Raw genomic sequence first — 115,343 nt, forward strand, 5'->3', positions numbered from 1 at the left:
AGACGCGCGACCGGCGAGCTTAACGGCTATCCGGAGGACAACCGTCGGGCGCTCGAACGGGATTTCGACGAAGCGATAGACGTTATCCGCCGGCTCTGGGACAGCTGGGAAGATGGTGCCGTCATCCGCGACCCGGAAAGCCAACGCTTCATCGACGGCGCAAAATTGCGCTATGTCGATTTCCGGGGCGCGAATTTCAACATCCTCGGCCCATCGATCACACCGCGGCCTCCACAGGGCCAGCCCGTCATAGCCGCCGTCGTCGAACGAGAAAACAGCGCCTCTCTGGCTTCCGCCATCGACCTCGCCTTTTTGCGCGCAAGCGACAGCGAGCTTTCATCGCTGGTGAAAGACATCAAATCGAGACATCCGGAACTGCGGCTTTTCGCCGATGTCGGATTTGGAGCCGGCAGGGCTGGAAAAGACACGATCCCGCAATGGACCGCAGATGTGGAGGTCGCGATCACCGCGGCGCGTGCGTTGGCAAGCGCTGGTCTGGACGGCATCCGCTTCCTGCCCCACGAACCGGAACGGGACTTCGCCCCCCTGGTGGAACATGTCCTGCCGGCAATTCGGAATGCCGGCCTTGTGCAGGCATCGCAGGGATCGACCCTGCGCGAACGTCTTTCCCTGCCTGCAGCCACGAACCGCTACGTCGTTGCGGCCGCCTGAACGCCATCGGAAATAACATCATGTCGAAAAAACAAGTCATCATCGGAGCCCAGTTTCCGGGCGTCAATAATTTTACGGTCTGGAGCGATCCGGCGGCCGGCAGCCAGATCGCGTTTTCGTCTTTCAGGCATTTTGCCGAGACGGTCGAAAGGGGCAAGCTGGACTTTATCTTTCTCGCAGAAGGGCTTCGGGTGCGCGAGCAAAAGGGCCGTTTCCACGAGCTGGATGTCGTGGGACGACCAAACACGCTGGCGATCCTGACGGCGCTCGCAGCCGTCACCCGTAATGTTGGCCTGATCGGAACACTCACCACCACCTTTAATGAACCCTATCCGCTCGCCCGTCAGCTTGCCACGCTCGATGTGCTTTCAAACGGCCGGGCTGGCTGGAATGTCGTCACCTCGCCGGGAGCCTTTACCGGCGCGAATTTCCGCAGGGGCGACCATCTGCCGTTTGCCGAACGTTATGAGCGCGCAAAGGAATTCATCGAGGCAGCGCGGACGATCTGGAAAGGTAACGACTTCGCTTTCAAGTCCAAGCACTTCGATATTGCCGGCCGCTCCGATCTGCCGCCTTCACCGCAGGGCGGACCCGTGATTGCGCAGGCTGGAGATTCCGAGACCGGGCGCGAATTGGCAGCCGGCCATGCCGATGTCATCTATTCCCGCCATGGCACGCTTGAGGACGGGCAGGCCTTCTACCGGGATGTCAAGGCGCGGCTTGCCAGATATGGTCGCGCCGCTGACGACCTCAAAATATTGCCGGGCGCGGCTTTCGTTCTCGGTGACAGCCAGGAAGACGCAGAGGAGCGACAACGCGCCATTCGTCTGCAGCAGGTAAGCCCGAAAAACGCGATCGTTTTTCTGGAGCAGGTGTGGAACCGAGATCTGTCCTCTTATGATCCGGACGGCCCCCTGCCGGAGATCGATCCCGAAGTCTCCTCCCCCGCCCTTGCCCAGGGACGCGCAAGCCGCATCGACGACCGGCTCGAAACGGCCCGCGCCTGGCGGGAAATCGCCGAGCGGGAGAAACTGAGCATCCGGCAACTCATCATCAAGGTAACGGCACGCCAGCACTTTATCGGCACAGCGGAAACGGTGGCAAGGCAGATCAACCAATACGTTCAGGAGAATGCCGCCGACGGTTTTGTGTTTGCGCCACATCTCACACCGACCGGGTTCGATGACTTCGTCGACAAAGTCATTCCCTATCTTCAGGAATGGGGCGTCTATCGAAAAGATTATCGAACGCAGACGCTGCGGGGAAATCTCGGTCTCGCGGTGCATTGATCTGCTTTTTTCGCTCGCGAAAGTATTTCAAGTGCAGGTGGTCGGCGCTCATGCCCAGACTTGAGCGCTGCCAGCATCACAAATCTCGGTCCGTGGAAGCGACGTTTTCAATCGGTGCATCAAAAAGCGAGAGATAACGCTCACCACTGTCCGGGAATACCACCACAATCGTCTTGGCCCTGTTTTCGACACGTCGTGCAAGCTCGATTGCGACCGCGACAGCCGCACCTGACGAAGTACCGACAAGGAAACCTTCCTCTCTTGCAACGGTCAGCGCTGCGCGCCGCGCCTGTTCGGTGGTCACGGCAACGATCTCGTCCACCACCCCGTTGTTATAGGTCTCCGGCAATGTGCCTTCCTCCACATCCGTGACCTTGTGGACACCTTCAATCGTGGGTGCATCAGGCTTTTCAGGGGAAGGAACGGACTCGGGCGTCGGCTCAGCAACAACGATCCTTATCTCCGGTTTTTGCGCCTTCAGGAAACGCCCCGCGCCGGAAAGAGTGCCGCCCGTACCCACCGTGCCGACCAGAATATCGATATCGCCGTCGGTATCGCGCCATATCTCCGGTCCGGTCGTGTCAAAATGCACCTGCGGATTGGCGTCATTGGATCGCTGCCCGGTATAAAAGGCGCCAGGATTTTCAGCCTTGATCCGGTCGATGATACGATGGATCGCATCGGGCTGGAACAACTCCTCGTTTCCGATCAATTCGATTTCCGATCCGAATTGCCGCAGAATATTGATCTTGTCCTCGCTGATCGTATTGCGAAGGTAAAATTTCGTACGGTATCCCCGCGCGGACGCGACCGCCGCAATTCCAATGCCCGTATTGCCGCTGGTGAGATCGAAAAGAAGATCGCCCGGCTTCAGTCTACCGGTCCTCTCCGCCTCTCGGATGATGCCCCATGCCGTCCGGTCCTTTACGCTGCCGGCGGGATTGAGATACTCGATCTTGGCGAGAATTCTCGATGGAAGATCATATTTCTGACGAATTCTGGCGAGCTCCACCAGCGGCGTATTGCCGACAAGCTCCGTAAAATCACGATAAATCCTGCCCAATTTCACTATCCTGTTTTGCGCTGAGTGGATGCGGAAATACCGGCCCTACTGCGCATCGCCTGCCGTGCCGCCCGGTTTGATCACGCGTCGGCCCGTTCCTTCTCCGACCGCGATATTATGCCCACACCTCCATGCGGCGTTGGTGAGATGCCGTTCACCGCGAAATCTCCGACGATACGATCGTGATAGATGCGGGGATTGTGCGAGGTGATGGTGCGGGCGTTTCGCCAATGGCGATCAAGACCATGGCTGCGTTTCGCCGCAGAGGCGCCAAGCGCGTCGAAGAGGACCGTGGATGCTTCGAGGATCAGATTGCTGACCACCGTAACCGACTGGCTGACTTCGAGGTCCGCATTGCGGTTTGCCAGCGCAATGCCTTCCTCATCGCCGGAAAGATTGGCTTCATAGGCAGCCTGTAACGCCTCTGCCGCCTTCAACACGATGACACCGGCACTATAGGCCGCCCCCCGCACCCGGCCCACGATTTGGAGAACCTGTGGATCTTCGGCAAAACGCGAAGCGTTGCTGCGCTGATAGACCCGCTTGCGCTCCGCCACATGGCGGGCGATTTCCGCGGCGGCCGCACGACCAATGCCGGCAAGCGAGGCCAGATGGACAAGCTGGAAAAAGCCGCCCGAATAGCTAAAGCGAAGGGCGCTGGGTTTGATGAGATCTTCGGAAATCGCCACATCCGTAAAACGCGCCGTGCCGCTGGCCGTCAACGCCTGACCAAAACCGTCCCAGTCATTGAGAATCTCGACGCCTTCGGCCTTCGTGGGAACAAGCGCGCCAATCGGCGCGCCGTCACCATCCACGGCGCCCAGCGTTATCCAGTCCGCATAGAGCGAGCCAGTCGTATAATATTTCTCGCCGTTCAGCCGCCAGCCGCTGCCATCGCGGGTAAGCTGGGTGGAATAAGTTCCGAGCCGGGCATCTCCCAGCTCGGAAAACCCGCTGCCGATGGTTTCGCCCTGCCCGATTCGCGTCAACCATGCATCCCGCCATGGCGAAGGTGTTGCGTTAAGCAGATCCTCCGTGAAGCCCAGATGGCTGCGGTAAGCATTGGTGAGATTGGGATCCGCTTCCGCCAGTTCGATGATCAGGCCGAAAAGTTCGGGCAATGTCAGGCCAAGACCACCAAATTTTTCCGGCAGGCGCAGCCTGGAAAAGCCGGCCTTTTTCAAAACATCATAGTCATTGAAACGAAGCTCGCGGCCAAGATCATGTCGTATGGCGTCTCTGCCGATATCGGAAAAAATCCCCCGAAATCTTTCAGCTATCGTGTCGAAGCGTTTGCTGGGCGCGGAACCCCAGGTCTGGCTGGCATTGGTCATTACAAATCCCTGTCTATAGAGCGGCCTGGCGAAATTCGAGCCGCGCTTATGCCGCGGCAGCTTCGACACCCTGTTCGAAATCATGCAGATGAACAGCGATTTCAAAACCCCGCCGTTTCAGCCAATGCGCCACGACGCGGGCGCGGGCGCCCAGCAGGTCATCCACGAGAATGATCCGGGCGCCGCGCACGGCAACGGTGCGATAGGCGACACCGAGAAGCTGCCCGCCCTCCGAAGAAACAGACCCTTCAAGATGCGAAGCCGCAAATTCTTCCGGCGTTCTCACATCAAGAAAATAGGTCGTTCGCGCCTTGTCCCGCAGCCATGTTTCGGCCGTCGGACGGTCGATGAACAGCAGATCGTCGTCACGGGAAAATGTTTCGAGCCGCACCTTCGCAATGTCTTTGGCATCGTCACTGGCGGGCGGATATGTCTGTGAACGCCCCGTTTCCAGTTCAAACCCGTCATCCGTCCAGCCGCGCGTCCCCTCGTGCAGATAGCTGACCGCGTTTTCGACACCGGCATCGATCAATGTCTGCGCACCCAGAATTGCGCGGGGCAAACCCGCGCAGGAAACGACGACCCTCGTTTTGGGTGATGGCACGACATCGGCGAAACGCAGCAGAAGTTCCGCACCCGGCACGCCGATGGCGCTCGGCACATGCGCCTTTTCATATTCCGCGATTGTGCGGGTATCGATGACGACGACATCCTCGCCGGCGTCCTTCCAGGCCTTCAGTTCCCGCGCGAAAACGACCGGCGTATCCTTTTCCTGCCGCACCTTCTGGACGAAAGGAACGCCGGGAACATCGAATGTCGGCAGGTTATCGACGCCGCCCTCGATCCATGCCGGAATTCCGCCAAGCAGAAAATGAATGTCGCTCCAGCCGTTTGCGGCAAGCCGTCCCGCGGCCTGTTCCGCGCTTCCTTTTCCATCGTCCACTAAAACGGTCCGTACGGCAGGGCGCGGGATGAAGCGGTCTATTTCCGCCTCCAGCCGTTCTGCCGGAAGATTGGTCGCAAATAGCGGCGATGCATATCCCACCTCTTCAGTCGGGCGGATATCGAGAACGGCAAGCTCCCTGCCATCTCCCAGCCATTCGATGAAACGATCCTTGGTTAGCGCCTGTACAGACATCGCATTTCCTCCTGAAAGATTGGTTTTACGTGAAGGTTCAGGCCGTGGGGTCGAGCCAGAGGTCGCCGAAACTCCAGTTGAGCCCCTGCGCGCCGGTAACGTAATTCTTGACCCGCTTGTGCGCCACGATCTGGCTGCCCGCCGCCACGAGATCGACCGAGGCGACTTCGTCATGGATGAGGCGCTGGAACCTGCTCCAGATCACCCAGCGTTTTTTCGGATCGGGCTCGATGGCCGCCGCCTCCAGAAGCGCATCCGCCTCCGGATTGGCGTAGTTGGCCGCGTTGGAGAAAGGCAGCCCGATCTTGAAATTCTTGCTCCAATAGGCGCGCTGGATGCCGAGCGACGGATCGAAGGTGTTGGAAAGGGATTCCACCACCAGATCGAAGGCGCGGTCCGTGTAAACCGTCTTCAGATAGGTCGGCAGATCGTATTTCCGGATTTCGACCGCGATGCCGATCTTTTCAAGCTGGCTGCGAAGAACATCGGCATAGCCGGGCGTCAGATAGGAATTATAGGTCAACCGCACTGGAAAACGCTTGCCGCCATCCTTGCGTGGATATCCAGCCGCATCGAGCAGCCTTTCCGCCTCCTTCGGGTCATAGGCATGGGCCTTGACCGACGCGTCGTACCAGTTCGGCAGGGCCGTGCTGACGGGACTTGGCGATATCTGCGCATAACCGAAGAGCGCCACATTGACGATTTCATCGAGATTGATCGCCTTTGCAACGGCGAGGCGGACATCTTTCTTGCGGAAGATCTCGTTATCGTAATTGAAGAACAACTGCTGCTGCGGCCCCGCATAGGCATAGGTGTTCGTATCCAGAACGAGATCGGGGTTCTGCTTCAGCCGCTCGAGATCCGCCAGCGGAACCGGATTGTCGCCGATATCCACCTCCCCCGTTTCCAGAGCCACCGCCCGCGCGGCGGGATCGGTGATGATGCGCAGGATGATGCGGTCGAGATAGGGTTTGCCCGCATCCCAGTAATCTGGATTTCTTTCGAAGATCAGGTGGCTGCCCGGCGTCCATTCCGTCAGTTTGAAGGGACCGGTGCCGATCGCGGTCTGCAGCGTCTGGCCATCGGCGGGCTTCAGTTTTTCGAAAATGTGCTTCGGCACAATCGGCGATTCCGAACTCGATTGCGCGGCGATCAAGAACGGCGCCGGTTTGGACAGAACGATGATGGCGGTGAGGGAATCCGGCGTTTCCACCGCCTCGACGTTCTGATAGGTGATGCGGCCGCGTGGATGGGCCTCCTTCAGGCGGAAAATCGAAAAAGCGACATCTTCCGACGTGAAATCCCGACCGTCGTGCCATTTCACATTCGGCCGGAGCTTGAACGTATAGCGAAGATGGTCGTCGGAAACGGACCATTCCGTGGCCAGCAGAGGCTGCGGATTGAGGTCGAAATCGAATGTCAGAAGACCTTCCACGATCTTCGGGCCAATCGCCTGCCCCGTGCCTGAGGATGTGTTGATGGCGAAAAGCGCGTTGCCGGGATCGACACGATAGAGCAGCTTGAGTGTGCCGCCGGAGACGGGCCGGCTCGCGTCGCCACTCGCTGCGAATACCGAACCCGGCAGGGCCGTTCCTGCCGTTGCCAGAAGAAGCATCTTGTTGAACTGGCGGCGTCCTATCGTCATGAAAATCCCCGTTGGAAAACGTCGTTTCGATGATGAAAGCATCGGGGCAAAGCGGCGCGTTCTTAAGAAGAAAATTCTTCTCGCCTATCAAAGAAAACATTTCTTGCAGAATTTTATTCCAATACGTATGCGGCTATCCGCCAAAATTTGTGCTGAATCGTCTATTTTCTCCAAATCCCCGTTGCGTCCCCGCGACCGATCGTGAATGAGAGGAAATCTCACTGGCGTTCTGTTTTTGGACTCCACTGGAAATGTTGTTTCACTGAAAAATCGAGATTGAGTAGGACATTGCTCGGCAGATGGGCTGGGGAAGCATATCAAATGATACGCCTTGCACGGCCTTCCAATCCCCGCCGCAGGTCTCGCGGTTCATCGCCAATATTACGGAGCTTCACACAATGAGCCTGTCTAGTCCGATCACCAAACTGGAAATCCCGCAGCAGCGTGTTGAAGCCCGCTACGGAGCACAGGCCGATTTTTCTCCGCCTTTCTGGAATGACACCATAGACGCATTGCTGAACCATCGCACCGCCCGCGCCTATCTGCCGAAAGCTTTGCCGGAGGGTAGCTTGGAACTTCTGGTCGCAGCCGCACAATCTGCGCCCACATCCTCCAATCTTCAGGCGTGGAGCGTGGTGGCGGTGCAGGACAAGGACCGCAAGGCACGTCTGGCAGGCTTCACGGGCGGCAACGCCCATATAAAGGACGCACCTGTTTTCCTCATTTGGCTTATCGACCTGAAGCGGCTGCGCACGGTCGCTTCAAACCAAGGGAACAAGGGAGAAGGACTGAATTATCCGGAAAGCTTCCTGATCGGCGCCATCGACGCGGCGCTGGCAGCGCAGAATGCTGTTGCCGCAATTGATTCACTCGGCCTTGGCTCCTGCTACGTGGGCGGTATTCGCAACAGACCGGAGGACGTGTCCCGCGAACTGAATCTTCCCCCCGAGACGGTGGCCGTCTTTGGCCTCACGGTCGGCTATCCCGACCCGGCGGTGAAAACCGACGTCAAACCGCGCCTGCCGCAATCATCCATTCTGTTTCATGAAACCTATTCGGAACCGGCCCACGATGATCTCAATTCTTACGATGAGGTCTTGAAGGCGTTTCAGCAAAAGCAGGGCCTGCCGCAAAATGGCTGGACAGCCCCCATTGCCCAGCGTGTGGAGGACGCCGCCGCGCTGAAGGGGCGCGCGGAACTGAGCCAGACATTGCGCCGCCTCGGTTTCGGTATCAAGTAAGGTTTGTTGTGGCTGCGAATTTTATCAGCGAAGAGGCATATTAACTAGTAGAGTGAGCATTTGTTTTGCCGTAGGAAAAGCGAGGTTAGGCTGGCGCGGGGCAGTATGCTGAGACTTTGGAAGAAACTGCATAATACTCTTTTTTTCTTTAAAAATGCGCTTGATAATCTGGCTTGGGGCCTGAGCCTGGGTGCGCCCGTTGAATCGCGCCGGGTTTGCCGGAGGCCATTTCGTTTAAATTATGCGGCCACGGCTGTTGCGTCCAGCATGGCGTAATACTGCTCGTCGGCTTCGGCTGGCGGTATGTTGCATATTGGCTCAAGAAGACGTCGGTTGTGTATCCCGAAGGTGCACGGAAATCACGCGAAACGAAATGGTTATGGCGGAGAGGGTGGCCGACAACTTGAAGGCCAAAGATGTGCAGAGCCATCAAATAAGGTATTTATTACCAATAACATAAATATGCGGTTGCTCCAACGCAGTTCATTGCAGAGCAATGAAATGCGGCTTATTATGTGGGTTATTTTGTGGGGCAAGGTCAAAACAATGAGCAAACCGCGAGGGAAACATCCCGAAAAAGCACTTTCAGCTCTTCAGGTGAAACAACTGTCTGCGGCTGGCCGATATGCCGATGGAAATGGCCTATATTTGGTCGTTGATCCTTCCGGTGCCAAACGCTGGACTCTTCGATTGACGATCCAGGGAAAGCGATGCGACATGGGCTTAGGTAGTCTTTCGCTAGTGAGTTTAGCGGAGGCACGTGACAAGGCGTTAGAGTACCGCAAAGCTGCTCGGCGGGGTGAAAATCCATTGGCTGCAAAAAGACAGTCGAAAATTATCTGCCCGACGTTTGAGGAAGCCGCACAAGCAGTGTTCACTGATCACAAGCTTGCTTGGAAAAACGATAAACACATTCAGCAGTGGATTAATACGTTGAAAGAGTACGCGTTTCCTATCATTGGTGACATGCACGTTGATAAAGTCGAAACTCGAGATATCCTACGCGTATTATCGCCCATTTGGCTGACCAAACCCGAAACAGCGAGACGGGTCCGGCAACGCATCAATAGTATTTTCGATTGGGCAAAAGCTTCAGGTTATCGCGAAGGAGATAACCCGGTTGAAGGAGTTACGAAAGGGTTGCCGAGGCAGACCGGGCGAGTAAAGCACCACGCAGCACTTCCATTTGCAGACGTTCCCAATTTTCTTCTGCAGCTAAGAGCCACAAACAGCAATTTAATATCTAAGCTTGCGTTTGAATTACTCATCTTGACGGCTACTCGAACAAGCGAAGCTATACTTGCGAAACCCATGGAGTTCGACCTAATCCAAAAAATTTGGACTATCCCCGCAGAGAGAATGAAGACGAAACGCGAGCACAGAGTTCCCCTGTCTGCTAGGGCGGTGACAATCGTTGAGGAAGCGAAAAAAATTTCGTTGGCGGGAGAATATCTTTTCCCCGGTCGAAAAGAGGATACGCCTCTTTCTAACATGGTTTTCCTGAAAATTATCCAAGGACAAAACGTGCCTATCACTGCACATGGGTTTAGGTCCTCGTTTCGCGATTGGGCTGCCGAAACGACTAACCATCCACATGATGTTGTGGAAATGGCGCTCGCTCATACTGTCCAAAACAAAGTCGAAGCTGCTTATCGGCGCGGTGACCTATTTGAAAAAAGAAGGCTACTTATGGATGATTGGGCAAATTTTATAAATTGATGGGTGCTGAAATTGAAAGATTACTTCAAAGAAAGAAAAGAAGACGTAAAGAATCAATTCGAGAATATTTATGGAGTTTGCTATGACGCTACTGCACTCGCGTTGATAGATAAATTCTTCATTACACTAAATGAGATTAAAGAACTTGACGTTTTGCGTAAAAGAATAATGCGGTCGAGATCGAATAGAGAATATGTCGCTGTTGCTATGGACGATGCTCTATTCGCACTAGCCCTCTTTGTGACTCCAAGAGGAAAAAAAGAACGAAAAGATAAGCATGACAGCTGGAAACGAACCTTTGACGCTTTCGGCGAATTGAGCATTATAGCGCGTCGTATTTCAAAATCTCATTTAGAGCAGCTTAATCGAGAGCTCCTCAAACAAGGTCAAGCAGACTGGCCTCTCGACTTAGGACACCGCGCAATTGGCGCACAAAAGATAGTATCAAGTCTGGTCGTGCTCGAAACTAGAGGACGGTCGCAGAGCTCAATTTCATTCTTTGCACAAAAAATTTTTGAGTCCCTGGAAGATCTAATCGGTAGCGATTTGCGTCGCTCATACGGCTTGGGAAACGATGGAAAAGGTGAGCAGGAGAGTGTCACCTTCATCAATTCACATCCTCGATTGGTTCACAACCTGACTTGTGTGGTCTTCCCTGACGCCACCGCGAAACAGGTGAGAGCAGCACTCAAACAAATTCAACCAAAAAAATCCATAAAAAACGCTTGAGAAGAGAGCTCTTTTTCTGGACTATCCTGAAATGCCCACGCTCTTTCACACTGGTTTTCCTGGGCTGCAAAGTTGTAGTAAACCTCCCACTTGTGTGTAATTTAAGAGTCCTCAACGCAAACTTGCAGAGGACCACTTATGGACAAAACCCTTCTTCAACATCACACCTTGCTCCGCCCTAACCAAATTGCCGGACCTGATGGCATTCTTGGTTGCAGCAAATCGACATTTTGGATGATGGTCCGCGACGGTCGAATTTCCCGCGGAATCCGACTTGGCCCCAAAATGCGCGCCTGGAGAGCCTCCGAAATCATCGCACTTATTGATCGTCTCGAGCGGGAAGGCGGCACGTCGTGAGATTTCATTTTAGCAAACATAAATCAGGGAAAGGTGGGGGCCAAACGCCCCCACCTTCGGCACTGCAAAAAAAACAGCCTTTCGGTAGCCAGATCGTTCACCATAATCCTCGACTGGCACCGAAGCAGGAAACCCCGCCACCGCCAACATTCACTCAACGTCTTTCTGCCCTCGTTGAAGCGGAGAATATCTGCACCGAGCTCGACCCACTCCGTCAGAAACTACGATTTCCACTCTCTCCTGACGATCTAGCAAACATCGAAAACACGGCGTTCATCGTTGCGGTCGCGCAAATTATGCGAGCCGACCCGGATCAGTGGAACCAATTTTGCTTATCAGCCCTGTGGCGAGAACATCGTAATAGGCCAAGAACAAACTCGGAGGATCAGGCCAACGCGCTATCCTTCGTTATCCGGTACATTGTCACCGTCAAAGGAGGCCCTGCGCAAGCAAAGAGCCTTAACAACATCCTCGGGCCATTTTGGCAAGACGGCACCAAGGCTGAGCAGCTCCCCACAGAATTGGCCGAGCGACTTCGGGCTAAGCGGGGCCGGAAGCGCTCGAACTGGAAAATCGTTGCGACCCCTGTCTCAAAGGAACTCGCTGCCCTGTCGGCCGAAACGGCGGCAACCATCAAAGTTGTCGTCTCCCAAGCCGCTACCGGCCACGTAGTCCTTGAGATTCAGGAGGTGCTGAGCCGTGAGACGCTGCAGCCGCCCCTTTTGTAATACACCCTTTACACAGCAAACCCCACTACCCCCCATACCGGTAAATAAGCCTATGCCATGGGTAACCCTAAGTGCATATCGACATCATTAGGAGCCTAGTATGAAGCGTAAACCTATTACCTCCGTTGAGCAGTTCGTGACGGCCCATGAGGACCTCGACAAGGCAATTTGGCGTCATCACGTGTCAGATGCGGGTAAGAACAAGCTGCCTCCCGAAATCATGGCCAAATTGCTGAAGCAGAACGCGATTGATATGTTCGCCATGAACCCACACACTAGGATCGTGTTTGCCGAGAAAGCTGACCGTTACATTCGGCAACGCCTCATGCTGGGCGAAATCACAGACGCCTTCTTTGCCGATATCGCGTGCAAGAAGCATATTCGCAGCATCTCTGACGTTGAAAACTTCGACCTGGAGAAAATCCGCAAATGGATGTCAGCCCGTTTGGAAAATATGAATTTCTTCGGCGCGTTGGACGCCGCCTACTACTATGACGGCACCCCTCTGACCAACAAGAAGGAACCGGCAGTGTGCTGGCACGGCCACTTCATGGTCTGGGGCACAACGCAGAAGCAGCTGAAAAAACGGCAGAAGAAGACCAACGAACGCTTTGAGGCCGGGTGGCCCGGAGGCAAGTGCTTTTACTTCAAAAACTGGACCGAAAACATTGAGGGTCGCGCCATGTACATGATGAAGGCCCCTCAGAGCGAATACTCAGTAGCATTGTACAAGCAACACAAGGAGACGTTCGATCCTGAAACCGGTGAGGTTGAGGAAATCGAAATCGATAAGGCCAAACAGTACAAGCGGCCACTGAGACCCGGCTCGTTCAAAAACATCGTCGATCTCTATTCGCGCGTGGAGATGCGCGACGTCCTGGTGGCTGGTGGGCACGGAAAGAGCCTTCTATCCGATGTGTTGACCAGTGCGGTCAACCAGCTCGCGGAGGACAGAGAAGCCCAGCTTGCGGCTCGTGCAGAGGCAATCGGTCTGACACCAAACCCGGCCGCCTTGGCATGGCGTCAACTTCGACAAAGAGAAGAACAAGCAAACGAGCTTGCCGTCCTTTCTCGCGCTGGTGACGTCGAATCGCTCAGCACCGGCCGCCAGAGGGGTACGCCATTATCGCCGCTCGAGAAGCTGCGTTTCACGCGACCTCGGAGTATATCCGGTCGTTAGACCCGGCTCGTAAGTAACTTGATCCCGGCCAAGGTGAAGAACACCCCTAGTCCAGCGTCGATCCATCGGCGCGCAAGGTCATAGGTCATGACAACGCGCCTAGTCGAGAAAGCGACGGCGTAGGCAATGTGCCCGGCAATTGAGAGGATGGTCGTTCCAACGACAATAACAAGCGCGGTTGACGCTGGAGCGGAATGCGCAAGGCCGAGCGACATAATTGCGATCCACGTCAATGCCGCCTTCGGGTTAGTCATCTGGACCGTCAGACCGCGCAGAAAATACGTGCGAAGGCTTTCAGCCTCACATCCGGCAGGGTCCATGATGGGTTTTGTAGAGGCGGCTGAGCTAAAGGCTTTGAATGCTAACCAGAGAAGGTAAGCTCCGCCGGCGATCTTAATAAACGTCAAAACGGAAGCATATGCAGCAAGCAACGCCGTGAGCCCAAACGCGGTCATGGATGCCCAAAGAAACGATCCCGTAGAAATACCGAGCGCCAGCGCGATGCCCGCTCTGCGACTAACGGCCATCGACGTGCCAACAACAGAAAGAATGTTCGGACCCGGGCTGAACATCCCGAGCGCAAAGGCGCCAAACGCCCATCCTATTTCTGCCAAATTTACTCTGACATAACAAACAAGGATGCAGAAACTTACAATTTAGATAAAATTTACGCTAAATCCTATCGGTTTGAACCGATCCCGGCCTCCTACGTTTCACCCAAGTCGAAACGGGAGCCCGGCTGCGATGATCTGGAATTTTGATAAACTCGAACGAGAACGCCTCGAACTCATCGAGGTCCTTGACAATCTCAAGAGGTGGGAACGTTTTTCGATAGATGATCGGCATATCATCTGATTGCAGATCACTGCACATATGCTGCGACTCAGCGAACTGGACGAGGACTTGGCAAAGCTGCGTGTTCAGAAACATTCCAACGCGGACTGTCTGGCTGCCATCTGACTCACCATCAGACGATGGTGACGCTCAGATAACAAGCACGACAACACCGAATCTCTGGCCGTAGACGCTCAGACTTGAGGGAGATCGCTTCGAATTGGCACGAACTCCCGGTAGCTCACGAGAGCGTCTCGGTCACGGCGCATCGACCGTCGGCGAGTTCGCTAAAATGGAAGCTTGTATATCGGCTGGATCGATATTTTTACGCTTTGCCCAATCAATCACGTTGGGCGGGCGATAATTGATATCGTCTCGCCATTTTTTGAATACCGAGGCGTCGATGGTTTCATTAACCCTAGCGTGAGTCCCAGTCGCTCCTACAAACGGGTCAGGTGCAACAGCGCGATAACTTCTCTTGCTGACATAGGAGTAGGCCCCCTTCAGAAACTCCTTGTAAGAGTCTGAGATTTCGCCCAAATGCTCGTCACCCTCCAGTTCAAGCTCATTTCGAAAAGCCAGACCAAGGTTTGACGCCTTTTCCATCATCCACCTCAACGGGATCTGGGCAAGCGTATCGTTAAAACAACCACCGCCGACATTCGCATGAGCGCCGACGAACCAGCGCTGTTCAACACTCTCTATCGACCTCATTTGCGCCGTGATGCTTCCAGCCTTGCTTCTAATTGTCCACGGTGTGGGTGCAAACTTCGCTCGATGTTCGTCAATCGCTAGCGCATGAAAACCGTGCCTGACCGGTATGCGAAGGCCTGTATGATGAAACTTCAGTGTAGAACTGCTGACGCCGGCAAGGCTAAAAGCGGGAACGCCGAGCGCCCCCACGGTGTCCCAAACGCCGACCATTTCGATTGCCACCGGGCGGGAATATTTTAGCATCCAACGCTCCTCAAGCGTGATGCTCTCGGGTTCAAATGTAGGAAGTTTATAGATCGTGCGGTCATCATCATTGCGGTACCGCTCATACAGTTGATCTACCCCCAATGCCCCTCCGGGTTTCAGAAGGCCGCATATTGAAATGAAGCCCGCTAGGCTCCGGGCGGTGTGGGCTCCACGGCTGAAACCGAAGATGAAGATTTGGTCGCCATCTTCATAATTCTCGACAAGCCAATTGTAAGCCTCTTGGACATTCTCGGTGAGGCCTTTGCCCCAACCGCCTCCGATGAAGCCATTCACGCCAGAGTCATAGTAGCGAAGCTGTTGTAGGCCCTCGGCATCCTTGTCTGCACAAAGAGAGCGGAGGCGCCAAACATTCGTGTTCGTACCGACTGCATTCCACGTTCCGTCTAAAAAGATCGCGAGCTTCTTTTTCGGTGACAACGGCGGTGTGTTCAACAATTCCACGGTTCCTCTCCTACGACAGCTTTTTATACGTGACGCTCCTGAGTCGGACAAACCTACCGGATGAAAATCAACCGTGATGATGCGGCTGAGCGAACTGGACAAGGATTTGGCGTCTACGCAGTCAGAGAAGGTCCCTCCGTGGCATGTCCGGCAGGTATCCGGCTAAATGGGCTTCGAACGCTTGGCCGTGTGGAGCACCATAAGCCTCGTGAAACTTCTCTAACTCTTTGAGAAAAGAGTTTGCATAAAACCCTGAACGGACCGGAAACGTTCTACCGTCAAATAAAAAACTTAGGACAGGTGACCGTTCGCGCTTTCGCTTCGGCCGCCATGTAACGACTGGAAAGAAACCCCGAATATATATTGTGTGAACTGACTTCACATCCTGCCACGCGACAAAAGCAGGCTTGCTTAAAACGCGTCGAACCGTGAACCCTTCTGGCGTGAGGGTGACCTTGGAGCGCCTGAATATGCTAGAAAGGTAAATCGTCGAGAACCAAGCAAACATCAAAGACAGCAGACCGAAGAAGACACCAGAAATATCGTTCAACGACGAAATCGAGACTAGGGCCAATGTCATCGGGAGCAATACGACTGAACCTAAAACGGCAAACCATCTGCTCGAATAGTAAGTTTTCGCGTCCAATTTACTCGCTCAAAAACGTTGTGCTCTTGTTTCGGATATGGCCCGAACGTCAAACATTGATATTCCGAATTCTCTCTATTTCATTCGCGATCCTGAGACGTACGCGCTCCGGGACCTTTTCAGTCTGCGACATAACCAACGCCCGGTCGAAGTAATCCTCTGCTTCATTCGAAGCATACCGTTTATGCGCGTCTGCCAGCGTCAAATTGAGCGTAATACGAAGATAATCCGTTTCGAGACGGCCATCGGTGTTTTTTTGCAAAATCGCCTCTGTGGCCTTCAGTCGCGAAATCGCAATGGACAGAGCTTTTTTATTGGATGGCATCCGGGCGAAAATGCAACTCGCCAACCCGGCTTGAGCTTGGACGTTTCCCATAAGCTGTGCCGAACAATCCTCGTAGAATTCTGTTGCGGTATCGTGGTCCAATCCGATCAATGCCGTCAGTTTGAAAATACAAAAATCAGTTTCACCCGAGATGGATGGCAACTCACGTTCCATAATTTCGATGATTTCAAGCGCCTCGTTAAAGGCTCCGAATGCAAGTCTGTCAAACAAATCTCTGCCCAATTGGAGCTTGCGGACATCACTGATGGCTACCCGTGACGCCCATCCTTCACGCGCGGCATCGACATTCCAACTTCCGTCGAAGATGGATGGAAGATCCGCTTTTAGATCGTTCGGGTCTCCCATCCAGATAATTGAGTTCGATCTGTCGATCACAAAAGCTGCAGGCAAGCCGGCTTGTCCACTCGCCTCCAGCCACGTCCTCGTGACCAACCCTCGGAATAACGCCGAACTCTGCGAACCCGGTTGTTCCAAGGCAAGTATCGCTTTTGACGCCCCTTGCTCGATAGCCAATGCGCAAGCGTTCGTATCCCGTACCATTACCGCGACACCGTGACACGGCACGTTATGTTCAGCACCGATCTCAGCGAGTTCCTGGACGATAGGAAGGCATCCGCCACAGTCAAGATTCCACAAAACTACGAAGCTCAATCGAACGAATTTTGTTGGAGTGGCTGCGGGGCCACTTACTCTTAGCGGAGGAGCCTGATCCTTCGGCAGAAGACGGTTAGCTTGCACGGGTCGCTCCTGCAATTCAGCACTCAAAACAAGCAAACGTTTCCAAATGGGCCACCACTGGGAACACAAAAGCAATCGGCGGTCATCCCGCAATTAATAGACCAGTGGCAGGGTTGGCCTTGTGGGCACAATGCCATCGCTCTCGGCATGTCTTCGTCTTCCTGTTGAACATCAACATCGGAAGAATCACCTGAGCGCGCCGCTACATTGTGAACCAGTGATCCCGAAGTGACCAAAATACCGGGTCCCTTCAAAGGTGACGCAATCGTTTGCTCTCTAGGTGCTGCGATCTGACTCCCCGGCACGTGGGGCAATTGTTTCAGGTTGTTGACGCTATAGGAAATCACGTCGCCATCATTTTGCGTATCGACGAGCCAAATTTTCTTGTCCAACTCGGCCGACAAATTCAGGTCACGATAGTCATCAGTCAGGCCGTATTTTACCCTCAGCGCTGATATTTCGCCTGAGAAACCAATAGGGCCGCCGATCTGGGTATAAGTAAGGATGTTGTTGCTTACGCTTAGGGTAATCCCCTCATCGAGACGGATCTCTCGTTTTCCGTCAGTTTCAAAACGATACGTCCGGATGGTCCCGTAGAAGTCCAGTGTTCGTTGAACCGTGTACTCGCGGTGACCGGTCGAGTTCGGTTTGGAATATGAGAGCATGAGCCATGTCGTTCCGGGAAGTCCCTTTTCCCATTTTTTCCCTGTCGTTCCGCAGGAGGCATATTCTGAGCGCGTTCCATCTAGCACCGCTAGTCGCACCGTCGTCATATTATCCTGTGGGACTGATTTGATGAGAAATTGGTCATTTACGTCGAGGAAGGCGTATTCTTTTTGCTCGTCCAATGTCGAAAGTAACTCATTCTTCTGCCATTGGATGGGCTTATCAGCGGTCGAGGATTTTGGGGAACTAGTCGTCTCCGCTGCTGACGGGGTAGCCAGAGCCATCGATGTGGCTAAGGCAAAAGCAATGTGGGTGAGCGACATAAACTTTACGCGAGCCATGGTATTCCTCCGTGTTGAGAGATCACAAACTCAGGCAAGACACTTAGAAATGGTATTTTGCGCGCAAAAGGGAGAAAATCACAGATTATACAATTTGTGAATGCATATATTCGGGCCGCTCACCTGAGCGGTCCTAAATACATGAGTCAAAAGGGAAGTTTTTCGACTGGGCTTTTTTCGCGGCGTCCGTCAGACGTCGCTTGGATGAAGCCCACACCGCGTTGCTTGCGAGTGATCAAACAAAGCACAGGAAAGAACCTTCGCTATTCCTCCACCAAAAATACTATCTTAAGCTGTTATTCTCCCTAAATTTGACAATCTTTAGTTGTAATGCTATACCATAACACGCCGGTGCTGCTGCCGGTGCGAGGGGCCGTTCGGCCCCTCTTCTTGTTTTGGAGAGCTACCATCATGAACGTATCAACCGCGACCATCGCCTTACCCCCCGCCGTCAGCCTGCCCTGCCCTGTCATCATCCTAGGCCGTGACGACAATGGCAGGCCCCACGCCTCATTCTTCCCTGCCACCGATACCCGCGCGGCAGAGAAGGCTGCCGAACTCATGGGCATGGTGGCGCTCAAAGTGGAAGGTGACGAACTCAGGGCATTTCTCAGCCGGTTGCCGCAGGGCAAGCTGTTCGATAGCGGCAAGGCCTTCGTGCCGTTCGTGAAGCAGGAGCTCTATCAGGCCATCGCCGCCCACCTGTCCAATGAGGAGCGCGAACGGCTTGAGCAACCGCGTGTAGTGCCGGAGAAACCCGCACCCGAGGACGAATTCCCCGTTCGTCCTAAGAAAATGCCCGAAAGCTGGGACCAGCTGACCGTAGGTAGCCTCGTGTTGGCGACTGAAGGTCCGCTGGAGGGGTGGTATGAAGCCACCGTCATCAAGATCGATGGCGACACAGGGCTTCGCCTCAAGTGGCGTGATTATCTAGATATGCTGCCCTTTAGCCGCCGCGTCGATCAGGTGGCCCTTATTCACCCTGCCTATGTCGAGAAGTGATCGCCATGGGCTGCGCTTTGAAACACGGCATCAGCGAGGATGCGGCCGTTCGGGCCGCAGCCATCCGCAACAAAAACGACGCCTTTCGAAAAAGCTTCTCCGGTGGGCGGGTGCTGCTGACGCCGGGGGTAACGAACCTCAGCGCCGAGGATCAGCAAGCGGTCATATCAGCGGTGACGACTTTCGATGATTTCTCGCCAGCTAACGACCCTTATGGTGAGCACGATTTTGGTGCTGTCACGCTCGAAGACGCCGTGTTCTTTTGGAAGATCGACTATTACGACCTCGACCTGCAATTCGGATCATCGGATCCGGCAGATGACAACGTGACTTGCCGGGTAATCACCGTCATGCGGGCAGATGAGTATTGAGCTATGTGCGTAATCCTTACATCAGCAAACACCGTTTTCGGCTCGGATGCTGGCGATCAGCGTCCCGGCTTGCGACCCGCCTTCAACGGCTCGGGCGGCGTGGCCTCAGCAGGAATTTCAAAGAACAACGAAATATCGATAGTGAGAGCGTCGGCAAGCCGCGCGAGTAAATCGACCGAGGCATTGAAATCGCCCCTCTCGATACCGCTGATGGTGGTTCTGTCCACCCCAGCATCTACAGCAAGATTCTCTTGCGTTACGCGCTTAGCGGTCCTGACCTTCCTGAGATTCCATCCAATGCGTTCGCGATGTTCCATCCCGGCATGGCGACCATCTTGCCGAGCATTAATCCATCGAATATATACCACATATTTCCTATTAACGACTTACGGTTGCCTACGCGGCGACCACTTGGGGGTATTTATGAAAATCGCAGTTGGAATTATCGGGCTCTTCCTCGGCCTATTGGTGCTGCTGCAATCCTGCGCGGTCACGGCGGGAAGCGGCCTGTTGAACGATCAGGCCACAGGCAGCGCAGGCGCGGTCGGCATGCTGACAGGCGTCCTGCTGGTGATCGGTGGCGCGTTCTCCTTCGGTCTACCGCTGGTGGGTGCCATCATCTTCTTCGTGTCAGCGTTGATGGCCTTCATCGCGTCGTCCCAGGGCAGCTTCGGCGACATGTCGGTTTGGGGCGTCATCGCTCTCCTTCTTGCAGCCATGAGCTTCTTCACGTGGCGCTCGGCCAAGCGGAAGAAAAACCTGCCTGTGGCGTGAAGGCGCAACGTGCGCACTCGGACAACAATCAGGATACACGGGGATATTCATGAGCGCCTACCTTGACGCCATGCGTCGCTACGCCACCTTTTCGGGCCGATCCACACGAGAGGAATTTTGGTACTACCATCTCGTGTTGCTGGCTTTAGCCATCGGCGGATTGATCATCGACGTGGCTATTGCCGGGCCACGCGAGCCGCAGCCCCTCGTTTCTGCATTGATCGTCATGGGCCACTATGTTCCGTCGCTTGCCGTTATCGTCAGGCGTCTGCATGACTTTGGGAAAAGCGGCTGGCTCGTGCTGACCTGCCTTATACCGCTTGTCGGGATCGTTGCGTTCATCGTGATCGGCAGCACCCAGTCAAAGCATGGGGCAACGGACTTTCCCGAGAGCAGCGATCAGCGCCCTGCCCCGCACTTCCCCCCTTCCGGCTCGGACCAACAGATTGAGCGCATCGAAAAACTCGCGGCACTGCGCTCTTCAGGCGCGATCACCGCCGGGGAATTTGAAACGATGAAGGCGGGCATCATCGGCAGCGACCAGTTTTCTGGAAAACGCCGAGCCGCCGCCTATCCCACGGAAAAATCATCATGACCAAAAATGCTGGAATACTTCTTGCGGCGATTAGCCTGAGCGCTGCTGTGGCGGGTTCAATGTCAACCCCCGCCGTGGCCGGAGAACACTCCTACCACAAGGGTAATAGCTGGCAGGTCATACTGAAGACGCCAGACCCTTTTGGCGACAAAGCGTTTTGTGGTTTCCGCAGCACGGCGTGGTCGGGCAAGTCGGTGGTGATCGAGTACACGCTCATCGGCATAGACAAAATTGTTCCGAGGCTGCGCGTCACCAAGCAAAACTGGAACCTTCCAGCCGGCGAGACAACCCATGTCAGCATCGGAACCGAGTGGGCGGGCAACATTCAGTTCGTTTCGAAGGTAGTCAACGGCGATGAACTCTATGGCGAAATCCCCGAGGATTTTGCGGAAGATGGCGGTGGCTTCAAGGTTACCACTATTCTGGGCACAGCGATCTCGACAAACAAGCCAGCGCCATTGGCAATAACCTTCCAAGGAAATGAGCCGCCATGGCTCGTACCGGTGATGAGCTATAAAGAGGCAATAGCGCTGGGGACTGGCTTCGACACCTGCATATCCACCTTAACCGGGCTTGGCCCGTCACTGTTCAAGGCCCCTCAGGCTTCGTCTACGTCGCCATTTGCGCAACCGTCAGGTGATGGTGCCGGAACAGCCGCACAAGCGCCTGCAAACCGCAGCGTGATGCTTCAAAACCCACCACCGAAGTCAGCCGCAGCTAACGCCGCCTCGACGTCACCGTGGACCTTTGAACAACGCGAGGAGGATTGGGGCGATACGTGTTTTGTGGAATCGAAACAGGGCGACGTAACGGTCGGCTTTATGGGCGCGCCGGGCAAGGATTTCGTTGCATTTGTGGAGAATGGAAACTTTGACGGTGTCGTTCGCGCGTCTTGGCAGGTCGATGATAAGGCGGTTCAAATGTCCAACGGCCATCCAGAAGACTATTTCGGCTGGCACGGCTTCTACGAAATCTCACCGCAAATCCTCAATGAAGGCAAGAAAGGCAAAAACCTAGAAATCGCCGACCTTGACGGCAAAACGATTACCGTAAGCCTCGCCGATGCCGCAGCGCCTTTCTCTCAGTTTCAGGTATGCTTCAACGAAGCTGCTCCAAAGACGGAAAAGGCGAGCAACTATCCTGCGGCGAAGCAAACGCCTCCAAATCGGAAAGGCTGCGTTCTGGAAGTCGGTGGGACCAAAGCGATAGATGGGGCGTGCTATTGGGGTCCATACGGCAGCATGGACGGCAGCTTCGTCATGGAGGCCAATGGCTACTTTGCCATCATCGAGGTTGACAACGACGACGCAGATGGTTGGTGGAACGATACGCCCGGGGCGACCCATGCTCACACAGGTCTGGGCGAAATGAAGCGTGATGGGAAATGCTGGAAGAGCAAAAGCGTACGCGTTTGTGCCGGAGATAATGAGTAACCGGGTGCTTGCGCTTCCAAAGCCGTGAGCACTCAGCAGGAAATCTCGGATGCGCTTATTGCACCAGATAGTGCCATCCATTCGCACTGCATTAAGTATGACTTCGGTTTCAGGTGCACCCTCTACTCCCGTCGTAATCTTGCCAACGCGTGGAGACCTTTGGCGTCCCGTCAGCTGCGAAGTTCAATTTACAGTTGACGAAATCATACATGGTGATATCGATGAATTTGCGGCGATTTTTCGGGGGCGAAATGGATCAGCACGATATTCTTGGCGGCACGCGTGCCGCTGCGCGGCCAACACGTGTTCGTGGACCGATTGCTTGGGCATCGGGTAAGATTAGCGTGATATCGAATCCGTCACAATCAGACGAAGGCCGCCGCGCATGACCCTTCACGATCAAAGTCTGGCGGAAAACAGTAATCGCACGAATTCTGGAAAAAAAGGCCTCAAGGTTCGCCTCCTTGAAAAGGCCGACACGCCCGCCGTTCATGAAATCATGAAGCAGCACCACGCTTCGACGGTATTTCGCGACCAAGAGTTTTCTGACTGGAAGCTTAACGAACACTTCAACCTCATTTTATCCCGTCCACCGCGCATGATTTGCCCGGTTGCCACGCTCGACGGGAAACCTGTTGGCGTTACCTGGGCAATTGCTGATTCTTATATGTTGAGCGACGGACCGATGTTCGTGACGGTGCACGTGATTGCAGTGGATTTGTCGTTGCCGCCTGTCCGTCGTGCCAAGGTGTTTCTCGCTTTGGTCGCGGCCATCAAAAAGTGGGCGGCGTCTCTGAACGCCAGCCATTCATTCATACACGTAACGACGGGTTCGCGCATCGAGGCCACAGACCGTTTGATGAAGGCAGCGGGAGCTGCGTTCATCGGAGGCGCATACAAATTGTGAGATTGTGCAGAGATGAACCGTAATTACGTTTCCAAAAATTCACTCATCTCGAGAGTATAAATGGCACGAAATCCCGATTTCCGCGAAAAAACACCCAGCAATAAGAATAGAGTATCCTCTATATTGTCTAGAGGAGACCTAAAATATTTTGACGAAAGCGTATTCAAAAAGCTAAATATATTTAATATATTATCCATTACTATATTGTCTATTATCTACTTCACCGACATATCGAGTTCGATATACGAGAATATAGAGCCTAGGTTTATGACACTTGGCGGTTCATTGCTGATCGACAGATATCGAGAGTTTGAAACTGTTTCATCTGGTCGAGGGGCGTTCTTCCTAATGGCCAATGCCATACTACTCATTGCCACTGTCGGTTTGCTCCCTGTAATTCTTTTGAAATTCATCGCTCACAAAGAGCGATTACCCTTTAGATTAACAAAATATAATATGATAACATTTCCCGCATTTTTAATAATGATATCTTTATTTTTTTACTTTTTGTTTTTTTCAGACGTCACTTGCAGTACATGTGGCAGCATATCCTACATTTCACTCAGCTCCCCTCTTCTGATAGTGCTAATAGTTGGATTTTACTCGATAATAATTGAATTTTTTATTCAGATATTTTGCGCCGCTTCAATCGCATTGACGCCAAAGGACTACAAAAATGGACTTTAGAAAGCCTGACACCGAAAAAGATTCTGAACGTACTGGTGCTCTTCCAGAGTGGGCCAACTTTGCGTTTGGCACTACTGCCGAGACCACCAATTATCTTGTTGAAAAACATGGAGGGGCAGGTCTGGCGTTAGGGCGAGGTACCGCCTTCGGATTGGCGTTTACTGCATCGGAACTTGCGGTCGCTGCAAAAAACGGCAATTGGGAGCAATTCACTGTAAAAGCGATGGGGTTAGGCGGTAGTTTAGTTGGTGGTGCTGTAGGCGCAGCCTTCACCTCCCGCTTTGCCAAAGGTAGCGCTGTGGGCACGGTGGGGGGAGCCGTCGCTGGCGGATATTATGGACAACAGTTGGCAGAAGAGACAACGCGAGGAGGATTTGAGGCGGCTAGATATGCCGCTCGTGAAATTGCGCGGATATCTGAGGAAATTGCAAAAAGGATCAACCCAACAAACTCGGTAAGCTATATGGGTGCTACCGGTATAGCGGAATGTTTCGAGGCTTCAACGAGAATCGAACTTCCGAATGGCCGGGAGAAACCCATCGCCGAAATCAAGGTTGGAGACACAGTTCTTGCCTTTGACGGATCTGCAAACCTTGGACGAGGAGCACTTTGCCCCCGCCGTGTGAGAAGAGTTTTTCATAATACCACAACCGAATTCATTCGCCTTTCTTGGACGGAGGACGGTGAAAAGAAGGAATTGATTGCGACCGCAGGTCATCATTTTCTGGACGCTTCTGGCAATTTCCCAGAACTCGGCAACATGGCTCTCAACGGATACGCGACGCTTATCTCTCGCACTGGCGATCCAATAAAGGTTGCTGCGGAAATCATCAAATATTCTGCCGCAACCGCCAACTATTTTCAGCACGCAGAGGCCATTAGTGTCTCCACTGGAAGTTCAGCATTGCGACCGGTTTTAATTTCCGGCTGGCAGACTTATAACTTCGAGGTTGAGGATTTTCATACCTATATCGCGGAAGGTATTCGAGTTCACAATATTTCTGCCCCTTGGGCCCATGAGGCAGACTTGGGATTTGCCACCGCACTTCGGGCAGCAACTGTGGCCAATGTCCCCTTTGATTATGCGGTTAGTCTTGGTAGAGCGTCGATGGGCGTTGAAGATCCATCACGGGGTAAAAGCGACCTCATAGGGTACACATCAGCTGGGCGACCTATTTCAATCGATAAGACGGCATTCAATTCCTATTTGGCCAGCAGAGGAGGCAACGATGCAAGCGGAAAGGACATTGCAGCGGGAGCGGCAATAGGAGCCCTGGCCAACGGCTACAGTAGAACCGACGCCTTTGCGATGGCCTACAGGGAGGCTGAAAAAAACGGCGTTGTAACAGATGGCGTATTCGACTCCTACGTTCGCCGTCAGATAGAACAACCTACGGGCTCAAGCGGCAAAGGCGGCGGCGCGGAAGCTATTTCTACCCCTGCACGCTCGGGATCGATTTCTGGAACATCTGACGGTGCAGGGAAGACATCCAGCCGAGGCTCATCATCGAATTCCACGGGCTCATCCGGGAAATCTGGTGGGGGAGATTCCACGCCAGCGAACAGCGGAAAGAGCTCTTCCAGCAAATCCTCCGGTAACAATAACTCGTCCAGCAGCTCTTCGGGCAAACCTGTCCTGCTCGACCTGAACGGAGACAACCGCCTTGATCTGAGCGACCGTACCAACTCGGATATTTTCCTCGATATCGGCGGCGACGGTTACAAGCGCAGAACATCCTGGGTCAGTGCTGGCGATGGCGTTCTGATGATCGACGCCGACAATGACGGAACTATTTCGTCTCGCAAGGAGATTGTCTTTACAGAATGGAGCCCGTCGGCTGGGTCGGACATGCAGGCGCTTCGTCAGGTTTTCGATACGAACCAGAATGGCAAGCTCGATTCTGGTGACGCGCAGTGGTCACAGTTCAAGATCATGCTGACCAACGCCGATGGCACTGTTACGCAAAAAAGTCTGGCAGAACTGGGTATCGAATCCATCGATCTTTCGATTGACGAAACGAAGATCGATTTTGACGGTGGCTCCTCAATTGACGGACAGACGACTTTTACCCGAACAAATGGCGAGACAGGAACAGCAGCAACTGCGACGTTGAAACACGATGACAACGGTTTTGTGGTCTCCGAGACCAAAACCGTTGATGCATCCGGCAATGTCACCGTCGTCACGAAAGCCCATGACAAGGATGGGCGTCTCGCTTCGGAAGCGAAGAGGACAACGAGCGCCAACGGCCTCGACGTGGCGCTGCGGTTCGATGACAATGGTGACGGTGTGGTTGATCGTGTCCTGACCGACGTTACCACCATCGGGCAGGATGGTGCGCGCACCCGCGTTGAAACAATGCGAAGCGGCGGCGGAACCCTGCTTTGGTCACGAACGTCGGACATCAGCGCCGATAGTAAGACCACGATCATTAGCCGTGACGAACTCGGTGGCGGCTATACCACCGAACGGGAAACCCGCACCATCGGCAGCGACAACAGCCTGACAACGACGATTGCCCAGCTCGCCCAGAATGGCGATGTGATCAGCCAGACATCCAGCGCTCTCAGCGCTGACCGGCTGAGCCGCACGTCCTATATCGACGCGAACGGCAATGGCCAGAACGAGCGGATGACCGAGCATCAGACAATCCGGTATGCGGATGGTGCCCGTTTCGAGCGCGACCTGACATGGGGCTCCGACTGGTCGTTGTTGCGGAAGGAAGAGGTCGCGATCTCCGCCGACAATCTGACGCAGATGCGGTTCGTTGACCTCGATGGCGACGCTATCTGGGACAATACATTTACCAGCGCCGTCTCTCGCAACCAGGCGGGCGATACCACCGTTCGGGAAGCTTCATTTGTGCGTGACGGCGCAAAATATAAAGACCTTGAGACGACGACGTCCTCGGACGGATTGTCCCGTAGCATTCGCGAAGACGTGGATGGCGACGGCACTTTTGACCGCACCGTATCGGACCTTACATCCCTATCTGCAGACGGCACAAAAACGAGGACCATTACCAATCGCAGCGCATCTGGCAATCTTCTGTCGCAGACGACGGAACAGAGGCACACGGACGGCCTGACCGGCAGCAACACCATTGATTCCAATGGAGATGGCCACGCCGATCAGCTCATCACGGTGTCGAGAGGTGCTGACGGTACGGTCACGGAAACCACCAGAATACTTTCTGCTGATGGCACCGTGGCTTCGGAGGCCATCAAGGAGACCAGTGCCGACGGGTTGATCTCGACGTCGAAACTTGACCGTTTCGGACGCGGACAATTTGACGAAATCACATCAAGCAACCTCGTCATGCTAGCCGGCGGCAGCTCGACGCGGACCGTCGAAAAGCGCTCCGAAAATAGCACGCTTGTCAATCGTATTGTCGAATACAGCAACGCCACCGGCCTCTCGACGTCAAAATCCACGGACGTCGATGGAAATGGCAGTTTCGATCAGGTGATCAGCGCGAACAAGACGCAAAATGCTGATGGCAGCGAAACACTTATCACCGAAAACCGAAGTGGAGACGGCACACTCATCTCGAAAGAGGAAAACTGGGTTACTGCCGACAAACGAGGAAAGCTCGTTCGGACTGACAGTGACGGCGATGGCAACATCAATATCGAGGTCGGCAGCACGATTGGCGCTGACGGCGGTGAATTCGTCGAAAACCGCTCTCTCACCAATACCGGCACGCTTCTTTCTCTAACCACGACCGTCACGTCCGCCAACAAGCTCAACATCTATCAGACGGTCGATGTTGACGGCGATGGTATCATTGACCGCGTTCACAACCAGTATACCGACCTTCCAGCCGACGGCAGTTCCTATACATCGCGCACCACATCGGCAAACGATGGCTCCGTTATTCGCCAGGATGTCAAATGGGTATCGGGCAACGGAATGAACGAATCCAGCCAGTCGGACCTTAACGGTGACTGGGTTTATGACGAGACGACCAACAAGAATATCGCAGTCGAAGATGACGGCACGGTTCGGGTCATTGAAACGAAGCTTTCCGGAAACAGCGTCGCATCCCGCTCGACCGTCAGGACCTCCGCAAACGGTCTGATCTCGACCGTCGAGCAGGACTTTGATGGCAACGACATGGTTGACGATGTCACCACGACCACAAAAGCTCTGCTTGAGAGTGGAGCAGTTGTCGAGACCGTCACAAAGCGTTCCGGAAACAACGCGCTCATCTCCTCAACCAATAAAACCACCAGTTCTGACGGCATGTCCATCATCCAGTTCGACGATGTCGATGGTGACGGCATAACGGACTATCGTACCGAACAGACGATTACCGCTTCCGGCAACACGTCCCTTGAGGTGAAAGAACTCGGTCAAAATGGCGAGCTCCTTTCCCGAAGCGAAACGACGACGCTTCGTGGCGGACTGTCTTCGACGCAGGTCATCGACCGTGATGGAGACGGGATCGTCGATGAGACTCGGACATCAAGCACGACGATTGACGCTTACGGCGTCAAGACGACGCAAACCGCCCGGTACCAGGGCAGCTCGACAATGCTTGAACGCGCCACCGTGACCGAAACCGCCAACGGGCTTTCGAAAAGCACTGTTTATGCTGACGGAAATGCCACTACGCTGCGGAGCGTGAATGAAGCGACGGAGATTCTGCAAATCGGCTCGATCAGACAAACCACCGAGATCCGTAAGGGCGATCTTTCGCTTGAGAGCAAGACCGTTGTTCTGACGTCCGGTGACAAACAATCCGTCGTGACATCTGTCGATGTGGATGGCGACGGGAAGATCGATCATTCCCTCAGCCAAGAACTGCTCGACAACGGCGTATCGCGGCAGACTTTTGTTGAGATGCGACCGGACGGCATAACCGCTGATCGTAGCAAGACGGTTGAGACGAGTGCCAACAAACTTGTCGAGACGACGACGCTCGACACGAACGGCGACGGCACATCCGATGCCCGCATCGTCAAAACCAGATCGCTGAAGCTCGACGGCGGTTCCACGACGATCACCGATTATCAGACCAATGTGAACGGCAACTGGGTCACGAAGGGCAAGGAAGAACAGTCCGAAAGCGGAAACGGTCTTACCCGGAACACCTCCTGGAACGATGCCGGTGGCGCGGGATGGACGGCCAGCCGTAACCAGACACAGAGTTTGCATGCCGATGGCTCGCGTACCGCCGTTGAAACATGGCAGGCCGCGGCGACAACCGTTCGGCGCACCGAGACGGCCTTCACCGCCAATGGCATGGAGAAGACCGTGCAGGTCGACGCCGACGGAAACGGCTCTATCGATGAAAAGAGGGTCACGAACAAGATCTTCAACAGTGATGGCAGCATTGTGGAGACGGCTCGCACCACGGGCACCGGCGACGCACTTCTTTCACTCGTGACCGTGACCACAAGCGCAGATGGTTTAACGACAACAACGAGTGACCAATCGGCCCTCGTTCCGGCGGCGACAAGAACAACAGTCCGGTCGTTGCGAGAAAGGGCCGACGGCTCGCAGGTTGAATCGGCGACCGTCCGAGATAGTAGCAATGCGATCATCGAGACCATCACCGCGGAGGCATCGCTCGACAAGCGTCTACTTGTCACGAAGCGTGATCAAAATGGCGATGGCACAGTCGATCAGATCGAAGAAACAACGCGGATGATCGACGGCCGAGAGATCACGACCATCACCAACTTCCGCACGTCGGGAACTGTTTCGAGCAAGAGCGTCGATACGGTTTCGGCTGATCGCCTCACGCGGATCATCGAGATCGACAAAAACGGTGACGGTGTTTTTGATACCAAAAAGACCCTGAAAAGCTATCTCTACGCTGACGGCAGCAAGGAGGTCACGACGACCGAGTTGGAGCTTGCGAACGGAAAGACACGCTCAACCAGCAAAAGCACGACAAGCGCTGACGGCCGCCGTTTCCTTGAGGAAACAGACGTCGACGGCAATGGATCCATCGATCAGACTGTTGAGGAAACATCTCTCGCCTCCGGCGCACGCGTGACGAAGGTCACCAACACAGCAGCGGCGCGCAAGTCCGCCTATATGCGTTTCGGTGAAATCTACTGGAACAGCGCCATAGCGGCGACGACGGAAACGACCGTCGATGCCAGCCAGATGACCAAGACCAGCAGGCTCGATCAGGATGGCGATGGTTATTTTGAAACCGTCATGAAGACCTCGACATTGATCGATGGCAGCGTCAAAACCGCGATTACGGAGACCAAGACTGACGGTACGGTCAAAGCCAATGGCTCGTTCCGCATGAGCCACGACGGCTCCACGACTGTCCTTGAGAAAGACAGCAACAACGATGGCGTAGTCGACTACATCGAAACCTCGATCAGGATGACAAGCGGCGCGGTTGTTCAGACAGCCGTCACAAAAAGCGCGGCTGGAGTGGACACCGAAATCCGGACAACCAACGTTGATGCGTTCGGGAGCATTCTGACAAGTATCACGAAGGACGAGTCAGGAAGAAAGATTGCCGAGCAGAACAAGCTTGCAGACGGGACGTCGACCAGGCTGACGTATGTTGCGGAATCGGGACTGGTCAAAAGCAGCGAAGTGCTCGACAGCTTCAATTTCCTGAAGAGCGCTACGCTTTATGACAGGGCAAACGCCGAAGCATGGTCGCGTGTCGAACAGACCTATGATGCGGAAGAGCGCAAGACGCTTGAAAAGCAATTCATGGACGACGGTAACTCTGCCACGATCTCCTTCGTTGCGGAGACAGGTGCGCAGATCAAGGCAGAGTACTTCAATGCATCGGGTGTCAGAACCGGGCTAGTGGATTTCGATGCGCGCAACACCGAGCTCTGGCGGGAGGTCCATCGTACGTTCGACGCCGAGGGTAGAGTACTCACGCAGATCGATATGCAGGATGATGGCTCCAAGGTCGAATACACCTTCGATGTGGCGAACACACAAGCCTGGTCACGCTTCATGAGCCGATTCGACAGCGCCGGACGCCAAATTTATGCACATCGCACGAATGACAGTGGCACCTACGACACCATCACATTCGATGTTTCAAATGCTCAACCATGGACTAAGTTGGAACAAGCGTTTGATTCTTCTGGACGAGAAACTATTCGGATTGAATACTGGGATAACGGAAACCGGACATATTCCGACGTGAGCGGAACTCAGGCTTGGAGCAGGATCGAGCAGGTTTTTGCAGGCCCCGACCAGATTTCAACGAGCACGATGTTTATCGACGACGGTAGCGTTCAGAAAACGATATTTGACGTCAGCAATAGCTATAACTGGAAATCTATAACAGTAAACTTTTTTGACGTGAACTCCCAACACGTACGCTCACCGCAGCTTCTGCGAATGGACTGGGATAACGGCGATTACGAATTCTTTGTGCGATCTCAAAATGGAACAACTCAATCTACTTACAACTCGTCTGGCCAAGAGAAAATTCCGTCATATTTTTGGAATGGAATGTGGGTTGTTTACGACACAGTCGTAAATCGGATGTTTGTTCGCCCAACACTTCAGCCTGTTGCAATAGACCTGAATGATGATCAGCACTTAGATTTACGCCCGTTGGACGCGGCACAGCTCGAGGCGACGGGAATACAATTTGACTGGAATGGAGACGGACTGAGCGATGCTACTGCGTGGATCGGCCCACAGGATGGTCTCCTTGCAATTGACCTCGCAGCAGACGGTTCTGCAGGCCCGGACGGCTTGATCAATCAGGCAAAAGAACTCGCTTTCACCCTCTGGCCAACGGAAGAACAGGGTTCAACCAATTCCGATCTCGAGGCTCTGCGGCTTGTCTTTGACACCAACAACGACGGTCTGTTGAGCGCTGAGGATGCCCGATGGAGCGAGTTCCGTGTCTGGCAGGATATCAACCAGAATGGCATCAGCGAAGCAGGAGAACTTTCGACCCTCGATCAACTCGGCATCAAATACATCAATCTGATACCGACTGCTGATGGGGCAAAGGATTTCGCCGATGGTTCAGCGATAACGGGAACCAGCTTCCTCGAAAAGGTTGACGGTCAAACCCGTCTCGTCGGCGACGTCAGGCTGGCATACCAGCCGTCTTCGCCAACCTGATAAACCAGTCCATTTCCACCTTATACGGATTTGCAGGCACCTGCAAATCCGCTCACCGACAGATTTGATATGGATACAGGTTTACTCAACCCCTCCTCCACGACGAATGCCGACGCCGGCCTGGCGTCGCTCGCCGCCGTCGCAGCGTTCTTCAGGATTTCCTGCAATCCGGCTGACCTGTCACGGGAACTGGCACTCACCGGAGAGGCGACCCGCGACGATATCTTGCGGGCGGCCAAACGTGTGGGTCTTAAGGCAAAACCCGTTCGCGAAGATCGGTTTGCCAGCGGAAGGGTGATCCCGACGCCATGCATCGCCGTCCTGACCGATGGCGGGTTTGCCGTTTTTGCGGGCAAATCAGAAGAAAACAGCTACCGGCTTGTTGATCCCGTCAGCTTTATCAGCCGGACGGTGCCCCTCGAAGAACTGCTGTCGCTGACGTCAGGAAACTTCATCTTGCTGCAGCGGGGATTTTCCGATGCTTCCGCGTTCCAGCGCCGCTTTGGGTTCGCCTGGTTTCTCCCGTCGCTCTGGCGCTACCGAAGCGCGCTCGCCCACGTTTTTCTCGCATCCCTTTTCCTGCAGCTCTTCGCCCTCGTCTCGCCGCTGTTTTTTCAGGTGGTGGTCGACAAGGTGCTGGCCCATCGCAGCTACTCGACGTTGACGGTCCTTATCATAGGACTTGCCGCCATTGGCCTGTTCGACGTCGTTCTTCAGTATCTGCGCACCTATGCACTGACACACACAACCAACCGGATCGACGTAGAGCTCGGGCGCCGGCTCGTTCGCCACCTGTTGAATCTCCCGCTCAACTATTTCGAAACGAGAGCTGCCGGCCAAACCGTCGCCCGCGTGCGCGAACTCGAAACCATCCGCAATTTCCTGACCGGGCAGGCACTTTTCTCCGTCCTTGATCTCATCTTCACCTTCGTGTTCATCGCTGTGCTGTTTGCCTATTCCACAGTGCTCGCCTGGATCGTCGTCGCCTCGATCCCGTTTCTCGTGCTGATCGGATTTCTGATCCGCCCTTCCCTCAAACATCGCATCGACGAAAAATTCGACCGAGGCGCTCTCAGTCAACAGCTGCTCGTGGAATCCGTTATCGGCATGCAGACACTGAAAGCATCCGCCGTTGAGCCCGTCGTTGCCGCGCAATGGGAAGAGCGTCTGGCGGCCTATGTGCAGTCTTCCTTTGCAGCGACCATGCTCGCGGCGAAGGGCCAGACGGCGATCCAGTATGTCAACAAGATCACCTCGGCCGCCCTCCTCCTTTTTGGCGCGCAGGCTGTCATCGACAATCAACTGACCGTCGGCGGTCTTGTCGCCTTTAACATGATTGCCGGTCAGGTGTTTCAGCCGGTTCTACGCCTGTCGCAACTGTGGCAGGATTTTCAGCAAGTGCAGGTGTCCGTCGAACGTCTGTCGGATGTCCTCAATGCGCCGGAAGAACCGAAACCGGCGGTCCCCGTCAGCCTCCCGCCGCCTAAGGGTACCATTTCCTTCAAGGCGGTAAATTTCCGCTATTCCAGTGATGGCCCGGAAATCCTGAAGAACATTTCGCTGTCCGTGCGTCCGGGCGAAGTGATCGGCATTGTTGGCCCGTCGGGCTCGGGCAAGTCGACACTGACCAAACTTCTGCAGCGGTTCTATCTGCCCTCAAGCGGCCAGGTCATGGTCGACGGTCAGGACATCGCCCATGTCAATCCGGCGTGGCTGCGTTCGAATATCGGCGTCGTGCTTCAGGAAAATATGTTATTCAACCGCACGATCCACGAAAACATCAGTATCGCCAATCCTGCCATGTCGCGCGCGGCCGTCATCAATCTCGCCCGACTGTCAGGCGCAGATGAATTCGTTGCGAAACTGCCGAAGGGCTATGACACCGTCATCGAAGAGCGTGGCGCGAACCTCTCAGGCGGGCAGCGACAGCGGCTGGCAATTGCCCGAGCGTTGTCCGTCAATCCACCGATTCTCATCCTCGATGAGGCGACCAGCGCTCTCGATTATGAAAGTGAGCGGCTGATCCTCGCCAATATGCGCCACATCGTACAGGGCCGCACGGTGCTGATCATTGCACACCGCCTTGCCACCATCCGGACCTGTAACCGCATTATCGGCATGGCCGATGGCCGGATCGTTGAAGAAGGCAGCCACGATGATTTGCTCGCCCGGGATGGCGGCCTTTACAAGCATTTGTGGGACTTGCAGATGGGGTCGAGCCGATGAGAGCAAAAAAGCGACCCGAGTTGCCCGGTGCAACGAACACAAAGGTCAGCGCCGATTACAGCGACTTCCTCCCTGCCGCCCTCGAAATCATCGAAAAGCCGGCCTCCCCGATCCGCTATGCCCTTATCTGGTTCGTCTGCATCGTCGCGGCCTCGGCACTGATCTGGAGCTTTATTGGCAGGATCGATGTGGTGGCGACGGCGCAGGGAAAGGTTCAACCCTCCGGTCGCGTCAAGGTCGTCCAGTCCACCATCTCCGGACGTGTGGTCTCGGCGCCTTTTGCCAATGGCACGGAAGTCAAGGCAGGCGATCTTCTGGTGAAACTCGATGACATCGAGCTTAAGGCGGAGGACGCCCGCCTGCGGACGACGATAGAGGCCTTGCAGGCCGAACATGCACGACGGATGACGGAACTTGCCACTGTCGAAAACCACGACTGGAGCACAGGTCCTGATATAGCGGTCGATGTAGTCCCCGATTTTGCGGCGAATACCCAAGCAACCATTCGCTCGCGCGAAACAGCGATCCTGAGAGCCAACCTTTTGCAGCTCAAGGAGACAATGAGAAACCTCGCCGCCCAGACGAAATTGCAGTCGGCATCAATCGACCGGCTTCAATCGATGTCACGCGCGCAGGCCAACCTGATCACCACGCTGACAGAGCGTGTCTCGATGCGGTCAGGCCTTCTCGAGCGCGCCGCCGGCAGAAAATCTGATGTCCTTGATGCCACACAGGCTTTGCAGGAAGAAGAAGCAACCCTGTCGACCTATTCAGGACAGTTGCTCGAAGCTCAGGCAAGTTTCGCCGTTGCCGAGACCGAAAAGAACAAGGTCCTGTCGACATTCGTTGCCGACAATATCCAGAAAACGGGTGATCTCGCCCGGCAGATGGACGAAGCGCAACAGGAACTGGTAAAAGCCGAAAAACGGCTCGCCGCGACCGCGATATACGCGCCGTCCGACGGCATCATCCAGGCCTCGTCGATCACCACGACCGGACAGGTTGTTTCGGCTGAAACCGAAATCATGCGCATCATCCCCGCCAATCTGCCTCTGGAAATCGAGGTGTTTTTCGCAAATCAGGATGTGGGCTTCGTCAAGCCGAACCAACCGGCAGTCATCAAGGTCGAAACATTTCCGTTCACCCGTTATGGCGTTCTCACAGGGACAGTAAAGACCGTTGCGAGAGACGCCATCCCCAATCCCGACGCTCAGGCCATGGAAGAACAGGCCGCGCCACAGTTCAGGAGTGTTGTGCCGGGCGGGAACGTACAACGGCTGCAAAACCTCGTTTATCCCGCAACCATTGCTCTCGACACAACAGAGATAAACGTCGACGGCGTCGTGCGCCAGCTTTCACCGGGGATGGCCGTTTCCGTTGAAATCAAGACTGGTAAACGAAGGATCATCGACTATTTCTGGTCGCCGGTCGCCCAAGTGGCGTCTGAGGCAATGCAGGAGCGATAGCAGCGACTTCACTGTGCTCAACCGCCATCGCCGCGCACATCAGGGTATACCCTGATGTGACAAGCCAAGTGTTGCGGCCACCAACGTAACATCTGAGTTGACAGCGACTATTTGTGACGGGGTAGCCTGAAGCCTAAAGCTTGAGGTGACGCATGGCTCGAATTGGGTACGCGCGCGTTAGTACGCTCGATCAGGATCTCGAAATTCAACAACAGCGGCTCCTAGCGGAAGGATGCCAGATAGTCCGATGCGAAAAAGTGTCCGGCGCGAGTCGCGATGGGCGCACCGAGTTGGCAACTGTTATCGAGTTTCTGCGCCAAGATGATGAGCTAATTGTCACACGTCTTGATCGGCTCGGTCGCGACACCCGCGATGTTCTCAACATTGTCTACGAATGCGAACAACGGGGCGCATTCGTCACAGTGCTTGAACCGCATGTGTCAACCAAGGGTGAAATGGGCAAAGTCATTCTAACGGTTCTTGGCATGGTTGCGCAGATGGAGCGCCGGTTTATCAAAGAGAGGCAGCGGGACGGAATTGAGCGAGCAAAGCTCTTAAATGCCTATAAAGGTGGCCAACGCCGTATCGATAGGGAGTTGATACGTCAGCTTTTTGCTGAGGGAATGGCAAAGAGCGATATCGCCAAAACAGTAAAGTGCAGCAGGATGCAGGTTTACCGAGTTCTTGCGAATATCAGTCCGTAAAACAGTCAACCTTCTTAGCTTTCCATCCTCATCGTTTTCGTCTACCCCTCTGGACAAGACTTATAGGCAACCGGGGGCTCAATTGTCGTTACGTAAGGAAGCAACAGCCAGGATTAAAATCAATCGGCTGCTGGAGGCGGCTGGCTGGCGCTTTTTCGATGACAAGAACGGTCCCGCGAATGTCGTTCTGGAGCCGAACGTAAAGCTGAAGCCTGAGCATATTGAGAGCCTTGGCGAGGACTTCGAAAAGAGCGCGAACGGCTTCATCGACTTCCTGTTGCTGGACAAGGACGGCAAGCCGCTCATTGTTCTCGAAGCGAAATCCGAAGACAAAGATCCTCGCATCGGCAAGGAGCAGGCTCGCAAATACGCCCGGGCTCAGAATGCACGCTTCGTGATCCTCAGCAACGGAAACATTCACTACCTTTGGGATCTTGAACAGGGCAATCCAACGGTCATTTCTGCATTTCCTGGCCCGCACGAGATCAAGAACCACTACGCCTTCGAGCCCAACGCGGAGCGGCTCTTTGCCGAAAAGGTTGAGCGCGACTTTATCGTTGTCACCCAGATGCCCAGTTATGCAAACGAGGCGGCGTGGAAAAACGAGGCAGAGCGGGATGCTTTCGTCGAAAAGCAAAAGCTCCGCTTCCTTCGCTCCTACCAGGAACGAGCTATCCAGGAGATACAGAGGAGTGCCAAGAAGGGCGTGACACGGTTTCTGTTCGAGATGGCCACCGGCACCGGCAAGACACTGACATCCGCTGCGGTGATCAAGCTTTTCCTGAAAACACGTAACGCCAAGCGCGTCCTTTTCCTCGTTGACAGGCTGGAGTTGGAAACCCAGGCGGACAAGGCGTTCAAATCCTATCTGAAGAACGACTTCACCTCAATCATCTACAAAGAGCAGCGAGACGATTGGCGTAAGGCCGATATCGTCGTCACGACGGTGCAAAGCCTGTTGTTTAACGACAAATACCGCCGACTGTTCTCCCCGACGGATTTCGACCTCGTCATCTCGGACGAAGCACACCGCTCGATCGGCGGCAACGCCCGCGCGGTGTTCGAATATTTCATCGGCTACAAGCTCGGCCTGACAGCGACGCCAAAGGACTATCTGAAGCAGTCAAAGAAGGACAAACCGACCGAACGCGATCCGCGAGAAGCCGAGCGTCGCACCATGCTCGACACTTACCGCACATTTGGCTGCGAGTCCGGCGATCCCACCTTCCGCTATTCCTTGCTGGAAGGGGTGCGGGATGGCTTTCTCATCAATCCGTACGTCATCGACGCCCGAACGGGAGTCACAACCAAGCTTTTGTCAGACGAAGGCTTCACAATCGAAACGACGGCAGAAGACGGCACTGAGATTAAGGAAGCTTTCGGCGGCCGCGACTTTGAGAAGCGCTTCTTCGCCGAAGCGACCAACCGGGCCTTCTGTCGAGCGCTTCTGGAAAATGGCATGCGAGACCCGATTTCCGGCGAGTTCGGCAAGACGATTGCCTTCGCTGTCAGCCAGAACCATGCCCTCAAAATCACGGAAATCCTGAACGAACTGGCCGACCAGTTGTGGCCGGGGCGCTACCAGTCTGATTTCGCTATGCAGGTGACAAGCGACGTGCCGGCCTCGCAGCAGATGACCATTAACTTCGCAAACAACAATCTCGGCGGGCGCAGCGGCTTTTTCGAAAATTACCGCACCAGCAAAGCCCGAGTTTGCATCACCGTCGGCATGATGACGACAGGCTATGACTGCCCCGACATTCTGAACCTTGCGCTCATGCGGCCAATCTTCTCGCCATCGGATTTCGTCCAGATGAAGGGGCGCGGAACACGAAAGCACAATTTTGCGGAAGAGCTCTTCGATCCCGCCAAGAAGGCGGCGCTTGGGGATGTCCAAAAGGCTTCCTACTGCCTCTTCGACTTCTTCGCCAACTGCGAGTTCTTCGAAGAAGAGTTTGACTACGACCAGGCGTTGGCTTTGCCAAAGCCTCCCGCCATGCCGCTATCCAATGGTGGCGACGATGGTTCGACGATTGTCTCGAAACTTTCCATCTACGAGTTTTTGGAACCCGATCAGGTCGTCTACCAGGTTGAAGAGCAGATCGGCTTAGAGGGCATGCGGATCGACCGTGAGCTGTTCCAGAAGTTCGAAGAAACTGCACGATCTGATCCCAAACTTGCCGAACTGGTCGAACAGCGGGACTGGGATGCGGCCACACGCCACGTCGTCGAAGAGCTATTCGACAAGCCGAGCGAGTTTTTCAGTCTGGAGAAGCTGCGCCGTGCCGCAGGCGTCGATCGCCGTATATCGGTGCGGGAACTGGTGGAAAAAGCCTTCGGCTTCATTTCGAAGCTCAAGAACAAGGATGAATTGATCGACGACGAATTTCAGAAATTCCTGGTCGATCAGAAGCCTGAGGAGGCCGACCGTATCCGCGAAATACGCTACTTCTTTGAAGCCTATATCCGCGACGCCAAGGTTCGTGCGCTGATTGACGCTGGCTATCTCGCGGACCTCAACGTAAACCCGTCCTTCTCAGTGCGCGATCTTAAGGAAGTGCCCGCTCCGTGGCGCAAACGCATCCCGGAATACATCAAGGACTACGTGTCCCTGAACCCTTTTATGTGATGAAAGCCCGAAATGCTCGATACAGATACCAAGCGCCGCATCGATACGTGCCGTGACATTCTCGTAGGCAAGGTGCCCGATCCGAAAAGCCAGGTCGAACAGATCACCATCGCGCTGATCTACAAGTTCATGGACGACATGGATCTTGAGGCCGAGGAATTGGGCGGTGAGCGTCGGTTCTTCACCAAGGACTACGAGCGTTATCGTTGGGCGAAGCTGGTGGCCTCCGGCGTGTCTGGGCAGGACATGCTCAACACCTATTCGGAAGCGCTTACAAACATGGTGCAGAACGAGGGGCTGCCCAAGCTCTTTCGTGACATTTTCCGCAACGCCTATCTGCCCTATCGCGACCCTGAAACGCTGCGAGCATTCCTCCGTGAGATAAACAGCTTCACCTACGACCACAGCGAGAAGCTCGGGGATGCTTTCGAGTACCTGTTGTCCGTTTTGGGCAGCCAGGGGGACGCAGGCCAGTTCCGCACACCCCGCCACATCATCGATTTCATGGTCGAAATCATCAATCCGCAGAAAAACGAGGTCATCATGGACCCTGCCTGCGGCACGGCGGGTTTTCTAATTTCGGCTTACAAGCATATCCTGAAACAGAACTCAACCGGCGTGGTGAACGGGAATGGCAATAGCACCGAAGGCGACGCAGCCGAGCAGGCACTGGAAAGCCCTATGCGCTATCCCGGCGACCTGTTGCAACCTGAGGATCGCGCCCGTCTCGCCAGAAACATTCGGGGCTATGATATCTCGCCCGATATGGTTCGCTTGTCGCTGGTAAATCTCTACCTGCATGGTTTTGCCGATCCGAAGGTCGAGGAATACGACACGCTCACCAGCGAAGAGAAATGGACCGAGACGGCCGACGTCATTCTCGCCAACCCGCCCTTCATGTCGCCAAAGGGCGGGATCAAGCCGCACACCCGCTTTCAGGTGCAGTCCAAACGCAGCGAAGTGCTGTTTGTCGATTACATCGCGGAACACCTGACGCCGAACGGTCGCGCCGCCATCGTTGTACCCGAGGGCATCATCTTTCAAAGCCAGAGCGCCTATGTGGCACTCCGAAAGATGCTGGTAGAAAACCACCTTGCCGCCGTTATCTCCCTGCCCGCAGGCGTGTTCAATCCCTATTCCGGCGTGAAGACATCGATCCTGATCCTTGACCGTGCGGTGGCCAAGGCCAGCGGGCACGTCGCCTTTTTCAAGGTCGAAAATGACGGCTTCGCCCTTGGCGCACAGCGTAAGGCAGTGAAGGGGTCGCAACTGGCGCAGGTGAAGTCCGAGCTTGGGGCTTGGTTGCACACCGCACGGGTGGGGGGCGGTGAGGCGCTGGAAAGCAGCCTTGGCAGCGCGGTAGAGCGTTCTCTGCTAGCCGAGGGCGGGGACTACATCTTGAGCGGGGAGCGCTACCTTGAGAGCGCCGTGAGCGTGTCAGCTTTTGAAATGGTGGACCTCGGGCGCTTCATGGCAAGCGGCCTTCCGAGCATTGATCCCAGCAAATCGCCAGAAGAACGCTTCGAGCTTTGGAGTATCCCTGCGCACGAAGGTCGCGAACCCGAGCACCTGTTGGGAAAGGAAATCGGCTCAGCAAAGAAGGGTGTTCTACCGAATGACGTGCTTTTGTCACGGATTGTCCCGCACATCCGCAGAACATGGGTCGTCTCGCCGTCTAACAGCGCCGAGCGGCAAATTGCATCTGGTGAATGGATCGTGTTCCGCAGCGACAAGTTTGTGCCGGAGTATTTGGCGCGGGTGCTTGTCTCTGACTTCTTTCACGCGCAATTCATGAAGACCGTTACCGGCGTCGGCGGCTCACTATCGCGGGCTAACCCCAGAGCCGTCGCCGATATCCGCATCCCTCTCCCGCCGCTTGAGGTGCAGCGCGAGATTGTGGCGGAGATCGAGGGCTATCAGCGCGTCATCGACGGTGCCCGCGCCGTCCTTAACAGCTACCGCACGCAAATCCCGGTTGATCCTGAGTGGCCGGTGGTGTCGATGGGAGAAATTGCTGAATTCAAGAACGGGTTGAACTTTACCAAAGGCGAGGTCGGTGAGCCACTTCGCATTGTGGGAGTGAGTGATTTTCAGTCTAACACGGTGGTACCGTCGGACAGTCTGGCAACTATCCAGCCCGATGCGCCAGTGGGTCAGGATTACTTCCTGCAACCCGGTGATATTCTTTTCGTGCGCTCGAACGGCAACCCCGACCTCGTGGGCCGCTCCATGCTTGCTGGAGACGCCATAGGGTCCGCGACGTTCTCTGGTTTCACCATCCGGGCACGGTTCGACTCAGCGAAGGCGAACCCGCGCTACCTTGCATATTTTTTCAAGACGCCCGTCTTCTCAGAGAAGATGAAGAAGACGGGACAAGGCGCGAACATTCGCAACTTGTCGCAGGGCCACCTTGCTGAACTGCAAGTGCCATTGCCTGACCTACACACGCAAACCGCCATTGTTGCCGACATTGAAGTTGAGCAAGCTCTCGTCAACGGCAACCGCGATCTAGTCGCCCGCTTCGAGGAAAAGATCGAAGCTGCAATTGCTCGTGTATGGGGGGAAGCTAAGGTCGAGGAGGTTACCTGATGGATGAGGCGCTCGAACTCGGGAGCTATCTCCCCCAATCATTCGCTAATGCCAGTGAGCAAGCCTATCTCGATTTCCTGTGGTCAGCATTTCAGACTAACTATGACACTGAACGCTTTGAGTTTGCCAGTCTCGCCTTTCACTTGCTCTACATGAGCTTTGTCAGCTTCTCGATTTGGCAGATAAGGCTAGCCCGCCCGGAGCAATTCGCAATGGCTATGGTTGGGTTTCGTTCGGACGAGGAAGGCAGTCTGATAGATTGCGAAAGTCCATTCAAGTTTTATGACCGCCTGAAGGAAAGCCAGATTTTCCGGTTTCTCAAGCTGATTGGTTGTTCTAATCAGCAGGTGGGAGAATTCGCCAAGTTCGTAAAGCGACGGAACAAGATCGCACACCCGACAGGAACTGTGTTCTTTAACGATCGCGCGGCGATTGACGCTGAAATCGCCGACATGATGAGGGAAGTCCGCAATATTGAAACGCATATGGAGCCGGTTATCCTCGAGCTCTGCAGGCGATTTTTGATATCAAGCTCGGACGTAGAAGAGCGCCAGTATACCGATCCAGCGGACGAGATTGCTGCAAACCTGGTTCATTCGAATTATATGTCGTCCGCTGATATCGCTATCTGCTCCGGCTTTAACGTCTCAGCCTTGGCTGGAGAGGCGCACTACGACGAAATTCAGGCTTTGCACGCGAAATTGCTGGAACTCTACCCACCAGAAGCGATGGAGGACGCCGCATGAGTTCGCTCTACTCCATTGTTGACGGTAGATTGAAACCTGCCACGCGCCGTGCCTTGCTGAAGGAAAGCCTGATCGAGGACTGGGTTGCGGCCGATCCGTCGCTGCTCGGCCTCGACGCCATGGTGATTGGCCGGCAGGTACCGACAGACCACGGTAAATTCATCGACCTTCTGGCGCTGGATGCCTCGGGGGCTCTCATCATCATCGAACTGAAGAAGGACCGCACGCCGCGCGAAATCGTGGCACAGGTGCTGGATTACGCCTCCTGGGTGCGCACTCTGACAACACCCCAGATATACGAGCGGGCTGAACGGTATCTTCAGACGCGCCTGGTGACCGCCTTCCGGGAGAAATTCGGCGAAGCTATTCCCGAACAGCTCAACGGCAGCCACTCCATGCTGATCGTGGCCAGCGAACTCGACCCGGCGTCCCGGCGGATCGTCGAATATTTGTCAGAAGAGCATGGCGTTGCCATCAACACCGCGTTTTTCAACGTCTTCGAGGCAAACGGTCAGGAATGGCTGACAACGGATTTCCTGCTCGATCAGGAAGAGGTGGAGGAGCGTTCCGAGCGTAAAGTGCGCCCACCGTGGTCCGGCTACTACTTCGTCAATGCTGGTCTCGGAGAACACCGGTCGTGGACAGACATGAAGCGCTATGGGTTCGTGAGTGCTGGCGGTGGCGAATTCTACACCAAGCGCCTTGAGCAGCTCGCGGTTGGCGACGAGATATTCGTTTACGACAAGGGCAAGGGCTACATCGGTTATGGGGCGGTTACCGGCGAAGCCCAGCTCGCCTCTGAGTTTATGACACCAGATGGCCTGCTCTTCGAACAGCCTCTTGCCGAACCTCGAATGAAGCGGATCGGCGAATCAGCTGAGCGGACGGAATATGTCGTTGGCGTCGATTGGCGCAAAACGGTCGAGCCATCACAGGCTAAGTGGTTCAAAGGCGCTTTTGCCAACCAGAATATCGTCTGCAAGCTGCGCGACCAGGCGACTGTAGACTTTCTAGTTTCTGAGTTCAAAGAGAACAGCAGCGATTAAATATTGGACGAATGATATGAGCTACATAGAAAATAATTCATCCGCCGATCTCCTTATGCAGGAAACAGAACACTCAGCCTTCGGAGATTGGCTCCGGACTGAGATTGGGAAAAAAGGGCTCTCTGTTGGCGTTCTGGCTGCGAAAACTGGTATCACTTATACGGGCATCTGGAATATAGTGAAGGGAAATACGGTTTCCCCGCGAAAAGAGACGCGAGATAAGTTAGCTGCAGCAATCGACGAACTAATACCCCCTGCAGTCGAGGCGGAAATTGCAAGCCAGGCTATGCCTATCCCGGGATTTGAATGGACTGATTTTACCCCCGATGACCTCGAAACCGTTCCACAAGCGAGCGGAGTATATGTCTTTTACGATATCACGGATCGCCCTGTGTATGTCGGCAAATCGAGCAAAAACGTTCGGGTTCGTGTTAAAGATCATCAGACCCGCTTTTGGTTCAAGCCACCTCTCGTGGTTCGGGGCTCGTTCTTGGCCGTAGCAGATCCTGATCTATGCCTCAAAATCGAGACTATTCTAATTAAATTTCTAGGAAAGCATGCGCTGCTAAATTCCAAGGGTGTGGTTAGAGACGCCGACTGATCGTGACGGGGAATACTCGTAAGAAGTATTCCCAACGGCTTCCATCTAAGCACATCTCGCCATCTCGGAAGCGCCAACCTTTATAAAGGCGAACAGCGCGACGATGGAATATCGCGAATGAACCTGGATGACTCGATGACTTCAGATCATGCAATCAAATCAAAAATGTGGGTTGGTATGTGGTCGTCAACGATCGACTTGTCGCAAACCATTGAAGAATATATCGATTTTTAGTGATATGGCGGAGAGGGTGGGATTCGAACCCACGATACCCTTGCAGGTATGCCGCATTTCGAGTGCGGTGCATTCGACCACTCTGCCACCTCTCCGCATGCGCGAACGCTTGCGTTGCGCGCTCCTCTTAAACATCAATGGCGTGACTGACAAGGGGAATTTCGTGTTTATGTCACAAATTATTCGTCATGCATGAGGCGGGCGAAACGCTTCGGCTTCTGGCCGTTTTCGCAGATATTTTTGAGGTGACGCGCGCGATCCGCGCCGCTACGTGTCACATTCGGTAGCGGCGTCAAAGCCGTTGATAACGCCGCAAGATCTCCAGAATTTTTTCATCCTGCTCTTTGTCCGGCAGAAGGGCGGGTTGGCGGCTGGCACCGACGGAAGCGTCCTGAAGATAAAGCGAGCGCTTGACCATGGCAGGCGCGAAACCGAGGGCGTAGAGATCGGTACGGAAATCGGCATAGATTGCCTGCTGGCGTTCGGCCTTAGTGATATCGCCGGCGTTGAAAGCATTGAGAATGCCGGCAAGTACATCCGGCAGCGCGTTGCCGAGGCCGGAAATGCAGCCTGCGGCACCGTTCTGTAACGACCAGAGAACGAGGTGATCCGGGCCGGAATAGACCTCGAAACCTGGCATCTCCTTCGCCACCTGAAGATAGGCTTCGAGCGTCTGCTGTGCGCCGCCGGAATCCTTGATGCCGGCAATATTGCCATGGGTAGCAAGTTTACGCGCGGTTTCCGGCTCTATGTGGTTCTGGGTGCGGGCGGGAATGTCATAGAGATAGACCTGCGTTTCGACGGCGTCAGCCACCGTCGAGAAATGGCGGATCAAGCCATCCTGCGTGCAGGCGATGAAGAAAGGCGTGATCACGGCGATGCCGTCAACGCCGATGCGGTCGAAGGCTTGGGCCAACTGCAGGGTTTCAAACGTTGCGGGCATGCCGGCATTGACGATGACCTTGGCGCGACCCGCAACTTCGTCCACCACCTCTTCCGTCAGCCGGATTTTTTCCTCATGCGTCAGCGCGGTGAAATCGCCATTGGTGCCGGCGCACATGATGTTGTTGCCGGCGGCCACCTGGCGACGCACCTGGGCACGGGTCGCCTGATAATTGATGGTTTCGTCCTCGTTGAAACAGGTGACGAGCGCGACGAAAGCTTGCTTGGTCATGAAAGAACTCCGCTTGAATTTGCGACGGCCGGATGACGCCGGGACTGCATGTCGGGATCGGGATCGAGGCTCGCAGACAGAAGGGCACGGGTATAGGCCTCGCGCGGCGCTTCGAAAATCTGCCGGACGGTGCCGAACTCCACCACCTCCCCCCGCTGCATGACCATGACGTGATCGGCAAAGTCCCGGACCACCGGCAGATCATGCGCGATGAAGATGAAAGAGAGGCCCATTTCGCGGCGCAGCTTGTCCAGCAGTGCGATGACCTGCGCCTGAACCGAGACGTCGAGCGCCGAGACCGCCTCGTCGCAGATGATGAGCTTCGGCTCCAGCGCCAATGCGCGGGCAATGGCGATCCGCTGCCGCTGGCCGCCGGAGAACTGGTGTGGATAACGCCGCATATGGTCCGGTGAAAGACCGACCTGATGCAGCAATTCGGCAACCTGTTCACGCCATTTTGCCTTAGGCAATATCTCCGGATGAATGATCCATGCCTCGGAAATCAGCTGGAAAACCGTCATGCGGGGATTGAGCGACTGGGTGGGATCCTGAAACACCATCTGCAGATCCCGCCGGAGCGCGAAGAGTTCCGCGGGCGAAAGCTTGAAGAGATCACGACCCTTCCATACCGCACTGCCCGCATCCGGTTCGTCGAGCCGCAAGAGAATACGCGCCAGTGTGGATTTGCCGGAACCGCTTTCGCCGACGACCGCAATGGTTTCGCCTTCCATGAGGTCGAAGGAGATACCCTTCAGCGCATCGAAGGCGCCGTAACGCTTGCGCACATCACGCACGCTGAGCAGCGCTTCACCCGCCGCCTGCGGCTCATGCATGGCGCCCCTGCCCGGCGCGGCGCTGATGAGTTTGCGGGTATAGGGGTGTTGCGGGTTGCGATAGACCTCGCGCACCGTGCCGGCCTCGACCAGAACGCCTTTTTCCATCACCACCACCCGGTCGGCGATTTCGGCGACGACACCGAGATCATGGGTGATGATGAGCACGGCCATCCCCGTCTCCCGCTGCAATTCCCTGAGCAGCGAAAGCACTTCGGCCTGCACCGTCACGTCAAGCGCGGTGGTCGGTTCATCGGCGATGAGGATATCGGGCCGAAGCGCCAGCGCCATGGCGATCATCACGCGCTGGCGCTGGCCGCCGGAAAATTCATGCGGATATTTCGTGAGTGCCCGGTCGGGATCGGGAATGCCGACGCGGGCGACAAGCCGCCTCGCCTCCGCTTCCGCCTCCGTCTTGCCCATGCCATGGGTGGTCATCGCCTCGCGGATCTGCCAGCCGACGGTGTAGACAGGATTGAGGTGGCTGAGCGGATCCTGAAAGATCATGGCGATACGCCGGCCGTTGATTTCGCGGCGCGCCTCGGCCGGCATGGTCAGAAGGTCCTGACCGTCGAGCAATATCTGGCCGCTGCTGATACGGCCCGGGGGCATGTCGATGAGGTTCATGATGGCCGAGGACGATACCGACTTGCCCGAACCGCTTTCGCCGAGGATAGCCAGCGTTTCGCCACGCTCGATATGGTAGGAAACATCCTTCACCGCGTGGACGACACCGCTTGCGGTGTGAAACTCCACGGAAAGGTTGCGCACGTCGAGAAGATGGTCAGCCATGCTTGCGGCCTTTCATTTCCAGCCGCCAGCGCTGCACGGGATCAAGCGCAATGCGCAGCCAGTTGGAAAGCAGGTTGAGCGACAGGGTGGTGAGGATGATGGCGAGCCCCGGCCAGAAGGACAGCCACCAGGCATTGGTGAGATATTGCCGTCCCTGCGAAATCATCAGGCCCCAGGTGATTTCCGGCGGTTGAATACCGATGCCGAGGAAAGACAGCGCACTTTCCGCCAGCATCACATAGGCGAAATCGAGCGTTGCGAGCGTCGTCAGCGTCGGCAACACGACGGGAAGGATATGGCGGAACAGGATGCGCTTGCCCGATGCGCCCATCACCCGCGCCGCCTGCACGAACATGCGCTCGCGCACCTCCAGCACCTCCGCCCTTGTGGTGCGGATGTAAACGGGAATGCGCGTGATGGCGAGAACCAGCATCAGATTGAGGATGGAGGAGCCAAGCAGATAAAGCACGATGACCGCGATCAAGAGCGACGGGAATGACATGATCACATCCGCGAGCCGCATGATGATCTGGCCGACACGGTTGGAGGAAAAACCGGCGATCAGCCCGAGCACGGTGCCGGTGATGGCGGAAAGAAGCACCGCGCCGGCCGCGATCATCATCGTGTTTTGCGTGGCGGCGACGATGCGCGCGAGAAGCGAGCGGCCGAGCGCATCCGCCCCAAGCCAGAAATACCATTCGCGCTGCCAGTCGAACGGGGCAAGGTTGCGCCCGCGCAGGTTCTGTTTCGTCGCCAGATCGCCAAGCCATGCCGGGCCGACAAAAGCGAGAATGACGATAAGGATGAGAAAGATCGCGGCGCAGAGCGCGAATTTATCCGCCCACAACATGCGCAGCATGCGCGTTGCGAAGGATGGCTCGGCGATGATCTCGGTATCTGCGTTGGAAAGGCTCATGGCTGAACGGCCTCCTCAGTGCCGGATACGCGGATCGAGGAGCGCATAGGCGATATCGATCAGAAGATTCATCAGAAAGATCGCCAGCGCAGTCACGAGAATGGCCGCCAGCACGACGTTGAAATCGCGCTGAAGAATGGAATCGATCATCAGCTTGCCGACACCGGGAAAACCGAAAATGGTTTCAACGATGACGGCGCCGTTGAGAAGGCTTGCCGCCTGATCGCCGATGACGGTGATGACCGGCAGCATGGCGTTTCGCAAGGCGTGAATGAAAATGATGGGACCGGACTTCACGCCCTTGGCGCGCGCCGTCTTGACATAGGCCGACGCCAAGGCGCCGATCATCGAGCCACGCACCACCTGCACGATAATGCCGAAGGGGCGCACAAACAGAACCGCAATCGGTAATATCCAATGCAGCACGGAGCCCGTGCCAGACGTGGGCAGCCAGGCGAGATTGACGGAAAAGACAACGATGGCGACGATGGCGAGCCAGAAATCCGGCACGGATGCACCGATAAGCGAGATGCTGGAGGCCATGCGGTCGAAGAAGCCGCCGGAGCGGAAAGCCGCAAGCGAACCGATGACGATGGCGGCGGTGGTGACGAGCGACATGGTGATGACCGCAAGCCAGAGCGTCCAGACGAAAGCCTCCAGCACCACATCCAGGGCCGGGCGGGCTTTTCTGAGCGATTCTCCTAAATCACCCGTCATCACATCGCCCGCATAACGCAGAAACTGCACCATCAGCGGATCATTCAACCCATGCAGCGCCCGGAACTGCTGCTTCAGCTCTTCCGAAGCCTCCACCGGCAGAAACAATGCGGCCGGGTCCCCCGTCAGGCGCGACAGGAAGAAAACCATGACGATGAGGCCGATCAGGGAGATCAGGCTCGCAACGGAACGTTTTCGGATGAAGCTCAGCATGGTTGCCTCCGGTTTTTCAATGCGGCGGCGAAGCTTTCGCTGCGCCGCCGCTTCTTAATTGACAAGACGCGGGGTCTTATTTGATGCCGATTTCCGAAAGCTGCAGCATCGAGTTGGTGGCGATGGTGGGCTTGAAGTCCAGCCGTTCCGAGACGCGGGAGAAGCCGACCATGTGGAACAGCAGCACATCAGCCACCACATCGTCGTGCAGATAAGCGATGAGCTCCGACCACAGCTTGGCGCGCTCGTCACCCACGGCTGCGGATGCCCGTTCGATCAGATCGTCCACCTTCTTGTCCGAGAAGCCGGACTGTGTGCCCTTGGTGGCATATTTGAAGAACATGGTGAAGGACGGATCACCCTTGGAATTGTCGTGCATGGCGGCGACGATCTGCGGTCCGCGGCCTTCCTTGAAGGGCTTGGAATAATAGCTTTCGTGCTCGGCCACTTCCACGAATTTCAGGTCGATCTTGAAGCCGACTTCCTGCAATTGCTGCTGGATCGCCTCCATGATCTCGGTGACATTGGGGAAATTCGCAGTACGCGCGATGATGGTGATCGGCGTATCCACCTTCACACCGGCAGCCTTGGCTTCCTCGAGCAGTTTCTTTGCGCCCTCGGGGTCATAGGGGAAGACCTTGACGTCGGGGTTCCAGCCAAGCGTGGTCGGCGGGACCAGAGCGGTGGCCAGCACGGCGCCTTCCGGAACCAGCGTGCCGAGGAAGGCCTGCCGGTCGATGGCGAGATTGAGCGCGCGGCGCACCCTGACATCGTTCAGCGGCGCGATATTGTGATCGAGGCGCATATAGACCGTCTCGCTGTCGAGATAGGAAAAGTCGGTCTTCGCATTGGTGGCATCGAGCTGCGAAATGGAAGGCGAAAGATCGGCTTCGCCGGTCTGCACCATGGCGGCGCGAACCGAAGGATCGGCACGGAAAAGATAGGTCGCTTCCGTCACCTGCGGCTTGGCGCCCCAATAATCGTCGCGCGCGGTGAGCACAATCTGCTGGCCCGGCGTCCAGTTGGTGAGCTTGTAAGGTCCGGTACCCACAGGCTCGCGGATGAATTCCATCTTGGTTTCTTCGGGAACGATGGTGACGAGCGACATCAGCAGCGGCAGGATGGGCTGCGCCGGCTCGGTCTTGAAGTCGATCGTGTGATCATCGACGATCGACGGGGTCACGGTCATGCCACCGAAATAACGACGGGACTCGCAGGCGTTCTTGTCGCTCATGATGCGTTCGAAGCTGTGTTTGACGTCCTTGGCGTCAAATGCCGTGCCGTCGGAAAACTTCACGCCTTCACGCAGGTGGAAACGCCAGCTGCCGTCGGCATTCTGCTCCCAGTTCTCGGCAAGGCGCGGCTGAACGCCCTTCTTGCCGCGCACATCAAGTTCGGTCAGCGTCTCGCTGACATTTTCCATGATGATGCGGCCGATATTGGAGCGGGTGGCCATGCAGGGCTCAAGCAGGTCCGCTTCTTCCGCCAGCACGATCTTGATCGGCCCCGATGCCGCTAGCACCGGCGAAACCGCGGCGCTGAAGGAACCCAAGACAAGGGCGCCCGCAATCAATGACTTCTTCATTCCGTTCTCCTCCCAGATCAGAAATTCAGCAACATGGCGGCGCACCGCAAGGGACACTCTAAAAAGCCCCGTCTCCTGCATCAGGAGCATGGCGTGCGGATGACTGTCTCCTCCACCCGTAAACAGAGCATCGACGCTATCGCATTTTTTGTCAATTTATTTTCTAAGACAATTTTTACCCAAGCCAAACCTCTTAATTTTATCATTTAAAAACAAATATTTAATTCCAATATCCAAAAATGACTGATCCTCTTTTTTCATTAAATAAACTTGACAACTTTTCAAATATGTCATTTTCATCGGAACAAGAGGAGACCACGATGACCCCTGATGACATCGCTCACGCCATGACCGGAGCCATCCATGCCGTGTCGGAAAACCGGCAGGAAGCCTTCCTGCCGTCGCCCATGATCCAGAACCATGCGAGCTTCCTGCACCTTCTGGATGACGGCACCCTGCTCTGCGCCTGGTTCGGCGGCACACTGGAAGGAAAATCGGATATTTCGATCTTCGCATCCGTGCTCACGGCCGGTGCAACCCGCTGGGGGCCGCCGCAGCGCCTGAGCCACGACCCCGCCCATTCCGAACAGAACCCGGTTCTGTTCACCGCACCGGATGGCGCGCTCTGGTTGTTCCATACGGCCCAGCCCTCCGGCAATCAGGATGAATGCCGCATTCGCATGGCGCGAATCCGCCGCGACGCGACTGCACCGGAAAAGCTTGTTTCCGAGGAAGGACGTTTTCTCGATCTCCCGCGGGGCTGCTTCATCCGCGCGCCGTTGCGCATTCGCGATGACGGCGCCTGGCTGCTGCCGATCTTCCGCTGCGTCCAGCGCCCCGGCCAGAAATGGAACGGCAGCCATGATACGGCAGCGCTCGGCATATCCACGGACAATGGCGCGACATGGCAATTGCAGGGGCTGGAGGAATCGACCGGTTGCGTGCATATGAGCCCGATCGAGGTGACGAACGGACGCTACGCCGCCTTCTTCCGCCGCCGTCAGGCCGATTTCGTCTATCGCACCGAAAGTGCCGATGGTGGCCGCACCTGGTCGAAGCCACAGCCGACCAATGTGCCCAACAATAATTCTTCCATTGCCGTGATCGGGCTCAGCGATGGCGGGCTGGCGATGATCTGCAACCCCGTCAACGCCGCGCAGTCGAGCGATCGCCGCGCCTCGCTTTATGACGAGCTGGGAGAAGAAGACGACAGGCCGGATGCCGATCCGCATGGTGGCTGTGTTCCGGTCTGGGGCGTGCCGCGCGCGCCGGTTTCGATCTGCCTGTCCGAGGATGGCGGGCGCAGTTTTACCACCCGAATCCTGATCGAAGACGGGCCGGGCACCTGCCTGTCGAACGATTCGACCGATGGACGCAATCTGGAAATGTCCTATCCGTGGCTTCTGGAAGCGCCGGACGGTACGCTGCATGCGAGCTACACCTATCATCGCCGCGCAATCAAATATGTCCGGCTGGCGCCCGGCTGGGCTGACGAGAACGACGGGAGACAAAGATGAGCAATATCATTGGCATCACCATGGGCGACCCCTGCGGCGTCGGCCCCGAGATCACGGTGCGGGCGCTGGCGGAGATGTCCGCGCCGGATCGCGCTGCAACGCGGATTTATGGAAACCTCGCCACGCTGGAAGCGGCGCGGGATGCGCTCGGCGTTGATATCGATCTCTCCCAGCATGTGGTCGATCTGTCTGTGGAAGGCGCGCCGCTGCCCTGGGGTACATTGTCGCCGGTGGCCGGAGACGCCGCTTTCCGTTTTATCGAAAAAGCCGTTCGCGATGCCGAAGCCGGCGCAATCGGCTGCATCGTCACCGCGCCGATCAACAAGGAAGCCCTAAACCTCGCCGGCCATCATTATGACGGCCACACCGGCATGTTGAGAAGCCTCACCGGCTCCTCGGCCGCCTATATGCTGCTCGCCTCGGAACGTTTGAAGGTCATTCATGTCTCGACTCATGTTTCCCTTCAGGAAGCCATTCGCCGCGCAACGACGGAGCGGGTGCTGGCGACAATCCGCGCCGGCAACGCGCATCTGAAGCGCATCGGTTACGATCAACCGCGCATCGCGGTTGCCGGCATCAATCCGCATTGCGGTGAAAACGGTCTGTTCGGCACCGAGGATGACGACCAGATTGCGCCTGCGGTTGCCGCCGCACGCGCTGAAGGCATCGAGGTGCAGGGACCGATTTCCGCCGATACGGTGTTTCACCGGGCTTATTCCGGCGCTTTCGATCTCGTCGTCGCGCAATATCACGATCAGGGCCATATCCCGATCAAGCTTGTCGCTTTCGACACCGCCGTCAATGTTTCTGTCGATCTTCCGATCGACCGCACCTCCGTCGATCACGGCACGGCTTTCGACATTGCCGGCAAGGGTATCGCCAATCACGGCAACATGAATGCCGCCATCGCCTATGCGCGCAAGCTCGTGGCGGGCAAGGACCGAAAGGGATGAGCACCATGTCGAGAGCTCCCATTCTCATCCATCAGCCACGCCGGCTCACCGTTGGCGCCGGCACCGTTTCACAGGTTGGCACCTGGGCGGGAAAAACCGCATCGACCCTGATTATCGCCACACCGGTGACGGCGAAATTTGCCGAACGGCTGGAATTGCAGGGCCCTTTCACGATCTTCGACGCTATTCCCGGCGAGCCGGACACCGCAACGCTCGATGCGGCGCTCACCGCAGCGCGCGCCGCCAAGCCGGGTCTCGTCGTCGGCCTCGGCGGCGGTTCGGTGATGGATGTGGCGAAGCTGGTCGCGGCACTCTGGAATTCCGGCCAGACGCTTGAGGACGTGGCGGGACCAAACAGGGTTGCCGGGCGCGACACACGATTGGTGCAGATCGCCACCACCGCCGGCACCGGCTCGGAAGCCGGCATCCGTTCGCTCATCACAGACCCGGTGAAAGGCAACAAGATCGCGGTCGAAAGCCCTCATCTGATTGCGGATTTCGCCGTGCTCGATCCGGAACTGACCTATTCCGTTCCACCAGCAGTTACGGCGGCGACGGGTGTGGATGCCATGGCCCATTGCGTCGAAGCCTTCACCAACCGCAAGGCCCACCCGATGATCGACGGTTTCGCCCGTATGGGCTTTGCACTGGTCGGCAAATATCTGGCGCGCGCCGTCCGCGATGGCGCGGATACTGAAGCGCGGGAAGGCATGATGCTCGCCTCCTATTATGGCGGCATCTGCCTTGGCCCGGTCAATACGGCGGCCGGCCACGCCATCGCCTATCCGCTCGGCACGCTTCTCAACCTGCCGCACGGGCTGGCCAACGCCATCGTCTTTCCGCATGTCCTGGCCTTCAACCAGCCCGCGGTTTCGGCGAAGACGGCGGAAGTGGCGGGAGCGCTCGGCCTTCGCGCGCATCTTTCGCCTGATGATCTGCGCAAGGCGGCAACGGACTTCTGCGCCGGGCTCGGCATTGAAATGTCGCTTGCACGGCACGGCGCAACTGAAGCTGACCTTTCGCGCTATGCGGAAGATGCACATGCCATCCGCCGGCTGATGGACAACAACCCCGTCGACATGAGCGTCGAGGATGTGCTCGGCATTTACCGCCACGCCTTCTGAGCGAAAATCCGGCGCGCGGACACGCGCATCGGTCTTCGGTCACCCGCTTAGTCCGTGTGCGAAGACTCGAACAGGCGGTCGCGCGATCCGGTCAAGTGCTGGAGCATCAGCTGGCGCGCCGCCTCTGCGTCCCCATCGGCGATTGCCTTTGCGATTGCCTCGTGCTCAGCAAAAACACGCGTCAGACCGGATGCCTCCCGCTTCACCGACATGCCGTGGAATTTCATGCCCACGGCAATATGGTCCTTCAACGCTTCCATCGCGGTGGAGAAATAGCTGTTTCGCGCCGCCCGCGCGATGGCGAGATGAAACTGATAGTCGGCATCCTCGCGGTGCGACTGGCGATTGGTCGCATCCCGCATCAGTTCGAGCGCCTTCCGGATCGCCGCAAGCCTTTCGGCATCGTGCCGCAAGGCTGCCGCGGCCGCCGCTGCCGGTTCCAGCGTCAGCCTGAATTCGTAACAGTTGAGAAGGTCCGCGACGTTTTCAAGCTGGCCAAAACCGAGCGGCTCGCGCAGGCCAAAAGCCCTGACATAGCTGCCCGAACCTCTGCGGGAATAAATGAACCCCTGCTCACGCAGCCGCCGCAAAGCCTCGCGCACCACCGGTCGCGATACTTCGAACTCCATGGCGATTTCGTGTTCGGTCGGCAGCCGCTCATCTGGCTTGTAGGCGCCGGATTTGATCGCGCGGTGCATTCTCTCGAAAATAATGTCCGGAAGTGCCTTGCGCGCCGTTTCTTTCATCAGCCCCATCTGGTCAGCTCTCTCCAGCGTCATTGTCGCCAAGCATCATTTTCGCGATCCGTTTCAACGTGTCAGCTTGCCCAAAACCGCCGGACTTCGCAATGATGCATTGGTCGCCGGCCCAGCCGACGCCGAGACCCGGCAGGCATTCGCCGGCAAGACGCAAACGCGAAATGCCCATGGCCCGCAGCACGGCTTCGGCCGTGGCTCCACCCGACAACAACAGCCTGGCCACCCTGGCGGTAAAATGCGGCACGACGCCTTCCGCCAGCCGGTCTGAAACCGCAAGCGGCGAGAGATTTTCCGTACCCTGCGTTGCTTGAACCAGCGTCAGGCCGGCACCGTCATCGGCAAGACGGGGCAGGACACCATTCGGTGCCTCCACGATCGAGACAGGCCCGACACTTTTGAGACCGTCAATCTGCTCCACCGTGATCGGATCGCGAGACCCGATGACAAAAAGCCCCTTTCCCGCTGGAATGATCGCGGCCTTGGGAACAACCTGCGCCGTCATCGCTTCAGCCAGCGCCTCGGCAAGCCCACGCGCGCCAACCAGAAGATCGGCCCCTTCCGCCTGCGCGGCGGCGAGGGCTTCCGCGATATCGCCCTTCGACCGCGTATCGGGTATCGTGCAGCGGCCGGCATGTCCGCCCAGCCTTTCATGGACCGGCATGGCAACGTCGACGCCAAAGCCGGAAACGGCTCCGTCAACAACGACACGTCCGAAATCCGGAATGGCGGGCGCGACAAGCGCGTGCCGGTAGGAAATCGCGTCCATTTCCGCTGCAATATGCCCCTTCAGGCGGGAATCGATCTTCTTGAAAAGAATGGTATCGGCCGGAACCAGCGCCAACAGTTCCTGCGTGCGACGGCGAGCTTCATCCGCCCCGCCATCGCGGCAGCCGAGATTGACGCTGAGGACAGCAGGCGCATCCGCCAGTGCCGCACGCACACCATCAAGCCCGATTGCAACCTCGGTCGCCAGCCCACGCCCGGCAAAGGGGGCGGCAGCATCGAGGGCGCCGGTCAGATCATCGGCAAAAATCAGCAGCACGGGCGAAGCCTTCATAAAAGTTGTAATGTTTTACGTCGATAAATTTATTTATAATCAATAGATAAATGGATGTGAATAACAAAAATTTTGTCGCAATCCTTTCGGATTGGCCAATCAGCCGCAAAGAGGCTCGAAGAACGAGAGAAGAAATCGGAAACGGCGAAAGAAAACGCCAAACGCGAGCCACGGCCATATATGGCGAGGTGGCCGAGAGATGGCGAACGAACAACGTCGCTAGATGAACCGGAAAGGCAGGCCCGAGATGAGCGCCTTTACGAAGCGCTTTTTCTGAAAGCGTCCATTCAGCGATACGCGCGGCAACTGCGTCGACTTTTCAAGGCTGTGGGGACCGATAACGCCAGCCTGTGTGGTCACAGCCGCGGAAAATCCTGCATCGCGAACCGCTTTCGCTTCACGTTCTCCCACTGCCTTTACCCAGCCATAGGGATAGGAAAAGGACAGTGGCCGATGGCCTGTATAGGCTTCCACCTGGCGCGTCGATTCCGCAATCTCATAAGCCAAACGCGCGGCATCGATCTTTCGCATATTCACATGCGTCATGGTATGCGCGCCGAAATGCACCAGGGGGTCTTCCGACAGCATACTGAGCTCATCCTCATTCATGACAAGTTCGTCCACGATCGCGGTGGGATCGACGCCGTGTTGCCTCGCGGCACGATCGATCCTGTCCACCGCCTCATCCTCCGAAAAATTCTGGACGAAATCTTCAAGGCGCGTGAATGCCTCCGCTTTCTGCGAAGGGCTGGCGCAAGCCACCTGCTCCGACCCCGTCCCGAAATCGAACTCGAATGACGCAGCTTTCTGCGTCAGGGCCGCGGCGGTTTCCCACCAAAGGCTTCGCGTCCGCTCGACAAAACCCGGCGTGATGAAAATCGTGTAAGGCACGGCATATTTGCGGAAGATCGGCGCGGCATATTCCGCATTGTTGCGATAACCATCATCGAGCGTGAAGGCGCAAAACGACCGGCCTTCGTGACTATCGGCAAGCAGGGCCGGCAGATCGTGCAGATGGACGGGAACGAGACCACATTCCAGCGCAGCCTGTATCGCCTCTTCCAGAAATTGCGGCGTGACGGACAATTGCACATTGGGGGCAAAAGCCGAAGCAGCCCCACCCGGCCGCACATGGTGAAGCGTGAAGATCACACCACGACCGGCAAGAGACGGAAATGCCGAACGGACGGCCGTGAGAGAGCTCACCTCCAGCCCCGCCCTTATGGCTCCATATTTCACAAGGCGCTTTATCGGCGGAAAGAACACCCTCCCCGATTGCCCTAACGCCAGACCAGGAAGAAGACGCTTCTTCACAACCCTCAAGGCCGTCAACGGCAGATCGATCAGGCCCGGCAAGGGATCGTTCGGCGCAAAGGCGGCCCAGCTGCGGATCTTGCCCAGAGAGGCGAAATAGTCAGCAAGTCTCGCCTGCCCCCTCCGGACCAATGTGAAAGCGGCGACGGCATCGCGGACAAGATAGGACCAGGAGACGCCCTGCCGCACATTGACGGACTGGCCGGCCGGCTCCCCATTGGCGACCCGCCATAGCAGGGCGCCAAGGTCGATGCCCGCCGCCGAACAAAGGCCAAACCATGACCACGGGCGCGGATTGATATCGAGAAGCTTCAGTTTCCCGTCCCGGCCATCGAGCTTGAATTCAACCTCGACCAGCCCGCTATGGCCGGCCGATTTCAGTATTTTTCGGGCCGCATTGACTGCTTGCCCGTTATCGACGACCTCGACGCGGGTGCTGGTATAGCCGAAATCGACGGGATATTGCCGCGCGCGCTGGGCGGTGAATTCCGCCACCGGCTCTCCGTTCAGCCACAGCGCCGCATAGGAAAACTGGCTTTCTCCCCCACCCGGAATGAGTTCCTGCACGACGACATTGCCGGCACCGATCTCTCCACTCGCATCGGAAAAAGCTGTTTTCAGAGCATGCCGGTCATCGGCGCGAATGACTTTCGCCCGGGCGATCGTGGTATCTCCACCCCCCATATTCGGCTTGAGAATGACGGGAAACAGGGCGTCCAGCGTATCGATGTCAGCGGCCGATGTCAGTGCATAGGTTCGGGGAATACTGACGCCCAGTTCTGCGGCGCGTTGATAAAGCAGCGGTTTTTCACAGAGCCATTGCAGGGCCGTCCAATCCGGCAGGATGATTTTATAGAGGGCGGACAGTTCCTCACGATGCTGCGCAACGAGCTGGACCTCGCCGTCGCCGGACGGCACCAGCAGGCAGCCCTTCAAACCATGCTTGTCGGCCATTTGCCGCAGGAACGGCATTGCCCCTGCATCATGCGGGCCGGCCCAGCGGATCGTTTTCCGCACGAAACGCGACCAGCCCGGCAAAGGGGAATCATGGGTGAGATAATAGACAGGCACATTCAGGGCGCCGAGACTGCGGGCAAGGGCGAGCGTGCCGTGAGCGCCGCCGACAATAACAACACCTGGAATGGTCAAAGCCTGATCCCCGTCCTATTCCATATCTTGATCGCAAAAATTGATAAATAAATTGGATATTTCTAAAGTATTGAGCGGACGGATATCGAATTGCGAAAAGTCCGAAACGCCTATGCTTTTACTCTTTCGCGGGCGCTTCGGAATTTTCTTTGGAAAGAAAATGAGGATGCCGCCTCATGCTTCCTTGCGGACGGGGCGTGGATCGCCGCTCTCGTCCACCGCGACCATGATGAAGACGGCCTCGGTCACCTTTTCGCGGGAATCCTGATAATGCCTGCGCGTCCAGGCCTCGATCTTCAGTGTAACGGAGGTGCGGCCGATCTTTTCGATTTTGGTATAGACACACAATGTATCGCCGATCTTGACCGGCTTCTTGAAGACAATCTCATTGACTGCGACGGTAACGGTGCGGCCGCCGGCCACATCATTGGCGCGGACGAACGCGGCAAGGTCCATCTGCGACATGACCCAGCCGCCGAAAATATCGCCGGCCGGGTTGGCATCGGCGGGCATGGCAAGCGTTCTGAGCGTGAGTTCCATATCGGCGGGCGGTTGCTGGTCCATGTCTCAAAGTCCTTTCACAAGCCTCCCGCTGCCGGACTTAAACAACCGCACCCCATCCGCCAATAGCCGATTTGTCGCGGCAGCCCTTCCAAAACAGCAAGGAATCACAGAGCCATCGTAAGCTTCGGTTAACCATGATGAGGCACGATTCCAAAAAACGCGAGGGCGTGCGAATGGCCTATGACTGGAGTGGAAACAACACAATACAGCAGCGCTACGACCATATCGTCCTGGTGGTCGCCAGCGTCGTCGCCATCAGTCTGGCGACCGGCACCCTTGCCCTGCGTTCGCAGGTGGAGCCGGACACCACCATAAGCCTGGCCAAACAGCAGCGGCTCGATTCGGACAAATGGCATTTGCGGCTCTAGTCCGCTCCGATCAGTCCCATAGCCCCTTGAATTACTGCGGAGCGTTATCGTTCCCGGAGATATTTTCCTTCTGCGCGGTATGGTCGAGATGCGCCACAGCCGGAGCAAGAACCGACAGGAATGTTTCCGACCGGCCGATATAGATGATCGCCGCACCGTCAATCCCGTTCAAAACCTCCGCCAGCGTATCCTGCGTCTGTTTTTCCAGCCCTTCGAGCAAATCGTCGACAACGATGAATTTCGGCTTCAGCAGCAGGGCATTGGCAACCCGGATGCTGGCCTGCTCGTCCGAATCCAGCTTCTTGTCCCAGCGAATATTTTCCTCGAGGCGGGAGGCCATCTCGCCAAGCCCGCAGGCAGCAAGCGCCGCAACATAGTCCGCATCGGCAAAACGCTGGGGCGCACGTGGATAGGCGAGGATTTCACGCAGCGATCCCGCCGGCAGATAACCGTGCTGGGCAATGAAAAGCGTGTCGGACTGTTCGGGCATCTCGATCCTGCCCTGCCCCCAGGGCCACAGGCCTGCCATGGCCGCAAAGAGCAGCCGCCGGTTCACGCCCTGCTCGCCATTGATCATCAGCCGTTCGCCCGGCCCAACCTCGATTTCGCTCTCGCGCAGCTGGAAGCCGCGCTCCAGATCCTGTCCACCCGCATCGCGGCAGATCGTCACCGACTGTAGGCGGACTTTTTCATTTTCCGCGCTCCGCTGCAGATCGATCGTGAGGCCATGCTGTTCGACGCTGTCCATCTCGATAAGGGCGTTGCGAAACACCGAAACGCGCTGCAACGTCGCCTTCCAGCTGGCGATCGGGCCGAAATTGTCGATGTACCAGCGCAGCGCCGTGTTGACCTGGTTGAACGCACCGACGGCCATCATCAGCCCGCCGAAGGTGAGGTTACCGGAAAAATAAACCGGAGCCGCAATCAGAATCGGCGCCACCACCGCCAGCCAGCCATATCCTGCCGAAACCCATGTCAGATGCGTCAGCGCCATGGCGAGCCCGCGAATAACGCCGAGCACCGCATCGATGTCGATACCGATCCGCCGCCTTTCGTTCTTTTCACCACGCGCAAGGGCAATGGCGGCAAGATTTTCGCTGGCCCGCATCAGCGAGAAGCGAAGCTCCGCCTCTTTGGAATAACGTTCGGCATTCAGCCCCACCAGCCGATAACCGACGAGATTGCTGAGCAGGGAGGCCGAACCGGCATAAAGGATCGCCGCCCAGACCATATAGCCGGGGATCGCATAGGTCTCGCCGCTGATGGTGACGGCAAAGCCGGCCGAGAGCGACCAGAGAACGCCGATAAAGCTGACGAGCAAAATCGTCGCGTTCACCAGACCGATGGAAAGCGCCGTGCTGCTTTCCGCAAGGTTGCGGACATCGTCATGCAGGCGCTGGTCAGGGTTGATCGCAATCGTGCCGAAACCGGCAAGACGGGCGGCGCGACCCGGTTTCAGCCATTGATCCACCATATCCTTGGCAAGACCCTCGCGCATATTCAGCGCCGTCATCTGGTTCAGCCAGGTCTGGATGACGTTGAGGAGAAGCAACAGCCCGGCGATGACGGCAAAGACCTCGAGCTGGTGAATGAAGGCGGCAAGATCGCGCCGCTCCAGCGCGTTGTAAAACGGCGCGTTCCACTCATTGAGTTTGATCTGCCCATAGGCGGTAAGCAATATCACCGTAAGCAGCGCTATCGACAGCAGGATCAGCCGGGTGCGCACCGGCGAGGTCCAGAAGGCACGCCCCATCATGCGCAGCTGCGCCGGGAAATCGAGATCGAAACCCGAAAGATTAGCCGCGCTCTTGCGCTGATCGTCGGTCACCGTTGTTGCCATTCATTCCATTCCGAAACGTCAGTCGGCAAAGAAAGCGGGTCGCGATTCTGCGCCTTTCGATGCCAAGCAATAACACGCCGTTCAACCTTGTCCACAATCCCGGCGAAATCTCAGCGGCGATGATTGAAAAGCCCGGACAATTCTTCCTGCGGGTAAATATCGCGGCCTCCACCAACAATGCGGTTGCCACCGGAAATGATCCTTGCTTTCTTTTCCTGCATTGCACAAAATCCGAATAATTTCAGAGGGGCGGACAAACCGCATAAGCCGGAAAACCGGGCAAGGCAGATTAATGGCGATCAAAGCGAGCATCTATCATCTGACGCACTATAAATACGACAATCCGGTTCGCCTTGGACCACAGATCATCAGATTAAAGCCCGCCTCGCACTCCAGAACCCACGTTATCAGCCATTCGCTCAAGGTTTCACCCTCCAATCACTTCGTGAACCTCCAGCAGGATCCCTACGGCAATTACCTCGCCCGTTTCGTTTTTCCCGAACCGGCGACGGAATTTAAGATCGAGGTCGATCTTGTCGCCGATATGACGGTTTACAATCCGTTCGATTTCTTTGTGGAGGAAGAGGCGACGAAGTGGCCCTTCGACTATCCGCAGGAATTGCGTGACGACCTGTCCATCTACATGAAACCGGAACCGACCGGCCCGCTGCTCGCCGCCTTCATGGCGACAGTCGACCGGACCCCGGAGCAGCCGACGGTGGACATGGTCGTTGGCCTCAATGCCCGCCTGCAACAGGAGATCGGTTACGTCATCCGCATGGAACCGGGCGTCCAGACACCGGAGGAGACGCTCGCTTCCGGCAAGGGGTCCTGCCGCGATACCAGCTGGCTGCTCGTGCAGGTTCTGCGGCATCTTGGTCTCGCCGCCCGTTTCGTGTCGGGATACCTCATTCAGCTCACCCCCGATCTCAAGGCGCTGGATGGCCCGTCCGGCACGGAGGTGGATTTTACCGATCTTCACGCCTGGGCAGAAGTCTATATGCCTGGTGCCGGCTGGATCGGCCTCGACCCCACCTCCGGGCTTCTGACGGGTGAGAGCCATATTCCGCTGGCGGCAACGCCGCATTACCGCAATGCGGCACCGATTTCCGGCGGTTATTACGGCCATGCCAACACGGAATTCGCCTTCGACATGCAGGTCCGGCGGGTTGCCGAAACGCCGCGCATCACCAAACCATTTTCGGATGAAAGCTGGGAGGAACTCAACGCGCTCGGCCAGGAGGTCGATGACGTTCTGAACACCCATGACGTCCGGTTGACCATGGGCGGCGAACCGACCTTCGTTTCCATCGACGATTTCGAATCCGACGAATGGAACACCGGCGCGGTCGGGCCGACAAAGCGTGAAAAGGCCGATGCCCTGATCCGCCGCCTGCGCGAACGTTTCGCACCGGGCGGTTTTTTGCATTACGGGCAGGGAAAATGGTATCCGGGCGAAAGCCTGCCGCGCTGGACCTTCTCGCTCTATTGGCGCAAGGACGGCCTGCCGATCTGGCAGAATCCGGCGCTGATCGCCGAGGAGGGCGCAAATACAGGCGTCAAGGCGGAAGATGCGCAGAAACTGCTGGGCGGCATAGCCTCCCATCTTGGCATCGAGCCGGATCTGGTGCTGCCGGCCTATGAGGACCCGGCCGAATGGATCATCAAGGAAGGCAGCCTTCCCGACAATGTCGACCCGTCCAATTCCAAGCTAAAGGACCCGGAGGAGCGAAACCGCATTGCCCGCGTCTTCGAGCGGGGACTGACGACACCGACCGGCTATATTCTTCCCGTTCAGGCTTGGAATGCGCGCGCCGGCGGCAAGCGCTGGATCAGCGAAAAATGGAAGACGCGGCGCGGCAAAATATTTCTTGTTCCGGGTGACAGCCCGGTGGGTTACCGTCTGCCGCTCGGCACCCTGCCCTATGTGCCGCCATCCGCCTATCCCTATATTCACGAGGCCGATCCTTCGATCCCCCGCGGTCCGCTTCCCGATGTCTTCACACCATCGGGCCGCGCCATGCCGGAAGCCTCCTTCCATGCCAGCGAGGCCCCGGGGCAGGAGCGCATAGAACAGACGCTCGGTGAAATCGGCGGCGCAGTGCGCACCGCCATGTCGGTGGAACCGCGTGACGGCCGGCTCTGCGTCTTCATGCCGCCGGTCGAGCGCATCGAGGACTATCTCGAACTGATTGCAGCAGCGGAAGCGGCAGCCGCAGATCTTGGCTTGCCCGTCCATATCGAGGGTTATGCACCGCCGCATGACGAGCGCGTCAATGTCATCCGCGTCGCGCCCGATCCCGGCGTCATCGAGGTCAACATCCACCCCGCCGCGGGCTGGAAGGATTGCGTCGACATCACCACGGCTGTTTATGAGGAGGCGCGCCAGTCGCGTCTCGGCGCCGACAAGTTCATGATCGATGGCCGCCACACCGGCACCGGCGGCGGCAACCATGTGGTGGTTGGCGGCGCGAGCCCCAATGACAGCCCCTTCCTGCGCCGGCCCGACCTTCTCAAAAGCCTCGTGCTGCACTGGCAGCGGCATCCCTCGCTCTCCTATCTCTTCTCAGGCCTCTTCATCGGCCCGACAAGCCAGGCACCGCGTATCGATGAGGCCCGCCACGACAGTCTCTACGAGCTGGAGATCGCGCTTGCGCAGGTGCCTGCCCCCGGAGAAGGCGTGCCGCCGCTGCCATGGCTGGTCGACCGGCTGTTCCGCAATCTGCTGACGGATGTGACGGGCAATACCCACCGCGCCGAAATCTGCATCGACAAGCTGTTTTCGCCCGACGGGCCGACCGGCCGTCTCGGGCTGGTGGAATTCCGCGGTTTCGAAATGCCGCCCAACGCGCGTATGTCGCTTGCCCAGCAATTGCTGGTGCGCGCGCTCATCGCCCGCTTCTGGAAAAATCCGGCCGCCGGCAAATTCGTTCGCTGGGGCACGGCGCTCGCGGACCGTTTCATGCTGCCGCATTATATCTGGGCGGATTTCCTGGATGTGCTTGCCGATCTCAGGGAAAACGGCTTCGACGTGAAACCGGAATGGTTCACTGCCCAGCAGGAATTTCGTTTCCCCTTCTTCGGCGAGGTGGAATATGAGGGTGCGAAGCTGGAACTGCGCCAGGCGCTGGAGCCCTGGCATGTGATGGGCGAACAGGGCGCGATCGGCGGCACCGTGCGTTATGTCGACAGCTCCGTCGAGCGCCTGCAGGTGCGGCTGGAAACCTCCAATCCCGCCCGCTACACGGTGGCCTGCAACGGCCGCGCCGTTCCGCTGACGCCCACGGAAAACCGCAGCGTTTCGGTGGCCGGCGTCCGCTTCAAGGCATGGCAGCCCGCCTCAGGCCTGCATCCCGTCCTTCCCGTCAATTCACCCTTGACCTTTGACATTTATGATACATGGTCGAGGCGATCGATCGGCGGATGCATCTACCATGTTGCTCATCCGGGCGGGCGCAATTACGAGACGTTTCCCGTCAACGGCAATGAGGCCGAGGCACGCCGCCTTGCCCGTTTCGAACCATGGGGACATACGGCAGGGCAATATCCGCTTCACGCGGAAACGATGTCGCCAGAATTTCCGCTGACGCTCGATCTGCGTCGGCCTTACGGAGTGTAAATTGTCCAAAGCCCCGGCAACGGAACGCAAGACGGAACCGAGCGCGCAACCACGCGGGCTTGAATATTCCCCTTTGCCGGGCGTTGCCGATGAAATGCTCGATACCAACGGCAAGGTCAGACCGGTCTGGAAAACCCTGCTCGACGCCCTGTCGCGCATGTCGGAACGGGAATTGCACGAGCGCTTTGCCCGCACCGACCGCTATCTGCGCGATGCCGGCGTGTTCTACCGCGATTACGGCAAGGGCAGCAGCGAAAGAAACTGGCCGATCTCCCATATTCCGGTGCTGATCGATGACAGGGAATGGGCGGTTCTCTCCGAGGGGCTGAAACAGCGCGCCAATCTTCTGGAAGCCATGGTCGCCGATTTTTACAGCGAAAACCGGCTGGTGAAGGAAGGCTTCGTGCCGCCGGCGTTGATCGCCTCCAATCCGGAGTATCTGCGGCCCATGGTCGGCGTGAAACCGGCAAGCGGCCATTATCTGCATTTCTGTTCCTTCGAGATCGGGCGCGGCCCTGATGGCAACTGGTGGGTGCTGGCCGACAGGACGCAGGCGCCCTCCGGTGCGGGTTTCGCGCTTGAAAACCGGGTGGCGACCACCCGTGCGCTTTCCGACATCTATGCCGAAACCCATGTGCACCGTCTGGCCTCGTTTTTCGGCGCTTTCCGCGACACGCTGCAGGCGCAGAGAAAACACCCCGACGACCGGATCGCCGTGCTGACGCCCGGCCCCGCCAACGAAACCTATTTCGAACATGCCTATATCGCCCGTTATCTCGGCTTCATGCTGCTGGAAGGCGAGGACCTCACCGTTGTCAACGGTCGCGTCATGGTCAGGACCGTGGCAGGGCTGAAACCGATCGGCGTGCTGTGGCGGCGTCTCGATGCCTCCTATTCCGATCCGCTGGAACTGAACCAGCAATCCCATATCGGCACGCCGGGCATGGTGCAGGCGCTGCGCAATGAGGCGCTCACCGTCGTCAATGCGCTCGGCAGTGGCATTCTCGAAACGCGTGCGCTGCTCGCTTTCATGCCGCGTATCTGCCGCCATATTCTGGGTGAGGAGCTGAAACTGCCATCGATCGCGACCTGGTGGTGCGGGCAGGAATCGGAACGCCGCCACGTCGCCGGCAATATCGAAGGCATGGTTATCGGCCCCGCCTATTCCCGGCTGCCCTTCTTTGACGACAACGGGCAATCCGTGCTCGGATCGTCCCTGCGTGAAACGGCAAAGGAATCGATCAGCGACTGGCTCGCCTCCGACGGCCACAGGCTGGTGGGACAGGAAGTGGTGACGCTTTCGACAACGCCCGCCTATATCGACAACAAGCTCGTGCCGCGCCCGATGAGCCTTCGCGTTTTTGCCGCCCGCACCCAGGATGGCTGGCAGATCATGCCGGGTGGTTTCGCCCGCATCGGCAGCGGCGACGATGTCTCCGCCATCGCCATGCAATCGGGCGGAAGCGCTGCCGATGTCTGGATCGTCAGCGACAAGCCGGTGGAACGCACCACACTTCTGCCGGCGGAAGAAAGCTTCACCCGCAATATGCCGGGCAGCCTGCCGAGCCGCGCGGCCGACAATCTCTTCTGGCTTGGCCGCTATATCGAACGCTCCGAAGGCGCATTGCGAATCTTACGCGCCTGGCATGGGCGTTTTGCCGAATCCGCCGATCCGCGCCAGCCTCTGCTCGCGCATGTGACGCGATATCTCGAAGCGCTCGATGTTGAGATGAGCGATGCCGTACCGGAAAGCCTGCTGAACAACATCAACAGCGCACTTTATTCCGCCAGCAACATCCGCGACCGCTTTTCGCCCGATGGGTGGCTGGCGCTGAACGACCTTGCCAAGACGGCCCGCCGCTTCCATGCGAAAGTGGCCCCCGGCGACGACGCCACCCACGCCATGACGATCCTCTTGCGCAAGCTTGCGGGCTTTGCCGGTCTCGTGCATGAAAACATGTATCGTTTTACCGGCTGGCGTTTCCTGTCAATCGGCCGTTACCTGGAGCGCGGCCTGCATATGACGCGTCTTCTCGGCCATATGACCGGCCCGGATGCGCCTGACGGCTCCTATGACATGCTGCTCGAGATCGGCGACAGCGTCATGACCCATCGCCGTCGTTACAACGTCAATACGGCCGGCCTGACCGTGACCGATCTTTTGGCGCTCGACCCGCTCAACCCCCGCTCGATCCTGTTCCAGCTGAACGAGATCCGCACCGAGGTGGAACAGCTTCCAAATGCCTTCGTCAACGGCCAGATGTCCCCCTTTTATCGCGAGGCGATGCGCCTGCATTCAGGGCTCGCCGTCATGACACCTGAAAACATGAACGGTGCGATCTATCGCCAGCTTGAAACCGACATGGAACATCTCTCCGATGTTCTGGCCCGGACCTATCTCGGATAATCCTATGCTTTATGATCTTTCCCTGCATATGGGTTACACCTACGATACGCCGGCCCACGGCGCGCGCCACATCATCCGCGTGCTGCCACTCTCGATCCCGGGCCGGCAGCGGCTTGTCGCCGGCTCCATCGATGTTTCGCCCACGCCGGAAGAACGGGCCGTCTTCGAGGATTTCTTTCATCAATCGGCCACATCAGTGCATCTGCGCGCGCCGCACGAAAAGCTGGATATCCGCATGCAGGCCCGCGTGATGGTGGAGGCGCCGGCGCTGACGGCGGATTTCTCTCCCGAGCTTTCCCGCCTGCCGCAAGATCTGGCCGATGTCTGGTCACTCGATTTCCAGTCACCGCACCACTTCATCGGCGCGAGCCCAAGGATAGGAATGGACGCGGCCATATCCGCCTATGCCCGGGAACTGCTGAAACCCGGAATGACCATTCGCGAAATCGCGCTGTCTCTGTGCAAACGCATTCACAGGGACTTCATCTATGACGGCGAGGCGACGACTGTCGATACGACACCATCGGAAGCCTTCAAGCTGAAGCGCGGCGTGTGCCAGGATTTTTCGCATATCATGATCATGGCGCTGCGCAGCCTCGGCATTCCCGCCGGCTATGTCAGCGGGTTTCTGCGCACCATTCCTCCGCCGGGCAAGGAACGGCTGGAAGGCGCCGATGCCATGCATGCCTGGGTTCGCATCTGGTGCGGCGAGGCAGCCGGTTATCTGGAACTTGATCCCACCAATGATATCGTCGCCGGAAGCGACCACATCGTCGTCGGTTATGGCCGGGATTATTCCGATGTCGCGCCTGTTATCGGTGTCTTGAAGAGCTATGGCAACCAGCAGATAAAACAGGCCGTCGACGTCATCCCCGTCCAATAATGAGACGATGTGTATTATTGCGGATATCGCGCAAAACAATTCTTGAAAATACTTCGAAAACTGCGTCAATTTGAACGCTGTATAAAATTAAACCGATCACGTTAGCGGATTCTACATCGTTTGCGGGTTTCCTGCACTCAGTCGAATATTCTAATCCGTGAGCCCGCCATGATCGCCTCCGCACATCAAAAACCGAAGCGTCGTTTTCTTGCCGATACCAGCGGCAATTTCGGCATGATGACGGCAATCCTGTTGCCGGTGTTGCTGGGTGTTGCCGGTGCCGGACTGGAGCTTGCCAATGTCATGCAGGCGAAGGCGGACATGCAGAATACCGCGGATTCTGCAGCGCTTGCAGCGGCCACCGAGGCCCGTCTGAAAAAAGGCGAGCTAAGCGACGAACAGCTCAAGCAAATCGCCAAGGCCTTCATCGCCGCCCAGATGGAAAAGGCCCTGACCGAGCAGGAGAAAAAGGAACTGGAGCAAAACTCTCCAACCAACATTACGACAACGGAAAATGCGCGTGGCAAGACCTACACCGTCGAGACCACGATCAACCGTCGGATAGACCTCAATCCGCTGCTGGGATTCATTGGCGCAAAAACGCTTGATCTTTCGGTCACCGGCACCGCAAAAAGCACCGTCAACAAGGGCGCGCCGATCTCCATGTATCTGGCGCTTGATCGCTCCGGTTCGATGTCCTTCAAGACGGATACGGTCGACACCAAAAAAACGTCGTGCCAGAATTATACGGCCGATAATTGGATCAAATATCCCAATCTGGGCAAGACATCACCCTGCTATGTCAACAAGGCCACGTCGCTCAAAACCGCCGTCGGGTTCCTCGTCGCGACGTTGAACAAGGCTGACCCGACCTATACCGCCAGCGGCGGTTCCGAACTCGTTCGCACGGGTGCCTCGGTCTATACACATGAGACCTATGCGGCCCAGGCCATCAGCTGGGGTACGAGCGGCGTTGTCAGCTACGTGGACAAACAAATCCCGGAGTTTCCCACCGGCGGCACGGATGCCCGCAGCAGCCTGAACGCCGCCTATAACGCCCTGAAAAAAGCCAACCCCGACGAGGCGAAAGCCCACAAAACGCAGGGGAACGAATCCTTCGAGCGCTACATCGTTCTCATGACCGACGGCGAAATGACGGGAAACAGCGCTTCATGGAATTCCAGCATCGACCAGTCGGTACGCACCACCTGCGAGACCGCCAAGAAAGACGGGATCAAGATTTTCAGCGTCGCTTTCATGGCGCCGGACAAGGGCAAGTCGCTGCTGCAATATTGCGCCTCCAGCGCCGATAATTATTACGCGCCGGAAAACATGGAGCAGATCGTGACAGCCTTCGGCGAAATCGCCCGCAAGGCCGCTGGCAGCATAGCCACGCTCACGAACTGACGGCAATCACTGAAACCGTCCTTCGCCGGGGTATAGCGCGCCTGTTCTCCCTGCATGGCTGACAGGACAGCACGACAGGTGACAGCGGCGGCGGCCCGTGGCATAGGAGGGCCGCTCCCATTCACAGGCCCCGTCATGATCCGTATCGAAAACATCAGCAAGTCGAACAGCCACCGCATTCTCTATATTGAAGCCTCCGCCGCGCTCAATCGTGGCGAGAAGATCGGTCTCGTCGGCCCGAACGGCGCCGGCAAGACGACGCTGTTCCGGATGATCACCGGCGAAGAGCAGCCCGATGAAGGGCAGGTCGTCGTCGAAAAGGGCATGACGGTCGGTTATTTCGATCAGGATGTCGGCGAAATGTCCGGCCGCTCCGCCGTCGCCGAGGTCATGGAGGGCGCAGGCCCGGTCAGCGAAGTGGCTGCGGAACTCCGGGAACTGGAAGCCGCCATGTCCGACCCCGACCGGATGGACGAGATGGACGCCATCATCGAACGTTACGGCGAAGTGCAGGCGCGTTATGAGGAGCTGGATGGCTACGCGCTGGAAGGCCGTGCACGCGAAGTGCTGGACGGGTTGAGCTTCAGCCAGGAGATGATGGACGGAGACGTTTCAAAACTGTCCGGTGGCTGGAAGATGCGCGTGGCGCTTGCGCGTATCCTGTTGATGCGTCCGGACGTGATGCTGCTCGACGAACCGTCGAACCATCTCGATCTCGAAAGCCTGATCTGGCTCGAAGACTTCCTGAAGAATTATGACGGCGCGCTGCTGATGACCTCGCATGACCGCGAATTCATGAACCGCATCGTCACCAAGATCATCGAAATCGATGCCGGCAATCTCACCACCTATTCCGGTGATTACGGCTTTTACGAACAGCAGCGCGCGCAGAACGAAAAGCAGCAGCAGGCGCAGTTCGAACGCCAGCAGGCCATGCTCGCCAAGGAAATCAAGTTCATCGAACGCTTCAAGGCCCGCGCTTCGCACGCCTCGCAGGTGCAGAGCCGCGTAAAGAAACTCGAGAAGATCGACCGCGTCGAACCGCCAAAACGGCGTCAGACGGTTGCTTTCGAATTTGCCCCCGCTCCCCGCTCCGGCGAGGATGTCGTGGCGCTGAAGAAGGTGAACAAGGCCTATGGCAGCCGCACGATCTATGGCGACCTCGATTTCATGGTGCGGCGCAAGGAACGCTGGTGCATCATGGGCGTCAACGGCGCTGGAAAATCGACACTACTGAAGCTGGTGACGGGCACGGCGGCACCGGATTCCGGCAATGTCACCCTCGGCGCCAGTGTCAAGCTCGGTTATTTCGCCCAGCATGCCATGGATGTTCTGGATGGCGACAGCACCATTCTCGAATGGCTGGAAGAGCGTTTTCCGAAAGCCGGCCAGGCGCCGTTGCGCGCTCTTGCCGGCTGTTTCGGTTTTTCCGGCGACGACGTGGAAAAACGCTGCCGCGTTCTTTCCGGCGGTGAAAAAGCCCGTCTCGTCATGGCCGCCATGCTGTTCGACCCACCGAATTTCCTCGTGCTGGACGAACCGACCAACCATCTCGACCTCGACACCAAGGAAATGCTGATCAAGGCCCTGTCGGATTATGAAGGCACGATGCTGTTCGTTTCCCACGATCGCCACTTTCTCGCCGCCCTGTCGAACCGGGTGCTGGAACTGACACCTGATGGTATCCACCAATATGGCGGCGGCTATACCGAATATGTCGAAAGCACGGGACAGGAAGCACCGGGCCTTCGCAGCTAAGCTACCTGCCGGACGCATCGCCCTGTAACGGCAGCTTTCGTTTCGGAACTGGAGAAACAGATGCGGATCGTGGTTTACAGCGCCAAACCCTATGACAGGCAGTTCCTTGAGGCCGCCGCCCGGCCCGATATGCAAATGCAATATTGCGAAGCGCGCCTGTCTCTTGAAACGGTGGCGCTGGCGGAAAGAGCGGCGGCGATCTGCGCCTTCGTGAATGACGACCTGTCGCAACCCGTGCTCGAGAAACTGGCGGAAATCGGTGTTCGGCTCATCGCCCTGCGCTGCGCCGGTTTCAATCAGGTCGATCTCGCCGCCGCCGAAAAACTTGGCCTGACCGTTGCGCGCGTCCCGGCCTATTCGCCCTATGCGGTCGCCGAACACACCATGGCGCTCATCCTGTCGCTCAACCGCAAGATTCACCGCGCCTATAACCGTGTCCGCGAAGGAAACTTCGCCCTTGACGGCCTGCTCGGCTTTGACCTTCACGGCAAGACGGTCGGCATTGTCGGTACGGGAAAGATCGGGGCGATTTTTGCGCGCATTGCGGCCGGTTTCGGCTGCCGTCTCGTCGGCCACGATCTCCGGCCAAATCCCGATTGCGAAGCGCTGGGCATGGTCTACGTCACGCGCGAGGAACTGTTCCGAACATCGGACATTCTGGCGCTGATGTGCCCGCTGACGCCGGAGACCCGTCATCTCATTCGCGGGGAGACACTGCCGCTTCTGAAAAAGGGCGTGATGCTCGTCAATACCAGCCGTGGCGCCATCATCGACACGCAGGCCGCGATTGCGGGTCTGAAGGACGGCACGATCGGCAGTCTCGGCATCGATGTCTATGAAGAAGAGGCCGATCTCTTTTTCGAAGACCTTTCCAACGACGTGCTGCGTGACGATGTTTTCGCGCGACTGCTGACCTTCCCCAATGTTCTGGTGACCGGCCATCAGGGTTTCTTCACGCAGGAGGCCCTCAAGAATATCGCGGACACCACGATCGGCAATATCGAGAGCTTTTCCAGAACCGGCAGGGCGTTACACGCCGTTTCCACGCAGCAGCTTGCCGGCCCCGCCTAACCTCTCCGGCCAGAGTCGAGAAGATTTTTAATACCATTCTGCGCGCCTTCCGCATGAAGGCGGGTAAAATTGGTATGATCATTGAGTTTTATTGAAATTCATCATACATATTTGACAGGCTCCACGCCTGCCTCGATTTTAATGCATGGTGACCGACGTGCCTGAACAGCAAAAACAGCGCAGCAAATCCTCCGGTTCTCTGGTCAGCAGAGTTAGCCTCAGTCTGAGAAATGCGATTGCCTCCGGGCAATATGGACCCGGCGACCGCTTGCCCAGCGAGATCGAAATGACGGAAACCCATGGTGTCAGCCGCACCGTCGTGCGCGAGGCAGTCACGGCGTTACGCTGCGACGGGCTGGTGGAGGTTCGTCAGGGTGCCGGCATCTTCGTGCTGAAGCGGGAAAAGGAGGCGTCGCAGACACCCGGTATCGACCGCGCCCGTCTCTCTTCCGATCTGGAAGTGCTGGAAATCAGGACGCCGCTTGAAATCGAAGCGGCGGGCCTCGCCGCCCTTCGCCGTTCGCCATCGCAGGAAGAGGCGATTTTCGACTGTCACGCGCGGCTTCTCCAATGTATCGAGGAGAACCGCTCCATTCGCGAGGCGGATCTGGCGCTGCATCTGGCCATTGCGGCAGCAACCAACAATCCACTCTTCACGCAGTTCCTCGAATTGCACGGTCAGGCCGTGATTCCACAGTCACGCGTGGTTTCCGAAACTGGAGAGAACGACCAGACAGCTTACCGGCGATTGATCCACAAGGAGCACGAAGCCATCGTCATCGCCATATCGGACCGAAATGAGCAGGCGGCAAAGCTGGCGATGCAGGCGCATCTGCGTGGCAGTCAGCACCGCTACCGCGACATGATGCGCGACCTGCGCGGCATCGCACACAGCTAGAGCATTTCCGATAAACGGCCTCGCAGCTCTGCGCCCTGAAAGACGCGACCGGGAATCTACGGCGCTTCCCGCAGATCAGCCCCCCAGACCTCGATTTGCGTCAGCGCGGGAAAGGGCGACGGATCGTCGGCTTTTTTAAGGTCATGCAGGCGGATCCATTCCACCCGGCGCGGTACGACCGGGAAAGTCTGGGCCGTTCCGGTTTTCTGCAGTGAAAAGCTTGCGCTTTCACCATCGGAAAAGGTGACGCTCGCCTTTTCCCACCAGGCATCATGCGGGAAGTCCGCCCGCAGGTAAAAGGTCAGCTGGTCGATAAGGACCGCGCGGCCGAATACGAGCGTCAGCGAGGCCTCGGGATCGCGGTTGATGCCCCAGCTTGTATAGGGCCAGAAACCGTGACCCGCGCTGGCCTTTTCGCCGTCGATGACATTGCGGGCCGCAAAGGCCGCCTCCCCGCGCGTTTCAGTGCTCGCATAAACATGCGGAAACAGCGAGGTATTTTCGTGATCGTCGAACGGGTTCAGGGCCAGATTCCTGCGGACCCCGGTTTCGCCGGCAAGCGTGCGGCGGGCAGCGATCCGGTGAAGGTTCCCGCTGAAGGCCTGCGGTGGGTAAGATTTGCGCTTTGCAGCGGAAGGAACGGGCAGAACGAATTCGGTGCCCTGCAAAAAGACCAGCGTCGGCGGCATGCCGGCATCGAGCGCAAGCCAGATATGACCGGGCTGCGACACCTCGACGACAAGTCGGTCTCCCTCGCAATATTCTGCGCGATAGACCAGCAAAACTTCGTCCTCCGCTCCGGCCTCCGCCAGAACAGCGCCGGCCGCATTGACGACCTTGAGTGTAAGCTTCATCGGCACTTCCTTAACTGATCCTCAGGCACAGGCGTTTGGCTTTGATGGGGATGAGAACGCGATAGAGTGCCGATGGCCAGGATTGGCGAAGGCGAGCGTCCTCGATCGATAGGGCTTCGATGGCAAGCTCCCCCGCACCTTCGCAGGCTATCTCTCCGAGACCCGCAAAGCTCAGGCCGCCCGGCGTGACGGCGGGCTTTTCGGCAACCATCAACGACAGAACCGCCTCCCGGCTGCCCTGATAATCGTCAACGACCTCCACATGGCTGCCACGCAGCAGCCGAACGCAGCGGCGGTAATGCTCGACACCGGCCGAGGCGGGATAGGCCCCAGCCATATCGAAAGAAACCTCCGCCTGTTCTTCAGAGAATGCGGTCACAAAGTCCCTTGCCGTAAACTCTGCCCCGGCAGCCTGCATGACGCCGCCAAAAGTCGGCAGATTGTGAAAGGCCGACTGCATCGTCCAGATGTCGTAGCGCTGTGGCGAGAAGGTTTTTGCGGTGTAGGTTTCGACCCCGACATCGATGATGAACGGCCGGCCATTCTTATAAAGCGTGAAACTGCCGACATCGTTGTGATTATGGCTCTCGCCATTATTGCCCGCCTTAACGGCAATATCGAAGACCTCGTCGCGGACAATCGCCAGCCCGATGCCGGGATAGGCGATCTCGGTCTTCGCCGGTTCCGCAACAGCAAGCGCAGACAGTTCCGGGATGGCGAGAACCGCCTGGACGCGATACCAGAGGTTCCACTCCCTCCGCATCAGCCGGTCCGATGAGCGACGCCAGCAAGCCGCGGCAAAAGCCTGGAGCGGCGGGGAAGAGACGGCTTTACCGAAGAGATATTCCCGCACGCCCGATATCTCGACCTTCGCCGGCGCATCTGCGAAGTTGAAAAAACTCTCTTCCGCCACATGCATGTTGAAGATGAATTCCGCCATGTTGCGTAGTTTCGGCGTCTCGAAGAGTGGCGCCATGGAGCCGGGCGCGGAGGCATCGAGAATGCTCATCGCCCCGAACAGGCAAAGTGCCGCATGGCCGTAATAAAGGACGCCCTCCTCGCAGGCTCCGTCTTCCGCATAATCCTTCTGAAACGCGTCGAGGCTCTTGAGTGCCTTTTCCACGACCAAACGCCGCGTCGGCTGATCGGTGGGCAACAGCAGGGTGGAGAGAAGAACATTCTGGGTGATCCAGGCTGTCCAGTTGTTCATCCGCTCTTCGCCATTCCCCATCCACCAGAAATGACGGGCGAGATAAGGCCTCGTGATGCGCCGGTCGATCTCCGCGCGGACGCGGGAAACGAGGTTGGCATTTGCCTTTTCCAGTTCCGGTGCAAGCAAATGCAGACACAAAGCGAGATTGGCGCCCGTTTCAGCAGCGAACAGGTCGATCACCGGATTTTGCGGATCGGGCAGAGCGTCTCGCGGGCCACCGCGAATATGGGAATTATGGGCGGGCAATTGCCAGCCGCTTTCCTCGCATATCAGCCAGAGACCATCGATGATGGCATCGAGAAAACGGCCCTGCCCTTCCGCGCATTCTCCCAGAACCAGCGCGTTCAGCTTCAGCCGGCGGGAAAAATAAAGTCCTTCGAAACGGTCACGGTTGCCGCTCCGGCTATATTCCCGATAATCGCCCGCCAGAATGACGGACCAGGGCTCGCCAAGAGCCTGCTCCGCCGCCTCGACCAGACTGCCGCGAACCGCCTCCGTTGCTGAAGAGCGAATTTTTTCCGCCGCAAGCTCCACGCCGAAATCGTCGAACCGATCGGGAAGAAGCTGCATCCTTTCGACAAACACGCCCTGAAACCTCCCGCGCGTTCCGTAATCCTATATGGGCCTCCTATCATACGTATTTTTGAAAAACCAGAAAATTTGTCTGACTTTATGCAAAGTTGTTTGACCAATATCGATATTGTGTTATCCAGAGCGCGGGAGGCGGCAGGGCGAAGAGCCGGGCCGCAATGGAAAATGCAGGCAGCCGGCACCGATGAAGCGGTGAAATGGCGGCAATGGGAGATATGCTGTGGCAATCGCAACCGCGACCATGTCCGACAAGCAGGCGACTCCGTATCGCAGAAAAAAACTCCGCATCGTCTCCAAACGGCGACGCGGAATAGAAAATGCGCTCGTCGCCTATTCCTTCATTGCACCCAATTTTCTAGGCTTTGCGATTTTCACACTGGGACCGATCCTTTTTGCCTTTGCGCTCGCCTTCATGCATTGGGACGGCTCCAATGCGATGCGTTTTGCCGGTCTCGATAATTTCTGGCGGCTGTTCGAAGACAGGGCCTTCATCGCGGCTTTCTGGAACACGGTCATTTACACGGTCGCATCGGTGCCGGCCACGCTCGCCTGCGCGCTGGGGCTTGCGATCCTGCTCAACCAGAAAATCCGCGGCCGCAATTTCTTCCGCACGGCCATGTTCTTTCCCTATGTCGCGTCACTGGTCGCCGTGGCCGTCGTCTGGAACATGATTTTCAATCCGGAAATGGGTCCGGTCAACATGCTGCTTTATACGCTCGGCCTCGATCCCGCCGACATGCCGGGATGGGCGGCAGACCGGCATTGGGCCATGGTCACGGTCATCCTTTTCGGCGTGTGGAAGAGCATGGGTTATTACATGGTCATCTATCTCGCCGGGCTGCAGGGCATCAATTCGGAGCTTTATGAAGCGGCGGGGCTGGATGGCGCCAATGCCTGGCAGAAATTCATCCACGTCACCCTGCCGCAACTTGCGCCGACGACCTTCTTCGTCACCGTCATGCTGACGATCCAGTCCTTCAAGGTTTTCGATCAGGTCTACATGATCACGCAGGGCGGCCCGGGCACCTCGACGCTGGTTCTCGTCTACCACATCTACAATGAGGCCTTCATTTCCTGGGATCTCGGCTATTCCAGCATGATCGCGCTTGTCCTGTTCTTCCTGGTTCTGATGGTCACCATCGTCCAGTTCAAACGGCAGCGGGAGGATTGATCCATGCACATCATGGGCCGGAAAATCCCCGCCGCCACTGTTGGCATCTATCTGACGGTCATCGTCGTCACCATCGTCATGCTTCTGCCCTTCGCGTGGATGCTGTCGGCATCGCTGAAACTCAGCCGCGATGTCTTCGCGTTTCCGATAGAGTGGGTCCCCTCGCAGCCGCGCTGGGAAAACTACGTGGAAATCTGGACGAAAATCCCGCTGGCGCTGTTCATCTACAATACGTCGAAGCTGACGATCATCGTCACCCTGCTGCAATTGCTGACGTCAAGCTTTGCAGCCTATGCCTTCGCCAAGCTGCATTTTCCCTACAAGAACACGCTGTTTCTCGGCTATATCGCCACCATTGCCATGCCCTGGCAGGTCTATATGGTGCCGCAATTCCTGCTGATGCGTGAATTCGGGCTCAACAACACCCATCTCGCGCTGATTTTCCTGCAGGCCTTTACCGCCTTCGGCGTTTTCCTGATGCGGCAATTTTACATGTCGATCCCCAACGAACTGTGCGAAGCGGCCCGCATCGACGGCATGAACGAATATCAGATCTGGGCGAAGATCATGCTGCCGCTTTCCAAGCCGGCGCTCTCCACCCTGACGATCTTCACCTTCGTCACGACCTGGAACGACTTCATGGGTCCGATGATCTATCTCACCAAGACAGAGCTGAAGACCATCCAGATCGGCCTGCGCATGTTCATTTCGCAATATTCGGCGGAATACGGGCTGATCATGGCCGCCTCGGTCGTGGCGCTCATTCCGGTTCTCGTCGTGTTCCTGGCATTGCAGCGCTTCTTCGTCGAAGGCGTCGCCTCCACCGGCCTCAAGGGTTGATTTCATGCTCAATTTGACCACGTCCGTTCCAACCCCGATCACAGACGCCGAAATCGATGCGGCGCTGGCCGTGGCCGTCGCGCAGGTCAGGCGCAACCTGCCGCAATTTACCTATGCGGCGCAGAACCACTCGAGCGTGAAGAATTTTTATCCGGCCGTCGCCAATGATCAATGGACCGCCGGTTTCTGGCCGGGCCAGATATGGCTTGCCTTCGAGCATACCGGCGACAGGACCTTCCAGCATGCGGCGCAGATCCAGGTGCAAAGTTTCCTGCATCGCATCGAAAACCGCATCGAGACTGATCATCACGACATGGGCTTCCTCTATTCACCCTCCTGCATCGCCGCATGGAAACTGGTGGGAGATGAGGACGGCAGACGCGCGGCGCTGATGGCCGCCGACCAGTTGATGGAGCGCTTTCAGCCGGTCGGGCAATTCATTCAGGCCTGGGGTCGCAGGGACAACCCCAACGAATATCGCTACATCATCGACTGCCTTTTGAACCTGCCGCTGCTTTATTGGGCAAGCCGTGAAACGGGCCGGGAAGACTACCGCACCGTGGCACTTGCCCATGCCCGCACCACGCTTGCCCATTCCGTCCGGCCGGATGATTCCACCTATCATACATTTTACATGGACCCGGAGACGGGGGCACCGGTGCGCGGCGTGACAAAGCAGGGTTATAGCGACGAGAGCTACTGGGCGCGCGGGCAGGCCTGGGGCATTGCCGGCATGGCCATTTCGTACCGTTACGAGCGCCTGCCAGCCTATCGTGACACCTTCGAGCGGCTTCTCGCCTTCTATCTCAAACGCCTGCCCGATGATCTCGTGCCCTATTGGGACCTGATTTTTGCGGATGGCGATGGCGAACCGCGCGACAGCTCGGCAGCAGCCATCGTCGCCTGCGGTCTTCTGGAAATGGCGGAGCTGGAGACGCCCGAAAAGGCGGCGGAATACCGCGATCTCGCGAGGCGCATGATGAAAAGTCTGGCCGATATCTATTCGGTTCGCGATCCCGCGATCTCCAACGGCCAGCTTCTGCACGGCACCTATTCCAAGAAGACACCCCACAATACCTGCCGGGGCGAAGGCGTCGATGAATGCGTCTCCTGGGGCGATTATTATTATCTGGAAGCGCTGATCCGGCTTTCGCGCAACTGGTCTTCCTATTGGTGAGCGCGAGGAACAGATGGCAAGCATTTCCCTGAAAAAACTCAACAAGACCTTCGGCGCGCTCAAGGTCGTTCACGATATCGATCTGGATATTGCCGACAAGGAATTCATCATTCTCGTCGGCCCTTCAGGATGCGGAAAATCCACGACGCTCAGAATGATCGCCGGTCTGGAAGAAATTTCCGGCGGCGAATTGCGCATCGGCGAGGACGTGATGAATGACGTGCCCTCCAAGGATCGCGACATCGCCATGGTGTTCCAGAACTATGCGCTTTACCCGCATATGACTGTTTACAAGAACATGGCCTTTGGCCTCGAACTCAGAAAAGCGCCGCGCGATCTCATCGATACCAAGGTGAAGGATGCGGCGAAAATTCTCGACATCACCCATCTCTTGAACCGCAAGCCGAAAGCGCTCTCCGGCGGTCAGCGGCAGCGTGTCGCGCTCGGCCGGGCCATGGTGCGCAATCCGGAGGTCTTTCTGCTCGATGAACCGCTTTCCAATCTGGATGCCAAGCTGCGCGGCACGATGCGGTCAGAAATTTCCAAACTGCACAAGCGGTTGGACGCCACCTTCATTTACGTGACCCACGATCAGGTGGAGGCCATGACCATGGCGGACCGCATCGTGGTGATGAAGGACGGCCATATCCAGCAGGTGGATACGCCACAAAATCTCTACGACCGGCCGATCAACATGTTTGTCGCGGGTTTCATTGGCGCACCGCAGATGAACATGCTGCCCGTAACGCTGCGCCGCGACGCTGACCGCTTCGTTGCCCTGTTCGACGGCACCCTACTGCCTTTGCCGGCGGGCATCGATACCGCGCGCCTGCTCCCCTATGAAGGAAAGGACATCGTCCTCGGCATCCGCCCGGAAAATTTCCACGAATTCGCCCCGGCCGATATCGATGCCGCCAATGTCTCCCCCTTCAGGGCGACGGTGGAACTGGCGGAACCGATGGGATCGGAAGTGCATCTCAACCTCGTTTCCGGCGGCAGAAACCTTGTTGCGCGCGTCTCACCGCGTTTCAGGGCAAAGATCGGCGATCCCGTCGAGCTGGTGGCCGATCTGACGAATGCGCAGCTTTTCGATCCCGCCACCGAACGATCAATCCTTTATTGAGGCGACGGGGAGAAACGCGATGCAATGGCTGGAAGCGTTATGGACGAAGGAAGGGGCCGGGATCGACAAGAACGCCCCGCCGCTGACCGGCCTTGCCCTGTTCCTCGATATCATCAAGCGCGAATGGTGGGAGATGGTGAAGCTCAACCTCCTCTTCATCATCGCCAGCCTGCCGGTGGTGACGATGCCGGCGGCGATGCTGGCCATGGCCCGCATCTCTGTTTCCTTCGCAAATGACGAGAATACCTATCTGCTGCGCGACTTCCTCGAGGCCCTTCGAAAATTCGCCCTGCGCGGCACCGCGCTTGTCGTTTTAAGCGCATTTCTGGTGGGCGCTGGTGTTTACGCGACTGTCAGCTACGCCGGGGCGGCCCGACTTCAACTCGTCTACAGCCTGCCTTTTGCGATCAGTCTGGCAGTGACGCTGTTTCTTATCGTCCTCAGCGCCTACGCCATTGTTCTCATGGCGAGACAGGACCTGCCACTTCGGGAAACCCTACGGCAGGCGGCATTTTCTGCGCTCATCACGCCGCTGCCCATGCTGGCGGCACTCGGTTTCGTCACGGCACTCTGGGTCGCGCATATCCTGTTTTATCCGGTGTCCGTCTTCATGCCGGCAACCATCAATTTTTCGCTCGGCATGTTCGCCCTGTGTTTCGCGGCACGAACCGCGGCGCAAAAGCGAGCGCCGATACCCGAACCGGCGGGGAGCAGCACTTAAAGAGCATACCGAAAATCAAACGACATCAGTCAGGGAAGGAGAAACGGGCTATGGAGTTTAAGACAACCAGACGAGCATTCGCTCTCGCAACCGCCGGTCTCGGCATTGCCATGGGCATGGGGGGAACGGCGTTCGCTGCGGGTGATGCGCCCGTAACGCTAAAATGGGCGCTTTGGGATCTGGACAAGGGCGCTTATTTCAAGCCCTTGATGGAGGCCTACAAGCAGAAGCATCCGAATGTGACGTTCGAGGTGGTCGACCTCGGCTCGCAGGACTATACGCAGATGATATCCACGCAGCTCACCGGCGGCTCCAAGGATATCGATGTCGTCACCATCAAGGATGTGCCCGGCTATGCCAATCTGGTGCGCGCCGGCAACATCACCGATCTCAGCGGCTTCATCAAGGACCAGAAGATCGAGACGGCGCCCTATGGCGGCCTGATCGAGGAGCTGACCATCGACGGCAAAATTTACGCCCTGCCGTTCCGCTCGGATTTCTGGGTGGTCTATTATAACAAGGATATTTTCGACAAGGCCGGCGTGCCTTACCCCACCAATGACATGAGCTGGGCGCAGTTCGATGAAATCGCCGGCAAGCTGAAGGGCGGCATGGGCGCCAACCGCACCTATGGCGCGCTCTTGCACACCTGGCGCTCGACGGTGCAGCTGCCCGGCATTCAGGATGGCAAGCACACGCTGGTGGACGGCAATTATGAATTCCTGAAACCCTGGTATGAGCGGGCGCTTGCCCTGCAGAAGAGCGGCGCGATACCATCCTATGCCTCGCTGAAAACATCGAACACCCATTATTCCGCCCTGTTCTTCAACGGAACGATCGGCATGCTGCCCATGGGCACATGGTTTGTCGGAACCCAGATCGCCAAGGTGAAATCCGGCGAGTCGAAAAGCGTCAATTGGGGCATCGTGAAATTCCCCCACCCGGATGGCGTCGCGGCAGGGGCGACGGCCGCGCAGATTGCCGGATTGTCGGTTAATGCCAATTCCGGGCACAAGGAAGCGGCGCTGGATTTCATCCATTTCGTGACAGGGCCCGAGGGTGCGGCGATCATCGCCTCCACCGGCACTTTCCCTGCGCTCCGAACCGATGATGTGGCCGAGAAGATCGCCGCACTGCCGGGCTTCCCGCAGGACCAGAACAGCAAGGACGCGCTGCAGGCAGGCAAGGCCTATCTGGAAATGGCGGTCAATCCGAATGCGGCCAAGATCGAAGTTGTTCTGAACCGCGTGCATGACGCGCTGATGACCGACAATATTTCCATCGATGACGGCATCAAGGACATGAATGACGGCGTCAAGGCCATCAAATAGTTGCCGCAGGGCCGCAGGCGGTGAGCCTGCGGCCCTTTCTCTGATCACGACCGGAAATTGATAATCGTGCCTTACGACAGCGCCACAGCCAATCCGCTCTTTCACAATCCGCTTCGCAGCCGGGACGATCTCGCAAAGGCGGTGATCGACCTCTTCAATCCGCTGCTGGCCTGTTTTTCACCCGGCGGCGCGCGTGTCCGGCTCGGCGCAACGGGGGCGATTTTCGATTTTCCTGCGGCGGAACTGGAGGGGTTTGCCCGGCCCTTATGGGGCATCGTTCCGCTTGCCGCCGGCGGTTATGACTTTCCGCACTGGGATCTCTACAGGCGTGGACTGGCCAATGGCACCAACCCGGCCCACTCCGAATATTGGGGCGACACGGCTGATCGACACCAACGGCTGGTCGAACTGGCGGCCATAGGATTTGCGCTCGCCATGGTTCCCGAACATATCTGGGAGCCGCTAGCCGAAACGGACAGGCGGGCTGTCGCCGCCTATCTTCTGGCCGCCCGCGAGCGGGAGTTCGTCGACAATAACTGGAAATTCTTCCGCGTCCTGATCGATCTCGGGCTGGAGCGGGTGGGTGTGGAATTCGACCGCACCAAGACCCTGGCCTATCTCGATGAACTCGAGGCTTTCGATATCGGCAACGGCTGGTATCGCGACGGGCCGGTGCGCCGGGTCGATCATTACATTCCCTTCGCCATGCATTTTTACGGCCTGATATATACGGTGCTGACGAAAGGCGACGAGGCCCGCAAGACACGATTTATCGAACGCTCGCGCATTTTCGCCCGCGACATGCGGCACTGGTTCGGGCCGGACGGCGCCTCGCTCGCCTTCGGACGCAGCCAGACCTATCGTTTTGCCGCCGGCGGTTTCTGGGGTGCTCTCGCCTTTTCCGGTCTGGAGGCGCTGCCGTGGCCGGAGATCAAAGGTTATTATATGCGCCACATCCGCTGGTGGTCGAAGCGGCCGATCGCCGATCGCGATGGCGTTCTCTCCGTCGGATATGGCTATCCGAACCTCCTGATGAGCGAGAGCTACAATTCTCCCTGCTCACCCTATTGGGCGCTCAAATTTTTCCTGCCACTGGCGCTGCCTGCCGACCATCCCTTCTGGATGGCCCCTGACGCGGAGCCGCAGGAATTCGCCGAGCCGATACCTTTGCCGGAACCCGGCATGGTAGCCTTTCATACGCCGGGCAATGTCGTCGTCTTATCCTCCGGACAGCAGCATGACAGGATGCGCGGTGCGCAGGAGAAATATTCGAAATTCGTCTACTCCACCCGTTATGCCTTTAATATCGAGGTGGATGACCGGCATTTTGCCGCCGCAAGTTTTGACGGCATGCTGGGTCTTTCCGATGATGGCGTGCACTTCCGCACCCGCGAGACAATGGAAGAGGCGTTGATCGCCAGGGATTGCCTCTATTCCCGCTGGCGGCCATGGGCGGATGTCGAGATCGAGACCTGGCTTGTGCCGCAAAATCCCTGGCACATAAGGCTGCACCGCATCCGCACCCCACGCCCGTTACAGACATCCGAAGGCGGATTTGCCATCGAACGCATGGATTTCAACCGTGACCGAACAGAAGCGGGAGAAGGTCGTGCCGCCTGTTACGGACATGCCGACACAAGCACCATCGCCGATCTTTCGACTGGTATGCGGCGCGAAGGCGTGTGCCATCAGGCAATCGCCAACACCAATCTCATCCACGCCAGAACCCTCGTTCCGCAATTGCGCGGCACCATCGCCTCCGGCGAAACGCTGCTGGTGACGGCGGCTATGGCACTGCCGGCCTGCAAAGAAGCAGAGGTCGCATTGGCTGCCCTTCCCGATATTCCTGATCTCCCGAGGCTGGAAGAGATGTTCAAGCGGGAGGGGCGACGTGTTCCCGCTTATGCTCTCGATGAAAACCGCGCAGGCTGACGGAGATGACCGACGACACATCGGGCGTTTCCCAGAGACCGGATCGACTGAACATCCTGACCTGGGAGCGGAAGCAGGAGGATATCGACAGCCCTGACCATCAGGCGCGGCTGCGTGGCCTTGAGCGCTCTGCGAACGCCGTTTTTGGGCAGAACGTTTACATTGCCGACAAGGCAGAGGTGCATACGGACCGGCTATTGATGGGTGCGCAGTCGTGGATCGCCGGTTACGCAATCGTGCGCGGCGATATCGAACTCGGCGAACATGTCTCGATCAACCCCTATGCCTGCCTTTCCGGCAAAGTGAGGATCGGCAACGGCGTGCGCATCGCCTCACACGTCAGCATCGTCGGCTTCAACCATGGCTTCGATGACATTGAAACTCCGATCTATCGCCAACCATTGACCTCGCTTGGCATAGAGATCGGCGACGACGTCTGGATCGGCGCCAATGCGGTTGTGCTGGATGGCGCGAAGATAGGATGCGGAGCTGTTATCGCCGCAGGCGCAGTTGTGGCGAAGGATATTCCCGCCATGGCCATTGCCGGCGGTGTTCCCGCCCGGGTTCTGCGATATCGCGGAGAAAAAGCGGCCGCGCCGAAACTGACGGAACCCGATCGCCTGTTGCAGAAACTCGGCGGGGAAATCGCCGACGACTGGCTTGCAGCCATCCGCTCCTATGGCGAAGACGGCATCTATCGTTCCGCCGATGCATCCGGACATGAGGTGGAAAGCGTCAGGCATCTATGCGATGCCGTCGAAATCGCAGCCGCCTTCGGACAGGAAAAGATCGCTTTCGATGCCGGAAAAACGGTGGCCAGCCTTCAGGCCCTGCAGGATGCCAAAACGGGACTGTTCTTCGCCCGCAACCACCGCCCCTCGACGCCTCCCGAGAAGGACCCTGCCGTTCTCTACAACATTCTGGCTGTCGGATATGCACTGGAATGTTTCGGCGCCGGGCCGAAACAGCCGATTGCTTTTGTGGAGCATATCCGCACCGACGAACTCATCCTCCTGCTGGAGGAATTGCCATGGCAAAACCGGGCATGGCATTGCGGCGCCACGATAGACGCCATCGCCACCGCGCTTTATTTCAACAGGCGCTATTTCACATCCGGCGACAACCTCACCGTTCTCTTCGGCTGGCTGGCAATGAAAGCGGGTAAAACCACCGGCCTCTGGGGTGAGCCGACTGCCGCACAGGGCCTGCTGCAGCCGGTCAACGGCTTTTACCGGCTTACCCGCGGCTCTTATGCCCAGTTCGGCCTGCCCCTTCCCTATCCGGAAGCAGCAATAGACTCCGTCATCGCCAACTATCGTGCCTATGGCGGTTTCCATGGCGAGGATTTTAATGCCTGCAACCTGCTCGATACGATCCATCCCCTTCTTCTGTGCCTGAAACAGACGGATCACCGGCAGGACGAGGCAAAGGAGATAGCCCGGAACATTCTTCGCCGAAATGAGGGACGCTGGCAAAGGAACAGGGGATTTTCTTTCGCCGAGGGGCATCCGGCCGGGTTGCAGGGCACGGAAATGTGGATGTCGGTTCTCTGGCTTGCAGCGAAGCTTCTCGGTGCGGAACATCTCCTGCCGTTTCAACCTCGAGGCATCCATCGCTTTGAGCCTGCGGAAATCGTCCGTGGCCTGATTGCCCGCTCCAGATCTCCGGTATAGGTTTCCGACACTCTTTTGAAAGCTTTCAAACCGGACCGGTCGAGTAAAAGATGCAACTCAAGGACTGCTATAATTTCCACGATTTTCGCCGCATGGCCAAACAGCGTCTTCCCGGACCGATCTTCAACTACATAGACGGCGCTGCCGACGACGAGGTGACGTATCGGCGAAATACGGCCGCCTTCGAAAAATGCGATCTCGTTCCCGATGTGCTGCGGGGCGTGGCCGATGTGGATATGTCGGTCACCGTCATGGGGCAGAAGCTGTCCATGCCGGTCTATTGTTCCCCGACGGCGCTGCAACGTCTCTTCCACCATCAGGGGGAACGGGCGGTTGCGGCAGCGGCGGGGAAATACGGTACGATGTTCGGCGTCTCTTCGCTCGGCACCACGAGCCTTGAAGAAGCGCGCCGGATCAGCGGCGGCCCGCAGGTCTATCAGTTCTATTTCCACAAGGATCGCGGCCTCAACCGCGACATGATGGCGCGCGCCAAGAGCGCCGGCGTCGAGACGATGATGCTGACGGTGGACAGTATTACCGGCGGCAACCGCGAACGCGACAAGCGCACCGGATTTGCCATTCCGTTCAAGCTCAATCTTTCCGGCATCGCGCAATTCGCCATCAAGCCGGCCTGGGGCATCAATTACCTGACGCATGAGCGCTTCAGCCTGCCGCAGCTCGACGACCACATTAAAATGGACGGCGGCGCTCTTTCCATCAGCCGCTATTTCACTGACATGCTCGACCCTTCGATGAACTGGGACGACGTGGCGCAGATGGTGCGTGAATGGGGCGGGCCGTTCTGCCTTAAAGGCATCATGTCAGTGGATGATGCCAGACGCGCCGTGGAAATCGGCTGCAGCGGCATCGTGCTTTCCAATCACGGCGGCCGCCAGCTGGATGGCTCCCGCAGCGCCTTCGATCAGCTGGCCGAGATCGTCGATGCGGTCGGCGACCGGATCGACGTGATGATGGATGGCGGCGTGCAGCGCGGCACCCACGTTCTGAAGGCACTGTCCCTCGGCGCAAAAGCCGTGGGGCTCGGCCGCTATTACCTTTTTCCCCTTGCCGCCGCCGGGCAGCCGGGCGTGGAACGGGCGCTGGAACTGATGCGTATCGAAATCGAACGCGGCATGAAGCTGATGGGTTGTACCTCTGTCGATCAGCTCACACGCCGGAACCTTCGGTTCCGTTGAGCAGGCGGTGCGGCTGCAACAGAACTGGGCAGAGCGCGGTCACAATCGGCCACTGAAACCGCATGCCATTTCAGCGGCGTTTCGTCGTTGCTCCTGAAGCGCCATGCCGATATTCCAGACGAGCGCCAGGCAGACAAGTCCGCAAAAGCAGGCTGAAATCAATGACCGATGGCGCTTGGCTCCAGACATAAACATCCAGCCGATGATTGCATAAACCGCAAGCGCCGGCACGGCGGCAATCAGAACGGATATCGGGCCATCGCAATCGACGGCCTCGATGCCGATGACCCGATATTCGTTCGGGGTTGCCACCAGACCGAGCACGGCCACGGGAAACATGGCGGCTAAAACCGCATAGCGAAAAAATCGGGGCGTGTCTGGCATTCCTGCTCCATAGCCGGATAATCAACTATCGCGAATAGCACAGGCGGATTCCACCTTGCGGACCCAGCGAATGTCGGCAACCGTGAAATCAGATTGCCCGCTTTTGCTGAGAAAGCCAGCATTTTAAGCCGACGGCAATCTTGGCAAACAAAGCAGAATGTGATTATGGTTGCACGATGCAACCATAATGGATTGAACGTGCCCCAACAAGCTTTCCCCATAAATGACATCCGTTCCACCTCGCGTCGGCTTGTCCGCGAACTCGGCTTCATGGGCGGAGATTTTGCCGGCACCGATCTGCCACCCTCCGCTGTGCATGCCCTGATCGAGATCGAGGCATGCCCCGGCATCACGGCACGGGATCTGGGAAAGCTTCTGCGGCTTGAAAAATCGAGTGTCAGCCGCATGCTGCGCAAACTCGTGCTGTCGGGCGATGTTCGCGAAGAAACGGATGAAGTGGACAGTCGCATCAAGCGGCTGCGTCTAACGGAAAAAGGGCAAGAAAAGGCGGATGCCATTCATGGCTTCGCGAACCGGCAGGTCTCCGGTGCCCTGACGCAACTTACGTCAGCGGATGCCCAAACGATCCTCGAAGGGCTCCGTCTTTACGCCGATGCGCTGGGAGAGAGGGGCAATGCTGCTGCTCCCTCCGTAGAGATCAGGGAGGGATATAGACCTGGCATCATTGCCCGGATCACGCAGATGCATGCGCTTTATTACGCCCGGACATCCGGTTTCGGACAGCGTTTCGAATCCGTCGTGGCCGAAGGCCTCGCCGTTTTTTGTAACCGGCTGGAAAGCCCTAAAAATGCTATCTGGGTCGCCATGCGCGGACAGGAGATCATCGGCTCCGTCGCTATCGATGGCGAGGATATCGGAGCGGATATTGCGCATCTGCGCTGGTTCATCGTTGATGACGGCGTGCGCGGCGGCGGTGTCGGACGCAGGCTTCTGGCGACCGCGCTGGCCTTCGCCGATGAAAAAGGGTTTGCCGAAACCCATCTGTGGACATTCAACGGCCTTTTGGCCGCACGGCACCTTTACGAAGCCCATGGTTTCACATGCGTCGAGGAACATCCGGGCAGCCAATGGGGAAGCGAGGTTCTGGAACAGCGCTTTGTCCGGCCGCGGCCCGAATGATCTTCAACCGTGACGCCTAAACGGCCGCCACCGGAATCTTCCTGCGGCCGTTTCCAAATCAAGGGATCGGCACCCGTTAAAAGGCGAGCTGAACCTTCATCGACCTGCTTCTGTCACCGGCGGCTTCAAATGCCGCAACCGCCTCCTCCAGCGGGAAGGTGCCGGTCAGCAGCGGCTTTAAATCAACGCGGCGCTGGTTGATGAAATCGACGGCAAGTCCAAATTCCTCATGGAACCGGAAGGTGCCCTTCATCTCGATTTCCTTGGCCACCACCATGTTCTGCGGGATGGACACATCGCCGCCGAGACCGAGCTGAACCACGGTGGAGCGCGGCTTCAGCGCCTCGAGACCCGAGCGGACGGCCCTTTCATTTCCGGATGCCTCGAATTGCACATCGAAATAACCCTTGTTCACCGAATAAGCGGAGAGCGCATCCGGATCGCTGGCGACATTGATGACGCGATCAGCACCGATGGCGAGCGCTTTTTGCAGAACCGCATCCATGACATCGGTCGCGACGATTTCCCGGGCGCCATGGGCGCGTGCGGCGATGATGGCCAACGCGCCGATCGGCCCGCAGCCGGTGACCAGAACGCGTTTGTCGGTCAATGCGCCGGCGCGGTTGACGCCATGCAGCGTTACCGCGAAAGGTTCGGCCATTGCCGCTTCATGGATGGAGACACCATCCCGCACCTTGTGGCACTGATAGGCCTCGGCAACGAGGCGCTGCCGGAATGCACCCTGAATATGCGGCATGGGCATGGCCGAGCCATAAAAACGCATGTTCAGGCACTGGTTCTGCTGGCCCTTCAGACAAAATTCGCAATGGTTGCAGGGCCGGCTCGGCGATACGGCAACGCGATCGCCGACGGCAAGATGGGAGACACCCTCCCCCAGAGCCTTGATGGTGCCGGCCACCTCGTGGCCAAGGATCATTGGCTCACGTACGCGCACGGTGCCGAAGCCGCCATGATTGTAATAATGCAGGTCGGAGCCGCAGATGCCACCCGCCTCGATGGCCACCTCGACCTGCCCCGGGCCGAGTTGCTCGGTCTCCCGTTCCTCGATCCGCAGATCCTTCGCCGCGTGGATGACAACCGCTTTCATAATCTCTCCTCCCATAAGGCTCACACGGCGGCAGTCGCCGCCGTTGCCCATTGTCCGGACTTGTCTCAGATATCGACCACGAGGCCCTTGGCTTTCAGCACAGCCTCAAGCTTGCTGACCTCGATCACCGACTTGCCCTGTTTGTAGGCTTCGATGTAACCGGCTTCGGCATCTTCACGCGCCTGCGAAAGCTTGGCCGCTTCCTGCGCTTCATCGCGTCTGACGACGACAAGACCATCGGCATCACCGACGATGATATCGCCCGGATTGATGATCTCACCGCCGACGATCACCTGATCGTTGACCGCGGCAATGGTCTCCTTGACCGTGCCCTTGATGCAGACGCTGAGCGAGAAGACCGGGAAGCCGAGATCTCGCAGCTGCAGCGTGTCGCGCACGCCGGTATCGGTCACCAGACCGCCGATGCCTTTTGCGAGGCAGGCATTGGCGAGAACATCGCCGAACGAACCCGCTTCTTCATATTCGCCGGCGGAAACGACAATGATGTCGCCCGGCTTGGCATAGTTGATGGCCAGCTGCAGCATGATGTTGTCGCGCGGCGCACATTTGACCGTGAAGGCCGGGCCGCAGAGTTTCATGCGATAATCGACCGGCTTCAGCCGCGACGACAAAGCGCCGCGACGCCCCTGCGCCTCATGGATCGTCGCAGGAGAGAATTTGGCAAGGGCGTCGACATCCGCCTTGGCCGGACGCTGCGCGATATCTTTAATGTGGATCATGAAAACCTCCCACGTTGAAACCGTCGGCGAGAATGTCTCGCCGACCGATGATGATGTTGAATGGATGGAATGATGGCCGAGGCTGAGCCGAAGCTCAGGGGATCGGGTCGAACTTCAGTTCGGACAGAGGCACAACCTTATCGGTGCGCGTCATCTTGTATTCGGTGTTCGGGCCAAGCCACTTGTCCCAGATGCGGTTGATCTCGCCATCCGTATCGAGCTTGCGGAGAATTTCGTTGATCTTGGCGGTCAGCGCCGGATTGTCCTTGGCCATGCCGATGCCGATGGGCTGGAAGAGCATCGGCTCTTCGATCATCCGCATCTGCTTGCCCTTGGTCTTGGATTCGTTGACGAACTTCGTCATCGTCATGGTGTTGCCGACGATGCCGCGCGCCTTGCCCTGCTGCACGGCGAGATAGGCGGACGCCGTGTCTTGGAACGTCAGCGGCTCGGACTTGTTGAGCTTGACGGAGAGTTCCGACGTCGAGCCCTTGCTGGACGCGATGCGCTGGCCGACGAAATCAGACTTCTTGGTGCCGGGGTCATCGACCGGAACGATCAGCATTTCCTTAGCCAGATAATATGGATCGCTGAACTGGATCTGCTCGGCGCGGCTCTGGGTATAGGCAAGGTTGGCGACCGAGAGGTCGACGCGGCCGAGCTTAACTTCGGGAACGCGCGCTTCGACCGACACCGGCTTGATCTCGGCCTTGACGCCCAGTTCCTTGGCGATGGCGCCGCAGAGATCGACGTCGAAGCCGGCCATCTCGCGCGTCTTCGGATCCGGCGAGGCGAAAGGCGGCACGTCTGCGAATGTCGCGCAACGCAGCGTCTTGTTCGCAATGATCGTGTCGAGCTGGTCAGCCTTGGCCGGCAGGACCGCAGCCGAGGTGGCCAACACGGCGGTAAGAGTAATGCACTTCCAGTTCATTTCAGTTCTCCCTGTTATTATAGAGGTTGGTCCTAGTGTCTCAGATCGGCAAGAAACCGCTGAGCACGGGGATGTTGCGGATTTTTGAAAAACTCGTCCGGTTTTGCCGTTTCGAGAATGCGCCCGGCATCGATGAACCAGATGCGGTCGGCCACTTCACGGGCAAAGCCCATTTCGTGGGTAACGCAGAGCATGGTCATGCCTTCGGCGGCGAGGCTCTTCATGACGGCAAGCACTTCGCCGACCATTTCCGGATCAAGCGCTGAGGTGGGCTCGTCGAACAACATGACCGGCGGCTCCATGGCAAGCGCCCGCGCGATGGCGACGCGCTGCTGCTGGCCACCGGAAAGCTGGGCGGGATAGGAACCGGCCTTGTCGGCAAGGCCGACGCGATCGAGAAGCTTCAGCGCCTTGTCATGGGCCACAGCCGGAGAAACGCCCTTCACCCGGATCGGTGACATGGAGACATTCTCGACCACCGAAAGATGCGGGAAGAGGTTGAAGCTCTGGAAGACGAAACCAACCCGGCTGCGCAGCGCATTCAGCTCCTTTGCGCGCATCTGGGCATGGATATTCCTGCCATCCAGCGTGATCGAGCCGCTGCTGATTTCCTCAAGGCGGTTGATCGTGCGGATGAGGGTGGACTTGCCGGAGCCCGATGGCCCGCAGATGACAACGACTTCGCCACGGGTGACGTTTTCATTGACATCCTTGAGCACCTGATAATCGCCATAGCTTTTGCAGACCTGCGAAAGCGTGATGGTATAATCCTGAGTGGCGGAAACTGGCGCGGTCATAGCTGCTCCGTAACGATATTGGCGGGGGCCGGTGCCGTGTCAGCGGCAAGCTTGCCACGCGGGCCGGCCCGGCGGCGGGCGATACGCCGCTCGAGAAGATTGGCGACATGGGTGAGCGACCAGCAGATGATGTAATAAACCAGCGCTAAAATGAGGAAGACCTGGAAGGGCTGGGTCAAAAGCTGGTTGTTCACCTGGTTTGCCGCAAAGGTCAGATCAGGCACATTAATGACGTAGCCGAGGGTCGTATCCTTGATGGTGGATACGAAGGTCGAGATCAGGCTCGGGATCATGTTGTAGAGCGCCTGCGGCAGGATGACATAACGCATCGCGCCGAAATAACCGTGGCCGAGTGCCCGTGCCGCGTCCATCTGCCCCGTGCCCAGCGATACGATGCCGGCGCGGACGACTTCGCTCATGAAAGCGCCCTGATAGATGACGAGCGTGGTGAGCATGGTGATGAAGCTCGGCACGTCGGCCCCTGTCCAGAGCGGAACGAGAAAATAGCTCCAGAGGATGAGCATCAGAAGCGGCACGCCGCGGGTGAAATACACCACCGCGGTCACCGGCCAGCGCAGGACCCGCCATTTCGACAGCCGCGCCAGCGCCATCAGGATGCTGACGGGAAAGGCGAGCGCGATGCTGAGCGCCGACAGGATGAGCGTATTGGCAAGGCCACCGAGCGGACCGTTGGGATATTGGCCGATGAGGAGCAGCAGCCAGTAATCCTTTATGATTGCGATCATGTCGTGGATCATGCCCGTGCCCTCCGGAGAGGATTGGCACGCATGGAGATATAGGCCCCAAGACCCATGATCAGCAGCGAGAAGAACAGATAAAGCACGGTGGCGACCAGATAGACCTCAAACGTCCGGAAACTCAGATTCTCGACTTCCTTGACCGCATGGGTGAGTTCCGGTGCGCCGATCAGAACGCCGAGACTGCTGTTCTTGAACAGCGAGGTGCTGTGATTGATCAGCGGTGGCAGCGCGTTACGGACGCCCTGCGGCATGATGACGAACCGCATGGCCGAGACATAGCTATGCCCGAGCGCACGTGCGGCCTCCATCTGGCCGGGATTGATGGAACGAACGCCCGAACGCAGATCCTCGCTGAAATAGGCCGCCTGACAGAGGCCGAGGCCGATAATGGCGAAGATCGCTTCCGCATTGTGGCTGGAAAGCCAGCTGGCAAGCCCGCTCGGCAGCAGCGTGAACACGCCGAAATACCAGAGCATCAGCTGCACGAGTGTCGGAACGTTGCGGTGATAGGAAACATAGGCCGCCACCAGCGGATCACCGAAGCGGAAAGGCGACAGGCGGATGGCAAGCAGCACGATGGCGAGCGACATGGCCAGCAGCCATGAGCCGGCATAGATGATGAACGTCATCTGGATGCCATGCAAAAGCATCGAGACATAGTCCGCATTGTTCAAAATTGCGCCGAGGTCAAAACCGCTCACGCGACTTTTCCTCCGGCTCCGCCCGCCGCGACCTTATTTTCAGCCGTTTGGGGCTTGGCCGTCTGCAGCCCGCCCATGACCTGAAGCGTCGGGGTGATTTCCATGTGGCCGATATTCATGGCCACGGGTGCGGCGATGGCGAAAGCGATCGCATCGGCGATATCGGAAGCCTGCGGCAGCTCGAAACCATCGATGAAACGTTCGCGAATGCTTGGATCATCGCCATGAACATGGTTGAAGATATCGGTCGCGACGCGGCCGGGGCAGATTTCCGTCACCCGCACGCGTTTGCCGAAAGCATCGATGCGCAGCTGGTTGGACAGCATCGCCACGCCCGCCTTGCTGGCGTGATAGGTGGAGTTGCCGCCGAAATTATAATTGCCGGCAATGGAGGAGATATTGATGACGTGGCCACGATCGCGCGCCACCATGCCCGGCACCACCATGCGGCACAGATGCAGCACGGCGCGCAGGTTGACGTCGATCAGCAGATCGATATCGCTCTCATCCGCTTCCAGAAATTTCTTCGGGCGGTCGACACCGGCATTGTTGACGAGGACATCGAATGCAACCTCGCTGGTCAGTTTCGCGAGCGCCGGCCGGTCCGTCACGTCGATGGCATGCGCGAAGCAACCCGTGCGCTTCGCCAGCTGATTGAGAGCATCCGCACTTCTGGCAACCGCATGCACTTCCAGCCCTTCGCGGCAAAGGCGCTCAACGACGGCGGCGCCAATTCCGGAAGATGCGCCGGTTACGAGTGCGGTCTTGTAGTCTGAGAATGGCATGTTTGTCCCCTATCGTTGAGCAAACATTAGTGAAGCTTTCATCGCTTGCCTAAGACCGATTTTTTTTGGAGTAATAAGCAACTTGTATGGATGGCAAATGCAGGCATCGCTTTCGGTGATGTGGCGGTCCGACTTGCGGCGATATCCACCTCCCCGCCACCGGCCGGAGTAGCGGAGCCGTTTAGACAACCGGCGTTGGCAAATCTTTCCCGGCAAAATGCGCATCCAGATTGGCAAGAACCAGAGCGCCCATTTCCAGCCGCGTCTCATGGGTCGCAGCACCGATATGCGGCGCGAGAACCACATTGCGCATGCCGATCAGCGCCTCGGGAACATGCGGTTCGTTCTCGAAGACATCGAGCGCCGCCCCCTTCAACCCACCCGCCATAAGAATATCGACCAGGGCCTTTTCATCGACAAGCGACCCTCTGGCGACATTGACCAGAACCCCGTCCGGCCCGAGCGCCTCCAGCACCTCACGGTTGATGGCATGTTTCGTCTCCGGCGTTGCCGCGGCCGCGACGATCAGGACGTCGCAGGCGCTCGCGAGCGACACGGCGGTCGAATGATATTCATAGGCCACATCCTGTTTCTGCCGGCTGAAATAGGAAATCTCCGCATTAAACGCCTCAAGCCGGGCCGCGATGGCGCGACCGATGCGGCCAAGCCCGAAAATGCCGTAGCGCCGCCGCGAGGCCTTGTTGCCCAGCGGCATCTCGGCTTTTTTCCATTCCCCGGACCGAACGTGATGATCGGCGCGCACAAGCTGGCGCAGCAGCATGACGGAGAGACCAATGGCCAGATCGGCCACATCCTCGGTCAGAACATCCGGCGTATTCGTCACCCGGAAGCCGCGTGCGCGGGCCTGATCGAGATCGACCTTGTCGAAGCCGACACCGTTGATGGCGACGATTTCGAGAGCGGGCAGACAGGCGGCGAGTTCAGGTGCGACACCGATATGGCCGCCGGTGACGACGGCCTTTATCGACGCCGCCTCGGCCTGCAGAAATGCCTGCTTGTCGGATATTTCATGCCAGCGATGGACCCGGAAGCGCTTTTGCAGTTCGGCTTCGATCTGCGGCTGAAGCGGGTAGGTTTGCAAAAGATCGGGCTTCATGCGCGCTCCTTATCCGCGACCGACGAAAGGCATGCCGCTTGCCATGACGGTCATGGTCAGCACATTTGCTTCCAGAGGTAGCGAGGCCATGTGCACCACGGCCTTGGCAACGATGCCGGCATCGATCGTCGGTTCGATGGCCGTGCTGCCATCGGCCTGCAGCACGCCGGTTGCCATGGCGCGCGTCATCTCGGTGCTGGCATTGCCGATATCGATTTGCCCACAGGCGATGTTGAACGGCCGGCCATCCAGTGCGGCCGATTTCGTAAGCCCGGTGATCGCGTGTTTGGTCGCGGTGTAGGGCGCGGACCGCGGTCGCGGCGTGGTGGCCGAAATCGAGCCATTATTGATGATGCGCCCGCCCTGCGGCGACTGCGCCTTCATCTGGCGAAACGCCGCCTGGGTGCAGAGAAAAGCGCCCGTAAGATTGGCCCCGACCACCGCATTCCAGGTTTCGAACGGCACATCTTCGATATGGACCGCCGGTGCCGACATGCCGGCATTGTTGACCAGAAGGTCAAGGCGGCCGAAACGCCCGATCACGTCGGCAAACAGCCGTTCGACATCGGCTGGAACGGAAATATCGGCCGCGACGGCCAGAACACGGTCTCCATGTTCGCGCCATTCGGCGACAGCAACATCGAGAACCTCCCGCCGCCGGCCCGTTACCGCGACACTGTACCCATCTTCCAGAAGCGCTTTGGCAATCGCCTTGCCGACTCCTGTTCCTCCGCCCGTGACGAGCGCGATCTTTCCGTCACTCATGCTGCTTTCCCCTCCAGCTCATCTTCCACATGCGCCTGAATAATTTCGGCGAAGGATGTTTCCGCCCTGAAGCCCAGCGACAGCGCGAGCTGCGGATCATAATCCTCCGCCCAACCGTCGACGATCCGGATGATCCGCTCGTCGGGAACGCGCTTGATAAGCGCCACGGCCTTTTCCCCGGCAAAGGCGCGCAGGGCCTCGATCTCGTCAGCCACCGTGGCCGAAAGCCCCGGCATGATGAGATTGCGGCGGACGCCAAGCCCTGAGAGATCGACGGTCGCGGCGCGCAGCAAGAAGGCGACGGCCGAGCGCGGGCTGGCGAACCAGTGGCGCACCGTATCGGCAACCGGCAACACCGCTTCCTGGCCCACCAGAGGTTCGCGCAGAATATTGGAGAAGAAGCCGGAAGCCGCCGCATTCGGCTTGCCGGGACGGATGCAGATGGTGGGCAGACGAATGCTGACGCCATCGAAGAAACCACGACGGCTATAATCCGCGAGCAACAGCTCCATGATCGCCTTCTGCGTGCCGTAGCTGGTCAGCGGCGCGGTCAGGAACTCGTCGCCGATGACCTTGGGGAATGGCGATCCGAACACGGCAAGCGACGAGCAGAAGACCACGCGCGGCCGGTATCCGTCCTTCTGATGTTCCAGACGAATGGCCTCGAACAGCGAACGCCCGCCATCGAGATTGATGCGATAACCTTTCTCGAAATCGGCCTCCGCCTCACCCGAAACCACGGCGGCGAGGTTGAAAATCACATCCGGCCGTTTTGCGACCAGCTTTTCGGCGACGCCGGCATTCGACAGATCGCTGCGCTCGATGGTCACTGTGCCGCCGAATCCCTTCGGCGCAACCGGCTCGAAAACATCCGTCAGCATCATGTCGGTGATCTTCTCGCCACCAAGCGTTCCGTCAGAAGCAAGACGTTGGGTCAATTTGCGGCCGATCATTCCGGCCGCGCCGATTATCAGAATATGCATTATTTCACCTTCGTTTGGCCGGCGGCGCCGGCTCGATTGATTGTCAGTCGTCGTCACCCTGAAACACCACCTCGCGGCGGCGCATGATCGCCGGCATCGCCATCATGATGACGACCGTGCCGGACAAAGCGAGCAGGGTGGCGCTGATCGGATGGGTGATGAATGTCGAGAAACTTCCCTGTGAGATCAGCAGCCCGAGGCGCATGTTCTGCTCCAGAAGCGGACCCAGCACGAAGCCCAGAACCAGCGGCGCCGGTTCACAGCCAATCTTGCGCAGAAAGAAGCCGACAATCCCGAAAACCGCGCAGAACAGAACATCCACGACGCTATAGGAGAGCCCGTAAGCACCGATGGCGCAGAACATCAGGATGGCGGGGCACAAATAGCGGTAGGGAATGCCGAGAAGGCGAACCCAGATGCCGATCAGCGGCAGGTTCAGCACCAGAAGCAGCAGATTGCCCACCCACATGCTGGCGATCAGCCCCCAGAAGAGATCGGGCCGCGACTGCATGACTTCAGGTCCCGGGGTGATGCCCTGGATCATCATCGCCCCGACCATCAGCGCCATCAGGCCGTTGGCGGGAATGCCAAGTGTCAGAAGTGGAATGAAGGAGGTCTGCGCCCCGGCATTATTGGCGCTTTCCGGGCCTGCCAGTCCTTCGATCGCGCCCTTGCCGAATCGGGATGGATCCTTGGCGATCTTGCGCTCCAGCGCATAGCTCGCGAAAGAACTCATGATCGCACCACCGCCGGGCAGCACGCCAAGGAAAGAGCCGAGCGCCGTGCCGCGCAGCACGGCGGGAAAGGCCTGCCTGAAATCTTCTTTCGTGGGCATCAGCGATCCGGTCTTTGCCGTGCCCGCATCGCGCTCGACACCCTGCTGCAGATTAAAGAGGATTTCGCTGACGCCGAGAAGTCCGATGGCCAGCACGACAAAATCGATGCCGTCAAACAGTTCGGCCATGCCAAAGGTGAAACGCTGCTCACCGGATGTCGGATCGATGCCGACCAGACTGAGGGCAATGCCGAAGGCGACCATGCCGACCGCCTTGACCGGCGATCCGCTCGACAGGAACACGGCAAACAAAAGCCCGAAGATCACCAGACTGAAATAATCGGCCGGCCCGAAGGCAAGCGCTATGGCCGACAGCGGCTTTGCGACAACCACGATGAGGATCGTCGCCACCGTGCCGGCAAAAAACGAGCCGAGCGCCGCCGTGGCCAGCGCCACACCCGCCCTGCCCTGGCGAGCCATGGCATAACCATCGATGCAGGTGACGACGGATGAGGATTCGCCCGGCAGATTGACGAGGATCGCCGTTGTCGAGCCGCCATATTGCGCACCGTAGAAAATGCCCGCCAGCATGATCAGTGCGGCCGTATCCGGCATCGTATAGGTGATGGGCAGAAGCAGCGCGACGGTGGCGGAAGGGCCAATGCCCGGCAGGATGCCGATCATCGTGCCGAGCGTGACACCCAGCAGGCAATAGAAAAGATTGACGGGCGTGACGGCCACACCGAAACCGAGGACGATATTGGAAAGAAGATCGGTCATGGCAGCAGCGGTATCCTCTGTCCGAGGCCTACAACGAAAATGAGGATGCAGGCGAAGATGAGCACGGCGGAAAGCAGCAGCACCTCAACCGGCCGGATCCTGCCATAGGCGATGCAGGCGAGCAGGATCAGCACGAAGGCCGCCGCGATGAAGCCCAGCGGCTCGATCAGCAGTGCAAATCCGGCAATGCCGGCCACCGCCAGAAACGGACGCATTTTCGGCGCCACCCAAACTTCGGACGGTGTCTTTCCCAGCAAATCCTGCAAAAGCAGCGCGATGCCGAGCGCGAACATCAATGCCGCAATGACCGTCGGCATATAACCCGGGCCGGGCTGGAAATTGGTGCCCATGCTCAGCGGTCGCGCGCCGTAATAAAGCCCCGCGGCGGCCACCAGAAAAAAGGCCCCGGACAGAATATTCGCCGTCAGTTTCGAGCCGTGTCCGGCCATGATTATCTCCCCTCCTCATTACGGAATACGCCGCGCCTCCCGACACGGCGTATTCAGATGCCGAATTGATGGCTCAATCGGCCCAGACGCATCCCTTCGAGCGCATCATTTCATAACGATCCTCGATATCCATCTTGCCCTGACGGTGCAGGTCCATCATGTGGTTCTCGTGATCGTCGCGCTCCTGGCAGGCCTTGACGAGTTTTGTGGTATCCTTCTCACGAACGACGACAACACCGTCATCATCGCCGCAGACGATATCGCCGGGGCTGATCAGTTCACCGCCCACCACGACCGGATGATTGATGGTGCCGAGCGTGTCCTTGGAGGTGCCCTTCATGCAAAGCCCGAGCGAGAATACCGGGAAACCGATCTCGCGCAGCCCCTTGCCGTCACGCACGGCGGCGCTGACCACGAAACCGACGATGCCCTTGCCGATGCAGGCGGCGGCCAGCACATCGCCAAAGCCGCCCTGATTGGGATTGTCGCCGCCATCGATGACCAGCACATCGCCGGGCTTTGCCAGATTGATGGCTTCGAAAATCATCAGATTGTCGCCGATATGGCATTTCGCGGTGATCGCGGGACCGCAGATTTTCAGGCCGGGCTTGATCGGCTTGATACGATAATCGAGCGCCCCAAGCTTGCCCTGCGCCTCGTGAATGGTGGCGGGGCTGAACTTGCTGATCGCCTCGATATCGGCCCTGGAAGGGCGCTGGAAATTGCGGATGACATGGGCCATTGGCCGGATTCCTTTCAACAGTGGGTCATGCCTGGGCCACGCGCAGGCCCAGGCGTCATTTTGGTTAGGGGTGAGAGAAGCGGTCGTTGCCGGCCGCTTATTTCGTCCAGGGTTTGCTCTTCCAGAGCTCGGCCAGATTTGCGTTGCCCTTCTTGAGCGCCTCGGCAAACTCGGCCTGGGTCAGCGGCAGCGTCGTCAGTTCGCGCTTCTTGGCGTCGGCAAGATAATCCGGGTCCTTCAGCGCCTTCTGGAAGGCATCGACCAGCTTCGCCTCGACATCCGCCGGCAAACCCTTCGGTGCGCCGAAACCGGCAAGCAGGCTGAACTGGACATTGTAGCCGGCTTCCTTGAATGTCGGCACATCAGGCGAGAGCGGCGAACGCTCGGCACCTGACGTCGCGAGCACACGAAGCGCGCCTGAACGATTGTCGGCGAAGACCTCGTTCAAGTTCATGAAACCGAGCGTGACGTGGTTACCGAGCATGGCGAGCCTTGCCGGACCGCCGCCATTGAAGGGAACAAAATTGAGTTTCACGCCCGCTGCGTCTTCAAACAGCAGGGCGGTGATCTGGCTCGGATGGCCGATGCCCGTCACGCCGACGACGACCGGGTTCGCCTTGGCCGCCTCGGCAAACTCCTTGGCGGTCTTGATCGGCGACACCTTGTTGACGGTCAGCGCCAGATCTCCGCCGATCTGGTTGGCGAGCGGCGTGAAGGCGTCCTCCTTATAGCTGGCATTGCCCTGCACGATCGGCGAATACATGGACGGGAAATTCAGCGCTCCGATCGTGTAACCGTCAGGCTTGGCATTGGCGATATAAGTCGCGCCGATCAACCCGCCGGCGCCTTCGCGGTTTTCCACCACGACGGATGTGCCGAGATATTTTTCAAGATAGGGCACCAGCGCCCGCGACTGGATATCGGTACCGCCGCCGGCCGGATACCCGATGACGAGCGTCACCGGCCGCTCCGGATATTCCGCCGCGGCCCCTCCCGCAGCCAATATTACGGCAGCCGCCAGCACGCCAAACAGAGATGTCTTCAAACGCATATCTTTTCCTCCCCGATACGCTTTCAAAAGGGAGGCTAGAAAGAAGCCATCAATAACACAAATACCGAGTTTTCAACTTACCCATACAAATCATTTATGGGTTGAGCGCCGGCTCACGTCGCGCGACGGCCCGCAACAGGTCGCGGAACAGCCGGAACGTCCGCTCATCTGCCTCCCGGCTCTTCAGCAGATGGATGGAGCGATAGATGACGGGGTGGGTGATATGGGCGGCATGAAGCTGCCCGGCCTCCTGCTCCTGCTGCACCGAATTCCATGACAGGATCGTCGCACCGATACCGGCACTGACGGCGCGTTTGATCGTATCCTGGCCGTCGATCTCCATGGTCACGTTCAATGTGATGCCGGCGCGAGTGGCCGCCTCGTCGATCGATACGCGCAGCGGATTGTCCTTGGGCGGCAGTATGAGGTCGAGCTTCGCCACCGCTTCCAGGGACATCGACCGGGCGACAGACCTTGAAGACACCGCAAACAGGCTCTCCTTGACGATAAGATCGTCGGCCTTCTCTTCCGCGCCGACCAGCGCGACGGCCATATCCACCTTGCCGAGACGGATGAGCCGCAGCGACTCGTCATTGCGCGCCTCTATCAGCCGCAGCGAGACCTTGGGCATCGAAGCGGCAACCTCGCTGATGATGCTCGGCGCAAAGGCAGTTGCCCAGGAGGGGATGAGGCTCAGCCGGATCACCCGCTCATCCAGATAGGCCATGGCCCGGATTTCCGCTTCTGCCTGCCTGACCTTCTCGGTGATCTCCCGAGCATGGGCGAGAAGCACTTCCCCCTTCTCCGTCGCCTTCACGCCGCGCGCCAACCTGTGCAGCACGGGAAACCCCACCAGCCTTTCCAGTTCCGTGATGTGGTGACTAAGCGCCGGCTGGGCTATCCCCAATTGCCGCGCCGCCGCCGACATGGAGCCGCAATCGGCAATCGCGACCAGATATCGCAGCCTGCGCAAATCCAACATGCCCGCTTAAACCTCCCACCGGTTCGAGATGCGATCATGACACCAAATCACCGCAGGGGCCTAGGGGAAAAGCGCCGTCCGCCGGTCCTGCCGGTCTTCAAGGGAGTGATGGGGTAAGACAAGATTCTTATGACAGCCGGCTAAGGCTTTTCTCAACGTCGTGCCCATGACACGGTCTGGCTGCGATGGGGAGCGGGATGAATCCTAGGACTGGAATTTTGCTCAAGCTGACGGCCATGCTGGCATTCACAGTCATGTCCGCCTGCGTGAAGGGCCTGGACGGGGCGATACCCGTCGGCGAAGTCGTCTTCTGCCGGGGTTTTTTTGCCCTCATTCCCCTCTGTCTCTGGTTTATCGCCTCCTCGGAGCGGATAAGCGTGCCGGCCGCGAAGAACATCGGCAGCCTGCTCGCGGGCAGCTCGGCCGGGCTGGGCGGCATGTTCTTCGGCTTTCTGGCGCTCGCTTATCTGCCGCTGGTGAATGTCACGGTGCTGAGCTACACGACACCGCTTTTCACCATCATGCTGGCGGCGCTGCTGCTTGGCGAAAAAGTGCGGATATATCGCTGGTCCGCCGTTCTGACCGGCTTCATCGGCGTCTTCATCACGCTCTCGCCCAAATTGGTCTTTGACGCCGCGTCAGGCCCCGCCCAAATAGACAGTATCGCCATGATCGGAACCGCACTGGCGCTGACCGGCGCGCTGTGCGCGGCGTTTTCCTCCATCGCCGTCCGCCATCTGAACAGTATCGAAAAACCATCGCGAATCGTGCTCATCTATACATTGACGGGCGTCGTCGCCGGCTTCGCCACGCTTGGGTTCGGATGGAAGATGCCGGATTTCAACCAATTCCTATTGCTCGCCGGAGGGGGTCTTGCCGGCGGCATCGGCCAGATCGCCATGACGCTCAGCCTGCGACATGCGCAAGCCTCGCTGCTCGCACCTTTTGATTATACCACGATGATATGGGCGATCGCGCTGGGCTACCTCTTCATGGCCGAAGTGCCAACGGCTGCCACGATCGCGGGCGCGCTGACGGTCATCGCCGCCGGGCTTTTTGCCATGTGGCGCGAAAACCGGTTGGGGAAGCAGGCCGTCAGGGAGCCGATAAAGTAAGCTCATCGGTGACGCGTTTCTTGTGCAGCCGCCTCTCCCGCCACAGCGTGAACAGCCCGGCTGCAACCACGATCGAGGCTCCGAGAAGAGTTGTCAGCGCGGGCACCTGATCCATGAAAGCATATCCGATCAACAGCGCCCAGATCATCGTGGTGTAATCGAAGGGCGCCAGCAGCGAAGCCTCGGCATGACGCAGGCTGAGCGTCACCAATATCTGCGCAGTTCCGCCAATGAGACCGGTGCCGATCAGCAGGGTCCATTGCCACGCGGTCGGCATTTTCCAGCCCATGGCGATACTCGCGAAACCAATGACCGTTGTAAGCAGGGTAAAATAGAAGATGATCGCGCCGGTATTCTCCGTCTGCGTCAAATGCCGGATCTGGATCATCGATATGGCGGAGAAAAAAGCAGCCGCGAGACCGAACAGGCCACCGAGCATGGCAACGCTCGTGCCGGAAGTAATGTCGGCAACATCGAAGGAAAAATGCGGTGACAGGATCAGCACGATGCCGCAGAGCCCGACAACCACCGCCGTCCAGCGATAAATCCTGACGACCTCCTTGAGAAGAAGGACTGCCAGAATGACGGTGAAGAGCGGCGTGGCATAGCTGATGGCCGTCGCGTCGGCGAGCGGGATATAGGCCAGCGCCAGATAGCTGAAAACCATGCCGCCGGTGCCGGAAAAACTCCGCACCAGATGGCCGCCAATGTGACTTGTGGCCACCTGCCTTCGCAAACCGCCCTGCGACGCCATCCACAGACAGAGCGGCAGCATGGCCACCGCCGATCTGAAGAAAACCACCTGCCCGATGGGTATTTCTCCCCTGAGGCCGCTGATGCAGGCGCCCATCAGCACCAGAGCGAGCGCTGCGGAGATTTTGAGGAGAATGCCTTTGCGGGAATCCATGGTTCGTTCCTTCGGACGTCTTCGAACCGTTTCACCACGCCGCGGCGGGATATCAAACCTCAAACCCGTGTCCATAGGAACTTCGTCTGACCCCATCAATCGCGCCTCCATGGTAGCTATTGCTGATGGACAGGGTGCGGATTCCGCTCCGCTTACCCGCCGCCGTGGGGACAAAAAAGACGTTGGAAACCAATATGGATCTGGAAAAGATCAAGAAACTGATCGAGTTTGTCGGCTCTTCGCGAGTGTCCGAATTGACCGTGAGCCAGGAGGGAACCACGGTCCGGATCATTCGTGAAAACAATGCCGTTTCACTGCGGGCGCCATCATCGCAGCCCCGTCCTGTTCCGGTGGCAGAAACGGCATCCGAGATAATCCGCGCCGAAGAAGAGGCCCCGGCATCCGCCGCAGTGGCGCCGGCGCCATCCGGCATCGTCGCAGCCCCCTCATTCGGTCTTTTCCATCGCGCCCCGAGCCCGGGTGCCGCGCCTTTCGCCGAGGCCGGCGACGCGGTTAAGGAAGGGCAGGAACTCTTCATCATCGAAGCGATGAAAGTGTTCAACACCGTGAGGGCCGAGAGAAGCGGCAGGATCGCCAGATTTATCGCCAATGACGGCGAAGACGTCGAACTCGGACAGCCGGTGCTGGAGTTCGAATGATGGATGCATCACTCACCAAAAAGACCGGATCGGACGAACAAAGGGCATTCGACAGTGTCCTTATCGCCAATCGCGGCGAGATCGCGCTGCGCGTACAACGCGCCTGCCGTGAACTCGGTCTGAAGACCGTCATGATCCATTCGGAAGCCGACAAGGATGCTGACTACCTGAAGGCGGCCGATACCGCCATCTGCATCGGCCCGGCCTCTCCCGGCCAGAGCTATCTCAACGCGCCGGCCATATTGCTCGCGATGGAGCTGACCGGCGCCGGCGCGGTTCACCCCGGTTATGGTTTCCTGTCCGAAAGAGCGTCTTTTTCGGAAGCCGTGGAGGCGGCGGGAGCGGTCTTCATCGGCCCACGCGCCGACGCCATCCGCACCATGGGTGACAAGATCGCGGCGAAGCGCGCGATGATGGAGGCCGGCGTGCCCTGTGTGCCCGGCCCCGATTCCGCCCTGCCGGACGATATGGCGGAGGTTTCGAAAATTGCCGCCGAAATCGGCTATCCCGTCATCGTCAAGGCGGCCGGCGGCGGCGGCGGGCGCGGCATGCGCGTCGTGCGCGAGGCTTCCGCCCTTCAGGATGCCGTTCTCGTCACGCGTGAAGAAGCGAGCCGGGCCTTCGGGACGCCGGAACTTTACATCGAAAAATTCCTCGAACATCCGCGCCATGTCGAAATTCAGGTTCTCTGCGATGGTCAGGGTGGCGGCGTCTGGGTGGGCCTGCGCGACTGCTCCATGCAGCGCCGCCACCAGAAGGTCGTTGAAGAAGGCCCGGCCATCGGCATCCCGCCCGAAGTCGCGGCTTTCGTCGGCAATCGCTGCGTCGAGGCCTGCCGCCAGATCGGTTATTGCGGCGTCGGCACCTTCGAGTTTCTGTATGAAAACGGCGAGTTCTACTTCATCGAGATGAATACCCGCCTGCAGGTCGAACATCCGGTCACGGAAATGACATCAGGGGTGGATCTGGTGCGCCAGCAGCTTCTCGTCGCCCTCGGCCATCCGCTCGAGATTTCGCAGGAAGATATCGTCTGCGAAGGCCATTCGATCGAGTGCCGCATCAATGCCGAAGACCCCTACAGCTTCATTCCCTGCCCCGGCCTGATCACGGCCCTTCACCTGCCGGGTGGCCCCGGCGTGCGGGTCGATACCCATGTGACGGCGGGTTATCGGGTTTCTGCCCATTACGATTCGCTGATTGCCAAGCTCATCGTCCACGCACCGACGCGCGAACAGGCGATCCTGCGCATGCGCCGCGCGCTTGGCGAAATCCGCATCGAAGGTGTTTCCACCAACCTGCCGCTGCATCGGGAAATATTGCAGGACCCGGCCTTCTCCGAGGGCGGCACGGATATTCATTACCTCGAACATTGGCTTGTAGCGCGGAGTGCAAAGTGAAGCGACAGCCTGTTTCCATATCCCGCTACAGCGAGCCCGGCACGATTGCCGATCTTGCCGCTCACCTCGAGCGCAACAACGTCTCCGCCATCGAGATAGAGACCCCCGATGGGTCATTGAAGATCGTTGCCATGGCAGGCGGCCAGGCCCCTGCCGGAGAGCGGTCGATTGAAGCGGCCAAAGCGCCGGTAAAGGCGGGGGATATTCTCGCCCGCGCACCAATGGCCGGCATTTTCACACCCGCCCATCCGCAGCGCCCCGACCGGGCGGTCCAGAGAGGACAATCCGTAACAAAAGGCGAGATCGTCGCCTTCGTGGCGGCGGGGACCGTGATCGTTCCAATCATCGCCGAAAAAACCGGCACCGTCAGCGAAATCGTGGCGGAAGCCGGCGCTCTTGTCGGCTATGGCTCCGCCCTTCTCAAGACCGAAACATGATGGTGACGTCGATGAGCAACCTCCCGCTGAAAACGCCCCACCTCACCCCCGCCCATCTTGGCCTGCCGAAAATCTCGATGATCGGCAACAGGACCTTCCTGATCGAAGCGCCCGGCGAGCTGGACCTGCCCGCCCAGCGGCGCATCTGGGCGCTGACGCGCGCGCTAAAAGATCGCCCCGAGGTGCTGGAACTCATACCTGGCATGACCAATCTGCTGATCGTGCTGCGCGGCACGCCTGAAGATGCCGGGCGCCTGCAGGATGAGCTTCTCGACATCTGGCAAAGAACCGCGGAACTCGATCTTCTCGGCAAGACCATCGAGGTGCCGACGACCTATGGCGGCGAACACGCCATCGACCTTGCGGCGATCTGCGATTATTCCGGCCTGCCGGACAAGGAGGTCGTGCGTCTGCACTTCGAGCGCACCTATACGGTTTTCGCCGTCGGCAGTGCACCGGGCTTCGGTTATCTCGGCGGCCTCGATCCGCGCATTTTCATGCCGCGCAAGAAAGTCCCGTCGCTTCGCATGCTGAAAGGCATGGTGACGATCGGCGGCATGCAGTCCGGCATCTCGGTTCTGACCGGGCCAAATGGCTGGAACTCGCTGGGTTTCACCGAAATCACCATGTTTGATGCCACAGCCGAACAGCCGGCGGTGCTGGCGCCCGGCGATCGCGTTCGCTTCCTTCCCGAAAGGATCGAACTATGATCCATATTCTTGCCTGCGGACCGCTGAACACCGTGCAGGATCTCGGCCGCGCGGGTTATCGCAATATCGGCATCACCGCCACGGGCGCGATGGACCCGATTGCACTCAGGGTCGGCAATATCCTTGTCGGCAACGGCGAAGATGCGGCCGCGATTGAAATCCAGACCTTTCCTTTCCGCATCGAATTCGAAGAGGCGCTGACCTTCGCCGTAACCGGCGCGGATTGCACCGCACGGCTCAATGGTGCTGATCTGCCGCCCTACTGGGGGGCGCGGGCAGAAAAGGGTCAAACCCTCGAGCTTTCAACACCCATGAAGAATGCCCGGGCCTATCTCTGCCTTAAGGGCGGCATCGATGTTCCGGTGGTGATGGGATCGCGCAGCACCTCGCTTCGCGGCTCCTTCGGCGGCCATGAAGGGCGGCATCTCACCACGGGCGACAGGCTGCCCGTTCTGCCATCCGCATCACTCGCTCTGCCGGCAAGCGGTCTCGGCGTCATGCCGCTTGCCGAAGCCATGCCGGACATGTTTCCGGTAAACGGCGACGGTGAATTGCTGCTGAGAGCCATCCCCGCCGCCGAACACGATCTTTTCGGCGAAGGTGCGGAACGTTTTTGGTCGGAAGCCTGGAAAATCACCTCGCAGAGCGACCGGACCGGTTACCGGCTGGCCGGAACGCCGCTGACGCTCTCGGCCCCCGTGGAACTGCGCTCCTATGGAGTCATACCGGGTGTCGTTCAGGTGCCGCCAAGCGGCGAGCCGATCATCCAGATGAGCGACGCCAACACGGCCGGCGGTTATCCCAAGATGGCCGGCATCATCGATAGCGATCTATGGCGGCTCGGCCAGGCCCGCATCGGCAGCCGCATCCGCTTCGTACAGGCGACAGTTCAGGAAGCGCTGGAGGTCGAACAGGCAATCGACGCCTATTTTGCGGATATCCGCAAGACCCTGCCGCTGGTTACCGCCGCAATCGGCACGCTGACAAAACGATGATCCAAAAGAACAAGGAGAGGGAACCATGAAGATCGATGTTAATTCCGATATGGGCGAAGGTTTCGGCGTCTATAAGGTCTGCGACGACGAGAAGCTTATGGAAGTCGTCTCTTCGGCGAATATCGCCTGCGGTTTCCATGCCGGCGACCCGGAAATGATGGCGCGCATGGTGCGTCTGGCCAAACAGAACGGTGTCGGCGTCGGCGCCCATCCGGGCCTTGCCGACCGTCTCGGCTTCGGCCGCCGCGAAATTCCCGTCGATGCGGAGGAGATGGAACAGCAGGTTCTCTACCAGCTCGGCGCGCTCTCGGCGATTGCCAGGGCGCAGGATGTCGCGCTCTCCCATATCAGTTTCCATGCCGCCATGGGCAATATGATCAACCGCGATGCGGCGCTCGCCGAACGGATCATGAAAAAGATCAGGGCGGTCGATCCCGATCTCATCGTCTTTTCGATGCAGGACATGCTGATTGAAAAGGCCGCGCTGGATTGCGGTCTGAAGGTGCTGAACCTCTTCCTCGCCGACCGGGCCTATGATGTGAAGGGCCAGCTCGTGCCACGCAAGTTGCCGAATTCCGTCATCAAGGAAGAGGCGAAAGTGCGCGCGCGGGTGCGCCAGTTTCTGGAGAAGGGCACGGTCACGACCATCGAGGGCGAGATCATTCCCGTTCGCGCCAGATCGATCCTCGTTCACAGCGACACACCCGGCTCGCTGGAGCTTGCCCGCACGGTGCGCAGCGAAGTGGAAGCCTGTGGTGGCAGCATCGTGCCGGCGCGTGAAGTGGTCGGCTGACGCGGGGCGTACCCTCATATCCTGAAACAAAAAGCACGGCACCGCACTCCACATCGGGAGCGCGGTGCCGAAATTTTGCCGGCTATGGAATACACACGGATTTCGATCCTTCGCCAGCCGGGCCACCTGAACGACCCGGCCGCGGAAACGTCAATTCAGCTGGATTACGTGGTTGCTATCGCTCGTCCAGCTCAGTCTCACCCGGTCACCGGCGGCGCTGACGGCATTGGTGAAACCTTCCGTCTGGGTCTGCCGGTAGGCGATCACCGGCTCGCCATTGTCCAGACGCAGATAATAATGCAGCATGAAACCGCGATAGACGACCTGCTCGACCCGCGCCGTAGTGGAATTGACGGGGCTTTCAGCGGCATCGGCCGCAAGCGGCGAAACCAAGACAGCCTCGGGGCGGACCGTGACGACGACCTTGTCGCCATTGACCGCACCCATGTCATCCACATCAAGCCGAACGCCGGAACCGGTCAACAGCCGCGCGGAGCGGCCCCGACGTTCCTCCACCGTCGCCTCGAAGAAGTTCGAGGCGCCGATGAAACCCGCGACGAAGCGTGTCAGCGGCTTCTGGTAGATTTCGCCGGCCGGTGCGATCTGCTCGAGATTTCCATCCCGCATCACGGCGATCTGGTCCGCCATGGTCAAAGCCTCGTCCTGATCATGAGTCACCATGATGGTGGTGAGGCCAAGCCGCTGCTGCAGGCTGCGGATTTCGACCTGCATGCTTTCCCGCAGGCCCTTGTCCAGCGCACCGAGCGGCTCGTCTAGAAGCAGCATCGAAGGTTCGATCACCAGCGCGCGCGCCAGCGCCACACGCTGCTGCTGGCCGCCGGAAAGCTGCACCGGCAGCCTGTCGCCGAAGGCGTGCAGCTGAACGAGATCGAGCGCCTGCTTCACGCGCCCTTCCCGATCAGCCTTCGAGATACCCCGCATCTCCAGACCGAAGGCGACATTTTCGGCAACCGTCATATGGGGAAACAGGGCATAGTTCTGGAAGAGCATGCCGACATTGCGGCGGTGAACCGGGGTGCGCGTGGTCGGCTTGCCGCCGACCACGATTTCACCAGAAGTGGGATCGACAAGCCCCGCAATCATGCGCAGGCACGTCGTTTTCCCGCATCCGCTCGGACCGAGAAGCGCCAGGATTTCCCCTGCCTTGACGGTAAGCGAAACATCATCGACGGCAACGACCTGACCGCTGTAATGTTTGGTCAGTCTTTCCAGGCGGACTTCTACGGATTTCATCAGCGTTCCTCAGCCGTTAAAGGTCTGGTTGTATTTTTCGAGCCACTGAGCGCGACGCGGAATGATGTATTTCCAGTCCGGCGTGAAGAGGTTCAGCGATTCCATCTTCGCTTCCGGATAAGCGAGGAACTTCGCCGTATCTGCGCCGAACTCGATGCCCTTGACAGAAGGCGCGCTTAGAGTGGCTTCCGAAAGCATCTTCTGCACGCCCGGATCGAGGATACGGTTGATATAGGCAAGCGCGAGATCGCGGTGCGGTCCGCCCTTTACCAGCGCGATGGAATTGATGCCGGTGAATGCGCCTTCCTTCGGGAAGGTCATGTCCAGCGGCACGCCCTTTTTGGTATGCGGATAAACCGCCTTGGAATATTCGATGCCGCCGAAATCCGCCTGGCCCTGCGCCACCATCATCGTCTGCGCTTCCGCGTCGTAGATCGAGAGCACGTTCGGCTTCAGCTCGGCGAGTTTCGCCCAGCCGGCATCCGTGTCGTATTGCGCTTCTTTCAGCGGCTTGCCGGTTGCAAGGGCGGCCGCCACCATCAGCATCAGAACGCTCTGGGTGTTCTTCGGCGTATTGAGCAGCATGCGGCGGGCATATTTCTTGTCGAACATCTGTTCGTAGCTTTCGAAGGGCTTGCCCGTCGTCGGATTATAGAACAGGCCGGCAATCGAAATCGCAAAACCAACCCCGAAATTGTCTTCGAAGAGATAACGCGAATAGACATTCTTGAGGTTGGGGATTTCGTCCATCGGCAATTGTTCGATCAGACCTTCCTCCTTGGCCTGCGGAACACCGACATCGTCCATCGACATCACGCTATATTGCGGATTTTCGCGGGTGGCGCGCAGCGTCGCGATATTGGCAAGTGTTGCGCCTTCGGTCGTCAGCACCCGGCACTTATATTCCTTTTCGAAAGCCGGGATCACTTCCTTCTTGATCAGCCCGCCCTGCGCCGAATTATAGACGCCGACATACATGGTGCGGTCCTGTGCGGAAGCCGCGGTGTAGAAATAGGGTGTGGCTAGCGCGCCTGCGGTGACTGTCAGGAAACTGCGCCGTTTCATGATGATGGTCTTGTCTGTCATTTCCGGTACCCCTCTTGTTGTTGATTTACATAGCCATTGCCCGGCGCAGACCCACCAGCCTGTCGAGGACGAGCACGACGGTCACCGCCAGAAGGATGATGATGGTGGACATGGTCGCGACCGAAGGATCGAAGACCGTGCCGATCTGGCGATAGAGAACGATGGGCACCGGCAGGTTCGCGGAATCGGCCAGCCACATCGAAACGGGATAATTGTCGAAAGAAACCATGAAGCAGAAGATCGAGCCGGAGGCGACGCCGGGCGCGATCTGCGGAAAGATCACCCGCGTGAAGGTTTTCCAGCGGGTAGCGCCAAGCGTGCGCGCCGCCTCCTCGAGGCTGACATTGACGAGCTGGAGGCTGGTCAGCACCGTGCGGATCACATAGGGCGACGTCACGACGGTATGGGCGATCAGAAGCTTCAGCTTGGTATCCATCCAGCCATAGCCGGAAAAAAGCTGCAGCAGCGCAAGACCGGTGACCAGCACGGGAAAGATCAGCGGCGAAAGCAGCAATCCCTTCATCAGCGAACGGCCGATGAACTTTCCACGGGAGAGCGCAAAGGCGGCGGGAACGCCGAGCGCCAGCGAAAGGATGGTGGTCGCCACCGCCAGCGCCGCGCTGAAGGTGAGGCCGGCCGTGAATTCCTCGTTCTGCATCACCGCCGCATACCAGCGGAAGGTGAAGCCCTGCGGTGGGAAGGTGACGAAGTAGCTGTCGGAAAACGAGATGGCGACGACGAGGACGATCGGAGCCAGGATGAACACCATCATGGCGGCGGTGATCGTGTAGAGGACGATGGCGGACGTGCCTGTCAGCTTGTTGTTCATGACGCGCTTGCCTTGATACGACGCCCGCCGAGCAGCCGCATCGAGACGGCGTTGATCAGAATGACGATGAAGACGAGGATGGTGGCGATGGTGGCGCCAAACGGCCAGTCATAAACCGCGAGAACCTGCTGTTCGACCATGTTGCCGAGCATTTGCGAGCCGGGACCGCCGATCAAAGCGGGAATGACATAGGATGCGGAAGCGAGCGAAAATACCAGCGTGAAACCCGCCACCAGGCCGGGAAGGCTGAGGGGGAAAGTGATCCGCAGGAACACTTTCCAGGCCGGCGCGCCGAGCGTGCGCGCGGCCTGCTGCAGATTTGGATCGATCTTGCCAAGCGCGGACGACAGCGGCAGCACCATCATCGGGAAGAAAATGTGCAGGGAGCCGATGATGACGGCGGCGTCCGAAAACAGCAGCGTCATGGGGCTGTCGATGATGCCGAGATTCATCAGGACGTAGTTCAGAAGGCCGGTCGGACCATTGCCGAGAATGAGCTGCCAGCCATAGGCGCGCACCACGACGCTGACGGCCAGCGGTGCAATCACGATCAGCGTGATGATGCGGGTCGTGACGATATTGCCGCGCACGAGAACGGTCGCAACCGGATAGGCCAGTATCGCCGCAAGAACCGAGGTGATGAGGCTGATGCGGATCGTCGCCCAGAGTACCTTCTGGTAAAGATCGACCTCAAAGAACCTGACATAGTGGGCAAGCGTGAAGGGGGCGCCGATCAACCCTTGCGAATTCTGCGTCATGACGCTGAAGGTCATCAACCGGACGGCCGGCCAGAAGAAAAAGATCGTGAGAAAGATCAGGAGCGGCAGGATGAGGATGCCGGGCGAAAACAGCCGGCGCTCCAGGGCTTTCCAGCCGGAAACTCCACGGCGTGGCGGGGCATGTGGTTCCATGATCGCAATATCCGACATCTATACTCCCGTCGCGTTGAATACGGCACGAGGCATCGCGTTGAGCCGAACGAGATCGTCCAGGCCCTATGACTAGAATTTGCTGGGTGTGCTCCCTGTCGAGGTACTCGGTCTTATGCCGGCACCTGTCGCATATTTCTGCATTTTCGCGCCGGTTACCTCTCTGGGTAACATTGCCCGACGCGTCGTTCCCTTGTTGTTACGCCGAGCTTAGGGGCTAAGCCGACGGGCTGCATAATATTTTATTCCTCTGAGGTCATCGCATACGCATATGGACTGCCCACCCCATTTTTTCGGCGATGCATCAAAATCCCGTATGACCTCACATCGAAGTCGTATTGAGGAAACGGCGGAAAATTCCCGTAACCTCTTTGCATGCACTGGCGTCGCGACGATGCCTGCCTTCACCGTTACAATCGGAAATAATCCATGCCCACTATCGCCCAACGCCTCAACAACGTCACCGTGTCAGCTTCGCTCGCCATGACCCAGAAAGCTCGCGACCTCGCAGCCCAGGGCATCAAGGTCATCAGCCTGTCTTCCGGCGAGCCGGATTTTGCGACCCCCGCCCACGCGGTCGAGGCGGCGCATGCGGCGGCCCTTGCCGGCGATACGAAATACCCGCCAGCCGATGGAACGCCGGCACTACGGGCCGCAATCCAGCGGAAGTTCAAGCGCGACAATAATCTCGACTACGATCCGAGCCAGATTCTGGTGGCGGGCGGCGGCAAGCAGATCATCTTCAACGCCATCATGGCCACCTGCGACCCGGGTGACGAGGTCGTCATCCCGGCGCCGTCCTGGATCAGCTATGCGGATATCGTGAAGTTCGCGGGCGGCGTGCCGGTGCCGGTGGTTTGCCCCGAAAATAACGGTTTCCGTCTGCGCGCCGAAGATCTCGAAGCCGCCATCACCCCGAAAACAAAATGGCTGCTTTTCAACTTCCCCAATAACCCCACCGGCGCCGCCTGCTCGCGCGAGGAAATGAAGGAAATCGCCGAGGTCATGCTGCGGCATCCGCATGTCTGGATCATGACTGACGACATGTATGAGCACCTGATCTATGACGACTTCGAATTCTGCACCATCGCCGAAGTCGAACCGCGGCTTTATGATCGTGTCCTGACCGTCAACGGCGCATCGAAGGCCTATGCCATGACTGGCTGGCGCCTCGGCTTCTGCGGTGGCCCGAAGGATCTCATCAAGGCCATCAGCAACGTCAACACCCAGAACAGCGGCGGCGTCGCGACCATCGTGCAAGCCGCCGCCGTCGCGGTTCTCGACGGCCCGCAGGATCTGCTGAAGGAGCGCGCCGATATCTACAAGACGCGCCGCGACTTCGTGCTCGGCAAGCTTTCTGAAATCGAGGGTCTCCGCTGCCATAAGCCGGAAGGCGCCTTCTACATCTTCCCGAACATCGCAGCGCTGATCGGCAAGACGACGAAGGGCGGCACGAAGATCGAGAACGATACCGATTTCGTCATGGCGCTGCTCGCCGAACATCACGTTGCGACGGTGCAGGGCGCGGCTTATGGCCTGAGCCCCTTCTTCCGGCTTTCTTATGCCACCAGCATGGAGAACCTCGCCGAAGGCTGCGCGCGCATCGCCGAATTCTGCAATGGAATGAAATAGGGAGAACAGCATGTTGGGAGGAAGTGGCCGTGTCATCATGGTTTCAGGCGCATCGCGGGGTCTTGGTCTCGCGATCGCCAAAAGGCTTCACGAAGCCGGTTTCACCGTCGCGGCGGGAGCGCGAAATCCTGCCGCCGTTGCGGTGAAGGACCGGCTCTCGGCTGATCGCTACGATGCGGAAGAGGCGGGCTCGGCGGAGGCCTGGGTTGAGGCCGTTGCCGCCAGATATGGCCGGATCGACGGGCTAGTCAATTGTGCCGGCATAAACCCCAAGGTGCGGGTGATGGATGCGGGCGAAGAAAGCCTCGACCAGATGTGGCGCATCAACGTCAAGGGCCCGCTCAGGGTCACACGCGCCGCCATCCCGCACCTGGTCCGGGCAGGGCAAGGCAGGGTCATCAATGTCGCTTCGCTGGCGGGACGCCGCGTTGGCTCCAATGTCGGTTATGCGATGACGAAATTCGCCGTCGTCGCCCTCACCCATGGCATCCGCCAGGAATTGTGGGACAGCGGCGTGCGCGCCACCGCCCTCTGCCCCGGCTATATCGCAACAGACATGACAGCGGGCGAAACGGAGGTCAGCCGCGAGGATATGACCCAGCCGGACGATCTCGCCGAAATGGTGGAAACCCTGCTTCGCCTGCCGAACAACCTTTCGGTGGCCGAATTGCTGGTGAACTGCCGCAAGG

The 115,343-nt window shown here is 57.9% G+C and carries 95 protein-coding genes and 1 tRNA gene (2 of these 96 only partly in view); 53 read left to right on the forward strand and 43 right to left on the reverse strand.

What is annotated here, in order from left to right; genetic code table 11:
- Positions 1-672 carry the 3' portion of an LLM class flavin-dependent oxidoreductase gene (locus AC5YUO_RS19155; RefSeq protein ID WP_496156371.1) on the forward strand. Its footprint begins 351 nt before the window's first position, so only the last 672 of its 1,023 coding nucleotides appear in the window; its start codon lies off the left edge, out of view; the stop codon is at positions 670-672.
- 20 nt (positions 673-692) lie between these two features.
- Entirely contained in the window at positions 693-1,961 is a 1,269-nt protein-coding gene (locus AC5YUO_RS19160) for an LLM class flavin-dependent oxidoreductase (RefSeq protein ID WP_496156372.1), read from the forward strand.
- A 76-nt stretch (positions 1,962-2,037) separates the two neighbouring features.
- On the opposite strand, the gene AC5YUO_RS19165 is transcribed toward AC5YUO_RS19160, so the two are convergent.
- From AC5YUO_RS19165 to AC5YUO_RS19180, 4 genes are all read right to left on the reverse strand, one after another.
- Entirely contained in the window at positions 2,038-3,030 is a 993-nt protein-coding gene (locus AC5YUO_RS19165; protein WP_496156373.1) for a PLP-dependent cysteine synthase family protein, read from the reverse strand.
- A 74-nt stretch (positions 3,031-3,104) separates the two neighbouring features.
- Positions 3,105-4,358, reverse strand: a complete 1,254-nt coding sequence (locus AC5YUO_RS19170) for an acyl-CoA dehydrogenase family protein (protein WP_496156374.1) — start codon at positions 4,356-4,358, stop codon at positions 3,105-3,107.
- Positions 4,359-4,404: 46 nt separating this feature from the next.
- Complete coding sequence (locus AC5YUO_RS19175) at positions 4,405-5,496, reverse strand: rhodanese-like domain-containing protein (RefSeq protein ID WP_496156375.1); 1,092 nt, start codon at positions 5,494-5,496, stop codon at positions 4,405-4,407.
- A 37-nt stretch (positions 5,497-5,533) separates the two neighbouring features.
- Positions 5,534-7,141 carry an ABC transporter substrate-binding protein gene (locus AC5YUO_RS19180; protein ID WP_496156376.1) on the reverse strand — a complete coding sequence of 536 codons (1,608 nt, stop codon included), beginning with the start codon at positions 7,139-7,141 and terminating at the stop codon, positions 5,534-5,536.
- A gap of 398 nt (positions 7,142-7,539) precedes the next feature.
- On the opposite strand from AC5YUO_RS19180, the gene AC5YUO_RS19185 reads away from it, so the two are divergent.
- The 6 genes from AC5YUO_RS19185 (at position 7,540) to AC5YUO_RS19210 (ending at position 13,095) form a co-directional block, all read left to right on the forward strand.
- Positions 7,540-8,382, forward strand: a complete 843-nt coding sequence (locus tag AC5YUO_RS19185) for an NADPH-dependent oxidoreductase (RefSeq protein ID WP_496156377.1) — start codon at positions 7,540-7,542, stop codon at positions 8,380-8,382.
- A 333-nt stretch (positions 8,383-8,715) separates the two neighbouring features.
- Positions 8,716-10,101 carry a tyrosine-type recombinase/integrase gene (locus AC5YUO_RS19190; protein WP_496156378.1) on the forward strand — a complete coding sequence of 462 codons (1,386 nt, stop codon included), beginning with the start codon at positions 8,716-8,718 and terminating at the stop codon, positions 10,099-10,101.
- A 12-nt stretch (positions 10,102-10,113) separates the two neighbouring features.
- Positions 10,114-10,830: a hypothetical protein gene (locus tag AC5YUO_RS19195; RefSeq protein ID WP_496156379.1), complete on the forward strand. Its 717-nt coding sequence runs from the start codon at positions 10,114-10,116 to the stop codon at positions 10,828-10,830.
- Positions 10,831-10,968: 138 nt separating this feature from the next.
- Positions 10,969-11,187: a helix-turn-helix transcriptional regulator gene (locus tag AC5YUO_RS19200; RefSeq protein WP_496156380.1), complete on the forward strand. Its 219-nt coding sequence runs from the start codon at positions 10,969-10,971 to the stop codon at positions 11,185-11,187.
- Positions 11,184-11,915: a hypothetical protein gene (locus tag AC5YUO_RS19205; protein ID WP_496156381.1), complete on the forward strand. Its 732-nt coding sequence runs from the start codon at positions 11,184-11,186 to the stop codon at positions 11,913-11,915. Before AC5YUO_RS19200 ends, AC5YUO_RS19205 begins: the two co-directional genes overlap by 4 nt.
- A gap of 100 nt (positions 11,916-12,015) precedes the next feature.
- Positions 12,016-13,095: a hypothetical protein gene (locus tag AC5YUO_RS19210; RefSeq protein WP_496156382.1), complete on the forward strand. Its 1,080-nt coding sequence runs from the start codon at positions 12,016-12,018 to the stop codon at positions 13,093-13,095.
- Here the strand turns inward: AC5YUO_RS19210 and AC5YUO_RS19215 are convergent.
- From AC5YUO_RS19215 to AC5YUO_RS19230, 4 genes are all read right to left on the reverse strand, one after another.
- On the reverse strand, positions 13,092-13,709 hold the full coding sequence (locus AC5YUO_RS19215; protein WP_496156383.1) for a LysE family translocator: 618 nt from the start codon (positions 13,707-13,709) through the stop codon (positions 13,092-13,094). The genes AC5YUO_RS19210 and AC5YUO_RS19215 overlap by 4 nt on opposite strands.
- A gap of 478 nt (positions 13,710-14,187) precedes the next feature.
- Positions 14,188-15,351, reverse strand: a complete 1,164-nt coding sequence (locus AC5YUO_RS19220) for a T6SS phospholipase effector Tle1-like catalytic domain-containing protein (protein ID WP_496156384.1) — start codon at positions 15,349-15,351, stop codon at positions 14,188-14,190.
- 695 nt (positions 15,352-16,046) lie between these two features.
- A complete protein-coding gene (locus tag AC5YUO_RS19225) occupies positions 16,047-17,081 on the reverse strand; it encodes a hypothetical protein (RefSeq protein WP_496156385.1) in 1,035 nt (344 codons plus the stop codon).
- A gap of 23 nt (positions 17,082-17,104) precedes the next feature.
- Positions 17,105-18,088, reverse strand: a complete 984-nt coding sequence (locus AC5YUO_RS19230) for a hypothetical protein (protein ID WP_496156386.1) — start codon at positions 18,086-18,088, stop codon at positions 17,105-17,107.
- Between the two features lie 411 nt (positions 18,089-18,499).
- Here AC5YUO_RS19230 and AC5YUO_RS19235 point away from each other — a divergent pair, with 411 nt between their 5' ends.
- Together AC5YUO_RS19235 and AC5YUO_RS19240 are read left to right on the forward strand one after the other, a co-directional pair.
- On the forward strand, positions 18,500-19,090 hold the full coding sequence (locus tag AC5YUO_RS19235) for a hypothetical protein (RefSeq protein ID WP_496156387.1): 591 nt from the start codon (positions 18,500-18,502) through the stop codon (positions 19,088-19,090).
- A gap of 5 nt (positions 19,091-19,095) precedes the next feature.
- Complete coding sequence (locus AC5YUO_RS19240; RefSeq protein WP_496156388.1) at positions 19,096-19,461, forward strand: DUF3768 domain-containing protein; 366 nt, start codon at positions 19,096-19,098, stop codon at positions 19,459-19,461.
- 56 nt (positions 19,462-19,517) lie between these two features.
- On the opposite strand, the gene AC5YUO_RS19245 is transcribed toward AC5YUO_RS19240, so the two are convergent.
- On the reverse strand, positions 19,518-19,778 hold the full coding sequence (locus tag AC5YUO_RS19245) for a helix-turn-helix domain-containing protein (protein ID WP_006313351.1): 261 nt from the start codon (positions 19,776-19,778) through the stop codon (positions 19,518-19,520).
- Positions 19,779-19,884: 106 nt separating this feature from the next.
- On the opposite strand from AC5YUO_RS19245, the gene AC5YUO_RS19250 reads away from it, so the two are divergent.
- The 13 genes from AC5YUO_RS19250 (at position 19,885) to AC5YUO_RS19310 (ending at position 43,947) form a co-directional block, all read left to right on the forward strand.
- A complete protein-coding gene (locus tag AC5YUO_RS19250; protein ID WP_496156389.1) occupies positions 19,885-20,235 on the forward strand; it encodes a hypothetical protein in 351 nt (116 codons plus the stop codon).
- A gap of 49 nt (positions 20,236-20,284) precedes the next feature.
- Complete coding sequence (locus AC5YUO_RS19255) at positions 20,285-20,830, forward strand: DUF805 domain-containing protein (RefSeq protein WP_496156390.1); 546 nt, start codon at positions 20,285-20,287, stop codon at positions 20,828-20,830.
- The gene (locus AC5YUO_RS19260; RefSeq protein ID WP_496156391.1) at positions 20,827-22,263 is read left to right on the forward strand and encodes a hypothetical protein; all 1,437 of its coding nucleotides are present in this window, start codon (positions 20,827-20,829) and stop codon (positions 22,261-22,263) included. Before AC5YUO_RS19255 ends, AC5YUO_RS19260 begins: the two co-directional genes overlap by 4 nt.
- 385 nt (positions 22,264-22,648) lie before the next feature.
- Complete coding sequence (locus AC5YUO_RS19265) at positions 22,649-23,170, forward strand: GNAT family N-acetyltransferase (protein ID WP_496156392.1); 522 nt, start codon at positions 22,649-22,651, stop codon at positions 23,168-23,170.
- Between the two features lie 676 nt (positions 23,171-23,846).
- Positions 23,847-31,940, forward strand: a complete 8,094-nt coding sequence (locus AC5YUO_RS19270; RefSeq protein WP_496156393.1) for an SPM autocatalytic domain-containing protein — start codon at positions 23,847-23,849, stop codon at positions 31,938-31,940.
- A 69-nt stretch (positions 31,941-32,009) separates the two neighbouring features.
- Positions 32,010-34,166, forward strand: coding sequence for a type I secretion system permease/ATPase (locus AC5YUO_RS19275; RefSeq protein WP_496156394.1), 2,157 nt, complete (start codon positions 32,010-32,012; stop codon positions 34,164-34,166).
- Positions 34,163-35,632: an HlyD family type I secretion periplasmic adaptor subunit gene (locus AC5YUO_RS19280; protein WP_496156395.1), complete on the forward strand. Its 1,470-nt coding sequence runs from the start codon at positions 34,163-34,165 to the stop codon at positions 35,630-35,632. The genes AC5YUO_RS19275 and AC5YUO_RS19280 overlap by 4 nt, the downstream gene beginning before the upstream one ends.
- A 152-nt stretch (positions 35,633-35,784) precedes the next feature.
- Positions 35,785-36,336, forward strand: a complete 552-nt coding sequence (locus AC5YUO_RS19285; protein ID WP_496156396.1) for a recombinase family protein — start codon at positions 35,785-35,787, stop codon at positions 36,334-36,336.
- A gap of 82 nt (positions 36,337-36,418) precedes the next feature.
- Positions 36,419-38,965, forward strand: coding sequence for a DEAD/DEAH box helicase family protein (locus tag AC5YUO_RS19290; RefSeq protein ID WP_496156397.1), 2,547 nt, complete (start codon positions 36,419-36,421; stop codon positions 38,963-38,965).
- Between the two features lie 12 nt (positions 38,966-38,977).
- The gene (locus AC5YUO_RS19295; protein WP_496156398.1) at positions 38,978-41,554 is read left to right on the forward strand and encodes an N-6 DNA methylase; all 2,577 of its coding nucleotides are present in this window, start codon (positions 38,978-38,980) and stop codon (positions 41,552-41,554) included.
- Entirely contained in the window at positions 41,554-42,300 is a 747-nt protein-coding gene (locus AC5YUO_RS19300; protein WP_496156399.1) for a hypothetical protein, read from the forward strand. Before AC5YUO_RS19295 ends, AC5YUO_RS19300 begins: the two co-directional genes overlap by 1 nt.
- Entirely contained in the window at positions 42,297-43,346 is a 1,050-nt protein-coding gene (locus tag AC5YUO_RS19305; protein ID WP_496156400.1) for a DUF8606 domain-containing protein, read from the forward strand. The genes AC5YUO_RS19300 and AC5YUO_RS19305 overlap by 4 nt, the downstream gene beginning before the upstream one ends.
- 16 nt (positions 43,347-43,362) lie before the next feature.
- Complete coding sequence (locus tag AC5YUO_RS19310; RefSeq protein ID WP_496156401.1) at positions 43,363-43,947, forward strand: hypothetical protein; 585 nt, start codon at positions 43,363-43,365, stop codon at positions 43,945-43,947.
- A gap of 239 nt (positions 43,948-44,186) precedes the next feature.
- On the opposite strand, the gene AC5YUO_RS19315 is transcribed toward AC5YUO_RS19310, so the two are convergent.
- From AC5YUO_RS19315 to AC5YUO_RS19340, 6 genes are all read right to left on the reverse strand, one after another.
- Positions 44,187-44,276, reverse strand: a tRNA-Ser gene (locus tag AC5YUO_RS19315).
- Between the two features lie 197 nt (positions 44,277-44,473).
- Positions 44,474-45,355, reverse strand: a complete 882-nt coding sequence (locus tag AC5YUO_RS19320) for a dihydrodipicolinate synthase family protein (RefSeq protein WP_496156402.1) — start codon at positions 45,353-45,355, stop codon at positions 44,474-44,476.
- Complete coding sequence (locus AC5YUO_RS19325) at positions 45,352-46,980, reverse strand: ABC transporter ATP-binding protein (RefSeq protein ID WP_496156403.1); 1,629 nt, start codon at positions 46,978-46,980, stop codon at positions 45,352-45,354. Before AC5YUO_RS19325 ends, AC5YUO_RS19320 begins: the two co-directional genes overlap by 4 nt.
- Positions 46,973-47,896: an ABC transporter permease gene (locus AC5YUO_RS19330; RefSeq protein ID WP_400816350.1), complete on the reverse strand. Its 924-nt coding sequence runs from the start codon at positions 47,894-47,896 to the stop codon at positions 46,973-46,975. The genes AC5YUO_RS19325 and AC5YUO_RS19330 overlap by 8 nt, the downstream gene beginning before the upstream one ends.
- Positions 47,897-47,911: 15 nt before the next feature.
- Positions 47,912-48,826 carry an ABC transporter permease gene (locus tag AC5YUO_RS19335; RefSeq protein ID WP_496156404.1) on the reverse strand — a complete coding sequence of 305 codons (915 nt, stop codon included), beginning with the start codon at positions 48,824-48,826 and terminating at the stop codon, positions 47,912-47,914.
- A 76-nt stretch (positions 48,827-48,902) separates the two neighbouring features.
- Positions 48,903-50,411, reverse strand: a complete 1,509-nt coding sequence (locus AC5YUO_RS19340; RefSeq protein WP_496156405.1) for an ABC transporter substrate-binding protein — start codon at positions 50,409-50,411, stop codon at positions 48,903-48,905.
- A 320-nt stretch (positions 50,412-50,731) separates the two neighbouring features.
- Here AC5YUO_RS19340 and AC5YUO_RS19345 point away from each other — a divergent pair, with 320 nt between their 5' ends.
- Genes AC5YUO_RS19345 through AC5YUO_RS19355 form a run of 3 tightly spaced genes read left to right on the forward strand, consistent with a single transcriptional unit; the run spans position 50,732 to position 54,005 of the window.
- Complete coding sequence (locus AC5YUO_RS19345; protein WP_496156406.1) at positions 50,732-51,928, forward strand: sialidase family protein; 1,197 nt, start codon at positions 50,732-50,734, stop codon at positions 51,926-51,928.
- Positions 51,925-52,881, forward strand: coding sequence for a 4-hydroxythreonine-4-phosphate dehydrogenase PdxA (gene pdxA, locus AC5YUO_RS19350; RefSeq protein ID WP_496156407.1), 957 nt, complete (start codon positions 51,925-51,927; stop codon positions 52,879-52,881). Before AC5YUO_RS19345 ends, pdxA begins: the two co-directional genes overlap by 4 nt.
- Positions 52,878-54,005 carry an iron-containing alcohol dehydrogenase gene (locus tag AC5YUO_RS19355; RefSeq protein WP_496156408.1) on the forward strand — a complete coding sequence of 376 codons (1,128 nt, stop codon included), beginning with the start codon at positions 52,878-52,880 and terminating at the stop codon, positions 54,003-54,005. The genes pdxA and AC5YUO_RS19355 overlap by 4 nt, the downstream gene beginning before the upstream one ends.
- Positions 54,006-54,052: 47 nt before the next feature.
- On the opposite strand, the gene AC5YUO_RS19360 is transcribed toward AC5YUO_RS19355, so the two are convergent.
- The 4 genes from AC5YUO_RS19360 to AC5YUO_RS19375 form a co-directional block, all read right to left on the reverse strand.
- The gene (locus AC5YUO_RS19360) at positions 54,053-54,760 is read right to left on the reverse strand and encodes a FadR/GntR family transcriptional regulator (protein WP_496156522.1); all 708 of its coding nucleotides are present in this window, start codon (positions 54,758-54,760) and stop codon (positions 54,053-54,055) included.
- A 4-nt stretch (positions 54,761-54,764) separates the two neighbouring features.
- Positions 54,765-55,805, reverse strand: coding sequence for a four-carbon acid sugar kinase family protein (locus AC5YUO_RS19365; protein WP_496156409.1), 1,041 nt, complete (start codon positions 55,803-55,805; stop codon positions 54,765-54,767).
- Positions 55,806-56,039: 234 nt separating this feature from the next.
- Positions 56,040-58,283: a polysaccharide deacetylase family protein gene (locus AC5YUO_RS19370; RefSeq protein WP_496156410.1), complete on the reverse strand. Its 2,244-nt coding sequence runs from the start codon at positions 58,281-58,283 to the stop codon at positions 56,040-56,042.
- Positions 58,284-58,457: 174 nt separating this feature from the next.
- Positions 58,458-58,847: an acyl-CoA thioesterase gene (locus AC5YUO_RS19375; protein WP_496156411.1), complete on the reverse strand. Its 390-nt coding sequence runs from the start codon at positions 58,845-58,847 to the stop codon at positions 58,458-58,460.
- 173 nt (positions 58,848-59,020) lie between these two features.
- On the opposite strand from AC5YUO_RS19375, the gene AC5YUO_RS19380 reads away from it, so the two are divergent.
- Positions 59,021-59,215 (forward strand): hypothetical protein, encoded by a 195-nt coding sequence (locus AC5YUO_RS19380; protein ID WP_496156412.1) that lies wholly within the window; start codon positions 59,021-59,023, stop codon positions 59,213-59,215.
- 31 nt (positions 59,216-59,246) lie between these two features.
- On the opposite strand, the gene AC5YUO_RS19385 is transcribed toward AC5YUO_RS19380, so the two are convergent.
- Positions 59,247-61,055 carry an ABC transporter ATP-binding protein/permease gene (locus AC5YUO_RS19385; RefSeq protein ID WP_496156413.1) on the reverse strand — a complete coding sequence of 603 codons (1,809 nt, stop codon included), beginning with the start codon at positions 61,053-61,055 and terminating at the stop codon, positions 59,247-59,249.
- Between the two features lie 292 nt (positions 61,056-61,347).
- Between AC5YUO_RS19385 and AC5YUO_RS19390 the strand changes: the two genes are divergently transcribed.
- The 7 genes from AC5YUO_RS19390 to AC5YUO_RS19420 all read left to right on the forward strand — a co-directional run bounded on the left by AC5YUO_RS19390 (position 61,348) and on the right by AC5YUO_RS19420 (position 73,098).
- Positions 61,348-64,674, forward strand: a complete 3,327-nt coding sequence (locus AC5YUO_RS19390; protein ID WP_496156414.1) for a transglutaminase family protein — start codon at positions 61,348-61,350, stop codon at positions 64,672-64,674.
- Position 64,675: 1 nt separating this feature from the next.
- Positions 64,676-67,081 carry a circularly permuted type 2 ATP-grasp protein gene (locus tag AC5YUO_RS19395; RefSeq protein WP_496156415.1) on the forward strand — a complete coding sequence of 802 codons (2,406 nt, stop codon included), beginning with the start codon at positions 64,676-64,678 and terminating at the stop codon, positions 67,079-67,081.
- A 4-nt stretch (positions 67,082-67,085) separates the two neighbouring features.
- On the forward strand, positions 67,086-67,964 hold the full coding sequence (locus tag AC5YUO_RS19400; RefSeq protein ID WP_496156416.1) for a transglutaminase family protein: 879 nt from the start codon (positions 67,086-67,088) through the stop codon (positions 67,962-67,964).
- Between the two features lie 168 nt (positions 67,965-68,132).
- Positions 68,133-69,371 carry a vWA domain-containing protein gene (locus tag AC5YUO_RS19405; protein ID WP_496156417.1) on the forward strand — a complete coding sequence of 413 codons (1,239 nt, stop codon included), beginning with the start codon at positions 68,133-68,135 and terminating at the stop codon, positions 69,369-69,371.
- Between the two features lie 135 nt (positions 69,372-69,506).
- Positions 69,507-71,129, forward strand: coding sequence for an ABC-F family ATP-binding cassette domain-containing protein (locus tag AC5YUO_RS19410; RefSeq protein ID WP_496156418.1), 1,623 nt, complete (start codon positions 69,507-69,509; stop codon positions 71,127-71,129).
- A 60-nt stretch (positions 71,130-71,189) separates the two neighbouring features.
- On the forward strand, positions 71,190-72,200 hold the full coding sequence (locus AC5YUO_RS19415) for a 2-hydroxyacid dehydrogenase (RefSeq protein ID WP_496156419.1): 1,011 nt from the start codon (positions 71,190-71,192) through the stop codon (positions 72,198-72,200).
- A 145-nt stretch (positions 72,201-72,345) separates the two neighbouring features.
- A complete protein-coding gene (locus AC5YUO_RS19420; protein ID WP_127755484.1) occupies positions 72,346-73,098 on the forward strand; it encodes a FadR/GntR family transcriptional regulator in 753 nt (250 codons plus the stop codon).
- Positions 73,099-73,154: 56 nt separating this feature from the next.
- On the opposite strand, the gene AC5YUO_RS19425 is transcribed toward AC5YUO_RS19420, so the two are convergent.
- Positions 73,155-73,952, reverse strand: coding sequence for a carbohydrate-binding protein (locus AC5YUO_RS19425; protein WP_496156420.1), 798 nt, complete (start codon positions 73,950-73,952; stop codon positions 73,155-73,157).
- 10 nt (positions 73,953-73,962) lie between these two features.
- A complete protein-coding gene (locus AC5YUO_RS19430; protein WP_496156421.1) occupies positions 73,963-75,750 on the reverse strand; it encodes a heparinase II/III domain-containing protein in 1,788 nt (595 codons plus the stop codon).
- Between the two features lie 247 nt (positions 75,751-75,997).
- Here AC5YUO_RS19430 and AC5YUO_RS19435 point away from each other — a divergent pair, with 247 nt between their 5' ends.
- The 9 genes from AC5YUO_RS19435 (at position 75,998) to AC5YUO_RS19475 (ending at position 86,920) form a co-directional block, all read left to right on the forward strand.
- Positions 75,998-76,927, forward strand: coding sequence for a carbohydrate ABC transporter permease (locus tag AC5YUO_RS19435; protein ID WP_371259430.1), 930 nt, complete (start codon positions 75,998-76,000; stop codon positions 76,925-76,927).
- 3 nt (positions 76,928-76,930) lie between these two features.
- Positions 76,931-77,767 (forward strand): carbohydrate ABC transporter permease, encoded by an 837-nt coding sequence (locus AC5YUO_RS19440; RefSeq protein ID WP_496156422.1) that lies wholly within the window; start codon positions 76,931-76,933, stop codon positions 77,765-77,767.
- Between the two features lie 4 nt (positions 77,768-77,771).
- Positions 77,772-78,944: a glycoside hydrolase family 88 protein gene (locus tag AC5YUO_RS19445; protein ID WP_496156423.1), complete on the forward strand. Its 1,173-nt coding sequence runs from the start codon at positions 77,772-77,774 to the stop codon at positions 78,942-78,944.
- 13 nt (positions 78,945-78,957) lie between these two features.
- Positions 78,958-80,067 carry an ABC transporter ATP-binding protein gene (locus AC5YUO_RS19450; RefSeq protein WP_496156424.1) on the forward strand — a complete coding sequence of 370 codons (1,110 nt, stop codon included), beginning with the start codon at positions 78,958-78,960 and terminating at the stop codon, positions 80,065-80,067.
- A 19-nt stretch (positions 80,068-80,086) separates the two neighbouring features.
- Positions 80,087-80,788, forward strand: coding sequence for a DUF624 domain-containing protein (locus AC5YUO_RS19455; protein WP_496156425.1), 702 nt, complete (start codon positions 80,087-80,089; stop codon positions 80,786-80,788).
- A 50-nt stretch (positions 80,789-80,838) separates the two neighbouring features.
- Complete coding sequence (locus AC5YUO_RS19460) at positions 80,839-82,119, forward strand: ABC transporter substrate-binding protein (RefSeq protein ID WP_003519651.1); 1,281 nt, start codon at positions 80,839-80,841, stop codon at positions 82,117-82,119.
- Positions 82,120-82,185: 66 nt separating this feature from the next.
- On the forward strand, positions 82,186-84,051 hold the full coding sequence (locus AC5YUO_RS19465; RefSeq protein WP_496156426.1) for a DUF2264 domain-containing protein: 1,866 nt from the start codon (positions 82,186-82,188) through the stop codon (positions 84,049-84,051).
- A gap of 5 nt (positions 84,052-84,056) precedes the next feature.
- Positions 84,057-85,724, forward strand: a complete 1,668-nt coding sequence (locus tag AC5YUO_RS19470) for an acyltransferase (protein ID WP_496156427.1) — start codon at positions 84,057-84,059, stop codon at positions 85,722-85,724.
- A gap of 50 nt (positions 85,725-85,774) precedes the next feature.
- Positions 85,775-86,920, forward strand: coding sequence for an alpha-hydroxy acid oxidase (locus tag AC5YUO_RS19475; protein WP_003519654.1), 1,146 nt, complete (start codon positions 85,775-85,777; stop codon positions 86,918-86,920).
- Positions 86,921-86,959: 39 nt separating this feature from the next.
- Here AC5YUO_RS19475 and AC5YUO_RS19480 read toward each other — a convergent pair whose 3' ends face one another.
- Positions 86,960-87,304, reverse strand: a complete 345-nt coding sequence (locus AC5YUO_RS19480) for a hypothetical protein (protein ID WP_496156428.1) — start codon at positions 87,302-87,304, stop codon at positions 86,960-86,962.
- 165 nt (positions 87,305-87,469) lie between these two features.
- Here AC5YUO_RS19480 and AC5YUO_RS19485 point away from each other — a divergent pair, with 165 nt between their 5' ends.
- A complete protein-coding gene (locus AC5YUO_RS19485) occupies positions 87,470-88,444 on the forward strand; it encodes a GNAT family N-acetyltransferase (protein WP_496156429.1) in 975 nt (324 codons plus the stop codon).
- Between the two features lie 76 nt (positions 88,445-88,520).
- Here AC5YUO_RS19485 and AC5YUO_RS19490 read toward each other — a convergent pair whose 3' ends face one another.
- The 15 genes from AC5YUO_RS19490 to AC5YUO_RS19560 form a co-directional block, all read right to left on the reverse strand.
- Positions 88,521-89,552, reverse strand: coding sequence for an L-idonate 5-dehydrogenase (locus tag AC5YUO_RS19490; RefSeq protein ID WP_496156430.1), 1,032 nt, complete (start codon positions 89,550-89,552; stop codon positions 88,521-88,523).
- A 65-nt stretch (positions 89,553-89,617) separates the two neighbouring features.
- Positions 89,618-90,292, reverse strand: coding sequence for a 4-carboxy-4-hydroxy-2-oxoadipate aldolase/oxaloacetate decarboxylase (locus AC5YUO_RS19495; protein WP_400816409.1), 675 nt, complete (start codon positions 90,290-90,292; stop codon positions 89,618-89,620).
- 94 nt (positions 90,293-90,386) lie between these two features.
- Complete coding sequence (locus tag AC5YUO_RS19500) at positions 90,387-91,223, reverse strand: ABC transporter substrate-binding protein (protein ID WP_496156431.1); 837 nt, start codon at positions 91,221-91,223, stop codon at positions 90,387-90,389.
- Positions 91,224-91,255: 32 nt separating this feature from the next.
- A complete protein-coding gene (locus AC5YUO_RS19505) occupies positions 91,256-92,020 on the reverse strand; it encodes an amino acid ABC transporter ATP-binding protein (protein ID WP_400816413.1) in 765 nt (254 codons plus the stop codon).
- Positions 92,017-92,778 carry an amino acid ABC transporter permease gene (locus AC5YUO_RS19510; RefSeq protein ID WP_496156432.1) on the reverse strand — a complete coding sequence of 254 codons (762 nt, stop codon included), beginning with the start codon at positions 92,776-92,778 and terminating at the stop codon, positions 92,017-92,019. The genes AC5YUO_RS19505 and AC5YUO_RS19510 overlap by 4 nt, the downstream gene beginning before the upstream one ends.
- Positions 92,775-93,482 (reverse strand): amino acid ABC transporter permease, encoded by a 708-nt coding sequence (locus AC5YUO_RS19515; protein ID WP_400816417.1) that lies wholly within the window; start codon positions 93,480-93,482, stop codon positions 92,775-92,777. The genes AC5YUO_RS19510 and AC5YUO_RS19515 overlap by 4 nt, the downstream gene beginning before the upstream one ends.
- Complete coding sequence (locus tag AC5YUO_RS19520; RefSeq protein ID WP_496156433.1) at positions 93,479-94,267, reverse strand: SDR family oxidoreductase; 789 nt, start codon at positions 94,265-94,267, stop codon at positions 93,479-93,481. The genes AC5YUO_RS19515 and AC5YUO_RS19520 overlap by 4 nt, the downstream gene beginning before the upstream one ends.
- A 181-nt stretch (positions 94,268-94,448) precedes the next feature.
- Entirely contained in the window at positions 94,449-95,384 is a 936-nt protein-coding gene (locus AC5YUO_RS19525; RefSeq protein ID WP_496156434.1) for a 2-hydroxyacid dehydrogenase, read from the reverse strand.
- 9 nt (positions 95,385-95,393) lie between these two features.
- Positions 95,394-96,149 carry an SDR family oxidoreductase gene (locus AC5YUO_RS19530; protein WP_496156435.1) on the reverse strand — a complete coding sequence of 252 codons (756 nt, stop codon included), beginning with the start codon at positions 96,147-96,149 and terminating at the stop codon, positions 95,394-95,396.
- Positions 96,146-97,132, reverse strand: a complete 987-nt coding sequence (gene denD / locus AC5YUO_RS19535; protein ID WP_496156436.1) for a D-erythronate dehydrogenase — start codon at positions 97,130-97,132, stop codon at positions 96,146-96,148. Before denD ends, AC5YUO_RS19530 begins: the two co-directional genes overlap by 4 nt.
- A gap of 43 nt (positions 97,133-97,175) precedes the next feature.
- Positions 97,176-98,687, reverse strand: coding sequence for a tripartite tricarboxylate transporter permease (locus tag AC5YUO_RS19540; RefSeq protein WP_496156437.1), 1,512 nt, complete (start codon positions 98,685-98,687; stop codon positions 97,176-97,178).
- Positions 98,684-99,136, reverse strand: coding sequence for a tripartite tricarboxylate transporter TctB family protein (locus AC5YUO_RS19545; RefSeq protein WP_496156438.1), 453 nt, complete (start codon positions 99,134-99,136; stop codon positions 98,684-98,686). Before AC5YUO_RS19545 ends, AC5YUO_RS19540 begins: the two co-directional genes overlap by 4 nt.
- A 73-nt stretch (positions 99,137-99,209) precedes the next feature.
- Positions 99,210-99,878, reverse strand: a complete 669-nt coding sequence (locus AC5YUO_RS19550) for a 4-carboxy-4-hydroxy-2-oxoadipate aldolase/oxaloacetate decarboxylase (protein WP_496156439.1) — start codon at positions 99,876-99,878, stop codon at positions 99,210-99,212.
- A gap of 97 nt (positions 99,879-99,975) precedes the next feature.
- A complete protein-coding gene (locus tag AC5YUO_RS19555; RefSeq protein WP_496156440.1) occupies positions 99,976-100,929 on the reverse strand; it encodes a tripartite tricarboxylate transporter substrate binding protein in 954 nt (317 codons plus the stop codon).
- Between the two features lie 94 nt (positions 100,930-101,023).
- On the reverse strand, positions 101,024-101,911 hold the full coding sequence (locus AC5YUO_RS19560; RefSeq protein WP_496156441.1) for a LysR family transcriptional regulator: 888 nt from the start codon (positions 101,909-101,911) through the stop codon (positions 101,024-101,026).
- 218 nt (positions 101,912-102,129) lie between these two features.
- On the opposite strand from AC5YUO_RS19560, the gene AC5YUO_RS19565 reads away from it, so the two are divergent.
- Positions 102,130-103,026, forward strand: coding sequence for a DMT family transporter (locus AC5YUO_RS19565; RefSeq protein ID WP_496156442.1), 897 nt, complete (start codon positions 102,130-102,132; stop codon positions 103,024-103,026).
- Here AC5YUO_RS19565 and AC5YUO_RS19570 read toward each other — a convergent pair.
- A complete protein-coding gene (locus tag AC5YUO_RS19570; RefSeq protein WP_400816439.1) occupies positions 103,007-103,933 on the reverse strand; it encodes a DMT family transporter in 927 nt (308 codons plus the stop codon). The two genes, AC5YUO_RS19565 and AC5YUO_RS19570, sit on opposite strands and share 20 nt — an antisense overlap.
- A gap of 194 nt (positions 103,934-104,127) precedes the next feature.
- Here AC5YUO_RS19570 and AC5YUO_RS19575 point away from each other — a divergent pair, with 194 nt between their 5' ends.
- From AC5YUO_RS19575 to AC5YUO_RS19600, 6 genes are read left to right on the forward strand one after another with little or no spacing between them, the layout of a single operon-like run.
- A complete protein-coding gene (locus AC5YUO_RS19575) occupies positions 104,128-104,592 on the forward strand; it encodes an acetyl-CoA carboxylase biotin carboxyl carrier protein (protein WP_496156523.1) in 465 nt (154 codons plus the stop codon).
- Positions 104,589-105,989, forward strand: a complete 1,401-nt coding sequence (gene accC, locus AC5YUO_RS19580; protein WP_496156443.1) for an acetyl-CoA carboxylase biotin carboxylase subunit — start codon at positions 104,589-104,591, stop codon at positions 105,987-105,989. The genes AC5YUO_RS19575 and accC overlap by 4 nt, the downstream gene beginning before the upstream one ends.
- Positions 105,986-106,426 (forward strand): acetyl-CoA carboxylase biotin carboxyl carrier protein, encoded by a 441-nt coding sequence (locus tag AC5YUO_RS19585; RefSeq protein ID WP_496156444.1) that lies wholly within the window; start codon positions 105,986-105,988, stop codon positions 106,424-106,426. The genes accC and AC5YUO_RS19585 overlap by 4 nt, the downstream gene beginning before the upstream one ends.
- Positions 106,423-107,136 carry a 5-oxoprolinase subunit PxpB gene (gene pxpB, locus AC5YUO_RS19590; RefSeq protein WP_271361996.1) on the forward strand — a complete coding sequence of 238 codons (714 nt, stop codon included), beginning with the start codon at positions 106,423-106,425 and terminating at the stop codon, positions 107,134-107,136. Before AC5YUO_RS19585 ends, pxpB begins: the two co-directional genes overlap by 4 nt.
- Positions 107,133-108,131, forward strand: a complete 999-nt coding sequence (locus AC5YUO_RS19595) for a 5-oxoprolinase subunit C family protein (protein ID WP_496156445.1) — start codon at positions 107,133-107,135, stop codon at positions 108,129-108,131. The genes pxpB and AC5YUO_RS19595 overlap by 4 nt, the downstream gene beginning before the upstream one ends.
- Positions 108,132-108,156: 25 nt before the next feature.
- Positions 108,157-108,924 carry a 5-oxoprolinase subunit PxpA gene (locus tag AC5YUO_RS19600; RefSeq protein WP_496156446.1) on the forward strand — a complete coding sequence of 256 codons (768 nt, stop codon included), beginning with the start codon at positions 108,157-108,159 and terminating at the stop codon, positions 108,922-108,924.
- 150 nt (positions 108,925-109,074) lie between these two features.
- Here the strand turns inward: AC5YUO_RS19600 and AC5YUO_RS19605 are convergent, their stop codons facing one another.
- From AC5YUO_RS19605 to AC5YUO_RS19620, 4 genes are read right to left on the reverse strand one after another with little or no spacing between them, the layout of a single operon-like run.
- Positions 109,075-110,178 carry an ABC transporter ATP-binding protein gene (locus tag AC5YUO_RS19605; protein WP_496156447.1) on the reverse strand — a complete coding sequence of 368 codons (1,104 nt, stop codon included), beginning with the start codon at positions 110,176-110,178 and terminating at the stop codon, positions 109,075-109,077.
- 9 nt (positions 110,179-110,187) lie between these two features.
- Positions 110,188-111,264, reverse strand: a complete 1,077-nt coding sequence (locus AC5YUO_RS19610; protein ID WP_035225087.1) for an ABC transporter substrate-binding protein — start codon at positions 111,262-111,264, stop codon at positions 110,188-110,190.
- Between the two features lie 25 nt (positions 111,265-111,289).
- Positions 111,290-112,093, reverse strand: coding sequence for an ABC transporter permease (locus AC5YUO_RS19615; protein WP_496156448.1), 804 nt, complete (start codon positions 112,091-112,093; stop codon positions 111,290-111,292).
- Positions 112,090-113,022 carry an ABC transporter permease gene (locus tag AC5YUO_RS19620; protein WP_496156449.1) on the reverse strand — a complete coding sequence of 311 codons (933 nt, stop codon included), beginning with the start codon at positions 113,020-113,022 and terminating at the stop codon, positions 112,090-112,092. Before AC5YUO_RS19620 ends, AC5YUO_RS19615 begins: the two co-directional genes overlap by 4 nt.
- Before the next feature lie 429 nt (positions 113,023-113,451).
- Here AC5YUO_RS19620 and AC5YUO_RS19625 point away from each other — a divergent pair, with 429 nt between their 5' ends.
- Together AC5YUO_RS19625 and AC5YUO_RS19630 are read left to right on the forward strand one after the other, a co-directional pair.
- A complete protein-coding gene (locus AC5YUO_RS19625) occupies positions 113,452-114,654 on the forward strand; it encodes a pyridoxal phosphate-dependent aminotransferase (protein ID WP_400816458.1) in 1,203 nt (400 codons plus the stop codon).
- A gap of 10 nt (positions 114,655-114,664) precedes the next feature.
- Positions 114,665-115,343, forward strand: partial view of an SDR family NAD(P)-dependent oxidoreductase gene (locus tag AC5YUO_RS19630; protein WP_496156450.1) — the 5' portion only. It continues 14 nt past the right edge of the window; only the first 679 of its 693 coding nucleotides appear in the window; the start codon lies at positions 114,665-114,667; its stop codon lies off the right edge, out of view.

This window comes from Agrobacterium sp. LEGMi-208b (assembly GCF_059511785.1).

Excerpts from the sequence above, each read along its gene's own strand:
- AC5YUO_RS19160 (WP_496156372.1), top strand. The coding sequence starts at position 693 with ATGTCGAAAAAACAAGTCATCATCGGAGCCCAGTTTCCGGGCGTCAAT.
- AC5YUO_RS19170 (WP_496156374.1), bottom strand. The coding sequence starts at position 4,358 with ATGACCAATGCCAGCCAGACCTGGGGTTCCGCGCCCAGCAAACGCTTC.
- AC5YUO_RS19175 (WP_496156375.1), bottom strand. The coding sequence starts at position 5,496 with ATGTCTGTACAGGCGCTAACCAAGGATCGTTTCATCGAATGGCTGGGA.
- AC5YUO_RS19180 (WP_496156376.1), bottom strand. The coding sequence starts at position 7,141 with ATGACGATAGGACGCCGCCAGTTCAACAAGATGCTTCTTCTGGCAACG.
- AC5YUO_RS19185 (WP_496156377.1), top strand. The coding sequence starts at position 7,540 with ATGAGCCTGTCTAGTCCGATCACCAAACTGGAAATCCCGCAGCAGCGT.
- AC5YUO_RS19200 (WP_496156380.1), top strand. The coding sequence starts at position 10,969 with ATGGACAAAACCCTTCTTCAACATCACACCTTGCTCCGCCCTAACCAA.
- AC5YUO_RS19210 (WP_496156382.1), top strand. The coding sequence starts at position 12,016 with ATGAAGCGTAAACCTATTACCTCCGTTGAGCAGTTCGTGACGGCCCAT.
- AC5YUO_RS19230 (WP_496156386.1), bottom strand. The coding sequence starts at position 18,088 with ATGGCTCGCGTAAAGTTTATGTCGCTCACCCACATTGCTTTTGCCTTA.
- AC5YUO_RS19235 (WP_496156387.1), top strand. The coding sequence starts at position 18,500 with ATGAACGTATCAACCGCGACCATCGCCTTACCCCCCGCCGTCAGCCTG.
- AC5YUO_RS19240 (WP_496156388.1), top strand. The coding sequence starts at position 19,096 with ATGGGCTGCGCTTTGAAACACGGCATCAGCGAGGATGCGGCCGTTCGG.
- AC5YUO_RS19245 (WP_006313351.1), bottom strand. The coding sequence starts at position 19,778 with ATGGAACATCGCGAACGCATTGGATGGAATCTCAGGAAGGTCAGGACC.
- AC5YUO_RS19250 (WP_496156389.1), top strand. The coding sequence starts at position 19,885 with ATGAAAATCGCAGTTGGAATTATCGGGCTCTTCCTCGGCCTATTGGTG.
- AC5YUO_RS19255 (WP_496156390.1), top strand. The coding sequence starts at position 20,285 with ATGAGCGCCTACCTTGACGCCATGCGTCGCTACGCCACCTTTTCGGGC.
- AC5YUO_RS19260 (WP_496156391.1), top strand. The coding sequence starts at position 20,827 with ATGACCAAAAATGCTGGAATACTTCTTGCGGCGATTAGCCTGAGCGCT.
- AC5YUO_RS19265 (WP_496156392.1), top strand. The coding sequence starts at position 22,649 with ATGACCCTTCACGATCAAAGTCTGGCGGAAAACAGTAATCGCACGAAT.
- AC5YUO_RS19270 (WP_496156393.1), top strand. The coding sequence starts at position 23,847 with ATGGACTTTAGAAAGCCTGACACCGAAAAAGATTCTGAACGTACTGGT.
- AC5YUO_RS19275 (WP_496156394.1), top strand. The coding sequence starts at position 32,010 with ATGGATACAGGTTTACTCAACCCCTCCTCCACGACGAATGCCGACGCC.
- AC5YUO_RS19280 (WP_496156395.1), top strand. The coding sequence starts at position 34,163 with ATGAGAGCAAAAAAGCGACCCGAGTTGCCCGGTGCAACGAACACAAAG.
- AC5YUO_RS19285 (WP_496156396.1), top strand. The coding sequence starts at position 35,785 with ATGGCTCGAATTGGGTACGCGCGCGTTAGTACGCTCGATCAGGATCTC.
- AC5YUO_RS19295 (WP_496156398.1), top strand. The coding sequence starts at position 38,978 with ATGCTCGATACAGATACCAAGCGCCGCATCGATACGTGCCGTGACATT.
- AC5YUO_RS19300 (WP_496156399.1), top strand. The coding sequence starts at position 41,554 with ATGGATGAGGCGCTCGAACTCGGGAGCTATCTCCCCCAATCATTCGCT.
- AC5YUO_RS19305 (WP_496156400.1), top strand. The coding sequence starts at position 42,297 with ATGAGTTCGCTCTACTCCATTGTTGACGGTAGATTGAAACCTGCCACG.
- AC5YUO_RS19310 (WP_496156401.1), top strand. The coding sequence starts at position 43,363 with ATGAGCTACATAGAAAATAATTCATCCGCCGATCTCCTTATGCAGGAA.
- AC5YUO_RS19320 (WP_496156402.1), bottom strand. The coding sequence starts at position 45,355 with ATGACCAAGCAAGCTTTCGTCGCGCTCGTCACCTGTTTCAACGAGGAC.
- AC5YUO_RS19325 (WP_496156403.1), bottom strand. The coding sequence starts at position 46,980 with ATGGCTGACCATCTTCTCGACGTGCGCAACCTTTCCGTGGAGTTTCAC.
- AC5YUO_RS19330 (WP_400816350.1), bottom strand. The coding sequence starts at position 47,896 with ATGAGCCTTTCCAACGCAGATACCGAGATCATCGCCGAGCCATCCTTC.
- AC5YUO_RS19335 (WP_496156404.1), bottom strand. The coding sequence starts at position 48,826 with ATGCTGAGCTTCATCCGAAAACGTTCCGTTGCGAGCCTGATCTCCCTG.
- AC5YUO_RS19340 (WP_496156405.1), bottom strand. The coding sequence starts at position 50,411 with ATGAAGAAGTCATTGATTGCGGGCGCCCTTGTCTTGGGTTCCTTCAGC.
- AC5YUO_RS19345 (WP_496156406.1), top strand. The coding sequence starts at position 50,732 with ATGACCCCTGATGACATCGCTCACGCCATGACCGGAGCCATCCATGCC.
- pdxA (WP_496156407.1), top strand. The coding sequence starts at position 51,925 with ATGAGCAATATCATTGGCATCACCATGGGCGACCCCTGCGGCGTCGGC.
- AC5YUO_RS19355 (WP_496156408.1), top strand. The coding sequence starts at position 52,878 with ATGAGCACCATGTCGAGAGCTCCCATTCTCATCCATCAGCCACGCCGG.
- AC5YUO_RS19360 (WP_496156522.1), bottom strand. The coding sequence starts at position 54,760 with ATGGGGCTGATGAAAGAAACGGCGCGCAAGGCACTTCCGGACATTATT.
- AC5YUO_RS19375 (WP_496156411.1), bottom strand. The coding sequence starts at position 58,847 with ATGGACCAGCAACCGCCCGCCGATATGGAACTCACGCTCAGAACGCTT.
- AC5YUO_RS19380 (WP_496156412.1), top strand. The coding sequence starts at position 59,021 with ATGGCCTATGACTGGAGTGGAAACAACACAATACAGCAGCGCTACGAC.
- AC5YUO_RS19385 (WP_496156413.1), bottom strand. The coding sequence starts at position 61,055 with ATGGCAACAACGGTGACCGACGATCAGCGCAAGAGCGCGGCTAATCTT.
- AC5YUO_RS19390 (WP_496156414.1), top strand. The coding sequence starts at position 61,348 with ATGGCGATCAAAGCGAGCATCTATCATCTGACGCACTATAAATACGAC.
- AC5YUO_RS19400 (WP_496156416.1), top strand. The coding sequence starts at position 67,086 with ATGCTTTATGATCTTTCCCTGCATATGGGTTACACCTACGATACGCCG.
- AC5YUO_RS19405 (WP_496156417.1), top strand. The coding sequence starts at position 68,133 with ATGATCGCCTCCGCACATCAAAAACCGAAGCGTCGTTTTCTTGCCGAT.
- AC5YUO_RS19410 (WP_496156418.1), top strand. The coding sequence starts at position 69,507 with ATGATCCGTATCGAAAACATCAGCAAGTCGAACAGCCACCGCATTCTC.
- AC5YUO_RS19415 (WP_496156419.1), top strand. The coding sequence starts at position 71,190 with ATGCGGATCGTGGTTTACAGCGCCAAACCCTATGACAGGCAGTTCCTT.
- AC5YUO_RS19420 (WP_127755484.1), top strand. The coding sequence starts at position 72,346 with ATGGTGACCGACGTGCCTGAACAGCAAAAACAGCGCAGCAAATCCTCC.
- AC5YUO_RS19425 (WP_496156420.1), bottom strand. The coding sequence starts at position 73,952 with ATGAAGCTTACACTCAAGGTCGTCAATGCGGCCGGCGCTGTTCTGGCG.
- AC5YUO_RS19435 (WP_371259430.1), top strand. The coding sequence starts at position 75,998 with ATGTCCGACAAGCAGGCGACTCCGTATCGCAGAAAAAAACTCCGCATC.
- AC5YUO_RS19440 (WP_496156422.1), top strand. The coding sequence starts at position 76,931 with ATGCACATCATGGGCCGGAAAATCCCCGCCGCCACTGTTGGCATCTAT.
- AC5YUO_RS19445 (WP_496156423.1), top strand. The coding sequence starts at position 77,772 with ATGCTCAATTTGACCACGTCCGTTCCAACCCCGATCACAGACGCCGAA.
- AC5YUO_RS19450 (WP_496156424.1), top strand. The coding sequence starts at position 78,958 with ATGGCAAGCATTTCCCTGAAAAAACTCAACAAGACCTTCGGCGCGCTC.
- AC5YUO_RS19455 (WP_496156425.1), top strand. The coding sequence starts at position 80,087 with ATGCAATGGCTGGAAGCGTTATGGACGAAGGAAGGGGCCGGGATCGAC.
- AC5YUO_RS19460 (WP_003519651.1), top strand. The coding sequence starts at position 80,839 with ATGGAGTTTAAGACAACCAGACGAGCATTCGCTCTCGCAACCGCCGGT.
- AC5YUO_RS19470 (WP_496156427.1), top strand. The coding sequence starts at position 84,057 with ATGACCGACGACACATCGGGCGTTTCCCAGAGACCGGATCGACTGAAC.
- AC5YUO_RS19475 (WP_003519654.1), top strand. The coding sequence starts at position 85,775 with ATGCAACTCAAGGACTGCTATAATTTCCACGATTTTCGCCGCATGGCC.
- AC5YUO_RS19480 (WP_496156428.1), bottom strand. The coding sequence starts at position 87,304 with ATGCCAGACACGCCCCGATTTTTTCGCTATGCGGTTTTAGCCGCCATG.
- AC5YUO_RS19485 (WP_496156429.1), top strand. The coding sequence starts at position 87,470 with ATGGTTGCACGATGCAACCATAATGGATTGAACGTGCCCCAACAAGCT.
- AC5YUO_RS19490 (WP_496156430.1), bottom strand. The coding sequence starts at position 89,552 with ATGAAAGCGGTTGTCATCCACGCGGCGAAGGATCTGCGGATCGAGGAA.
- AC5YUO_RS19495 (WP_400816409.1), bottom strand. The coding sequence starts at position 90,292 with ATGATCCACATTAAAGATATCGCGCAGCGTCCGGCCAAGGCGGATGTC.
- AC5YUO_RS19500 (WP_496156431.1), bottom strand. The coding sequence starts at position 91,223 with ATGAACTGGAAGTGCATTACTCTTACCGCCGTGTTGGCCACCTCGGCT.
- AC5YUO_RS19505 (WP_400816413.1), bottom strand. The coding sequence starts at position 92,020 with ATGACCGCGCCAGTTTCCGCCACTCAGGATTATACCATCACGCTTTCG.
- AC5YUO_RS19510 (WP_496156432.1), bottom strand. The coding sequence starts at position 92,778 with ATGATCCACGACATGATCGCAATCATAAAGGATTACTGGCTGCTGCTC.
- AC5YUO_RS19520 (WP_496156433.1), bottom strand. The coding sequence starts at position 94,267 with ATGCCATTCTCAGACTACAAGACCGCACTCGTAACCGGCGCATCTTCC.
- AC5YUO_RS19525 (WP_496156434.1), bottom strand. The coding sequence starts at position 95,384 with ATGAAGCCCGATCTTTTGCAAACCTACCCGCTTCAGCCGCAGATCGAA.
- AC5YUO_RS19530 (WP_496156435.1), bottom strand. The coding sequence starts at position 96,149 with ATGAGTGACGGAAAGATCGCGCTCGTCACGGGCGGAGGAACAGGAGTC.
- denD (WP_496156436.1), bottom strand. The coding sequence starts at position 97,132 with ATGCATATTCTGATAATCGGCGCGGCCGGAATGATCGGCCGCAAATTG.
- AC5YUO_RS19540 (WP_496156437.1), bottom strand. The coding sequence starts at position 98,687 with ATGACCGATCTTCTTTCCAATATCGTCCTCGGTTTCGGTGTGGCCGTC.
- AC5YUO_RS19545 (WP_496156438.1), bottom strand. The coding sequence starts at position 99,136 with ATGGCCGGACACGGCTCGAAACTGACGGCGAATATTCTGTCCGGGGCC.
- AC5YUO_RS19550 (WP_496156439.1), bottom strand. The coding sequence starts at position 99,878 with ATGGCCCATGTCATCCGCAATTTCCAGCGCCCTTCCAGGGCCGATATC.
- AC5YUO_RS19555 (WP_496156440.1), bottom strand. The coding sequence starts at position 100,929 with ATGCGTTTGAAGACATCTCTGTTTGGCGTGCTGGCGGCTGCCGTAATA.
- AC5YUO_RS19560 (WP_496156441.1), bottom strand. The coding sequence starts at position 101,911 with ATGTTGGATTTGCGCAGGCTGCGATATCTGGTCGCGATTGCCGATTGC.
- AC5YUO_RS19570 (WP_400816439.1), bottom strand. The coding sequence starts at position 103,933 with ATGGATTCCCGCAAAGGCATTCTCCTCAAAATCTCCGCAGCGCTCGCT.
- AC5YUO_RS19575 (WP_496156523.1), top strand. The coding sequence starts at position 104,128 with ATGGATCTGGAAAAGATCAAGAAACTGATCGAGTTTGTCGGCTCTTCG.
- accC (WP_496156443.1), top strand. The coding sequence starts at position 104,589 with ATGATGGATGCATCACTCACCAAAAAGACCGGATCGGACGAACAAAGG.
- pxpB (WP_271361996.1), top strand. The coding sequence starts at position 106,423 with ATGATGGTGACGTCGATGAGCAACCTCCCGCTGAAAACGCCCCACCTC.
- AC5YUO_RS19595 (WP_496156445.1), top strand. The coding sequence starts at position 107,133 with ATGATCCATATTCTTGCCTGCGGACCGCTGAACACCGTGCAGGATCTC.
- AC5YUO_RS19600 (WP_496156446.1), top strand. The coding sequence starts at position 108,157 with ATGAAGATCGATGTTAATTCCGATATGGGCGAAGGTTTCGGCGTCTAT.
- AC5YUO_RS19605 (WP_496156447.1), bottom strand. The coding sequence starts at position 110,178 with ATGAAATCCGTAGAAGTCCGCCTGGAAAGACTGACCAAACATTACAGC.
- AC5YUO_RS19610 (WP_035225087.1), bottom strand. The coding sequence starts at position 111,264 with ATGACAGACAAGACCATCATCATGAAACGGCGCAGTTTCCTGACAGTC.
- AC5YUO_RS19615 (WP_496156448.1), bottom strand. The coding sequence starts at position 112,093 with ATGAACAACAAGCTGACAGGCACGTCCGCCATCGTCCTCTACACGATC.
- AC5YUO_RS19620 (WP_496156449.1), bottom strand. The coding sequence starts at position 113,022 with ATGTCGGATATTGCGATCATGGAACCACATGCCCCGCCACGCCGTGGA.
- AC5YUO_RS19625 (WP_400816458.1), top strand. The coding sequence starts at position 113,452 with ATGCCCACTATCGCCCAACGCCTCAACAACGTCACCGTGTCAGCTTCG.